Origin of the sequence: Pedobacter sp. Bi126 (genome assembly GCF_918698245.1) — a bacterium.
Classification (GTDB): Bacteria; Bacteroidota; Bacteroidia; order Sphingobacteriales; family Sphingobacteriaceae; genus Pedobacter.
The window spans coordinates 288,358-391,966 of record NZ_CAKKMS010000005.1 but is presented as its reverse complement, the minus strand read 5'-3'; the positions used below and the strand labels follow the sequence as shown (position 1 = coordinate 391,966).

Annotated in this window: 91 protein-coding genes, 1 tRNA gene and 1 pseudogene (1 of these 93 cut by a window edge); 36 read left to right on the top strand and 57 right to left on the bottom strand. The window is 41.2% G+C overall.

Translation table 11 applies throughout. From position 1 onward, the window contains the following. Nucleotides 1–254: hypothetical protein (locus LQ201_RS20265; RefSeq protein ID WP_230146680.1), on the bottom strand; the 254-nt coding region annotated here is incomplete at its 3' end. On the opposite strand from LQ201_RS20265, the gene ychF reads away from it, so the two are divergent. Then, nucleotides 248–1,348: a redox-regulated ATPase YchF gene (gene ychF, locus LQ201_RS20260; RefSeq protein ID WP_029275975.1), complete on the top strand. Its 1,101-nt coding sequence runs from the start codon at nt 248–250 to the stop codon at nt 1,346–1,348. The two genes, LQ201_RS20265 and ychF, sit on opposite strands and share 7 nt — an antisense overlap. A gap of 659 nt (nt 1,349–2,007) precedes the next feature. On the opposite strand, the gene LQ201_RS20255 is transcribed toward ychF, so the two are convergent. Together LQ201_RS20255 and mgtE are read right to left on the bottom strand one after the other, a co-directional pair. Next, a complete protein-coding gene (locus LQ201_RS20255) occupies nt 2,008–2,622 on the bottom strand; it encodes an HAD hydrolase-like protein (protein ID WP_230145115.1) in 615 nt (204 codons plus the stop codon). 9 nt (nt 2,623–2,631) lie between these two features. Next, nucleotides 2,632–4,008, bottom strand: a complete 1,377-nt coding sequence (gene mgtE, locus LQ201_RS20250; protein WP_029275973.1) for a magnesium transporter — start codon at nt 4,006–4,008, stop codon at nt 2,632–2,634. A gap of 295 nt (nt 4,009–4,303) precedes the next feature. On the opposite strand from mgtE, the gene LQ201_RS20245 reads away from it, so the two are divergent. Then, nucleotides 4,304–4,375 (top strand) — tRNA-Arg (locus tag LQ201_RS20245). A 730-nt stretch (nt 4,376–5,105) separates the two neighbouring features. Here LQ201_RS20245 and LQ201_RS20240 read toward each other — a convergent pair. The 23 genes and pseudogenes from LQ201_RS20240 to mobC all read right to left on the bottom strand — a co-directional run. Continuing rightward, nucleotides 5,106–5,897 (bottom strand): annotated as a pseudogene (locus LQ201_RS20240) (recombinase family protein); the annotation flags it as partial. 351 nt (nt 5,898–6,248) lie between these two features. Further along, the gene (locus LQ201_RS20235; protein WP_230145114.1) at nt 6,249–7,037 is read right to left on the bottom strand and encodes a hypothetical protein; all 789 of its coding nucleotides are present in this window, start codon (nt 7,035–7,037) and stop codon (nt 6,249–6,251) included. A gap of 55 nt (nt 7,038–7,092) precedes the next feature. Beyond that, on the bottom strand, nt 7,093–7,902 hold the full coding sequence (locus LQ201_RS20230) for a DUF4099 domain-containing protein (protein WP_230146679.1): 810 nt from the start codon (nt 7,900–7,902) through the stop codon (nt 7,093–7,095). A gap of 56 nt (nt 7,903–7,958) precedes the next feature. Next, nucleotides 7,959–8,444 (bottom strand): M23 family metallopeptidase, encoded by a 486-nt coding sequence (locus LQ201_RS20225; RefSeq protein WP_230145113.1) that lies wholly within the window; start codon nt 8,442–8,444, stop codon nt 7,959–7,961. Nucleotides 8,445–8,451: 7 nt separating this feature from the next. After that, a complete protein-coding gene (locus tag LQ201_RS20220) occupies nt 8,452–10,410 on the bottom strand; it encodes a type IV secretory system conjugative DNA transfer family protein (RefSeq protein WP_230145112.1) in 1,959 nt (652 codons plus the stop codon). Between the two features lie 11 nt (nt 10,411–10,421). Next, nucleotides 10,422–11,261 (bottom strand): DUF4138 domain-containing protein, encoded by an 840-nt coding sequence (locus LQ201_RS20215; protein ID WP_230145111.1) that lies wholly within the window; start codon nt 11,259–11,261, stop codon nt 10,422–10,424. 6 nt (nt 11,262–11,267) lie between these two features. After that, a complete protein-coding gene (gene traM / locus LQ201_RS20210; RefSeq protein WP_230145110.1) occupies nt 11,268–12,458 on the bottom strand; it encodes a conjugative transposon protein TraM in 1,191 nt (396 codons plus the stop codon). A gap of 10 nt (nt 12,459–12,468) precedes the next feature. Then, on the bottom strand, nt 12,469–12,897 hold the full coding sequence (locus tag LQ201_RS20205; protein ID WP_230145109.1) for a hypothetical protein: 429 nt from the start codon (nt 12,895–12,897) through the stop codon (nt 12,469–12,471). Further along, nucleotides 12,875–13,489 carry a conjugative transposon protein TraK gene (gene traK / locus LQ201_RS20200; RefSeq protein WP_230145108.1) on the bottom strand — a complete coding sequence of 205 codons (615 nt, stop codon included), beginning with the start codon at nt 13,487–13,489 and terminating at the stop codon, nt 12,875–12,877. The genes LQ201_RS20205 and traK overlap by 23 nt, the downstream gene beginning before the upstream one ends. Before the next feature lie 17 nt (nt 13,490–13,506). Next, nucleotides 13,507–14,652, bottom strand: coding sequence for a plasmid transfer protein (locus LQ201_RS20195; RefSeq protein ID WP_230145107.1), 1,146 nt, complete (start codon nt 14,650–14,652; stop codon nt 13,507–13,509). A gap of 12 nt (nt 14,653–14,664) precedes the next feature. Beyond that, nucleotides 14,665–15,441 carry a hypothetical protein gene (locus LQ201_RS20190; RefSeq protein ID WP_230145106.1) on the bottom strand — a complete coding sequence of 259 codons (777 nt, stop codon included), beginning with the start codon at nt 15,439–15,441 and terminating at the stop codon, nt 14,665–14,667. Nucleotides 15,442–15,451: 10 nt separating this feature from the next. Beyond that, nucleotides 15,452–16,117, bottom strand: coding sequence for a hypothetical protein (locus LQ201_RS20185; protein WP_230145105.1), 666 nt, complete (start codon nt 16,115–16,117; stop codon nt 15,452–15,454). Continuing rightward, the gene (locus LQ201_RS20180; RefSeq protein ID WP_230145104.1) at nt 16,114–16,740 is read right to left on the bottom strand and encodes a hypothetical protein; all 627 of its coding nucleotides are present in this window, start codon (nt 16,738–16,740) and stop codon (nt 16,114–16,116) included. The genes LQ201_RS20185 and LQ201_RS20180 overlap by 4 nt, the downstream gene beginning before the upstream one ends. Nucleotides 16,741–16,775: 35 nt before the next feature. Continuing rightward, on the bottom strand, nt 16,776–17,438 hold the full coding sequence (locus LQ201_RS20175; protein WP_230145103.1) for a hypothetical protein: 663 nt from the start codon (nt 17,436–17,438) through the stop codon (nt 16,776–16,778). 24 nt (nt 17,439–17,462) lie between these two features. After that, complete coding sequence (locus LQ201_RS20170; protein WP_230145102.1) at nt 17,463–19,916, bottom strand: TraG family conjugative transposon ATPase; 2,454 nt, start codon at nt 19,914–19,916, stop codon at nt 17,463–17,465. Beyond that, on the bottom strand, nt 19,894–20,202 hold the full coding sequence (locus LQ201_RS20165; protein WP_230145101.1) for a plasmid transfer protein: 309 nt from the start codon (nt 20,200–20,202) through the stop codon (nt 19,894–19,896). Before LQ201_RS20165 ends, LQ201_RS20170 begins: the two co-directional genes overlap by 23 nt. 2 nt (nt 20,203–20,204) lie before the next feature. Continuing rightward, nucleotides 20,205–20,513 (bottom strand): DUF4134 domain-containing protein, encoded by a 309-nt coding sequence (locus tag LQ201_RS20160; protein ID WP_230145100.1) that lies wholly within the window; start codon nt 20,511–20,513, stop codon nt 20,205–20,207. Nucleotides 20,514–20,579: 66 nt separating this feature from the next. Then, on the bottom strand, nt 20,580–20,876 hold the full coding sequence (locus tag LQ201_RS20155; RefSeq protein ID WP_230145099.1) for a DUF4134 family protein: 297 nt from the start codon (nt 20,874–20,876) through the stop codon (nt 20,580–20,582). 2 nt (nt 20,877–20,878) lie between these two features. Continuing rightward, nucleotides 20,879–21,196 (bottom strand): hypothetical protein, encoded by a 318-nt coding sequence (locus LQ201_RS20150; RefSeq protein ID WP_230145098.1) that lies wholly within the window; start codon nt 21,194–21,196, stop codon nt 20,879–20,881. Further along, nucleotides 21,193–21,549, bottom strand: coding sequence for a hypothetical protein (locus LQ201_RS20145; protein WP_230145097.1), 357 nt, complete (start codon nt 21,547–21,549; stop codon nt 21,193–21,195). Before LQ201_RS20145 ends, LQ201_RS20150 begins: the two co-directional genes overlap by 4 nt. 9 nt (nt 21,550–21,558) lie before the next feature. Then, a complete protein-coding gene (locus LQ201_RS20140; protein ID WP_230145096.1) occupies nt 21,559–22,197 on the bottom strand; it encodes a ParA family protein in 639 nt (212 codons plus the stop codon). 18 nt (nt 22,198–22,215) lie between these two features. Beyond that, entirely contained in the window at nt 22,216–23,343 is a 1,128-nt protein-coding gene (locus LQ201_RS20135; protein WP_230145095.1) for a relaxase/mobilization nuclease domain-containing protein, read from the bottom strand. Nucleotides 23,344–23,606: 263 nt separating this feature from the next. Continuing rightward, nucleotides 23,607–24,017 carry a plasmid mobilization relaxosome protein MobC gene (gene mobC / locus LQ201_RS20130; protein ID WP_230145094.1) on the bottom strand — a complete coding sequence of 137 codons (411 nt, stop codon included), beginning with the start codon at nt 24,015–24,017 and terminating at the stop codon, nt 23,607–23,609. Nucleotides 24,018–24,937: 920 nt separating this feature from the next. Here mobC and LQ201_RS20125 point away from each other — a divergent pair. Next, nucleotides 24,938–25,381: a hypothetical protein gene (locus tag LQ201_RS20125; protein WP_230145093.1), complete on the top strand. Its 444-nt coding sequence runs from the start codon at nt 24,938–24,940 to the stop codon at nt 25,379–25,381. Nucleotides 25,382–25,493: 112 nt separating this feature from the next. On the opposite strand, the gene LQ201_RS20120 is transcribed toward LQ201_RS20125, so the two are convergent. After that, entirely contained in the window at nt 25,494–25,769 is a 276-nt protein-coding gene (locus tag LQ201_RS20120) for an AlpA family transcriptional regulator (RefSeq protein WP_230145092.1), read from the bottom strand. Between the two features lie 299 nt (nt 25,770–26,068). Between LQ201_RS20120 and LQ201_RS20115 the strand changes: the two genes are divergently transcribed. The 4 genes from LQ201_RS20115 to LQ201_RS20100 all read left to right on the top strand — a co-directional run bounded on the left by LQ201_RS20115 (nt 26,069) and on the right by LQ201_RS20100 (nt 29,020). Continuing rightward, a complete protein-coding gene (locus tag LQ201_RS20115) occupies nt 26,069–27,193 on the top strand; it encodes a hypothetical protein (protein ID WP_230146678.1) in 1,125 nt (374 codons plus the stop codon). 180 nt (nt 27,194–27,373) lie between these two features. Next, nucleotides 27,374–27,979 (top strand): hypothetical protein, encoded by a 606-nt coding sequence (locus tag LQ201_RS20110; RefSeq protein ID WP_230146677.1) that lies wholly within the window; start codon nt 27,374–27,376, stop codon nt 27,977–27,979. 109 nt (nt 27,980–28,088) lie between these two features. Further along, nucleotides 28,089–28,520 (top strand): MauE/DoxX family redox-associated membrane protein, encoded by a 432-nt coding sequence (locus LQ201_RS20105; protein ID WP_230145089.1) that lies wholly within the window; start codon nt 28,089–28,091, stop codon nt 28,518–28,520. Between the two features lie 116 nt (nt 28,521–28,636). After that, complete coding sequence (locus LQ201_RS20100) at nt 28,637–29,020, top strand: hypothetical protein (protein WP_230145088.1); 384 nt, start codon at nt 28,637–28,639, stop codon at nt 29,018–29,020. 61 nt (nt 29,021–29,081) lie between these two features. Here LQ201_RS20100 and LQ201_RS20095 read toward each other — a convergent pair whose 3' ends face one another. From LQ201_RS20095 to LQ201_RS20085, 3 genes are read right to left on the bottom strand one after another with little or no spacing between them, the layout of a single operon-like run. Then, nucleotides 29,082–30,449 carry a RagB/SusD family nutrient uptake outer membrane protein gene (locus LQ201_RS20095; protein ID WP_230145087.1) on the bottom strand — a complete coding sequence of 456 codons (1,368 nt, stop codon included), beginning with the start codon at nt 30,447–30,449 and terminating at the stop codon, nt 29,082–29,084. Nucleotides 30,450–30,466: 17 nt separating this feature from the next. Further along, a complete protein-coding gene (locus tag LQ201_RS20090) occupies nt 30,467–33,712 on the bottom strand; it encodes a SusC/RagA family TonB-linked outer membrane protein (RefSeq protein ID WP_230145086.1) in 3,246 nt (1,081 codons plus the stop codon). A gap of 2 nt (nt 33,713–33,714) precedes the next feature. Next, complete coding sequence (locus LQ201_RS20085) at nt 33,715–34,275, bottom strand: TlpA family protein disulfide reductase (RefSeq protein WP_230145085.1); 561 nt, start codon at nt 34,273–34,275, stop codon at nt 33,715–33,717. Between the two features lie 621 nt (nt 34,276–34,896). On the opposite strand from LQ201_RS20085, the gene LQ201_RS20080 reads away from it, so the two are divergent. Both LQ201_RS20080 and LQ201_RS20075 read left to right on the top strand, forming a co-directional pair. Then, a complete protein-coding gene (locus tag LQ201_RS20080; RefSeq protein ID WP_230145084.1) occupies nt 34,897–35,160 on the top strand; it encodes a helix-turn-helix domain-containing protein in 264 nt (87 codons plus the stop codon). 103 nt (nt 35,161–35,263) lie between these two features. Next, nucleotides 35,264–35,992 (top strand): LytTR family DNA-binding domain-containing protein, encoded by a 729-nt coding sequence (locus LQ201_RS20075; RefSeq protein WP_230145083.1) that lies wholly within the window; start codon nt 35,264–35,266, stop codon nt 35,990–35,992. A gap of 13 nt (nt 35,993–36,005) precedes the next feature. Here the strand turns inward: LQ201_RS20075 and LQ201_RS20070 are convergent, their stop codons facing one another. After that, nucleotides 36,006–36,149 carry a hypothetical protein gene (locus tag LQ201_RS20070; protein ID WP_230145082.1) on the bottom strand — a complete coding sequence of 48 codons (144 nt, stop codon included), beginning with the start codon at nt 36,147–36,149 and terminating at the stop codon, nt 36,006–36,008. Between the two features lie 93 nt (nt 36,150–36,242). Here LQ201_RS20070 and LQ201_RS20065 point away from each other — a divergent pair, with 93 nt between their 5' ends. The 3 genes from LQ201_RS20065 (at nt 36,243) to LQ201_RS20055 (ending at nt 38,628) form a co-directional block, all read left to right on the top strand. Continuing rightward, nucleotides 36,243–37,316: a sensor histidine kinase gene (locus LQ201_RS20065; RefSeq protein WP_230145081.1), complete on the top strand. Its 1,074-nt coding sequence runs from the start codon at nt 36,243–36,245 to the stop codon at nt 37,314–37,316. Between the two features lie 61 nt (nt 37,317–37,377). Beyond that, nucleotides 37,378–37,950 carry a hypothetical protein gene (locus tag LQ201_RS20060; protein ID WP_230145080.1) on the top strand — a complete coding sequence of 191 codons (573 nt, stop codon included), beginning with the start codon at nt 37,378–37,380 and terminating at the stop codon, nt 37,948–37,950. A 369-nt stretch (nt 37,951–38,319) separates the two neighbouring features. Then, nucleotides 38,320–38,628 carry a hypothetical protein gene (locus LQ201_RS20055; RefSeq protein ID WP_230145079.1) on the top strand — a complete coding sequence of 103 codons (309 nt, stop codon included), beginning with the start codon at nt 38,320–38,322 and terminating at the stop codon, nt 38,626–38,628. 191 nt (nt 38,629–38,819) lie between these two features. Here the strand turns inward: LQ201_RS20055 and LQ201_RS20050 are convergent, their stop codons facing one another. From LQ201_RS20050 to LQ201_RS20015, 8 genes are all read right to left on the bottom strand, one after another. Continuing rightward, nucleotides 38,820–39,602, bottom strand: coding sequence for a PRTRC system ThiF family protein (locus LQ201_RS20050; protein WP_230145078.1), 783 nt, complete (start codon nt 39,600–39,602; stop codon nt 38,820–38,822). After that, nucleotides 39,599–40,312, bottom strand: a complete 714-nt coding sequence (locus LQ201_RS20045) for a PRTRC system protein B (protein ID WP_230145077.1) — start codon at nt 40,310–40,312, stop codon at nt 39,599–39,601. The genes LQ201_RS20050 and LQ201_RS20045 overlap by 4 nt, the downstream gene beginning before the upstream one ends. Continuing rightward, entirely contained in the window at nt 40,266–41,273 is a 1,008-nt protein-coding gene (locus LQ201_RS20040; RefSeq protein ID WP_230145076.1) for a hypothetical protein, read from the bottom strand. Before LQ201_RS20040 ends, LQ201_RS20045 begins: the two co-directional genes overlap by 47 nt. Nucleotides 41,274–41,463: 190 nt before the next feature. Continuing rightward, complete coding sequence (locus tag LQ201_RS20035; protein ID WP_230145074.1) at nt 41,464–41,682, bottom strand: PRTRC system protein C; 219 nt, start codon at nt 41,680–41,682, stop codon at nt 41,464–41,466. A gap of 19 nt (nt 41,683–41,701) precedes the next feature. Further along, the gene (locus LQ201_RS20030) at nt 41,702–42,253 is read right to left on the bottom strand and encodes a PRTRC system protein E (RefSeq protein WP_230145073.1); all 552 of its coding nucleotides are present in this window, start codon (nt 42,251–42,253) and stop codon (nt 41,702–41,704) included. Beyond that, nucleotides 42,250–42,474, bottom strand: coding sequence for a hypothetical protein (locus LQ201_RS20025; protein WP_230145072.1), 225 nt, complete (start codon nt 42,472–42,474; stop codon nt 42,250–42,252). The genes LQ201_RS20030 and LQ201_RS20025 overlap by 4 nt, the downstream gene beginning before the upstream one ends. Before the next feature lie 46 nt (nt 42,475–42,520). Then, entirely contained in the window at nt 42,521–43,603 is a 1,083-nt protein-coding gene (locus LQ201_RS20020) for a DUF932 domain-containing protein (RefSeq protein WP_230145071.1), read from the bottom strand. A gap of 67 nt (nt 43,604–43,670) precedes the next feature. After that, complete coding sequence (locus tag LQ201_RS20015) at nt 43,671–44,126, bottom strand: single-stranded DNA-binding protein (protein WP_230145070.1); 456 nt, start codon at nt 44,124–44,126, stop codon at nt 43,671–43,673. Nucleotides 44,127–44,512: 386 nt separating this feature from the next. Between LQ201_RS20015 and LQ201_RS20010 the strand changes: the two genes are divergently transcribed. Continuing rightward, nucleotides 44,513–46,858, top strand: a complete 2,346-nt coding sequence (locus tag LQ201_RS20010; RefSeq protein ID WP_230145069.1) for a hypothetical protein — start codon at nt 44,513–44,515, stop codon at nt 46,856–46,858. Between the two features lie 29 nt (nt 46,859–46,887). On the opposite strand, the gene LQ201_RS20005 is transcribed toward LQ201_RS20010, so the two are convergent. Together LQ201_RS20005 and LQ201_RS20000 are read right to left on the bottom strand one after the other, a co-directional pair. Then, a complete protein-coding gene (locus LQ201_RS20005; RefSeq protein ID WP_230145068.1) occupies nt 46,888–47,373 on the bottom strand; it encodes a hypothetical protein in 486 nt (161 codons plus the stop codon). Nucleotides 47,374–47,449: 76 nt separating this feature from the next. Next, the gene (locus LQ201_RS20000) at nt 47,450–47,896 is read right to left on the bottom strand and encodes a hypothetical protein (RefSeq protein WP_230145067.1); all 447 of its coding nucleotides are present in this window, start codon (nt 47,894–47,896) and stop codon (nt 47,450–47,452) included. A gap of 202 nt (nt 47,897–48,098) precedes the next feature. Here LQ201_RS20000 and LQ201_RS19995 point away from each other — a divergent pair, with 202 nt between their 5' ends. The 9 genes from LQ201_RS19995 to LQ201_RS19955 all read left to right on the top strand — a co-directional run bounded on the left by LQ201_RS19995 (nt 48,099) and on the right by LQ201_RS19955 (nt 61,276). After that, nucleotides 48,099–48,347, top strand: a complete 249-nt coding sequence (locus LQ201_RS19995; RefSeq protein ID WP_230145066.1) for a hypothetical protein — start codon at nt 48,099–48,101, stop codon at nt 48,345–48,347. Between the two features lie 4 nt (nt 48,348–48,351). Then, nucleotides 48,352–49,173, top strand: a complete 822-nt coding sequence (locus LQ201_RS19990; protein ID WP_230145065.1) for an SOS response-associated peptidase — start codon at nt 48,352–48,354, stop codon at nt 49,171–49,173. Nucleotides 49,174–49,325: 152 nt separating this feature from the next. Then, nucleotides 49,326–51,560 carry an AAA family ATPase gene (locus tag LQ201_RS19985; protein ID WP_230145064.1) on the top strand — a complete coding sequence of 745 codons (2,235 nt, stop codon included), beginning with the start codon at nt 49,326–49,328 and terminating at the stop codon, nt 51,558–51,560. Between the two features lie 179 nt (nt 51,561–51,739). Next, nucleotides 51,740–52,477 (top strand): ImuA family protein, encoded by a 738-nt coding sequence (locus LQ201_RS19980; protein ID WP_230145063.1) that lies wholly within the window; start codon nt 51,740–51,742, stop codon nt 52,475–52,477. A gap of 5 nt (nt 52,478–52,482) precedes the next feature. Then, nucleotides 52,483–53,991 (top strand): DNA polymerase Y family protein, encoded by a 1,509-nt coding sequence (locus LQ201_RS19975; RefSeq protein WP_230145062.1) that lies wholly within the window; start codon nt 52,483–52,485, stop codon nt 53,989–53,991. A 12-nt stretch (nt 53,992–54,003) separates the two neighbouring features. Beyond that, entirely contained in the window at nt 54,004–57,243 is a 3,240-nt protein-coding gene (locus tag LQ201_RS19970; protein ID WP_230145061.1) for an error-prone DNA polymerase, read from the top strand. 90 nt (nt 57,244–57,333) lie between these two features. Then, nucleotides 57,334–59,034, top strand: coding sequence for a DUF4365 domain-containing protein (locus LQ201_RS19965; protein ID WP_230145060.1), 1,701 nt, complete (start codon nt 57,334–57,336; stop codon nt 59,032–59,034). A 55-nt stretch (nt 59,035–59,089) separates the two neighbouring features. Further along, a complete protein-coding gene (locus LQ201_RS19960) occupies nt 59,090–60,613 on the top strand; it encodes a hypothetical protein (protein ID WP_230145059.1) in 1,524 nt (507 codons plus the stop codon). Between the two features lie 9 nt (nt 60,614–60,622). Further along, nucleotides 60,623–61,276 (top strand): hypothetical protein, encoded by a 654-nt coding sequence (locus LQ201_RS19955; protein WP_230145058.1) that lies wholly within the window; start codon nt 60,623–60,625, stop codon nt 61,274–61,276. Here the strand turns inward: LQ201_RS19955 and LQ201_RS19950 are convergent. Further along, nucleotides 61,261–61,641, bottom strand: coding sequence for a hypothetical protein (locus LQ201_RS19950; RefSeq protein ID WP_230145057.1), 381 nt, complete (start codon nt 61,639–61,641; stop codon nt 61,261–61,263). The two genes, LQ201_RS19955 and LQ201_RS19950, sit on opposite strands and share 16 nt — an antisense overlap. Before the next feature lie 113 nt (nt 61,642–61,754). Here LQ201_RS19950 and LQ201_RS19945 point away from each other — a divergent pair, with 113 nt between their 5' ends. Genes LQ201_RS19945 through LQ201_RS19935 form a run of 3 tightly spaced genes read left to right on the top strand, consistent with a single transcriptional unit; the run spans nt 61,755 to nt 69,893 of the window. Next, nucleotides 61,755–65,024: a hypothetical protein gene (locus LQ201_RS19945; RefSeq protein ID WP_230145056.1), complete on the top strand. Its 3,270-nt coding sequence runs from the start codon at nt 61,755–61,757 to the stop codon at nt 65,022–65,024. 44 nt (nt 65,025–65,068) lie between these two features. Then, nucleotides 65,069–69,316 carry a hypothetical protein gene (locus LQ201_RS19940; protein WP_230145055.1) on the top strand — a complete coding sequence of 1,416 codons (4,248 nt, stop codon included), beginning with the start codon at nt 65,069–65,071 and terminating at the stop codon, nt 69,314–69,316. A 13-nt stretch (nt 69,317–69,329) separates the two neighbouring features. Next, entirely contained in the window at nt 69,330–69,893 is a 564-nt protein-coding gene (locus tag LQ201_RS19935; protein WP_230145054.1) for a hypothetical protein, read from the top strand. 251 nt (nt 69,894–70,144) lie between these two features. Here LQ201_RS19935 and LQ201_RS19930 read toward each other — a convergent pair whose 3' ends face one another. From LQ201_RS19930 to LQ201_RS19910, 5 genes are all read right to left on the bottom strand, one after another. Then, nucleotides 70,145–75,205: a hypothetical protein gene (locus LQ201_RS19930; RefSeq protein WP_230145053.1), complete on the bottom strand. Its 5,061-nt coding sequence runs from the start codon at nt 75,203–75,205 to the stop codon at nt 70,145–70,147. A 171-nt stretch (nt 75,206–75,376) separates the two neighbouring features. Continuing rightward, a complete protein-coding gene (locus tag LQ201_RS19925; protein ID WP_230145052.1) occupies nt 75,377–75,745 on the bottom strand; it encodes a hypothetical protein in 369 nt (122 codons plus the stop codon). Between the two features lie 107 nt (nt 75,746–75,852). Then, nucleotides 75,853–76,812, bottom strand: coding sequence for an HNH endonuclease (locus LQ201_RS19920; RefSeq protein ID WP_230145051.1), 960 nt, complete (start codon nt 76,810–76,812; stop codon nt 75,853–75,855). Between the two features lie 145 nt (nt 76,813–76,957). Next, the gene (locus tag LQ201_RS19915; RefSeq protein ID WP_230145050.1) at nt 76,958–77,770 is read right to left on the bottom strand and encodes a hypothetical protein; all 813 of its coding nucleotides are present in this window, start codon (nt 77,768–77,770) and stop codon (nt 76,958–76,960) included. 25 nt (nt 77,771–77,795) lie between these two features. Then, a complete protein-coding gene (locus LQ201_RS19910) occupies nt 77,796–79,256 on the bottom strand; it encodes a DUF3883 domain-containing protein (protein ID WP_230145049.1) in 1,461 nt (486 codons plus the stop codon). A gap of 922 nt (nt 79,257–80,178) precedes the next feature. Here LQ201_RS19910 and LQ201_RS19905 point away from each other — a divergent pair. The 3 genes from LQ201_RS19905 to LQ201_RS19895 all read left to right on the top strand — a co-directional run bounded on the left by LQ201_RS19905 (nt 80,179) and on the right by LQ201_RS19895 (nt 83,313). Then, nucleotides 80,179–81,594: an inorganic phosphate transporter gene (locus LQ201_RS19905; RefSeq protein ID WP_230145048.1), complete on the top strand. Its 1,416-nt coding sequence runs from the start codon at nt 80,179–80,181 to the stop codon at nt 81,592–81,594. 40 nt (nt 81,595–81,634) lie between these two features. Beyond that, on the top strand, nt 81,635–82,456 hold the full coding sequence (locus LQ201_RS19900) for a universal stress protein (protein WP_230145047.1): 822 nt from the start codon (nt 81,635–81,637) through the stop codon (nt 82,454–82,456). Between the two features lie 485 nt (nt 82,457–82,941). Beyond that, on the top strand, nt 82,942–83,313 hold the full coding sequence (locus LQ201_RS19895) for a hypothetical protein (protein ID WP_230145045.1): 372 nt from the start codon (nt 82,942–82,944) through the stop codon (nt 83,311–83,313). A gap of 8 nt (nt 83,314–83,321) precedes the next feature. On the opposite strand, the gene LQ201_RS19890 is transcribed toward LQ201_RS19895, so the two are convergent. Continuing rightward, entirely contained in the window at nt 83,322–84,533 is a 1,212-nt protein-coding gene (locus LQ201_RS19890; RefSeq protein ID WP_230145044.1) for a prolipoprotein diacylglyceryl transferase, read from the bottom strand. Nucleotides 84,534–84,921: 388 nt separating this feature from the next. Between LQ201_RS19890 and LQ201_RS19885 the strand changes: the two genes are divergently transcribed. The 8 genes from LQ201_RS19885 to LQ201_RS19850 all read left to right on the top strand — a co-directional run bounded on the left by LQ201_RS19885 (nt 84,922) and on the right by LQ201_RS19850 (nt 92,624). Beyond that, complete coding sequence (locus LQ201_RS19885; RefSeq protein WP_230145043.1) at nt 84,922–85,563, top strand: Crp/Fnr family transcriptional regulator; 642 nt, start codon at nt 84,922–84,924, stop codon at nt 85,561–85,563. A gap of 132 nt (nt 85,564–85,695) precedes the next feature. Continuing rightward, nucleotides 85,696–86,493, top strand: coding sequence for a sulfite exporter TauE/SafE family protein (locus LQ201_RS19880; protein ID WP_230145042.1), 798 nt, complete (start codon nt 85,696–85,698; stop codon nt 86,491–86,493). A gap of 86 nt (nt 86,494–86,579) precedes the next feature. Next, entirely contained in the window at nt 86,580–87,998 is a 1,419-nt protein-coding gene (locus LQ201_RS19875) for a rhodanese-like domain-containing protein (protein ID WP_230145041.1), read from the top strand. A 196-nt stretch (nt 87,999–88,194) separates the two neighbouring features. After that, on the top strand, nt 88,195–88,752 hold the full coding sequence (locus LQ201_RS19870; RefSeq protein WP_230145040.1) for a YeeE/YedE family protein: 558 nt from the start codon (nt 88,195–88,197) through the stop codon (nt 88,750–88,752). A 10-nt stretch (nt 88,753–88,762) separates the two neighbouring features. Further along, nucleotides 88,763–89,176, top strand: a complete 414-nt coding sequence (locus LQ201_RS19865) for a DUF6691 family protein (protein WP_230145039.1) — start codon at nt 88,763–88,765, stop codon at nt 89,174–89,176. A 156-nt stretch (nt 89,177–89,332) separates the two neighbouring features. Then, the gene (locus LQ201_RS19860) at nt 89,333–90,409 is read left to right on the top strand and encodes a c-type cytochrome (RefSeq protein ID WP_230145038.1); all 1,077 of its coding nucleotides are present in this window, start codon (nt 89,333–89,335) and stop codon (nt 90,407–90,409) included. A gap of 1 nt (nt 90,410) precedes the next feature. Beyond that, entirely contained in the window at nt 90,411–90,866 is a 456-nt protein-coding gene (locus LQ201_RS19855) for a DsrE family protein (RefSeq protein ID WP_230145037.1), read from the top strand. A 1,374-nt stretch (nt 90,867–92,240) separates the two neighbouring features. Further along, entirely contained in the window at nt 92,241–92,624 is a 384-nt protein-coding gene (locus LQ201_RS19850) for a YidH family protein (RefSeq protein ID WP_230145036.1), read from the top strand. 14 nt (nt 92,625–92,638) lie between these two features. On the opposite strand, the gene LQ201_RS19845 is transcribed toward LQ201_RS19850, so the two are convergent. The 9 genes from LQ201_RS19845 to LQ201_RS19805 all read right to left on the bottom strand — a co-directional run. Continuing rightward, complete coding sequence (locus tag LQ201_RS19845) at nt 92,639–93,007, bottom strand: response regulator transcription factor (RefSeq protein WP_230145035.1); 369 nt, start codon at nt 93,005–93,007, stop codon at nt 92,639–92,641. Nucleotides 93,008–93,228: 221 nt separating this feature from the next. Next, nucleotides 93,229–93,792, bottom strand: coding sequence for a hypothetical protein (locus LQ201_RS19840; protein WP_230145033.1), 564 nt, complete (start codon nt 93,790–93,792; stop codon nt 93,229–93,231). Nucleotides 93,793–94,088: 296 nt separating this feature from the next. Beyond that, a complete protein-coding gene (locus LQ201_RS19835) occupies nt 94,089–95,168 on the bottom strand; it encodes an efflux RND transporter periplasmic adaptor subunit (protein ID WP_230145032.1) in 1,080 nt (359 codons plus the stop codon). Nucleotides 95,169–95,181: 13 nt separating this feature from the next. Further along, the gene (locus tag LQ201_RS19830; protein WP_230145031.1) at nt 95,182–98,403 is read right to left on the bottom strand and encodes an efflux RND transporter permease subunit; all 3,222 of its coding nucleotides are present in this window, start codon (nt 98,401–98,403) and stop codon (nt 95,182–95,184) included. A gap of 7 nt (nt 98,404–98,410) precedes the next feature. Further along, nucleotides 98,411–99,802, bottom strand: coding sequence for a TolC family protein (locus LQ201_RS19825; protein ID WP_230145030.1), 1,392 nt, complete (start codon nt 99,800–99,802; stop codon nt 98,411–98,413). Between the two features lie 1,634 nt (nt 99,803–101,436). Next, a complete protein-coding gene (locus tag LQ201_RS19820) occupies nt 101,437–102,171 on the bottom strand; it encodes a hypothetical protein (RefSeq protein ID WP_230145028.1) in 735 nt (244 codons plus the stop codon). Between the two features lie 2 nt (nt 102,172–102,173). Continuing rightward, complete coding sequence (locus LQ201_RS19815) at nt 102,174–102,551, bottom strand: GntR family transcriptional regulator (RefSeq protein ID WP_230145027.1); 378 nt, start codon at nt 102,549–102,551, stop codon at nt 102,174–102,176. Nucleotide 102,552: 1 nt separating this feature from the next. Next, nucleotides 102,553–103,332 (bottom strand): hypothetical protein, encoded by a 780-nt coding sequence (locus LQ201_RS19810; protein ID WP_230145026.1) that lies wholly within the window; start codon nt 103,330–103,332, stop codon nt 102,553–102,555. Nucleotides 103,333–103,338: 6 nt separating this feature from the next. Next, a protein-coding gene (locus LQ201_RS19805; protein ID WP_230145025.1) for an ABC transporter ATP-binding protein crosses the window boundary here: on the bottom strand, nt 103,339–103,609 show its final stretch. The gene runs 560 nt beyond the window's last position; the window shows 271 of its 831 coding nt (coding positions 561–831); its start codon lies off the right edge, out of view; its stop codon occupies nt 103,339–103,341.

Below are 103,609 nucleotides of genomic sequence, written 5' to 3'. Positions count from 1 at the left end.
AGGCGGAAGGCGGAAGGCGGAAGGCGGAAGGCGGAAGGCGGAAGGCGGAAGGCGGAAGGCGGAAGGCGGAAGGCGGAAGGCGGAAGGCGGAAGGCGGAAGGCGGAAGGCGGAAGGCGGAAGGCGGAAAAGGTAAAATGGTTAATGGAAGATGACCAAAACTAAAGTTTGACAACGAAACACAATGGCTATTGACCATAAGACTATGAACCAATAGGTAAAAACTAAAGAAATAAAGACTAATAAATAATGGCATTACAATGTGGTATAGTTGGTTTACCAAATGTTGGGAAATCGACTCTTTTTAACTGTTTATCAAATGCAAAAGCGCAGGCAGCAAACTTTCCCTTTTGTACTATTGAGCCCAATGTTGGCGTAATTACAGTACCTGATGATAGGTTAACCAAACTGGCCGAGTTGGTTAAGCCAAACAAAGTACAACCAAATACAATCGAAATTGTAGATATTGCGGGTTTGGTAAAAGGTGCATCGAAAGGTGAAGGCCTGGGAAACCAGTTCTTAGGAAATATCCGCGCTACCAATGCAATTATTCATGTTTTACGTTGTTTTGATGACGGAAATGTAATTCATGTGGATGGTTCTGTTGATCCGATCCGTGATCGTGAAATTATTGATACTGAGCTACAGCTTAAAGATTTGGATACCGTTGATAAACGAATCCAAAAAGTTGAAAAAATGGCAAAAACAGGTGGCGATAAAGATGCTAAACGTACTTATGAGATTTTAACGGTGGTTAAAGCACATTTAGAAGCTGGCAAATCTATCCGTACTGCAGCGTTGGCTCAAGATGATTTCGATTTTATTGAAGATTTAGGCCTGCTTACGCAAAAACCGGTAATGTATGTTTGTAATGTTGATGAGGCATCGGTAATTAATGGAAATAAGTACGTTGATTTAGTGAAAGCAAATGTTGCTGATGAAAATGCTGAGGTTTTAGTGATCTCTGCTAAAATTGAATCGGAAATTGCTGAACTGGACAGCTACGAAGAGCGTCAGGAGTTTTTAGCTGATTTAGGCTTAACCGAATCTGGTGTAAATAAATTAATCCGTGCAGCTTATAAATTATTAAACCTTTACACTTACTTTACCGCTGGTGTACAAGAAGTTCGTGCCTGGACGATTACCAAAGGTTTTACAGCGCCACAAGCTGCTGGTGTAATCCACACAGATTTCGAAAAAGGATTTATCCGTGCTGAAGTAATCAAATACAACGATTTCGTAACCTTAGGTTCTGAAAATGCCTGTAAAGATGCTGGTAAATTGGGTGTTGAAGGAAAAACCTATGTAGTGGAAGATGGTGACATTATGCACTTTAGGTTTAATGTATAAGCCCTAAAGCCCCTAAAGGGGACTTTGAAAAAGCATAACAATATAGAGCCACTTGAAAGAGTGGCTTTTTTGTTTGAAGACTTTTTTGCCACGGAGACACCGAAAGCACGGATACCCACTCGATTGTCATGCTGAGCGGAGTCGAAGCGTATTGAAACGCTTGATTAACCACAGATAATACAGATTAACACAGATAATTAACGATGACAGATCCTGAAATAAATTACCTTCGGTGAGCTCGCTTAAGGCTCGGTTTACTTAGTAGCTTTCCGCTTTGCTACAGGTCAGGATGACGAACGCTGGAGAACACACAGGAAAAACGGAATTATATTACTGCGCCCAGCCTAAAATGTCAGCGGCTAAATTGCCAATAAACCCGATTAAAATGGAAAGTCCACAGCGTTGGACTTGTAATGAAAAGCGGGAGCAAGCTTTAAAATATCCACTGCAATTGCTTTTCAAAAAACATTTTAGCTCTTGGTAGATAGCATTTATTTAATCGAAAGTTGAGAACTTAAAAAGAAGTAGTTTCAGGATGTCAGATGGTAATATCTGACACCACGAAAATGCATTAAGATCCCCGTATGCACGGGAATGACGGTCATTTGGTTAATTTATTCTGCGTGAATCAGCGAGATCTGCGGGAAATAACTTCAAAATTAAACCGCTAACCCATAAGCGGCCAACTGTACCTTAGTATCTTCGTAATCGGTATGATGAATGCCTTTTAAACCTAAACCTTCAGCAACCTGTACAAAAAGCATACGGTCATCAATATATAAACTCGTTTCTACATCGCTCTGCGAAATATCGATGGCCACCTTAAAAATATCGGCATCGGGTTTACGGAAATGCACAAAACTAGATGACACGAAAAAATCGACAAATTCGTTCAGTTTAAAGGTATTGATGCGGTATTGGTTTAGTTCTCTGCCCTCGTTGCTGATTACGGCTACTTTTAGGTTATATTTCTTTTTTAAATCGCAGATCAACTGAATCATTTCTGGATAAGGAAGCGATTTTTTGAACATAAACTCCTTAAAATCATCGTAGCTAAAGCTACGTTCTTCGAAGAAAACGATACGCTCCAAATATTCATCAAGGGTTAATTTACCTACCTCATAGGTATCGAAGGTAAGATGATGGCGCTCTTCGAGATCAACCGAGTCGAGGTTAAAAAGAACAGAAGCTTCTCCCCTTGCATGCCTGTCCCAGCCATTGGTTAATAAAACGCCACCGATATCGGTAAAAAGTGTGGTAATTTTCTTTTGCATGATTTAGATTTAGAGTAAAACGCCTTTTAAAATTAATACGGCAACACTGAAATAGATCACAATCCCGGTAACATCAACCATAGTGGCTACAAATGGCGCTGATGAGGTTGCTGGATCTAATTTCAGTTTTTTCAAAATAATTGGCATCATCGAACCGATTAAACTGCCCCATAATACAATGCCAACAAGGGTAAAAAATATGGTAGCTGCAATTAAAAACCAATGCGGACCATAATTATAGAGGTGCAACTCTTGCCAGGTTACAATGCGGATAAAACCAATCGTGCCTAAAATAATGCCCAGCAAAGCTCCAGAAACCAATTCACGTCGCATTACGCGCCACCATTCTGCGATGGTTACTTCACCTAAGGCCATGGCTTGGATAATTAAGGTTGAAGCCTGGGAACCGCTGTTACCGCCACTACTCATAATCAATGGAATAAAAAGCGATAATACTACTGCTTTTTCGAGTTCAATTTCGAAGTGCTGCATAGCTGTTGCGGTTAACATTTCGCCTAAAAAGAGTACAATTAACCATCCTGCACGTTTTTTAACCAGTTTTAGGATTGGGATATCGAGATAAGGTTCATCCAAAGCCTCAGTACCCCCAATTTTGTGCATATCTTCTGTATATTCCTCATTTGCAATCCATAAAATATCATCAACGGTAACAATACCTAAAAGAATGTTATTTTCATCTACCACAGGTAAAGCCACACGGTTGTTCATCCTAAAGATATTGATTGCATCTTCCTGAGGATCGTTTGCTTTTAGGGCAATAAAACGTTTATCGGTAAGTTCGCCGATAATTGCTTCAGGATCGGCCAGTAAAACCTCACGGATCCTGATATCATCCAACAGTACTCCTTCTTTATCGATCACATATACTACATCAATGGTTTCGGAGTTTTTTCCATAACGCCTGATGTGCGCCAAAACCCTGGTGATAGACCATTCGGGTTTTACGGCGATGTAATCGGGCGTCATTAAACGGCCAATACTATCTTCTTTGTAGCCTAAAAGTGCAAGCGATTCTTTACGTTCTTCGGGTGGTAAAAGCGTAATCATTTTTTTTACCACATCGCCTTTTAACTCGCTAAAAAGCGCTGTACGGTCATCGGGTGGTAGATCTTTGATAATCTGATTGAGTTTATTGCCCGAAAGTTTTTTAATGATACGCTCTTGCGTAGGGAAATCCAGAATCCGAAAAACGTTTACCGCCCGGTTAAGGGATAAGGTTTCGATAAATTTAGCTGCATATTGTGGAAGTTCATCAATCAGTTCTTCAACATCCGAAATATTCAGTTGATCGAGATATTGCTTTAAAGCCTTATCATTTTCTTTTTCAAGCAGTTCCTGAATCTCTTCCACAACCAATTCTTCCATAAAATACAATCTAATTTATTACATGCCTAAACCTCTATTAACGGTTCGCAAAGGTGCATTTTTATTTCTTAAAAAGCCAACGGTGAAGGTTTAAAATTAGCCAGAAAGGTTTCTTAAATTAAAAATAAAGGGGAATAAACTCAATAAAGCAGCCCGTTGCTTTATGATTTAATCATTTTTTAACATAAAAAATATCTCAACAGCAGGAAGTTAATTTTGATATGAACTTACAGATTAAAAATAGACTTGTTTTTGTAATGAAATGATTTTGATTTTTCTATATTTGCAGCCTTATGCTCCCGTAGTTCAATGGATAGAATTATGGTTTCCGGTACCATCGATATGAGTTCGAATCTCGTCGGGAGCACCTCACGAGACAAATCAGTTTTTACGCTGTTTGTCTCGTTTTTTATTTTACGTAACTCGTTATTAATCAGACATATTAACTCAACACCTTCGTTCAATCTAGGTGTTCGATAACCGTCTTCATAATACACTAATTTTTCGGGGAAAATTGCAGCTATAATTTCACGTTTTAGGCCTATTTCGGCCTCAAAATATGCCTTCTCGATGTTTAAAAGGGTGTTCGATAAATTTTTGATAAGGTTATTTAAATCGTCCTGTTTTTTATCAAAAGAATTTAGGTTTTTCTTTAAATTGTAGATCTTTTCTTCCAACTGCTTTTTGATAACACCATAATCTTCAGGGGAGATTTGATCATTAATCAATAGCTCTCTTATCTTATCTATCTTATTGTTTAATGCCTCCATATCCATTTTGGTTATCCGTTTCTTCTCAGAACTGCCCTTAACCATTGCGTCGAAATTATACCTAATAGCATCTTCATATAGATCTAGCATACCATCAATAGGTTTGAGGTTAGACAACCCTTGTTCAAAAACTTTATTTGCTTTTATTGCATTAATTCTAAATCGGCACGGCGAAATACAGTGATAATAGAAATAGCTTTTATATTTTCCTTTTGAAGGGCTCCCGGTCAGGTTTCTTCCACAAATAGGGCATAATAAAAATCCGCGTAAAGGAAGTTGTTCTGGACTCATTATGCTTCCCCGGTTATGGGTCTTTCTACCATCCATAACATCCTGAACTTCATTAAATAATAGTTCTGTAATAATAGGCTGATGTTGACCTTGAACGATCATTGCATCTTCATCCAGATGCCTCGGAATAAATAATTTACCACAGTACACGGGATTTCTCATAGACACCCAAAATTGATTTTTCCCACACTTTAGACCTTTTGACGAAGCCTTTCTCCAAATCTCGTTAATCGCAAGTTGTCCCTTCGCTAATTCTTCAAAGGCATCCTTCATTATTGTTCCATAAATGGGATGGGGGGTTATGTATTTTATACCAGTTTCACTAGTTTTATTAATATATCCAATAGGTGCAGTTGCCATCCACCTCCCCTCCTTTTTAGCTCTGCGCATCCCATAAAAAACGTTTAACGATCTTCTGTCATTCTCTACCTCAGGAACAGCTAAATAAAAGGCTAGCATCATCTTATTTTCTGGTACTGACAAATCTAGGGGCTGTTCAACTGCATGAGCCTCGACACCCAGGATCTTTAAAGCATTTATCATTTGATATGCATCAGCTGTATTACGGCTAAATCTGTCCCATTTTGTAAATAGAAGTTGATTGACCGGCACAGATTTATTTTTTTTCAGATTTTTCATTAGCAACTGCCATTTCGGTCTGTTGAAGGTCTTAGCGGAATAATCTTCGATATAAACTTGGTTTATCTTTACCTTGTTAACATCGCAATATTTCCTGAGCCTCTCCTCTTGGTCGCGTTGTGAATAACCTTTGTCCTTTTGCTCGTCAGTACTGACTCTAATATATAAATCTGCTATTTTCAAATACATAATACAACTAATTGATAACCAATCAATATAAAAAATAAATGGCGTTAAAACAAAAGTTTTAACGCCATTTTATCAACAAAAACAACAACTATTTAACGTATTGCCGAATCATTATTTTTGCAAAACAGTCCATAAATTCCAAAATTTTTATTGCTTGATCCCGTGAAATTGCAATGTCTTTCTTTTTTAGTCTCTCTATTGCCTGTTCCGGAGTCAACTTTGCGTAATTGCCAAATTTCATTATCTATTAATTAGATTAAAATTTCCATATTTCTTTCCTTCAAAAAAGATTAGCCCACACAAAAACAGGGGACCGAAATCCCCTGCATTACAAAAAATGTGCTCCACAAACTATCTACCCCGTCCTTTTTTTTCTTCCACCTGAAGCTCCATCTCACCCGCAATTGCTTTTTCTTTTTCCCCTTTTAGGAGAGGCTCACGGCGGTCAACAGCTTTACTGTAGACCTGCCCCAAATCACGGTCGTAGAAATCTAAGGTTTTGAATTGTGGATTGGCCGTTACAAAACCGGTTGTTTCTTTTCCATTCTTCATAAATGAAACCTCATGCAGATTGCCACGTTCAAGGCTTTTCAGTAACTGATCCCTAAATCCTTGTTTTTCCATATCCTGGATTTTGAATTTATCTACGGCTTCTTTTAGATCAAATCCATACTGCTGACCATAACTATTTAACGCATATCCTTTTTCTGGAGAATGTTCGGTAAAATCCAGCTTAAGCCAAAGGTTTGCTTTTTCCCCACTTTTTAAAACGACATCTTTGTTTACAGCTCGCCCGGAAAGCAAATTATAACTTTCTTTGGCGGTAACTCCTTTTCCTTTATTAATATAAAAGGTCTGTTCGAGCCTAGCATCTTGCCCTGGCTTTTGAAGGGAAGCCTGATATTTATTAAAAAAATACATGTCTGTTTCTTTACTCTTTGAAAAATCGAGGATATAAGAAACTGTATCTGCCAGTTCAGGTTTGTCCTTCGCATTTGGGGCTGTTTGCAGGTTATCAAAATTTAAGGAAAACTCTGGCAACTCTTTCGTTATAGCTGCCTTAAGCTTCTCTGAAAGTGATTCTCCAAAGCCCAGATATTTCAGGGTATTTTGGAGATAATCCAAATTATTCTCATTCATGACATAAAAATTAAAGGTTTAAAATTCTGTTGATTACTATTGTATATAAAAAGGGTTATCTTGATAGCCCTGATCTGCCATAACCACGCGAGTACTCACTATTGCTAGCTATTGGTGTGGTTTTTTCTATAGAACTTTTTGGGGTGGACTTCTCCGCTACCGCTGCCTGAAGCGCTTTATGATAATTTTCATTCCGCTCATCTTTTTGAGGCAACAGCCCCCTATCTCCTACCATCGCCTTTAGTCCTGTCAATAGGAGATAAGATAAGCCACCGTCCATTAGAAGAGAGACAACCAGTGCCAATCTATTGGAGCGGATTCCATCCGGAGTAGTGCTACTGGCCTGGAAAGTAGTCCCGTCGGGCATTTCAATCTGCCTGCCGTTACCGAACCGTTCTTTCTGATATGGGGTGAGAGGCATGCCGTTGATCATATCAGGCACCCGTAGCCTTGAGGTATCGGTGACAATATATTCACGTGTATCCCAATCATATTCCACCATTAGCTTCTTCTGCTGTCCGTTCTCAGTGGTTTCTTTAATGAGATTGGCCTTTAAACCGGTCAGTAAATCATCTCCTTCCCCGCGGGAAATAATTGAAGGAAGGTTGCTCTGCTTATAAACTGGATGTACCAAAAGTTCAGCTTTTCCCTGGGCATTTTTGGTCAGGGAAAGTTTCACGCTCATTTCCTTTATTTCAATTCCATTATGATTAATATCATTTAGCCTGACGAGCCCGGTCCGCATTCCGGACAACAGGGCATCTATATCTTTTTTAGGAAGTGTGATTTCTCCCTCCATAAACAGTCCAAGTTCGCGCAGATCTTCAACCGGAAGATCCCGCACATTCAAGTTTGCAGTCTGCATATTGATTCATTTAAAAATTTGGATTAAAACTCTAGTGGCTACAATTTTTAATTTGTTTATCCACCGTATAAATAGCGTTTGAGTTCACCGCCTGACTTGGATAGGATGATCAATAGAAAATAAAGCGGATTAACGCTCATCCCACCGCGAAGCACAGACAGGTGCAGGTGTTCGCCAGTTGTCCTGCCCGTTGATCCGGTAAACCCTATAGGATAGCCCGTGAGAACAACATGGCCAGCGGAGCAATATACTTTTGATAAGTGGGCGTAATAAACGATATAACCCCCATATCTCGCAGCGACATAATTGCCCATTATGGAGGAATAGCCAGTTTTATCAATTATTCCGGGGAGTACAGAAACAACAACCTCGTTTTTACCGGCTATATCTATTCCTTTGTGAAAAGAATCCTGTCCAGTAACCGGATGAGTCCTGATACCAAAAGCAGAATTCAGTTTGAACACCTTAAGTGGAAGTGTTGCGTACCAGCTTGTAAAAATAGTGGTATCCTGAACAGCTCCATATCCGTTAGCACTGATCAATAAAAGACTACATAAAAGCAGCAACCAACATTTCGATTTCCTTATTGATGCGCAAAAAATTCCGTGTAAGGATTTCTTCCTTCTTCCCTCCGAAGTCGTAAAAAACAGGCAGTTCAACATATCCTTCTTCCTCCTCTTTAATTTCTTTTAGATCCAGGTTTATTTTGCAGTTAATGGCAGATGTGTCATACTCACCGGTATATTTAACATCCGCATCCGTTGCAAGTAATCCCACTAACTCCCCAGCGCCAAGTGTCGTAATCTTTCCCGCAGGAATCAGCACTTCCAGCTTTTCACTGATTGATTTGGATACTTTGCTCCTATCTATTGAAATACTTTCACCAATCTGTTTAGATTTACCGAAGATTCTTTCCAGCCAATCAAGCGTTTCTTTGTTCCTTGCAGAACCGGACAGTACATTGCCAACCACGGAAGTTATTGTTGTTGCCGTATCTTTTCCATACTGCTGTTTGAACTGTGGCAATTCCTGCATTCCTATCAATACAGCAACCTTATTAGATCTTCCCGTTGCGATAAGATTCTCTATCCGATGAACAAAAATAGTAGGCCCTTCATCAAGTAGAATTGCCGATGGAAGGTTGCCCTTTGAATTGATCAGCCTGGTAAGGCGGTTAATCACTACAGAATAACATGCGGAATTGATATTCTGGGTATTGGGATCGTTTGCCAGAACCAATATGCCAGGCGATGTGGGATCAGAAATTTTCAGGTTGAAATCATCACCCGAAAAAACCCAGAATGTTTCTTTTGTAGCCATTCGGCTCATGAATATCTTTAGCGTTCCAATCTGCCCTTCCAGCTGATCAAAGGCCTTTGCTGCAAATGCAGACTTAAAAGGCGACAGCAGTGAAACCAACTCTGGATTGGTAAAAAGCACAGTAAAAATCTCTTCATAAGACCGGTTTAAAAAAGCCATTACATGTGGAAGACTCGAATATTTTCCTTTTTCATACCTGCTCATAAAATATATACAAGAAGCTAAAAAATTGATAGCTGACTGTGTGAAGAAAGCATCACTCCCACTTGCCTTATCTCCTTTTTTAAGGGCTTCAACAGTACCTTCGGCTGTCTCTGAAGCATCCGCAAGCATCGCTATATAATCGCACCGGAAGGGATTTATCCTTCTGCTTTTTTCGACATCAGTCAGGTTAAGCACATGAAAATTAAAATCCTTCAGTTTGCCTCTTTTCTTTCCCTGCAAAAAGTGGTAGTAAGCAATCCTACCCAGATCAGGAAACTTAAAGTCATACAGACATACAGTAAATGATTTGGCGATCATCTGACGGATAAAGGGATTTACGACCGAAAAAGACTTGCCCGAACCCGGGGTGCCAATAAGAAGTGTTGCACGGAAAGGATTGACAAGGTTTACCCAGCCCCTCCGCACTCTCCTTTTATAATAGAAAAGCATCGGTATATTTACTGAGTAAGGATTTTCGACCTTTTTAACCTGCTGCATAAAACTTTCGGCCTCAACATTCCATTTATCCTTGCCTAGTCCAGACCTGATGATCTTGGAGACATTGTCCATAGAAATACTGATCAGGATTGCACCGACAAAGGAAAATGTGATGTAGAAAAGATCCATTGTCGAAGTATATGCAAACAGTTCCTGGCCTGATTTTCCATAAAATAAAATACTACCAAAATAGAGGAGCAGACCAAGGCTTAGGGGATAAACTACTTTTGTCTTCGGATCAAAGTCTAGTTGTTTTTTCGATAATGTTCCGATACTGACAAGACAGATCAATAATAGCACAGAAAGTTTACTATAGATAAGCTCTTGATAAATAATTACTGTCTTGATCCTTACTAACCCAACATTGAAAATGCCCCAGAACGGGGCACCCAGATAAACAAAAACACTTATCTCCAGTGCGATTGCAAAATAGATCAAGCACTGTAGAAAACCGTGGAGTTTCTGGATTTCCCTGGTCTCTTCCATATAAACAATATTTAAATGGTGATCTTTTTGGCCTTAAGGATATCGGAATAGCGGATATCAAAGGTGATGGAGCGGCCTGAGATTTGCTTTTCGGACAATTCTATCTTAAGCCGCTTATGGTCTGGAAAGGTCATCCTGTGCAGGACAAAAATGTTCCTGTACCTTTTTTCAAAGGTCTGGATATTTAGCTGGCACGATACCGGAACAATTTCCAGTGACTGTACTGTTGTAGCCTTATGCTGTTTCTCATCTTCGATGCGGAACCTCAGCCCATCAATCTCATATGGGATATCGGTTGCGTTGTCAAATCCGATATCCAGAAGAATATATTCTCCAAGTGTACTAATGCCATTTAACACCGCGCGCATACCATTTTTCTTTTTTCTCACCTCACCCTTAATTGGTATATGTTCCAGCATCGCTCTGGAAATACTGTCGAGCTCGCTACTTGATATTGTCGAGGCTTTCGGGTCAATCGCCCTCATTCCACCAATGCTGATATCGATCAGCGGATTGAAGGCAGTTTCCGGCCTGTCATCATAAATCAGTGCATACTGTTTGATCCTTTTTTCTCCAAGGATGGTGAGTACGCCTATGAATGCGTCTTTAATTTTAGCAGAATCAGGAATTTTAACCCTCAGTAGGTTTTTATCAGGCAGGTCGCCAATGAGTCCCTTTGGAATGTCGACATATGTAATCTTTTCCGGAGCAAGAAAATGCAGTGTAAGAGACCGCTTGATAAAAATCTTTGGGATCTCTGACGTTGATCCAACCATATTACCTGAAACTTGCGCAAAAAGGTTCCCTGCCATAGCAAGGATCTGTATGGCTGTTAAAATTTTATTTTTCATATCTTTTTATTTTTGGCCCTGAAGATCTTGTGGATCGACAAGAAATACCTGGTTGTTATACTTTAATTTTGCCCTGTTTTTTTTGACCATATTGGCAATGGCGGAAGAGGATGACTGGAAAAGCCTGTCAACTGTGCTCATCACAAACTCGTTCTGGCCCTGGCCGCTACCCATGGTATTGAATCCCTGGACCGGGCTTGAGCCAAGACCTTTGGAGAACTCTCTAAAAGCTGAAGCAGGAACATATAAACCGGGCAGGCCATCCATATCATAAACCATGAGTTTTATCGGCAGAATCTTTCCAGCACATAACACAGAACTGATCTCTAACTGGACACGCTGCTCGGAAAAACCGCTGATCCTGGCATACATGTATGTCCCTTTTGGCAACTGTAATTTGCCTGCATATACCTCTTCAAGCAGCCTTAGTCTAATCCTTGACCCAGAATACCCGGTAACATCCTCATCAATGATCGCTGTGATCATCTCCCTGTTATCACTGGCGATAAGTGTATTGAAATCAGATTTAACGGCAGAGAATTTGGAAACAGGAAGAACCTTCTGATCTTTGACGAGTTCCTCCTGCTTTCTCTTTTTTTCCTTCTGCAGGTCGGTATAAGCAGGGTCATTCACCTTTTGCACGCTATCCATATAGGCCATCTGCTTTTTAAAAAGGTCCATCGGATCAGTTTCCTTTGTCGTACCAATGGATGGTGGCCTTTCCCTGTTTCTTGCCTCCGCCAAGCTTGCCAGTACCTGTGCCACGGCCCGGTCTTCCGGCCTATTGCCAATACCGCTTTCGGTTCGAGAATATGTAGATAAAGGTTTCCTAATTTGCTGCATAGGCACATAGGCCTGTTTTTTGATGGATTCTTCAATTGAATCGAGTCTGTTTTTCTCCCTATCAGAATACGAACTCGCCATCTCTACTTGTGGTAGCTGTTCATCGCCGACTGTTTTGATTGCCGAGTAACCATCAGCTTCCTTATAGCTGTTCTTGTAGGCTTCCAGCTTATCGGAAAGTCCTCGCTCGCGGACCTGGTCCGATATTTCTGCAAGGTTTCCGCTGATATCCTTTTCAGCCCTTACTATCTGTTTTTTCGATGTGCTCTGCCGGTACACGAAAAAGAAAAGACATAGAAAAGGAACGGCAATCAGTGGTATGATGTACCTTGGATTTTTAAAATCTAATTTCATAACATTTTGGTTAACGGAGCTTTCTAAGCTCCTCTAGTTTTGCTTCCAGAAAAGCAGAATCAGCACTATTCAGTGTTTTCCTATCCAAAACCGAATCCACCTGCTTTCTGATCTCCAGCGTTTTTCTAAGTTTAGCTCCTGTTGTACTGATCCTTGATAACCCATCATTAATGGAATAAGACGGTTTACTACTCTTTTCCCGATTAATAAAAACGACCGCCTTAACTTCCTTTTTATCATTCAAAGACAGTACGTCAAATGAATACAGTACCGAAAAAATGACCAGTATGACCATCAGCACAAATACCTGTTTTGGATATGTCTTTAATTGCCGCACCATTCTTCTGCGCAACAGAATCAGATAAGGACGGAATTCATGGTAGAGCTCGACAGGAACCGTCCTGTCAGGTGCCCTGTTAGATCGGATTTTTCTGAACATTTTCGATATCTTTATTTTCAAGTGTTTTCCAGGAAATGATCAGTACCCCGTACAAGTTGTTATCGCTTTTCGGAATATCCCTTAAGTAACCTTCTGTAATCATTGAACGGGTAACAATGGAGCTTCTGCGCTCAATCCGTTGCTTTCCATAATAGCGGAAATACCTCTTTTTGACATCGATATAGATTGAATCGGTCTGAAGGGTCAGCACTGAACTACTGGAAAGTATAGAACTGAAATATCCTTTTTCCTTCAGGTTCAGGTATTGTTGCATCCCAGACTCATCGATGAGGTACATTGCCTTTTTCATCTGATAATCGATATACCTGTCATCCGGGGTTAGCGAAAAAAAGAGTGAATGAAAAAGTTCCACATGTCCGCGGTAAACCGCAGGCCGGATCAGCTGTTCATCGGTCTGTCTGGCCAGTACCGGTACATTGTTTTCAAAAATGTAGATACTCTTTCTCGCAACCTCAATCTGCTTATAAGCAAAAAAACCAGTCGAAATACAGATCAGAAAGGCACAGACCAGACTGCCTATAGAAACAATGGTAGCCAAACGTATCTTGGACTCAATATTTTTAATGATCATGATTGTTGGATTATGGTTTAAAAGAATTTACCGGTAGCCTTTTTGGCCATACCGATAACGGTCTGCGATCCACGGCCAAAATTGGAAGCTGCAGAACTGATACCTGATGTGGATATGATCCATGTGGAAATACTCGGCACAGTAAACATACAGATGGCACCAATCAGAAAACTCACAATTACCGTCCCAAAGGAAAGGATACCGTTGCCTGCAAACCAGGCCATTTTTTCCAGATTGGCAGCTTCTCCGTTTTCACCGATAAGTTCCTTATACCTGCTGATCTCAGTGGTCATCGCATATTTCTGCAGCAGCGCCACCAGGTACATAATCAGATAGGCAATGCCCAGATAAAGATTGACTGATACAAAGCGTGCGATCCAGGTGCTTAAGGAATCACGGAAAGCCGGCAGTATACTGACAGCAACGGCAAAAGGTCCCAAAATAATCAGTATGGTGGAATATATAATCTGGATCATAAATATCACATAGGTTGCCAGTCTCAGAATCCATATACCCAGCAGCTCAAGCAATTGGGTCAGCAACAACTGCATGCCGATCTTCAGACGGTTCTTCAGTTCTATTACAGGACTGACCACTGTCGACATCCCCTCCTTTACTGTGCTGGTTACCGAATCCCATGCCCTGCCCATCCAGGTATCAGACTCCTTTTCCGCCATTTCGGTTTCCGCCTGAAAACTGTATAGTGAATTCGCGACCTTCTGCATATAATCGGCACGGATAAGCCTGAGCGAATTGACCTCGGCCTGCTCACTATTAAACATCGTTTCGGTCCTCGCGGCCACAAGGTCTGTTGGGAAAGCAACCATTTTAACAAATGCACCCCACCAAAGTATGATCATGACCAGACCGAAAGGTCTTAAAAGCGGCATAATTTCCAGCTTTTTATCCCCGGCTATCATTTCATAGGATTTGATCGCAAAAAAGATAATCATAAAGATCGCTGCCAAAGCCTTGGCATCGGCAATGAACATATCAAAATGAGTCCATATCGAATCCTTTAATCCTTTTAAGATCACCATCACCCCTTCTTCATATACTCCGTTTCCCTGTAGAAACTCAAAGGACCTACGGTAATCGGTGCTCTGCCCAAATGCTAAACCAGTAGTCAGCATGACCATGCCTAACAATAAAATCTTTTTCATTTCCCTTTTGGTTTAAAATTTTCTTTTATTAAGGATTTCTTTTGCCGTCCTGACATCTGATTCCGGTGTCCAGCCATCTATCTTTATTTCCTGACCGGCCAGATCCTGCCGGATCTTTACCCGAGCAGGTTCTCGGGCAGCTGCAATGACCTTATCGTTCCATAGTGACGATATCCTTCGGTATTCTGCGAGCAGCCTGTGATAAGATAAAATCCTCTTCCCCCTTTCCAATGTTGTTGTCCGAGCTGCTTCGAGCCTTTCTGAAAGGATAGCCATTTCGCGGGTGTACCAGTCCAGGCTACCATTAACAATGATCTGCGCTCTTGCAATCTGTGGAACAGCTGCAAGCAATTTTCCAGGATCAAAATCTGTTACCCCTTTAAGCTGCTGGGAATAATAAAGTATCCAGAGTGGATCTGTAGCGGAAAGCATTCCTGACATTCCCGCAATCTGTAAAAGCGAAGTCTGCGCCAGGGTATCAGACTGCAGCTCATAATTCTTATCTATTTGCTGCATTCCCGTTACCGAAACGAGGCGCTGATTCTGTGTACCTACCGGCCCTAATGGACGTAAATCCGTTTTGGGATAGTTGGGATGAAGCCCCCAGGTCAACCAGTAATACGGATTAAGGCCAAGAAAGCCGGAAGTGGGCGTAAACTTTTTTCTGTCCCACTGTTTAAATACCATGCGTTCCTGCTGGTTGACAATACTTTCATCCCTGATCTGTTTTTGCGCCTGGACTGAGATAACTGTAGTCAGCAGCATCCAGACCATCAATAAATTCTTCATAGCTTTAATATTATTTTTTTAAATACCTCGTTTTTCTAATAATGTCGGATACGATCTGTACATCACGGTTGATAAAACCTTGAAATGGGTTGAGCATCTTGATCACCCCACTGACCTTCGCCCAATACATTGCTTTCCATGCGCCGTAAACCAGCCCACGTATGATCTGAAGATCAGCCCTGATACCTGCAATCAATTCATCCCTACTGTTATAGTCCATCAGAATATTCTGCCCCTCTTTGAGCACAAAGCCAGAAATCTCGGTCATCATCTTTGCGCTCCGCCTTGTAATGTCCCTGATGATCTCCTCACTGAATAGCAAGAGGTAAGGTTCATTAACACCGAGCTTGCCCATTTCCCTACCATAACCAATAATCTCTTCGCACACGGCATACATATCGCGTAGTGCCAGGCCATTCTTTAAGGCAGCATTTACATTGGACAGGGAGGAATAGATCATGCTCTGGGCCAGAACGATACTGGAAGTATTAATATTGATGTTGTCCAGTGATTTATTGATCTTGCTGAGCAGTTCGTTATGGCTGATCTCAGCAGCATTCCTCACAACCGCGTTTTCATTGACCGTAGCTAGATGCCTTGCATCAAAAACCACACGCTGCGCTAAGAGCACGAAAGGGCTCATGCAAAAAATCATTACATAAAATATTAGTTTCATTTTTTCAGGTATTTGGCATTTTCAAGAATATTCTTTACGATTGCTCGGTCAATATCTATATACTGCGAAAATGGATTGGCATTTTTGATCATTGCCGAAATACTTCCATATTCAAGGCTCCGGACTATTGCGGTCGCCAGATTGCTCAAAACGGAAAGCTCGAAAAGCACATGGTCAAACAATATTCGCCTGTCCGAAGATTTCATTTGGTTCACCGCTCCCAGACTTGCCGTAAGCCCAGTCAGATAATAAAGCAGGTCACGCGATTTTTCTAGCACGTCAATCTCGCTCTGTACTACCAATGGCAACAGTGCAGGATTGTTCCTGCCCAGTTCATATAACCTGTATTGATCCCGGACGATCTGACTCACCATAGGCGCTGCCTGAGTTCCGATATTAAGTACATCGATTGCGGTACCGATAATATTAAACCGTGACTGCAGTTCCCGGTAACGGTTCTTAAGCTTTGCCAGAAGGGTCCTGTTCGCCTGTTCATTAACAGTATTGACCACCTGAGCATCCCTTGCCCTTGATTGCCGCTCATGCTCACTTTTAGAATCCGAAACGAGCTGATGGATTGCCGGGATATTGAGTGCTTTTTGCTGCGATTTTACTATGTGCACACACAGAGAAAAAATCAAAAGCATAACCAGCCCCCTCATTTCTTTAAGTATTTAGCCCCTGATAAAATGTCGTTTGCGATGCGGACATCGATATTTACCCAATCAGACCAGGGATTGACCGAGGCGAAAATCCCCCGCATCTTTGCCCAGTACATCGCCCGGTGCATCCCATAAGAAGTCCCCCTGAGGATACGCATTTCAGCTGCTATACGATTCAGCAATTTCGAGCGTTCCCCGGCATCCATCAGGTTATCCCTACCACCCTTTAGGACAAAAGCGCCAACCTCTGAACCAAGCCTGACCGCCCTTGTCTTGAATTCACGGGCGTTCTGCTCGGCAAACAACAGCAGCACCGGATTGGACTTCCCAAGTTCAACAGCCTTTTCTACATCCGTGACAATATCAAGCCCGATATCGGTAATCTCCTTTACAGACATCAGGTTGTTGAGTATTGCCGACACTTCCGTAAGTCCCCGATATATCCTATCCTGCATATCGTTCACGACAACAAGCTGCCCGGTCACCAATAGCTGCCCCCTTGAGATCAGGCTTAAATTGTCGTTGGTACGGTCCAATTGCCTGTTGATAATCCCCGAATGACCGGCAATGGCTGCCGAAGTAACCGGATCCACATAAAGCGTCTGTGCATTTATGCTCCTGCATAAAAAAGCACAAAAAATAATTAGAATTACTTTCATGATTTAAGTTGTTTAAGCGTTGATTTATAATTCAGACGCTCCCGAATTGATCTGTTTAAAGAACTCAACTAGAGAAAGTCCGGAACTTTTAAAATCAGCAATAAAGACATCTAGTGCCGCGGGATAAGAACCGAACTGTGCCACATAACTTTGCACGGCCAGCTTTTCGGGTTTTTCCGTGGTATAGGTCAGGTACTGCTGAAGTGAAACCTCTACACCATATACCTCTCCTACGTCTCCCCTTCTGATATACACTTCCTTAAAGGGGCTTCTGCCTTCACGGTTATCCAGTTGATTGGTGCTGAAAATTTTGTTCCTTTCCGTCTTTGAAATAGAGAGCATCGCCGCTATTTCATTGTAATTGTCGCGGAATTTGGCCTGATCGAGCAGGATTACGGTATCTGAACTGCTTATAATGGTATCTTTTACCACGGCATTGCCTATCACATCCGCAAGATCCTGGGTCACCAGTATCAATTCTCCCCAGAATTTTCTGACCGTTTTATCGACATATACCAGGAAACCTACCATTAGGGGTGATGAAATCGCTTTCCATGCCTCCTCAATGACCAATGATTTCCGCTGAAAATTCCTGTAGCGCATTTTCTGGATGAAGATGTCCATTATATTCAGCGTTACAATTGCAAAAAGCAAAGCATGCTCCTTGATGCTGTCAATTTCAAATATGACCAACCGTTCATTCAACAGGGATTTATCGGCATCTTCATTAAGTATGGCACCGAATTCTCCACCAGTGCAGAATTTCCGCATGATAAAACGGAAGCCTTCAAAATCAAAAGGAACAGCATTCTCCTTCATGATCATTGGGATCTTTTCCATTGCATAAGCATAAAAAGAATCAAAATTGAGTTTTTTGATCCCTGAAGATTCTCCCATTGAAAACCATTTTGCATAATAAGAAGTAATCACTTCAGAGATCACATCCCTCTCTAACTGACTGGCATCACCTTCCGGCCCTTTTAAACAAAGGAGGATCAGCACCAGGATAAATTCCTTCTTTTCAATATTGTACTCTTCCTCGCTAATGGTAAAAGGATTCATCGTTATGGGACCGTTATCGCTATAAGTGATATACCTGCCGCCGGCATACTGGCACAGCCCTGAATAGGAATGACCGGTATCAATGATGACGATATCCACATTGTATAGCAGATACTGTTCGCACAGTGAATTCATGAAAAAGGACTTACCGGTACCAGACGGACCAAGAACGAATTTATTCCGGTTTGTGATCCTTCCAGAAGACATTGGCAGATCCGCAAGATCAATTGCGATCGGGATTCCGGACCTGTCGGTAAAACGGACGAGAAATCCCGATTGCTCATCCCTGGAAAGGCTTTCTTTTAACAAAAGACATATAGCAGCTTCGGCAGTGGTCAGAAACCAGTCATACTTTCTGAGTTCGGCAGCATTCCCAGGCAGTGCCGTCCTGAACAACTCCAGCTGGTTATAGGCATTCCTGCTCGGGATAATCCCGGTCCGGAACAGCGCGCTTTCAATATAATTATAAGCCCTGTTGAGTAATGATCTTTCTGCACATACAACGATATTAAAATGCGCATGGATCAGTAACCTGCCATCCCTGGCCACATCATCCAATAATAAAGAAATATCCTCTACACACAGATTATTTGCAGGATCGGGTATTCCACTATGCCTTTTCCGTTTAAGTTCCATCTGCCTGACCGTCATGGTCTGCGAAGGTATTTCGAGAATCTGGTTATACAGAACGGAGGAACAGTCCGGTACTTTAAAAAGAAACGAAAGTATATCGGTAGGAAATCCCTTAAGACTTTCTTTGTCCGATAGCTTTACCGATGTTGGAAGCATGGCAGGAAGATCGACCTGATCGATATTGATCAGCGGTATCGAACGGAAAGAACGGGTCCCAATATTTACCTCGGTATCAGTGGGATGATAATTGTCCAATGAAATGCTTTCCTCACCAAACTGCATGGACATAATCCTCATGATAAATAGGTTGATCTCTCTTTCCCTCAGCACCCTTGGTTCCATTCCTGCATTGCCCAGCAGTCCAATAACCTTGACAACAGTTGTTTTAAACTCAGCAAGCGACTTTTTATCATGCACAAATAACGCCCCTTTTTTGACCTGCCTGGTAATGGTCAGTACTGTCTGGAGTTTTACATATGGTCTTCCTTCAAAATGTCTGTTATAACTGTCCTGTAGATATTCATCTGCAACCTTGTACTGGTATTCGGCCTTATAGATGATATCCTGCTTCTGAATGATATGACCTTCGCCAACAACCCTGGACAGGTTAGCGAAAAGTTCATGAAAATTATCATAAGCTCCATGATCACCTCCAAACCTGAGCACGGGATTGGTAATATCGATCAGTACAGAAAATTCACCGTTCAGACCGTATAAAATATCCAGCTCAGCATCTATATCAATACCGAGGTAGGGTATTCTAAATTCTTTTTGTCTTACCATAAAGATTGATTTTTGAGAGATGGTTGATCTGGAGATAGATCCCAAAAGAACGGGTCTTGTTGTGCAGTCCCCTTTTTTGACACATCCCGATGTAAAAAAAGCCACCGATGATCAGCGAGATCATAATCACCGCTCCTATATACATATTGATGAGCGCCATGGTCAGCGCACCTGTAACCAACGAAAGCAACAGGATACCTACGCCCCAATAAATAAAACGTCCTTTAAAACCTTTATAGGTCAATGGCCGCTGTAGGCCTCTGTAAACTGGAAAAAACCCCTCCATAGCTATAGTCCAAAGAAAGCTTTAACGATAAGGGACGAGAGTACCAGAAAGAGACAGGAACCTCCCCAGCCCATCAGCTCCTTGTTGATATCCTGATCTCCGCTGTTCCATTTGGAATACACCCGGATACCACCAACGATGCCGACCAGTCCACCGATCACCAATGCAATATTGGTAGCCGGATCTACATAAGTTTTAAGTGTACTGGTAGCGGTGTTCAGACCGTTTACACCACTCTGTGCGATAACGTATCCATTGATCGTGCACAGGTATAAAAAAATAATGAATCTTAAATTTTTGATTTTTTTCATTTGATTGGGATTAATTGAATGGTTATGAAATAAAAAAACCGCTTACAGCGGTCAGGAAACTTTGGCTCAGAGCCCGAAGACGTGCACCAGCACAATATGGATGACGATGATGAACAGTGCTGAAAAGAACCATGCAGGGATATCGGCACTAACATCTTTCCCCATCTGCATCTTATGGTACACATGGACTGCGCCAATGATCGAAATGAGTGCAGCCAATACAAGTGACAGGTCCCTCATGGAAAAAAATGATTCCCTGATAAAACTCCTGGCCTGTTGCATCTCCGCAATTCCGGGCTGGGCACCAGCCACAGTCCAGGTCAACACACAGATGACCATGAACATCAAACATCTAACTTTCATTGCTAGAACGATACCGAAGAAGTATACTCTATGGTTTCTGCACGGGCCATGGCAAACAGTTCTTTGATGGAAACCCCTCCAGAAAATACGATCGGGGGCTCCTCCAGTTCCCCATCATCGAGAAAGTAATCAATCTCTTCATCTTCGATTTCTTTGAGCGAAACCTTTTCAGGCTCGGGAAGATCAATAACTACTGTGGTCTCATTTTCGTTTGCCGTATAGGCCTGCTTTCTGATCCTTGAAAGATCGAAAGCGATAAGCCCTGAATAATAAAATGCGTAGATGCATAGCATCCAGGACAGGAATTGTATCCAGCTCATAGTTCAAAATTTTCTAATGATGTCTTAATAAACTTTTTAATTTCGGGATGCTGCTCAAAAAGCTGGTGCAGAGCAAAAGCAATTACCCGGTTCATATCCAGCCCCGAGGCGAGCTTTAGCCTATTGAGCAGCTGTACTGTTCTATTGTTCAGTCTGGGATGCAGCATATGGTTGTTGCCGGAACAGTCAAACTCTCTGATCAGGATGATAATGTCCAGCTCTTTTTTGATCCCTTTCCCATCCTTGCTTGCACTTTTATCACGCTCAATGGGGTCTTTATTTGTAGGTTTAATATCAGGTGGCCTGATGCTTTTTCTGAGTTCGTCGGCCAACGTTTTGATTCCTGCTTTCATAAATTGCATTTAAGTTTTAACTGCCGTAGCTTCTATATGATCGGCGTAGATCTGATCAAAAACGGGAACAATTACCGGAAAAAGGGATAAGGGGGTCTGGGCGGTATCGGTCCGCTGGAAATCCACTCGGTCGGATATCGGAGCCGTAATTTTCCCGAATCTGGAAAGCTGTTGTTCTACTTCTGTAGCGGTATCATACCTGACATTTCCTTTGACGCGGTTCGGGATAAAGACCAGATGCCCTGATGGGTTGATTTTTTTTAGCACGACTGAAAAAAGAACGGTTGAATCGAAACTGAACTCGTCATAAGAAAACGGGCAGAGGACCAGATCTGCTGAACTGAATACCGGGATAAGTCCGTCATCATCCAGTTTTCCAGGCAGGTCAATGATCACGATGTGTTCTCTGCTCTGGCTGAGAATGGTATACATGGAAGGAAAATGCTCCAATCCTGCAGCAATGATCTCATAATGCTCCGGGGTTTCAGCCAGTTTGGCCTTTTCGTATTTCTGGGCAAGTGACTGTTGATAATCCATATCGATAACGGTCACCTTCCGTTTTTTGACCAGCGTTAAGAAGTTGGCCAATAAAAGGGTGAGCGTACTTTTCCCCGCCCCTCCCTTTTGGTTTCCAATAATAATAAGCATAATAAAAAGGTTTAAAATTTAACGGGTATTTGTACGGGCCTTGCCCTTTCGCTGACGGTTGCGTCCATGAATGGCCTCATCATCAATATCTTCCTGGAGATCAAATGTCCTGATCGGCTCTTCGTAGAAACCTGCACCATCCAATCCGGAAAGAATATAATTTACCTCAACGGCAGGGTCTGCAAGAGAAATCCTGTAGCCCTTAGGCGTCAGATCTTTTTGATCCTCTAGATTCAGGAACGAATTAATATCCCGAAGGTGCATCACTTCAGAACCTTTCATTACCGTTTTACAGGAATGGTCTATGATGGTATACCCATATGGGATTTTATTGTCCTTGCTGTGAAAAATCAGTTCAGCACCGGTCTTCTTTTTGACCATTATGGAAAAATCCTGCAGTTCTGCACTTAGATCGTTTTTTGGAGAAAAAAAATCATTCTTTGATAACCTCTCGGTCAGGACTTTTGAAAAGATGGCTTTCAGCTGTCGGCACCTTTTTTTATCCCTGTCCTGATCCTGGCATAAAGATTCAATATCAGACGTTTTTAAGGTTGAAATCAATTTCCCTGAATGGGATATTTCGATCTTTTCTTTTTCAAAACGGACCTCAAAGCCCGAGCCTTCCAGTAGCGTCCGTACTTGTGCGACACTAGCAAAATTGTATCCGAGCAACTTATCCAGCCTTGTCAGATCAGCCTTTTCATGTTTGATAACTGTAGATAATGCCCTTATCGAGCGGAGCTTTTCAAAGGCTGAAGAAATCTTCCTACCGTTCTTATCGATCCTGGTCGATACGATATGTACATGGTTATTTTCTGTATCGTTATGAAAGATCACCAGATATGGATTTTCACCGTAGCCCATTTCTGCCATCCATTTTTCAGCAATATTTAAGAGCTCATCCTTTGAAACATATTTACCCTTAGCAGAGATCACCGCATGGAACTGAGGTTTACTTACCCTCTTATTTACGTTTGAAACCGCTTTCAGGTAATTAATATAATCCTGTGGACCGATCCTGTCCAGCCCCATTAGGCTACCGAAATTCCGGACCTTTAAAAGTTCACCCTTGCCGGATCGCATCTTCTCATGGTTATATCTTACCCCTGCAAAAGTTGCAGAGGAGCCGAGTATCTTTACGATCATATAACTAAGCGACTATGCAACCTGCTCACCAGATCACTTTAAAACAAAGGAACAAGATAACTGGCATCGCAGCTAAACCGTTCTTTCTGCAACCGGTTAGCAATATAGCCAGCTCTCGGGCTACATCTAAAACCACATAACCAGTTAAACTACAAACAGGTTAGAAAGCTAACGCTGAAGTTCCGCAACCACATAACAGAGTAACAGTAGAACAATAAAACAGCATAACGGGTTATACACACAACTACATTAACCATAGAAGATTAGCTACCCATCATCCTTATCATTTTCTTTATTTCCAGATTGAGCTTTTGTAATAGCAGGGAATGTTTATCAAGTTCTTTACTATACCGGCTAAAGATTACCGGCGAGAGCACATGCTGCTTGTTCAGTATATTAGCATACCTGGCCAGCTGATTGATATTATTTCCGGTTCTGGAAAGTTCAAGTCCTATCTGATCAATGCTCGCCAAAACCGAACGCCCATCAAAAACTAACTGAAGGTTAACCTCTAGCACCCGTTTTCTGATGATATCCGTCCTTTTAAGTCCAAGAAGTCTTTCAAGAGATAAGATAGAACAAAATTCTTCTTCCGAAAACCGCACAGTGATCTTTCTAGTTCTTTTACCAGTTTTCATGTGAGGCCGTCCGATCTGTTTATTCTTTCCTTCCATTCTAATAACTTCTAAAGGAGAAAACGAGTTGCGAGTTTTCTCATCCCCCAAATGCTCCGCATTGGGGCAAGATTCTTTTTGTGGGCATAATCCCCCGGATTATTGTCCGACAAAAAGACATCTTGCGGGTATAAAAAAACTAAGGGTTTATTTACAAACTCCTACATATATAAATAGTTGGCTTTCTTTAATTTTCTCAAAATCAGGACATAAAAAAAGGGGCCGAATGGCCCCTCCTACCTAAACTAAAAACAAAAAACAAGTCTTCAATATGGTATGCCGGGATTACTCACGTAAGTCCATACGGACCTGGCCGTCGCCTGCCTCTGCGCTTTCGTATTATTGATATGATCTCAACTTCACAAGAATTTTCCGTTCCCCACGGAATAATGCTTCATCCCACAATTTCAAAGAACAGGTGCTTTGCACCTATTTATTTCCTATTAGCAGAAAAGATTTGCTTGAAAGAAAATCTCCTGCTTGATATATGGAACCACATCTTCGATGAGGGTTACATATATCAAGTATTCTTTATCTAGTTATTCAGTTAGTCTAAAAACAGGCTACCCCGTTTCATAGACCAAACGTATCCAGTAATTTATAGTGATGAAATTTTTGGCCTGAAATGGCCTGAATTGGCCGATAGATGACCTAAAAGTGACCTGTAGATTAATTTTTAACCCGATGAAGGCTGTTCATAGCAATTACAACTTTATTTAAGTTTTTATTGGAAGAAACGACAAGATTTTAATAGCCACCCTTAAAGTATTGGGATATAAAATCTTTCCCTTAGCAGGGTACCCGAAGCATACCATTTAATTTTGGAAATTATTATATTGCATAATAAACAATCCACTTATAAAAACTTGACTTAATGCATATTAAAAAAAGGAGAAAAATAATTTCATCTATAATCAGTTATGGGCACAATTAAATTACATTTTGAAAGCGGAAGGGATGATTGGGAATATGGTTATATAACATTAAAGATTTTACAAAATACTAGTATTATTTCCGGAAAAGAACATGGTCCGGTAGTGGTAACCACATATGAAAATCTGGACAAGCAGGAAGAGTTAAATGATCAGCTTCACAATGGAATTGCAACTTTGAATTATAGTCAAACCCTTTATTTTATTCAGGCGACCGATCTGATCTCAAAAATAATCGTATCAATGAAAGAACCATTTTATTCGAACCTTTTCTCACTTGTTAGTGAATGCACTGACCGCTTCAAATCCCTACAGGAATTTGAAGAATATTATCTTGATTATTCTTCAGGTCTAATGGATTTCGTAAAAAAAGAATTCGATAAAGAACCCGAATTGAGAGGTGCACTTGAAAAACTTTTGGAAGATCAATAAACTGAGTTGATCCCTTATACTCTAAATGATCGGCAGGGTTCTTTCAAACAATAGGATATATCTATAATTATTTGCAGGCACAATTTTCATCCTACATACAAAACATGGTAGATTAAATTCTTCCCCGCCTTTTACTTTCTAAAAATTCCTCTTTTAGTTCACTTTTGTAAAACCGGTCTCCCCCAGGAAGCTTGCTAGGTTTCAGGATGCCTTTCCGCACTTTTCTTTTATAGGTACTGTCACTTATCCCTAGATACTCCATCACTTCAAGCCGGGTCAGCATCTCATCCTCTGGAAGTTTAAGGTTTCCGTATGTCTTGGTGGATATAAGCTGCATAATTTCATAAATTTTCAGCAGGACGTCAAGGATCGCATTTAATTTTTCCATATCGGTTTCTGTTAATACAGGTGGTAAATCTGACTTTAATACAATAAACAGTTGATGCAAAAAGACTAATCTATGATCAAAGTGTCAAGTTGTAGTTAGGTGGTAAAACTTACCACCCCCACTCCGCTCGGGTGGATAAGAAGCCGGAATGAGTAGCTATCAACAAACTACAAGGTTAATTCATCACGGCCATATTGATGTTGGTACTTTCAGGATAACTGCTCGTGTAGTTTATTTCCCAGAAAATAATACCAAACCTAAATTTAGGAGAAACTTAATGCTTCCTAAATTTCAAAGCAATGGATTTTCAACTCGATTATTTTAAACAGATCATTTACCTAATAAATAACAACCTGAACATGGAAAACGATGCCTCAACAATTCAGATGGAAATTGAAGCAGAAATTCATAGGATAATCCGGAGAATCGATAGCCACCAACCAACTGACATCTCGACTTTTAGCGAATTTATCAATCTTCAACTCGGGTCAATAATAAGGATCTCAAAAGAAATCGAAGATATAATTTCTTTCAAGGAGGATCTGACGGATGAAAGAGAAAAGCCACTTATAACAATTTTAGACGGACTGGACACAATCATCTGGCACATTTTCACCTATTTTCATGATCAGTTTGATCAAAAATCTTTTTTAACGAATAAGATCATCTCAAATCATAATAAAGATATTAAGAACACCATAGAACATCACCTTAATCTGTTAAAAAGATCTGATATAGATCAGGAACTAACCGAGATATTGGTAGATGCGTTGTACTTGCGGCTCGATGGCTGTCCAAGATTTTTACATTTAGATTTTAGTGATCATTTATTCAATTACCTGCAGACTAATGTAAAAGGGGAAATTTCTAAAGAAAAACTTTTAAAAATGCTGATCTCCTGGAAATTTAATCATCCCAGGTTCTTTGAATATTATATGCAAAATATAATTGGAAAACTCAGGGAATCGTCCACCATTTCTGAACACTTCCGGGATCTCATCTTTCAAAAAAAAATGATCTCGCAAATACCAGTTGAAAGTATCATTCCCTATAATTCTTTTCTGCCAGCTATAAATGATTCCCTGATAACGGCAATAGACGCTGAACTGGACTTTATGAAACAACTGGATTTTTTGAACTCCGAACTCTTGAATTCAGGAATTCTTGACTCTACCTATAAAGTTTCGCTTTCTGTAAAGCAGCTTGCTTATCTGATCTATCTCGTTGTAGAGGTTGGGATCATTACTGAACGTAAAGCAAAAAGAGTACACGAATATATTATTTCACATGTGAGTACTATAGAGACTGAAAAAATTTCGGAGAAAAGCTTTAGTAATGGCTATTACGTTCCAAATTCTGTAGATATCGGCATTGTAAGCGATAAACTAGCTCAAATGCTTGCCAAAGCTCAAAGTCAATATTAATTCCATATACACCAGTAATCTTTGCCAATCCTCTCTTAACCGATAGTTTATAGGATTTGTCGCTCACCTTCATAACGATTATTGGAAAACCAACAATTCTCAATTTATAGCGCATTTTAGCAGGGGGTGGTATGGGGTGGTAGAAAATACCACTTGACCAAGTACCAAAATCCTTTTTATTTGGATTTAAAAACAATGGACTACGAACCACTTTACACAAAACTTGATAGTTATCATCAAATGACAAGCCCCCTGAAAGCATATTTAAAAGTTATTTTGAGGGAGATTATTCTCTCTGATGCTCAGGTGATAGGAAAGGCTCTCTGGAGCGATTTTCCCATTACATTTATCCATAAAGGGACTTTAAAGACAAAACTTGAGAGTAAAATTGAACCAGGTAAATCCATCTTGCTCTTACATTTTGAAGGGCTGATGCTACCGCAATTCTTAGAAACCAATCTTGAAGACTTTGACCTACGAACCTCGGTGATTGGCGGGGCAACCTTGATGGGAATACCCTCTGGCCATATTTACAATCTTTATAAGTTGTTCCCAGAGTTTCATAAAATAATCGAAAAAATCAGCCTGGAGAACTGTAATAAGCTATTCCACCTGGCATTTGACATTAAAAATCTTAAGGCAGAAGACCGTTTTGCTGCCTTACTTGAAATCCATCCAAATGTCTTTCAATTGGCATCCTCTATCGACATTGCCGACTCGACTGGAATGCATGCGCATACACTAAGTACACTTAAAGGCAAATACTTAAGCGGAGGAAGAGGGTAAATTTTCCTCATTAGGAACCCAGTATTACAACTTTTAGGAATTTTCTTCTCCAAGCAGAACATCAAAAGAGAAAGTATGTAGTGAATTTTGTGAAGGAAATCTAAAAAACATGAAAGAACGGTTTTTAATCTTTGGAGTGAGTGCGCTTATTATTCTTTGGGTTTATACTGCCTGCTCAAAATTACTTGAGTTTAATACATTCAAGTACCAGCTACACATGCAGCATATGCCTTGGGGTATTGAAAACATTTTAATAATAGCCCTACCGGTAACCGAGTTATTGGCTGCCTATCTCCTTGCCAAAAAAACTACACGATATAAAGGACTTTGGCTTTCCGTATCATTATTGCTGTTATTTACAATTTATATCGGGCTTATCCTTTTGGGAGTATTCAACAAAGCTCCCTGTAGCTGTGGCGGGGTGCTGAGTTTCCTAACCTGGAACACCCATCTGCTCTTCAATGTTATTTTTCTCAGTCTAAACAGCTGGGTACTATACGAAATTCACCAACAAAGAAAGGAGGCCCTCAAAATCATTTAAAAGAATATGAAATGGTTTAAGCAGCTTAAACCACTAGACTTAATTAACCTTCGGTGCAGAGCACCATTAACCAAACTTTTTCGCTTGCTTTTTCAATGTAAAAAGCATCCCTAAACATGAAAACAATAAAAAAAATCAGCTTCGGCGCTTTCGCCTTTATTTTAGGATTAACCTTAGTATTAACGCAGTCAGCTTTTAAAGGCTCGCCATTAAAAGCATTTAAACGCGTTCCTACAACTGTTTACTATCATGGCCCTGACTTCTCTCAGGCAGAAGTACAAAACGAATCCAACTGGACCACATCTACAAACTCGCAAACCTGTGATTCCTCACCACAGGCTCCATGTAGATTGATAATTGACAGTAGCTATATTTTATCTGGCCAATTACAGGGCACCGCAAATCTGACAAGTAGTCTTTACACGGGTGATGACGAGGAAAGCTATTTTGTCACAGGTTCAGCTGATGAGGATATGTCAATTACCAATAAAGCACAATAGCTTTTTTAACAAAGTCAGGGCCATCCGGCCCTGTACTTTGATCATTAAACTAACTATTAATCTAATTTTGTTTTAGTTCAGCAATCTCGATAATATCATTCGGCAATGGTAGCGCATAAAATGGAGCATTTGGTTCTAAGTAAAAGGTAATCCCGGTCAAAACGCGCCGTAACCTGATGCCTGCCCCTTCCTTATTATATCTCTTAATATCTGACCACCTCAATCCCCTCATTAAAAGCTCTTTTCTTCTTTCCATAAGTATTTGGCTAATTGCATCATTCTGGCCCTGTGCAGTACGTGGAATATAAATCACTGTATTTTTCCATCTCTTGATAAGTAGGGCGTTCAGGTCATCCATTCCACCATCCATATCCCCAAGCCTTGCTCTGCACTCAGCACGTATCAGATATATCTCGTCTACAGCAATTCCTGAAAATAAGTTAGCAGTGCCCGCATAACTTCCTTTAAACTGCTGAAAGCCTGTGTTCGCCCTAAAAAACGCCCGTTTACGAAGATCGTCAGGCTCATAGCTTGAATAAAGTAATGGGTCAATCTTAGCATTCACTGGAATATGTACAGAAAAACCAGCAAACATTTCAGCATGAAAGATCGTCTCTTTGTTGAAGCGCTTAAACGGAATCGCAAGATCCAGCCCGACCACATCAGAATCACCGTTGTAATCCATTAAAGTAGCTTTAATGCGCAAACACTGATCTGCGTAATACAATGCATTTGTATAATCGTGCATGTAAAGATAAATTCTGGCAAGTTGCGCGTATGCAGCAGCCTTCGAAGGACGAAATTTCACCAACGGGTCATTCGGCAAAAGTTCTGCCGCACCTTTCGCATCCGAGAGTGCCTGTAGCAGGCACTCTTTGACAGTTGATCTTTTCGAAGGGACATTGAAATCTGAAGAGAGCCTAAGCACTATCCCAAGATCCTGATCGGAAGTCCCATTGCCATACCCCAGACCAAACTGTGTGGTCAGGAGAAAGAAATAAAAACTTCTAAAAAACAGCGCAGATCCTTTTACGTTATCCCATCCAGCGGCATTGGTACCTAAACGTTCTATTGCCGAAATGCCTTCCAAACAGAAATTAGAGTTATATATCGGTAGATAGGCTGTTGCCCATTCATTTGGATACTGATAGTCAAATTTTTTCCAACTGTAAACGTTCCTTGCAATTTCAGATCCTCCATCGATCTGGCTTGGTGGATAATAAACGTCATCGGAGGAGGCTTCTCCATAAGATGGTGTTCTCGCAATGTTCATCAGCGTAACATCGTCCAGCATTCCCTGAAGATCTGGGATAGTCTTGGGAATCAAAAGTTTTGCGTCAGATTTAACTGACAGGAATTTCTCACATCCAGCGAGACTTATCATTATAAGGGTACAGCAAACCGTCCCAATAAAATATTTCGTTACCATAAACTTATTATTATGTTTTAAAAATTACCCCGGACTCCTAACGTGATGGCTTTTGTCTGGCCGATCTGGTTTTGATAATCTGGATCAGCCACTGCTTTACTCGCCTTCCATAAAATGCCCAGATTGGAACCGTTCAGATAAATATCTAAGGATCTAAATGGAAATTTCCAATGTTGTGCATTCAGGTTATAGTTGAGGTTGATATAGTCCAATCTAATATTGTCGGCACGAAAAACATTAACCTCTGAATTGCTGTAAAAAGCATCCCTTGATACAACTATGGGATACAGGAATGCAGGTACATCAGTGTTGGCCTCATCGCCGGGCTTCTGCCATCTTTTCGAATAATCCGGATGTGCAGTTCCTATACTGGCCAGTGCATTATAGCTGATACTTCTTTTTGTTGCATAGTATCCAAGTTTAAAATTCAAGTTAAACGACAAACTTAGATTACGGTAAGCGAAAGTATTCATTACCGAGCCGAAATATACAGGTGAAGCTGCACCGAAAAAACGAACATTATTTCCGCTCAGCCTCGCTTCATTGGCAATGGCTGTATAGTTGGTACTTAATAAGCCATTGACATAACCTTGCGGATTCCCTTTTGCGTCAAGTCCGCCCCATTTATATGCTGAAATACTGTACAAAGGGTATCCAACCAAAGGTGTGATCTGACTACCTCCGCCAAACAGCGCCGTCAGGGTATTGTTAGTGGTATAGTATTTTACTGTCTTACTCTTATTCAAACTGAAAAACAAACTGGTATTCCATTGAAAGCTCTGAGCTGTGATATTTTTGCTCATCAATTCCAAATCAATACCCCTACCCTCCATATCGGCGACATTTCTGGTTAGCTCAGCTGAACTGCCCCATGTGGTATAGTCGTATAAAAAAGATCCATAGAGGTCGGTACCCTTTTTCCTGTAATAAGATATACTACCCCTCAAACGGTTATTCCTTGATGCAAAGTCTAGTTTTAAGTTAAGCTGAGCAAGCTGTTCCCACCGTAGATCGGGATTATTGATCTGGCGGACCCTGACAAATGGTAAGGTTGATTGTGTATTGGATGCATAAACGGCGGTAGCGGTAGCTGTTTTTGAGAGATCGACATTACCACTTTTGCCATAGGTTAGTGATAGCCTAAGTTCAGGTAGCCAACTAACATCATAAAATCCTTCCTTCGAAACGGACCAGCCGCCTCCAACTGACCAAAGAGGTTTCCACCGTTCGTTTGTAGAAGCTCCGAATACATTTGATCCATCGCGTCGGACGCTAGCTGAAAGCCGGTATTTCCCGGCGTATGTATAAGCACCATTGGCATAAACACTGACAAATCTGTTCATCAAGCTTGTGATCTTTGCACCTGGAGCGATCTGCTGAATATCACCAGTAATAAAATGGTTATAAATGCCCAGGACATCCGCACTCTGATAACCCAATGGATCCTCTTGATATCCATAAAACACATTACCATCCCCATCGGTCTTAACGCCCCGAACCTCCATTCCTGCAAGCACATTAATTGAAGACACTCCAATGTTCTTGTCCATATTAAACTGCAATCTGCCGGTGGATGAACTTGTATATGTGTTATCTGAACGGAAAATCCCTCCTCTTGGTAAATTGTACTTTATTAGCCCTGTTGTGGAGTTCAACTGCGAGAATGAATTGATCAGCCCCCTGGTAATATAACTTTCTTCGTCGGTCAGGTTCTCCGTCTTCGCAATCTGACGCTGCCCTTGATAACTTGCTTCCACATTCAAAAAAGGCAGAATTCTATAGGACAGCATAACACTTCCCAAAATCTCTTCTCTTGAAGTAGTGGTTACGTCATGTTTGTATTCTTCAGTTGGATAATACTTCCAGTCCAGCAGTTTACCCATTCCTGCAGTATCAGTATAGGCGGCTCTGTATTCCGTTGCAAGTACAATCGGATTTCCAGATGCATCACGTAGATGACGATAAGGTAACCTCTGTCCTTCCCGGATCGAACCAAATGAAGGACGACCTGACCTGGAATCGGCGAAGGTCAAAGTTAGCGAAGTATTCAGTGTTAATCTGGGGTTAAATTTCAGCTGATCGGTAAAACGCAGATTAGAACGGGTTGAAGCTGAATAATTCTGATCGTATCCTCTGTCGTATCCCCCGCTGAGACTAAATGCATGGTTTACTGTGCCGCTTCTGATGTTAAGTGAATACTGCTGAATAAGTGCATTTGTGTAAAATTCATCAAGCCATTCTTTGTTAATATCAGTTTTCCTAAATTCATCCAGCGCGGCTTCAAGCTGGGCATCAGTTATTTTACCGTTTCTTTTGGACAGGAAAAGTTCCACGGCAGGAGTTAACGCAATGTAATTCGTTGAGATTCTATTGTTAAAATACCCTTTATCGAAAAGAAACCGTTCTGCCTCTATTGTCTCCGAGACAGACATCTGAGGATATTGCGTAAGATCCGGTAAAGTATTTATCGTCGCATTGGCATTAAATGAAATGTCAAGAACCTGATTTAGCCTAGCTTTTTTGGATGTCAGCACGATAACTCCATTGCCTGCACGGGCACCCCAAATTGAAGCGGCGGAAGCATCTTTCAATATCGAAATGTTTTCAATATCAAAAGGATTGATATTGTTAATATCACCCTCGTATATAAAACCATCCAACACGATAAGCGGATCCAATGGGCCATTTATTGTTCCTAGACCTCGCACAGAAATACCCGTTTTATTTTGGGGATTGGCATTGGTCTTTCCAATATTAACGTTCAGACCAGAAGTCTGCCCCAATAACCTGTCTAATATGTTTGTACCAGTTCTATTATTTAACGATTTATTGTCTATCAAAGAGATATCCCCGTTTGTTTCATTTGGCCTAACACGCTGATATCCTGTACTTACAACAACCTCCCCCAAATCCCTTTGTTTGGCTACCATTTTTATCACCATTTCGTCTAACAGATCCTTTTCCCTTATCAAAACCCTTACCGTTTCGTAAACGTTTATCCCCTCAAATTTTAGGGTCTCTGGCAGAAATTTAATGGCGAGTTCAAAACTACCATCTGGTAAGATAATAGAAGAACCGGAATGTTTGGACCGAACGTAGACATCCTTAATTTCAGCATCTGCTAAAATGATTTTGCCACGGAAAATCTTAGGTTTTAATAACTTAACCTGTGCGGTACTAGTTTCAAAATTGATCAGGATAACTAAAGCAATCCATGTTAGAATAATAAGGGTATTTTTCACCTTCTTTATCATTTTCTCCATCTCTAATACTCCTTGGTTTTAACGTATATATCACGACCAGCAATAAAATTTTCTAGATTTTGCTTGCTGACCATTGAAGAGGAAGTTATTGCCTTTACCCTACGGTCTGCCCCGATCCATACATAATGTGGAAAAGCCCGGTGTGGAAATAATGCGGTGGTCAGCTTGTCGTGGGAGGCCACTGGAAGCACGATTTCGTCCTTCGATCCAACCCTTTTAGCAAGGAAAGATGTCAGATCTTCTTCTGAATCCGTTTCGGCATCACCAACAAGTATTACTTGAAGATTCTTCGCATACTCTTTTTGGTAACCATACATCTTGGGAAATGCAGAAATACATGAGCTGCACCATGTTGCCCAGAAGTCAAGGATTACCGCTTTTCCTTTTAGAGAAGAAAGCGAAATTGGCTGTTTAGCACCATTGAGGATTTTTGCAAATACAATTTCAGGAACCTTGTCCCCTATTGCCAATGGCTTTATATCTTGGTTAGGAAGACTTAACCCATACGCTTTAAAAAAAAGGCAAAGCGCGGCCATTGCGATAAAAATTATCGATTTTTTCATAATTGTTCAGTTAGTTGATTAATAGGAAACCAGATCTAAAAGTAATTTTAGATCAAATAGAAATACCTACAGATGGTTTAAGAACCAATACCCAATCCATAATGAAATTTAAGCGTTGCCATCTGTAGGCATACGTAATCTCATTCGGGATTTTTGGGTTTCAGTGCATACATCCTGTCGAATGGGCATGAACATAGGGAAGAAATTTGGGACGATAAAAAAATAAGGATACCTGGACAATAGAAAGATAATCCACACCTAAAGTATTGGTCAATCACTCGGAAAAATGGATTACTTTTTTTCATACTCGTATTGGTTATACGAGTCTTGATGGAATGTGCTCAATAAATGTGAGAACTACAAACCGTGGTGCAATAAAGTTTCTGACGCCTTACGTGACACGGAATTACAGCAGTTCCCACATCTATTTCGAAATACAAATATATTATTTCTACACATAGATATGGGCATTAATCTGCTGTCCTACGTCACGGCGTCAGAAATTGCGACCGCAAGACTCTTATTAATACCTATTTAATATACCCCAAATATAACGAAAAAATCCAAAAACCCTACTATAGTAGGGCAAACTATTTTTTCATTATTCATTACTTAGTTTTAATGGGTAAAGCATCTGAAATTGAGCAGTTTGTAATTGATAAAGTGAGGGAAATCAGGCTTTTAAAAAATATTGGTCAAAAGCAATTGTCTATTTTAATGGGCTTAAATGGAAAATTTGTCGGGAATGTTGAAAGCACCAAAACTCCAGATAAATATAATTTAAACCATTTAAACAAGATCGCAGAAATATTTGAATGTTCAATCAAAGACTTTTTCCCAGAAAAGCCCATACTAGGTGAAATCGAACGGACATATCCGAAATAGATTTTACCGATTATTTAAATAATATTAGTATCCTTATTATTCACCTTTAACAATAAATAAGAAAATGAAATAAATCAAGTACACATCAAATCATCCGCAGCCTATGAAAAATAAGGTAAGATGCGTGATCATCGACGATGAGAAACACGCAATTTCGCTACTCAAAACCTACATCAGTTCAATGCCCAATCTTGAACTGTTCAAAACCTTCAACAATCCGCTCGAAGCGCTTTCGGGAATCACCGCTGAAGACGACATTGACATTATCTTCCTCGACATTGAAATGCCACATCTATCGGGCATAGAACTTGCGAAGGAACTCAGGCCAAAAGCCAGGTCCATTATCTTTACAAGTGCTTATAACAGATCGCTTGAAGCCTTTGAAGTCAGGGCCAACCATTATCTACTCAAACCACTTAACCTCGCCAAATTTACCCAAACGGTCATGAGTATAATAGATAACGAACTTTCCAAAACCGACGGAGAGGGCAAAAACATCAAATTCTTTAAGACTGGTGAAAAGGGAAAGCTTTCCAGGATCGACAAGCAAGAGATCCTGTACTTTGAAAGTGCAAAAAACTATGTCAGTATGGTTACTGCCGATAAAAAGGAGCTCGTGTATCTAACATTAAAGGAAGTTGAAAAAATTTTCTGCAAAGATCTTTTTTACAGGGTACACCGTTCACACGTAATCAATGCAGATAAAATCCAGAAGATTGTGGGCAATACGATAAATCTGGGACAAGGATATCAGGTACAGATGGGAGGCACTTATAAAAGTGGTCTTTTAAAGTTTTTAGAAGAAAAGACTTTGTTAACCGGCCGGATATAACAGATCTTAAAATTTAACGGTCTACATTGATATGTGTCCCGGTAACTGTAATGGTGAGACTGGTCACAGTTGGATCAGTGCTCTGGAGATTTCGGTCTCCTGCCGTGCGGAAGATAAAAACTGTTTTTTTCTTCAGCCTTTTCTGCTGGTGTTTCATAGTTTATTTCCTGAAACTAAAGGCAGAAAAACGCTAAAAAAAAGTTATTACACCGGGGATAATTCAGGGGTGACCAATACGATTATAGCCGTGATGAACATTATTCTAAATTTTATAAAAAAGCAAAAGATCCACCTGATCGGATGGGCAGGTTTTATCCTGTGTGAGATATTTATCGTCGGCTTTTCCACTGGTCGGTTCGGTAATACTGAAAGCTACATTATCCATTATATCTTGAATATCCTGCTCTTTTATTTTTGCGCACACTGGGCCTATCCCATAATATTCAGAAATGCATTTTACTGGGTATGGAAACTTCCACTCCTTGGCGGCTTTACCTTTCTATGTTATCTACTTATAAATTACATTGTAGATACCAGGATTCTGAAGCACCAATCCTGGAAGACTGTTCAAGAACTCGATATGGGGCATAAATATGTTCTTGGTGTGCTATATCGGGCAGCGCTGTTTATGGGAAATGCAGGATTTTACTATCTATTTCTCGTTCACCTCAAAGAGGTGAAGACCAGGGAGGAGGCAGAAAAAGCCAGTTTCCAGATCGAGCTTTCCAAAAGGGAAATGGAGGCAAAACTTGAGCAGTCTAGAAATTCCTACCTAAAGGCACAGATCAACCCCCACCTACTCTTCAATACACTTAGCTTTATCTACCAGGACATATTAGCAAGCTCCCCTAAAGCAGCTGACGCAGTAATGACCTTATCCGATATCATGCGTTATAGTATAGACTGTGAATTCACAGAGTCTACTATCCCCCTGAAAGAAGAGATAACCCAAGTAAAAAGCCTGATCATGCTTCACAGTACACGGTTTGAGGAGAAACTCAGTCTTACTTTTGAAATCGGAGATGCCATAGAAAATATAAAGTTCATTCCGCTTGTATTGGTAACGCTTGCCGAGAACATATTTAAACACGGAATCTTTCTGGATCCCCAACATCCCGCCAAGCTAGCAATTAGCTACTGCGACGAATTCCTTAACATACAATCACGAAACCTACCGAATAGAAAAAGCAGGGCAACCAGCATGCAAAAGGGATTGGAAAACATACGCCAGAGGCTGGAGATCGCATATGGAAGCGACGCAAAAATGCTTTACGGGATTAGGGAGCAATACTTTGAAATTGAAATCAAAGTGAGGATCGATTGATGGCCTATTAGCAAACAAAATATTTTCAGCCTTATATAACTGTATCAAAATCTATCATCTTATGAAAATACTAACCACAAAAATTATCTTTATAGTTGGCTTATTTAGTTTCCTGTCATCTTGGGGACAGCTTCCGCAGACAAAGGCTGTGAACGGCCTACTTGTTACCGTTGAAGATAACCTGTTGAATGTACCGCCAAAGGGGAAATACGCAAAGGTGGCAGATAGCCTGGACAAAAACCTCATCAGGAACCCTGACGATACCACCAGTCTTTTCTACCACGCGCTGATATATTATACGCATAACCAGATGTCGGCAGAACCCTATCAACACACTAAAGGTACCTTAGAAAACCTGACCAAAGCAAAAACGCAGATCGAAAAAGCAATCAAAACAGGCATGCAGGATTTTAGGGCAAAGCAGCTCAGGGCACAGATTTATAGCGAATTATGCTACCGTTTTACAAACGATGAATCCTGGATGTTCAGCAAGGTCCAAATGTTATCCAGGAAAGCGTTATTTGATAACTACAAAGTTCTGGCAAACCGCTATATCGACGAGCTGTCTATGCAGGACAAAAATAATGCGTATCAATATACAAAAAGGAAGATAAGCTTTACCTATAAACTTTAAAGAATGCCTATTTGATTAAATCAGGTGTGACTTGCAAAGGGCTCGATACGAAAAAATTTTCTCTGGCATTAAAACCGTTTAAGCCTTTTTTGCGTATAATTGTTTTGTAAGGGGTGAGAGCCTTACATCAACTTTCAGTTGAGAGCGTTAATTTAGATTGGGGTAATCATTAATTTGATTATCCCTTTTTGCTTTATAAACGCGGGATATGCTTTAAGCGTAAATGCCAGGCATGCTTTTCAAATAATCAGGCTTAGCCCACCCTCCAACTATAAAGTATAATGATTCAGATCTCAGCTGCTCCCCCTTCACCTTACCCTGGCTGAAGCAAGATTTTTAAGTTTCAGGTTTTTTATTTATTTTGTTTACATGGGAATAAATGAGTCAAGCGATTATGTTAAGGCAAGAGCGTTACTCCTGGCCGAATATTTCAGTCAGCGCGGGTGGCTGGTGACTGCAGGAAAAAACAACTGTATACTGATTTACGTGCAAAATGAAGATATATACAATTTTACGGAAGACCAATTGATGGAGATAATATGTGAATCAGACTGGCATATAGCGGGAACAGGTTTAAAGACCAGCCCGGTTACCTACATGTTTTACCATCGGGGCGAATTTTACAAAAAGTTCGAGGTACTTTCTAGTAGCGAATATGACATCTACGATAATGATTGAATCACTAGATAACTCGACAAAAATAGGCAAACACTACAAATCATTAGTAAGTCCAACTTATCGATGACTACATAACAACTTAAGCACATCTTAAAAAGCGGCAGTCGGTTTTTGGCAGCGCAGTGTGCCATGGAAAACCGCTGTCGAAAATTGGGCGGGCGAAGCCCGCCGCCGGATGATTTTTGGAAAGCTTATATCCGTATCTGCTTTGAACAGAAACTGCCAAGGTTCAGAAAGAAACCACGGTTTTCGATGATACCAGTACGGAACATCTGCCACAAAAATGATGACCCCATATTGGCTAAAACTGAATTAATAAAAAGATCCTGTTTGTTCAATGCCTCGGCAAGCGAGCAGCTTGGTCGGTCATCCTGTTCTCCCCCTTCCGCCAATATCTCCCGATAATCAGCCACTAAAGAAGGTAGAATTCCAATAGTAGCAAACCTCTCCGACTGGGGTTGTTTGATTTCTCCAACCGTTGAAAGTACCATTTGCCCTGACTCTCTGCTGTTACCGAAATCGAGCAGGTAAATATTTTCATCTCTTTGTGCATTTTTTGGTTTGGCATGAAGGATTTCCTCAATCTCTATTCTTGCCCCGATTGTATCAACACAGCAAACGGTGATATTTGCTATCGTATTCTTTTCCGTTGTGAAACGTTCGGGAACAGCTTTCCAGTTCGTTCCAAAAAAACGGTTGATGCGGTTGATCAATGCCACTCCCTTATTAAGCCCGACTTCGTTGTCGGTAAACAACTGCCGCGCTAGGTTTGCGGGTTGCACTACATCATCATCAAACACCCGTACATGTAACCCAGCATGGCCAAGGGTATTAAGAGAGTGGTTTATCCGCGCAAGGGCGGTAAGCATCTGACTGCCTGTTCCCCCTGCCCCAATGAGATTTACCGAAATCGGATTGGTGGGATTTAAAAGATATGGAGGTACAATGTGTACACGTTTTTTTTCGCTGTTCATATTAAAAGATCGCTAAGTTTTTTGGTGGACTTTTTGAGCAGGTTTTTAGGAAATGTTTTATTTTTTCCGATCAGTTTTTTCCAAAGCTGAACAACATTGGTTTTAACTGGCGATACATCATCTAATAGGTGGCTGAAAGCAGAGGCAAAATAATAACGTTCCCAGTCTGCTATAAACCGTTCCAGTCTGCACCCTTGTGGAATATTGATATCCACATTCCCCATACATACCTTGCCATCGGGATAACCGTTAAAGAACGGGGCAAAGTATAGCTTTGTCAAAAGATCGGGTCTTTTGTTTTCTTCCAATGCCCAAATCCACACTTGCGATCTTGTTGCTTTCCACAATAGTGGCGGCAGCGAGGCTTCCCCGTCTGAAATACCGAGTTCTTTTCTAAAATGGAGATATTTTCTGCACTCTTTGGTAAACCATACCGCACATCCATCACCTTTCCCATTGAAATAAAGTACGTTTTCGGGGATCAGTCCCTCGGGCTGTAGAAACCGTGAGCTTTTTTCAGAAGAATTTTTCAAAGCCCCGGCAAGCCTTTCGCTTTCCTTTTCCGAGAGTGGATGTGCATTTATCGGTTTGCCAAGACTGTCTATGTCATAGCTTTCGACATAATGATCATTTTCGCTTTCTGACTGATAGAATAACAAAGCTTTATACGGCTGATAAATCTTGTTCAGTAATTGTGTGATGTTTTTCATATTCAAAACTGTTTAGGTTATCCGATATTTCATGTAGGAGATCAAAGAAGTACCGTTCAAAGGAGAGATCATGGGAAATGGCGGGTTGTGGGGTATCAAAAAACTGAACGCTAACAGGCTCATCTATCAAACCGATCTCATTTAATTCCGCATTTACCGAATCCATCAGCTGATCATAAAGGCAGTCCGAACTACTCCAAAAAAAAGAAATGTACTGATCGGCACCGATCAGCCCATCTCCATCAGAATCCAACGCAAATGCACCGCTATATATACTGTCCATGATCGAGCGGTCGGGGTAATCAACCATTAACCTGCAAACCCTTTCGGCGATATCTTTCAGCTTTTCTTCTGTCTCGCCCAAGGGCTGAAATTTATCGCACCTTTTTTTTAAGGCTTTGAGGTGTCGGGGATCGCTGATTTTAGAAAGTAGCTGTTCCCCCGACTTCCTTATGTAGCTGATCTCACGAAAAAAAATTTCCTGCTCTCCCTCCTGCTCAAAGCATTCGGGTTCAAGATTCCATTCTTCCACCATAGTATAGATATAGCTTAAATAACTGCTATCCTCTGTGTGATAGGAAACCCCTGCGGTCTGATATAGGTAAGCGCAGACCGAAAGCAGCAACTGTGCCGCAGCCTTTCTCTCCCTGTTCTGTAAAAGTCTATGCAGGGGTTCAACGGGTAGATAAAAAAGGGTCATACCCGTATCGTATTTTTTTACCGTAACCAAACTGGCCATTTTTCCTTCCCATGCCATTAAGCGAAGGGCTATTTCTTGATCAATTGCCCCTAATTTTTCATTCAGCGCTTTAAGTGTGATGGCTATATTCTGTGGGTATGGTGCTGAATCACATCTATCCACACAAATCCCGTAGAGTTTGCACAGGTTTTCGACCGAGGTAAAAAAATCCTTTTCCGTTTTTTTTCTGTTACGGAGTTCCTCTGGAATATCTTTCACCATAGGTGTAAAAGCGAAATTCAAAAAACCATTTCCGTAAGGCTCATTGGTGCAGGTTTTCGCTGACCGCTTCTGATCTCGGAAAGATCGGGCGTATGGTCTAGGCTCTGCACGAAACGTGCAAGTTGTTGGTGCAGATAGTACGCTTTGGTGTAGGGCTTGGTTCTGATGCATTTTATCCTCCTTTTCATCATTATCCCTTAGTTCCGAGTGTGGTTATAAACCTATACTCGATTTCATCCCCTGTGATTTCGGGGCCTTCGATCTTGGCTGTGGTCAAAATCGGGTATGTTCCCGAATAAAAATCCATGACCTGTTCGGGGCTGAAAGTTCCCGATGGGTCAGATAAACGGATGTCCTGTTCCCGCTCTTTTAGGACGAACACCCTTGGTAAAAGGCTTACGCTTAACATAACATTTGAATTTTAGGTTTTACAATAGGGACAGCTGTTGGCTTTTCCATTCCAGTTCTTTTTTCAACTTCTCGATCTCCCCTTTTTTCTCGGGATAGCTTTCTGCCGCAGGAAGTAGGGCAAGTGCCTCCGCATATTTACATCCCGCATTCAGTTTATTGATTTCCGCTAAAACATCCTCAAACTTTGGTCTATCCTGCACTTTCTCTTCGGCACTATCACCACCCTTGTTTTTCTCGACAGATTTTTCAGTTGGACTTTTATCGGACTTGGCCTTTGCAGTAATCTTGGCCTTTGCATCTGCAAGCCCTTTGTTGTACGCTGAAATATTGGCAAATAAGCCGTTGGCCTCCTCAACAGGCTGAACAAGTGCATCAAAAATGCCCTCATCTATTTCCTGTGGAGTTCCCCTGTAAACCATTGGGGGAATCGGATATTTCCCGTCATTCACCGCCTTATCCTTTAGCATAACCGAAACCACCATTTCGTTTTCTGCCGAAAATGTTATATTAAATACCCATGCGCCCACACCGTTAAGGCGCTGTATGGCTTGAAAAAAATTTGTTCTCATTGTTTTACCTCCTTGATTTTTCTAAGTGCTATACTTTTGCTTCTGTATAAAATCTGATACCCATTATTGCCGATCACATCTTTTATAATGTTCTCGGCATGGCGGATGCGTACCGCATCCCCTGCTGAAATACCCATATCTGACAACCTTTCAAAATGTAGCAAGGTCTGCGCGATTTCGAGTAAAGCCCTATAGTCTGTATTTTCTGTTAACCTGCTCATGGTCTTAAGTTTTAGCGGGAGCGGTAAAACCGCCCCCGTTTGATTATTAATTCAACTGAAAGGCAACATTGCCGTTTTTACAAAGGTCTAGGCAAAGGTCAAACGCTGACTGTCCCCTATGCTTGGCCGTTCCCTCGATTATGGATTTAAACTTTGCTTCTCCGTCCTTGAACTTTCGGGCATTCTGATAGTAGCCTGTTACAGCATTATATGCACCGAACAATGTACCTTTTGCGGTATCAGTCTGCTGTGAGGGTGCGCTCATGGCATAACCAAAGACTTCGTCCACGATATTTTTATAAACACTTGAAGCTTCATCGATCAGCCCTTTTTGCAGTTTGTCCAAAACCTCCCTGTTTGGAGCCATTGCGGTCTGCACCAGTTTTTTTAGCTCGGCATCAGTAATGCGGACATTTGCCCATCTGTTGAATAACTGCTCCATTTCATCTCCTATCCTGCCCGAAATACCCATGAGGGTATGCGCCTGTTTAAGCCTGTCGTTAGCACCCGAAGAATGACGGATTCGGACAACATTTGAGGAGTTTTTCAATGCGGCATTAAGTGTATTGTTGCATACGATGCGCACAGGGGTAAAAGCGGCGGTGATGCTACCGAAGCCATCATGTGAAGTGGTTAGAAACAAATACTGTTCGATGAGGTCATCCTTTCCAACCTTAATATAAGAGGGAAGTTTTGCGGTAATAAAAATGCGTTCCCCTTTGCCCAACGCCCCTGCAGTTTCATAAAGGATGCCCTCACCACCACCAACAATACTGTCAAAAAAAGAAAATGCCTCTATATTCTGTACTACTTTATAATCCTTTCCCACCACTCCGAGAACGTCCTCTGTATCCGTTCTAACTGTTGAATAAAAGTTCGGCACTAAAATATCGGGCATAAAAGCATTCCCTATCTCCGCATCCTGTGTTTGAAAGGTCACGAGGTTGCGGGAATCAACGGTGAATAAGGGGCGTTTTTCTACGGTGTAATCCAGACCCGCAAATTTTAATGCCTCGGCTGAAGTGGGATATGATTCCACTATTGTACCCAACCCATGCCACGCTTTTTCCTTTACCGAAAAAAAACTGTGTTTATCTGTTCTGCTGTTATAATTAAGGTTATGTGCCATGATAAAAATTCTTAAATAAATAATGATGAATAAATTGTCCGTAACTGTAGTATTAAAGCTAAAAGGCTTAAAAAGGCAGGTCGCCCTCTAGCCCGTCGAAAGTGTCCGTAGGCTCGACCTGTACATCCTCCCCCTTGACATTTGCCCCTGCTGAACCGTTCGTATTTCTACTGCTAATGGTATTCCCTTTATCTCCACTGCCGTTACTGTCACCTGTGGCAACAGCCCCTAACAGTTTTACCTCGGTAGTATGAAATGTTAACGAAGCTTTTGCCTCACCACCCCCATTGATATAGGCATTTACGCCTACTCTGCCATAAAGCTGAACCCAACCACCTTTTTTAAGGTATTCGGCAATACCTGTGTTCAACCAGTACGAACAGTCAAAATAGGTAGTGATTTTTTTCTGTTCGCCACCACTTCTGTAGCTGTCATTGATTGCAATCGAAAAGTTTACCACTTTCCGTTCTCCACTAATTGCCTTTACCATTGCATCTGCGGTCAATCTTCCTGTAATTTCCATGATCAAAAAATTTTAAGTTTTTACATTTTTTATTTCCTTTCCCTTTTCCCAAAAAATCTTTTCAAAAGAAAAAACGGAAAAAAAGAAAGTCCGGAAAAACGGGTGCATAGAGAACGGAGAGCTATAAGTCCCGGAGGGTGTTCTGGCGCAGCCAGGACATTATGCGCTCGCAGAGAAAGGAGCGCCCGAAATTCACGGCCTTTTTATCCGTTTCGATTGGAAAGTTATTTCCATCTGAAACCTATCGGCCCTCTTCCTTAGAAATACCTATTACTGGGTATTGCCTTGAGCAAAATAAAACCCTAACTTATCCTCCGATAGGATCAGACCAAACAGAAACTATTTTTTTCCGGAAACATCTTTTTAAACATTTTAACGCTCAAAAAATGAAAAGGACCTTTTTGTTAGCTGCACTGCTGTTGGCAGCATTCGTGCCAGAACTCAAAGCACAGAACCTGTTCCAGATCTCGCAGACTCTATACGATTTCAAACAGCAACCATCAAAATTCAAGGATAATCTCGACTCCATCGGCAGGCTTCTTGCATTGGTAAAGGCAGGATCGGCAGTCAGGCACAAGAGCCCGATGCTCGACCAGGTGGAAAAACTCTATGCTACCCAGCTGATCACAAACACAACAAAATCGGTTGAGGGAACGGCATTTGTTGATGGCATAATATCAGAACTTTCTTCCGCAACAGGCTCCTTTAACGGGGAACTTGCCAAGCTGTCTGCATCGGTAAACAAAATGAACGATGATATAAAAAAACTTGGCCTACTGGAAAAAAACCTTCTGATATTTCAAACTCCTCTAGATAGCACGAACAGACCAATGCTTAAGCAGCTTATGCCCGGCATCAGTGACAGCCTGAGCACATCGGACACTCAGGTATTGGACACAAAAATAGCCGAAACTAAAGCAACCATACAGGCAATCAGGACCATTGTACTTTCCCAGAGAGCAGAGATAACGGAAAAGATACTGGAAATCTCAAGAACAAATGTAAGCCAGCTCACAGACTTAAAGTTTGTCAGAAACCTGGTGGACATTAAGAAAGGAACAGATATAACAATCACAAAGAAAGATTACAAAACCGCTGAGGACATTAATGCCGAAAAAATAAAGTTAGAGGAATCATCCATGACCTCTTCTGGCCTTACGAATCTAAAGATCCCTTCACAGACCGAAATGATCGATGCCCTGGCGACCTATATAGCCAAACGCGCCAAACAAGAAGCAATAGTATACTTTATGGAACAGTGGAAGGGGAAATTTGATAAACTCACTGCTTTAAAAAAACTTTTGCCTGCTACGGAGGCCAAGTTCCGCACTTACGACGAACTTTCGGCACCAAGTTTTGACGGTTCATGGAAATACTCCTTTTCCAAGGACCTGAATATGCTCCCGTCAAACGGAATAAAATTTCTCTCTGAAAAATATTCAACATCAGGCTCCCTGACCCAAAGACAGAATATAGTCTATTTAAAAGATGCCCAGCGCATATCCACACTGATTATCAAAAAATACAATTTTATTGAGATTATAGAATCTGTGACAACAATAGATTCCCTGGAGAGTCCCGGTCTTAAAGCATTTGCCAATATGATCAGGATAATAAACAATGAATTTTATGACCTAAAGGACCCCAACGGTTATTGGATGAGCCAGTCGGGTTTTAACTCTGCGGTAAACAACCGGGCTGAATCGGTTCAGATCCTTATCGAGCTCCTGTCTAACAAATACCGGGAACTCTCCCTTTTCGCCAATTTAAGAACAGACAGCATTTCCGCTATAGACATCGGCAGAATGAAAACCTGGGTCTCGGGAACCCTTATTGCACTGAAGCACTTCCAGAACAGTCAGGGAGATGTATCGGGAGCGAAAAAGGATTTCAGTTTCAACAACTATTGGGTTGCATTTTCCGACCTGATCAGCACCACCCTTGGACAGCAGGCCCAGGGATCAATAATTAAGGGATCTGTAGGGTTTGCCGAAGGGATGGCAGAGACAAGGAAATTGATCGAGACCTATCAGCTGATCCAGGAAAAAAATTATGCGGCAGCATCTATGTCCACCTTAGAGATTATCAAGCCTTATCTAAATGAACAGACAGATGGCTATAAATCTGCCTCCAGGATCATCGCGTTTATTTCAGATATCCTGCAATCAAAAAATTCTGGAGAAATGGCCGAGGTAATTGCTGCCCATGCGCTTCCACCAGCATCATTCCGCATCAAGCAACAGCATACCTCAACCTTTTCCCTGGGTGCATATTTCGGTCCATATGCCGGTCTGGAATATGTGAAGGGACAGGGGAATAAACTGCCTATGGTCATCGGGCTTTCCGCCCCGATAAGCCTTGATTATAGTTGGGCATCTTACAATAAATCCTATATGACCTTAAGCCTGATCCTGCTCGACATAGGTGCCGCTGTTTCTTACAGGATCAGCCATGACAACCAGGGGCTGCCCGAAGAGGTTCGCTGGTCACAGCTTTTCTCACCTGGACTTGCCATAAGAAGCGGGCTCGGCAATACTCCGCTTGTGCTGAGTTTAGGGGCACAGATGAACCCGCAGCTCAGGGACTTCGGACAACAGGCAAAGAAGGATGCAATAAGGTCATATGTTGCTCTACTTATCGACATGCCGTTGCTATTTGCGAAAAAAGGCAGAGAAAGAGTAGTAAAAACAAAACAGGCTAAAAAAGAGAATATGCAAGACCGGAAGAAATAAAATTTAGGGCATGGTAAATAAATCATTGGTTAAATATCTACCTTATCTGGGAATGCTGAACTTTCTTTGTTTAATAAATAATCGGAAACCCCAGGAAAATCTCTCACTATACCGTGGGAATCGGCCGCCAAGAACATAAGTAATATCTGTTTGATAACATTTTGTGGCTTACATTTATAGCTGCCACTGCTGTAATAAGGATTTTGATTGTTCGTCAAGATGTCCATTCCTTGTTTAATGAAACTGCAAAAATCCTTTACATACCAGCCGCCTGTATTGTTATTACAGGTTTCACAAAGTGTTTGCTTCCCAAAACAACGCTGACTTTTCATTTTTTTACCGAAAAGATAGCTTGATTCTTCGACCAAATGCTCGTGGGTTTGTACGTATATAGGTTTGTTATTAAAAGCGCATTGAGGGGGTATATGTTCAAAGGACAATTTAGCGCGCTTTGCGCATAATGCACAATTTCCCAGATGTAAGTTTCCTTTGTCTTTAGTTTTGGGGTTCCCCATTTGAAAGAGCTGATTTACCGTTAAAATTACCAAAACGGATGAACATCATCTTTTTAAATTCTATTTCCTTAGCGTGCTAGTTAATCTGAATGTCGACTACTTCCTCACTATCCATTTGGGAAAGGATTAAATTAAGGTGTTCATCAAACTCGACGTAATCATATATGGTGTCTTTTACACAATCAGCGAACTCATTAAAATCTGCGTCTGGGTTGATGTAAACCATTAGCGTTTCATCGTTTACAAATGCAGTTTCAACGATCACAGTCCAAAAAGAGCGGATGTCGATGGCAAATTTTTCCCTTAAATGGATTTCATGCAAATGACCTCCGATCTCTTCAATCAATGGTCTTAATGCTTCATCTTGGGTAGCGTAACCCATTTCATCGCCTTTATCCTTTACCATCATACCAATCTGTTTTCCTTCGATAAGGATATGGTAAATGCCCCTATCGAAATGCACAATGCAATCCTGAGGGTGCTGGGTATCAATTGGGTAAATGTGAAAGTGATAGCTATTCATTGTACCTATTAAACATTCAGTGATTCACAAAAGTTTTATTCCCTTGTATTTAAAACATTTTGACTCGTTAGATTAGACATTAAACAATCTCTTACAAAGACATGTTAATATCAAGAAAAGAAGAATTATGCCTTGGTCATCACAGTGAAAGGGATGATATTGTGTGTGAATATTTTCTTAAATTATTTGTTTAACTTTAAGAATGAGGGAATTAGAACCGGCTTTTGAGCTGAGTCTTAACGAAACCATTTTGCGTATATCAGAACATGAACTTGCTGGAAAACGAGTATTCCATGTGAATTTTGGTGCTGGCGTAAAACCGTTGATTATTACGGTTGGTTTAAGTGTCAGGAATGAAAAATTCTGGACTTCTATACCCGAAGGGCGGCAAAAGGAAGCTCAGCAGATCGGCAAGATGATTGCGGAACATATCCGCGCTAAAAGGAGGTAAAATCATGTGTTATTACAACGGACAAAAAGTGACCAGAGCTGAGTTTATTCAGCTTAAACAATTGGAAAAAGCAGTTAGGGATTATGATTTTTTAGATGTCGGTGTGCATAATGGCTTTAACTATGCGCCTTGTGCGATTATTGTACCAACTGATGACAGGCGGGATTTTGAAATCCAGCAGGCCGAATGGGGTTATGTTCCAGGTTATCTGAAAACAAGGGAGGAAGCAACCAAGTTCAGACGCATGTATACTACACTGAACTTTAAGGGTGAGAATCTTTTTAACAAGGATGATGGCAAAAAATCGATGTGGGCAGATGCGGCAAGAAAGCGCCGTTGCTTGGTTTTGTCTACCGGCATCATCGAATCCAGGCATGAGCCCACTTATGGCAAACAGGGCCAGATTCTAAAGGCTACAGCTAAAATCCCCTATCATATCAATGTGGTTGGAAAAGAATATTTCTGGTTTGTGGGATTGTATAATGATTGGTTTGATCCGGAAAAGAACGCCTGGGTGAGAACAGTTGCTTTTGCTACTACAGCGGCAAATGGAACAATGAAGTATATCCACAATTCAAAAGAGCGTATGCCGACCATTCCACCTGATGATCTATGCTGGGAATGGTTAATGGAAGAGCCTAGCGATGAGCGGCTTCAGGAGATCGCAGTTTCGCAGATTCCTTCTTCGATGATGGAGGCTTGTACGATTTCCAGTGATTACCGCTTTAGTGGTGAGGCTACTCCGCAGGAATACGCGGATCATCCGGCATTGGATTCTACTTTTGTGGATACCGAGGAATTGGCGTTTGACCATTGGAGGGGATAAGCTTTTGGCGGGTACTTGAGCTTGGTATTGATTAGCGTTAAGAGTCCAGCCAAAGTCCTTGAACACTTTATTTCCGGTGATATCCTAAAAATAGAATACTTATCCTTACTTATAAATTTCATAAGCGTTATATTTAGATAAAATTATCTAATATGATCTTACGCTTTAATAAAATTGAAGGAGTTGGTAAATTCAGGTCTGTGCTATCAGTCGGGGGCCTCTCTTTTAGTGATTTTAACCTGATTTTTGGTGGGAATACTAAAGGAAAATCGACATTAACGGCAATTTTTAAATCACTGCAATCTGGCGATAAGACGATAGTTAAAGGAAGGCAATCTTTTGGATGCAATACACAAGAGATCGTCCTTCATACGGAAGATGGAGAAATAAAGTTCTCATCTCGAAAGTGGTCAGACGGCTTTCCTAGACTGGTAATCTTCGACGAAGAATTTATCAGTAGAAATATTCACTTAGGGGGTGAGGTTGCTTACGATAATCATAAAAGTTTAAATACTATTATTATCGGAGAGCAGGGGCAAAAAATTGCAGATGAGATCGAATTACTCCAAGTTAAGGTCGTTGAAATAACAAATAAAAAAAAGACTCATGGAAATATATACACTAATCGATTTCCAAATTCAGAATTGACTTTAACGAAGTTTAAAAACCTAAAAAAAATTCCAGATGTCGATGAGAAGATTGACATAATTAAAGCCAAAATTAACGATGTTCAGAACCAGGATAAAATAAGAACAACTTGTGATCAAGTTGAGAAATACTTTAAGGATTCAGCATTTAATTTGGATTTTTCTGCAACATCTAAACCTTTTGAAGTTAACCAAAAGATTATTTCAGAACATATCAGCAAAACTTGGAATGACTCTAACGCATCAATAAATTTCATCCAAACTGGATTGGAACTCTTGAAGGACGGCGCTAAAGATTGCGTTTTTTGTGGACAGGAGCTCAACAAGACCTCGCTTGATTTGATCCAAGAATTTAACAAATTATTTTCCGAACAATATCTACAACTTCAGGGGCTAATCTCTCAAGAAATAACAACTTTTAAAGATTGGAATATTGAGTTAAGTATCACTCGAATAAAAACCGTTTCTGGAAATATTGGGATTAAACTAGATTTTGAGGCAAATCTCACTCAACTTAAAAGCAAATTTGAAGATGAGCTTGACAAAAAATTGCAAGATTTATCTTATCATGTAGATTTCACTCCTTTAAAACAATTAAAGCAAGGTTTTTTACATACCTATTCCATATATCTGAAACTTAAGCAAGAGCGCTTAAAAGAGATTACAGAGAGTTTAGAGTCTTTGAAGGAGCAACTGACGATTCTAGAATTCACAAAAATCAGGCATGATGAGAACTGGGAGGATTATTTTATACGGCACAAACAGCTTGACGATGAGTTTGAGACAAAAAAGAATGAGCGTGAAACTAAAAGGGCGGAACTTGAAGAGTATGGAATAAAAATTTATGAAAAACATCATAAAACCATCAACCTGTTACTAACTAATTTGCAAGCAGATTTCAGACTTAAGGATTTTAAACCATTAAAAAAAATAAAAGGGAAAGATGAACGTATCTTCTCACTTACCTTTTTCGCTAAACATGATGTCCTTCTAGAGGGAGATGACATTACGGTACCAAATTTCAGTAATACACTGAGTGAGAGCGACAAACGCCTTTTGGCTTTTGCTTTCTTTATTTCTTCATTGATCAATGATAAGGAATTAAAAGAAAAAATTGTTGTATTTGACGATCCATTTTCAAGCTTTGATTCTGAAAGGAGAAGAGCAACAATATCCGAGATAATGACTCTTTCTAACCTTGATGAAGTCACTCAAAATCGGAGTAAACCAAAACAGGTATTCATCCTTACTCATGAACTAGATTTTTACAAGTGGTGTTTATTAAAGTTTCCTGACAGCATAAGCGTTGAAATAATAAGCGACGGATTGACAGATGGGGTAAAGAAAAGTTCATTATCCAGAGTGAACAAGGACTTATTTTTAGAGCAAGATTCTATAAAAGATTTAAAAGCGATAAGCTCAATTGTTAATAACGGCGAAGAAATTGCAGAACTAGAAGGATGGTTTTCCAAATGCCGTAAAATTCTCGAAGACACTTATACAAAAAAGTATCTTCCCCATATTACAGAGGATATTCTCGCAAGGAAAGGGGTTCGTACGTTCACAGAGACGTTAAAATCAAAAAAAGTTAATGGTTTTGATGATCCACTTAAATTTCAAAAGCTGATAAATCTTTGCGATGATTTAAATATAGAGCTTCATAACAATGGTTTTAGCAACTCAAAGGAAAATGGGGTTTCAGTATTAAGAGATTTCATCACCTCGATGGAGCTTGTATAAATACAGAAGCGACTAAATACATTTTATACTGACTTATTAAGAATAGATTTTAAGGTTTCGCACTTTAAACAAAATCACCCGTTTTTTCCACATTTCATTTTTTACTAACATTTTTAGTATTATGTTTGTTGTTAAATTATAAAAGCTAATTAAAATAGCTAATAGTTTTAGCAATTAGTATGGGAACGAAAAGCGAATTGGTACACAAACTGCAACAGGATATCCTGCTGTGGCAGGGCTTTAAGCCTGCTTCTGCCTGTAAAGACGAGCGGATTGGTCTTGGTGGGATCGAAGATGCTTTTCCTGGTGGGGTATTTCCGAAACGGGCGATACATGAGTTTATCACTGTTTTTCCTGAAGATGCTGCTGCCAGTGATGGTTTTATTGCTGGACTGCTTTCTGCTTTGATGCAGGATGGGGCGGCCTGTGTTTGGATCAGTACGGCTCGGCGTTTGTTTCCAGCTTCTCTGCGTAGTTTCAATGTAGAGCCTGAACGGATCATTTTCATGGATGTTGCTACAGAGAAAGATGCGCTTTGGATTATGGAGGAGGCTTTACGATGTGAAGGATTAGCTGCTGTGGTAGCTGAAGTTGATGCTTTGAGTCTGATTGAATCTCGAAGGTTACAGCTTGCAGTGGAAGAAAGCGGGGTCACCGGGTTTATCCTGCGAAAAGATGCGAGAAGGATGGCCAGTACGATTGCTACTGCGCGCTGGCAGATCAGCCCATTGCCGAGCGTTCTGGAAGAAGGTATGCCAGGCCTTGGTTTCCCGCGCTGGCAGGTCGAATTGTTAAAAGTGAGAAACGGTATTCCGGGAAACTGGATAATGGAATGGGCCGGTGAGGGCTTTTTAGAGGTTAAACGTGTATTGCAGCAAGATGGCTGGAGAGAAGATGATAGTAGACAGATTGGGTAAAAGATATGCAAAGGCGTTTTGTTTCGATATGGTTTCACCAGTTGCTGGCGGATTGGCAGCTTATCCGCCGCCCTGAGCTCTCGGAAGTGCCTTTTGTGTTCGCCGCACCCGATCATGGAAGAATGATCATTACTGCAGTAAGTCCTTTGGCCGCGGATGCTGGAATTGAGACGGGTATGCGTTCGGCAGATGCAAAAGCAATCTGTTCAGGTCTGGAGGTACTGGATGATAAGCCTGGTAGGCCTGAAAAACTATTACGGGGACTTGGAGAATGGTGTATCCGCTACGCTCCTATTGTTTCTATTGATGAATTCGGTCAAGATGGATTACTACTGGAAGTAAGCGGTTGCCCGCATCTTTGGGGCGGCGAGCGTGAATATATAAAAGAAATTGTTTCAAGGTTAAAAAGTAAGGGTTATACGGTTCGGCTGGCGATTGCGGATACCCCGGGCGCTGCATGGGCAGTATCGAGGTTCGGGAAAGTTACACCACTTATTTCTAGTGGTGAACAGGCCGAAGCTTTACTTTCTTTAGTACCAGAGGCATTGCGTTTGGAGGAAATAGTTCTGGCTAAACTGCGCAAGCTTGGGTTTCACCAGATCAAAAGTTTTATTGGAATGCCACGATCCGTTTTACGCAGGCGTTTCGGTGAAGGATTTCTTTTGCGGTTAGCGCAAGCACTTGGAACTGAAGCAGAAGCTTTGGCGCCTGTGCAGGTGCCAGTAGCTTTTCAGGAAAGATTGCCCTGCTTAGAGCCGATCAGAACGCGGACGGCCATTGAAATTGCGATTTCTAAATTACTTGAAAGTCTTTGTGCTAAACTTCAGGCTGATGGTAAAGGTCTTCGCAAAGGCATCTTAACAGGTTACCGTTTGGATGGGCAGTTGGTACAGGTCGCTGTGGGTACAAATGCAGCAAGCCATAGTGTTAGCCATTTACTAAAGCTTTTTAAATTAAAGATCGACCAGATCCGTCCGGGGTTAGGGATTGAGCTGTTTATTTTAGATGTCCCTAAAGTAGATGATGTGGCGATTGAGCAAGAAGCGATCTGGACCGCCAAACCTGGTCTGGATGATCAAAGTGTGATCAGGTTACTTGACCGTGTGGCTGGAAAGGTTGGCCCAGAAGTAATCCACCGCTATTTGCCTGCAACACGTTATTGGCCAGAACGATCCGTCAAAAACACTTTTTCGGTTACCGAAAAGCCGTCCGCTGATTGGCGTTTAGATATGCCAAGGCCAACAGAACTGCTCCCAACTCCTGTCGCAATTGAAGTAATGGCGCTTATCCCCGATCATCCGCCAAGGTTTTTTATTTACAAGGGCGTTCAGCATCAGGTGGTAAAAGCAGATGGACCTGAACGGATCGAGCGCGAATGGTGGCTTGATCAGGGCGAACACCGGGATTATTACCAGGTCGAGGATGATAAAGGCCGAAGATATTGGTTGTTCCGGTCTGGACACTATGGAAGTGAAAAGCAGTTTAAATGGTTTATACACGGATTTTTTGCTTAAAAGATAAGAGTTATGGGATATAGTGAATTACAGGTAACTTCAAATTTTAGCTTTTTGCGTGGGGCTTCACACCCTCATGAGCTGTTGGATCAGGCCGCAGCATTTGGTTATAAAAAGATTGCCATTACAGATAGAAATACGCTGGCAGGGATTGTACGGGCTCACGCTGCAGCCCGTGAAAAAGACATATCAATTATTCCGGCATGTAGGCTTGATTTATTGGATGGGCCGAGCTTACTAGCATATCCAACCGATCGGGAAGCTTATGGCCGATTATCAGCTTTACTGACTTTAGGCAATATGCGTGCAGAAAAAGGTTCATGCCATCTCTCTCGTGCTGATGTATATTCATATTCTACCGGAATGATTTTTACGGCAGTAATGCCGGGCATCTTGAACAGGCATTTTTCTTTTGAAGATAGTTTTATTGCTGCAATAGCAGAATATCGCGAGGCGCTGGGTAACGGGCTTTATTTAGGTGCCACAAGGAGTTATTTAGGAAATGATGACAAGCTGATCTTTAGAATTTCCCAGCTTTCTGAATTTTATGGCATTCCGGTAGTGGCAACAGGCGACGTGCATTACCACGATCCTTCGCGCAGGGAATTGCAGGATGTATTAACCTGCGTGCGTGAAAAATGCACAATTGAAGAGGCTGGATTTCGATTGCACCAGAATGCCGAGCGGTATATGAAGCCGGTAGATGAAATGAAAAGGCTTTTTAGAAGATATCCTGAAGCGATCAAAAATACTTTGGTTATTTCCGAGGCCTGCACCTTTTCACTGGATGAACTAAAATATGTTTATCCAGAGGAAATCAATAAAAGCGGAAGACCACCATTGGAGGAACTGGAATACCTCACCTGGAAAGGGGCGCATGAATTCTATGGCGAGATAATTCCTGAAAAAGTGGTCAATATGGTGCGTTATGAAATGGAATTCGTCAAAAAAATGGACTATGCGAACTATTTTCTTTTCGTGGAGGATATTGTACGCGAGGCACGTAGTCGTGGCATTTTATGCCAAGGACGTGGTTCAGCAGCAAATTCAGCCATCTGTTTCTGTCTGGGTGTTACTTCTGTTAATCCGATGAAATTTGAGTTGCTTTTTGAGCGTTTTATCTCTCCTGCCCGTAATGAGCCGCCCGATATTGACGTGGATTTTGAACATGAACGCCGGGAAGAAATCATCCAATACATCTATGATAAATATGGGCGTGACCGGGCGGCTATTGTGGCTACAGTCACCCAACAGCATCAAAAAGGTGCCATCCGTGATGTGGGTAAAGCTATGGGACTATCGGTAGATACGGTTAACAGGCTTTCCGGTTCTTTATGGGAATATACCGATGAATGGTTTGAGGGCAAACGAGTTACTGAGCAGGGTTTGAACCCAGAAGATCCACATCTAAAAAAAACGCTGGAATTGACCGCTCAGATGATGGGCTTTCCAAGACAATTAGGACAACATACCGGGGGATTTGTGGTGACCCAAGGCAAATTAACTGACCTCTGCCCTATTCTAAATGCACGAATGGAAGACCGCACCAATATTGAATGGAACAAAGATGATATTGACGCTCTGGGTTTCCTTAAAGTGGATGTACTAGCGTTGGGTATGCTGACCTGTATCCGTAAAGCATTTGATCTGTGTAGGGATCATTATGGCAAGGAACTGACTTTAGCCAATATTCCACAGGATGATCCGGACGTCTATAACATGATCAGTGCAGCTGATACCTTAGGGGTATTCCAGATCGAAAGTCGCGCACAGATGTCTATGCTACCAAGATTGCGCCCGAAATGTTTTTATGATCTGGTAATTGAAGTAGCCATTGTTCGGCCAGGACCGATACAGGGTGATATGGTGCATCCGTATTTGCGCAGGCGGAATGGTGAAGAGCCCATTGTGTATCCATCTCCAGAACTGGAAGAAATATTAGGTAGAACATTGGGCGTGCCGCTGTTTCAGGAACAGGCGATGAAAATTGCTATTGTTGCCGCTGGCTTTACCCCTGCTGAGGCGGATGGACTTAGACGAAGTATGGCGACGTTTAAATTTAAGGGATTAGTGAATCAGTATGAACAAAAGCTGATCGATGGTATGCTCGGCAAAGGTTATACTTTAGAATTTGCTAAGCGGATTTTTAAGCAATTGGAGGGATTTGGTAGCTATGGTTTTCCCGAAAGCCATGCAGCTAGTTTCGCATTGCTCGTATATGTCTCCTGTTGGCTGAAACATTATTACCCTGATGCCTTTGCCACAGCTTTATTGAACAGTATGCCAATGGGGTTCTACCAGCCAGCACAGATTGTGATCGATGCGCAGAAACATACTGTTGAAGTGCGGGAGGTGGATGTGAATTATTCTTCCTGGACTAACCTTTTAGAGGAAAAATCAGGTAAGTATTTTGCGATGAGATTGGGTTTCCGGCAGATTAAAGGCATCCGTGAGGAAGAAATGGAAGTGTTGGTTTCTTGCCGTGCTAATGGTTACCGCAGCATTACCACACTACGAGATGTTGGTATTTCCCTTGCTACATTGGAGCGTCTAGCCGATGCAGATGCATTTCGATCGATGGGGCTTGACCGTAGAAAGGCGCTATGGGAAGTTTCTGCTTTACAGGATATGCCAGTAGAATTGTTTAAAGGCCAACCCTCTGAAACTGTATTAGAAACACAGGTTGAACTTCCGCTAATGGGAAAGGGTGAACATGTGGTGCAGGATTATGCTACTGTAGGCCTATCGCTAAAAGCGCATCCGGTAAGTTTTGTTAGGGATCAATTGGAAATGCTGCGTATAAGGTCTTGTTTTGCAATAAACAATGAGGCTACCGATGGGCAATTGGTGAAAGTGGCGGGATTGGTATTGGTTAGACAAAGGCCTGGTACCGCTGGTGGAGTTTGCTTTATTACCATTGAAGATGAGACTGGATATTCCAACCTAGTGGTATTTGAAAAACTTTTTGAAACTTACAGGAAGGAGATTCTACATTCAAGACTACTGATGGTTGAAGGGCGCTTACAGCGTGAAGGGCAAGTGGTACATGTGATTGTGAGCAAGTGTTTTGATTTCACAAAGATGCTGGGCAAATTATTGCAAAGGGAGGCGGACGATCTGCCAATACTTACGTTATCACGAAGTGATGAAAAAACGGCACCCTATCCAGCGCAAAATAAACGCTCGCAGGTTCGGAATGATGTAAATAAGGAAGCTAAAGATGCCTTCCATGGTGGTAGGAATTTCAAATAAAATCGACGCTTTTATTATCTTTAGCTGGATATAACCACGGGAAAAATCATTTCTTATCGATAACATTTTTTTTAACAGTCCGTAAACCAAATGACCAGAGACGAATTCAATAACCAATCACTACCTAAATCTGATGCGAACGCAAATTTAGAGACACTTTCCAGAAGTAAGTTTCGAGAGTTATTTAGTGTTCATGATTTTGAAATACGGGATGAGTTTCAACATGATAAGGGTGTCGATTTGTCTCTTGAAATTAAGTCGAATGCGAATAATACCAACATTAGGTTTCCCGTTCAGCTGAAGGCAACTCAGTCTAGTAAAAAAAACAACGATGGCAGCATTTCGTTTGCAATTAAGATTTCAAACTTGAATTACTTGCTTAATGATGGCCTACCGGCTTTTTACATGCTTTACCATCAAGCTGAAAATGTTTTCTACTATGAAAGGGCGCATGACATTGAAAAATTATTACTGGAAAAATATCCAGACAATGATTATCCTGACACATTAACTTTTAGGTTTAACAAGTTGGTTGACAACAATGTTATAGGAAAAATCCATCAAGAAATGTTGAGCCTTGGTTTTCTCAGAAGAAACATAAACAAAACAATGAGGTTCACTGAGGGAAATAAAACCTTAGAAGAATCGATTGTAATTCAAAAAAATCAAAATGTCTATAGCCCGAGCGAAAATCTAAGGTTTTTGGAAAAACATGGTTATGGCTTATTAAATGCTGGTAGGTTTCTCGATATCTTGACGTTTGAAGTAAAATGCTACCCATTAGACAAGGCCAGTGCGATTTTTCATTTTGTCTGTGGAACAGCCGCCCATCTTGTCGGCAAGCTCAACAAGGCCCTGGATCATTTTAAAATGGCCAACCAAAATATAGATGATCTACCTTCAGGGGTACAGGGTATGATGCGCTACTATACCATACAATCAAAACGTTCACTCGGAATGATTGATGCAGAAAAAAGTTCCGGGTATATCGAAGCGTTGATGGATTCCGAATATGTTGGATTGTATCTCAGGATACTAAAAGCATTTGAGGTTTACCATGTAAGTGAAGACCCGGACGCTGAAAAATTAAAACAGTTTCAACAAGCGATCAATTTTATATTGGCTGATCCTCACTGTGATGAGAGCCTAAAATTAATTGCTGATAGTTTCGCACTTACGGTCGATGGCTACCGCTTAAATGATCAAATGTTGAATTATTTGCTAATGCATAGAGAATTGGGCAGAAAATTATTTGTTAGTCCGGAAAAACATAAACTTAGGCAGGAACAAATGGATAGTTATAACAAACGTTTTAATGAACTCAAAGCAAAAGCACTAAGTGATAAAAATCAATTTACATACCATAACATCTGTTTAAACGGGATAAAAATCCAATATATACAAGCATTCTACACCGACATTATTCTCAACATTGACAGAAAAACGCTAACTGTTAAATCAGATTTGGTTCCGTCGGAAAAAAAGATACTCAACGATCAGGCTGATTATGTTGGTAGCATCGCCAAGGTATGTGAGCAAATGAGTGCCTGGGAAAATATGGTGGCAGCGCTGTCCCAACAATATGAGCTATTGCATTTCATCGGGGATTTTAAGCAGGCAGATCTTGTATTGAAAAAGATGGAGAAAATTATTGCAGATAATGATTGGTATGGGCTCGAAGAAAAATTAACGAAATTAAAGAATAAGGGGACCGGCCATGAGATTTTTGCTGAGATGGTGATTACATCACTTTCAAAAATAGATGAACGTAATAAAACTACCTTCGGTTAAACACTAAATATTTTTTGTTAGCTTCAACAAACCAAACACCTCAATAAAGATCAATATGAATCAAAAGCCCGTGGTTGGCACCTATACCGATAAAACAGAAATAGAAAATATTTTTAAAGATAACATCAGCTATCATTCTAAAATGTTCGATGAGAAAGTCGGTGAATTTTCTGCTGATCCACTATTTGAAGACTGGCGTTTACTTAACCGATGTGTTGATGAATTCATAAACGTACCATTTGAATTAAGTGGCAGTGCAGATCCTTATCTTAATCTCGAGTTTAAGATGCTCACCGCAAAAGGTAAGGAAGACTTTAAAAAGGTGGGGCAACTACTCGAAAATGATTTTGGTCCAGAAGTAGCTTCAAGGTTTAACAACCTAGCATTGATGTGCATGGCAAGCCATTTTGGGTATCAATCACAAAATCTTTGGCAAGCAGTCGGTTATGGACTGGGCTTATCCAGCGTAAGTCAATCCATCAATTATCTACAGTCCAGGCGCCTAGTTTTTGGTTGCATGCTAAATCTAATCCCAATTAAGGCAATAGGACAAAAAAAAGCTCCGTTTTTAGACTTAATGAACCAATTCTTATACACGATCGATTCTTGTCTGAATGGATATACAAATGCTTATTATCATTTACTGATAAATGAATGTATAACTGGCTATGAAGTAACCTTTGACGGTAACCTATTCAAAGCAAATTTCACTTATGACAATTTAGAAGCCTTCTTTTTGGAACCAGAACGTCTATCACTACTCGATCAGATGGAGTTACGACCAGATGTGGTACTCCTTGCCAAAACAATACCGCGACCAAAAAACGTGATATTTTCATTTAACGAAGTTGCTAATGCAATGGCATTATTCGAGGGTGCATTTAAAAAATACAGCGTGACCGGGCTATTGGAATATCAAGAACTTAATTTACTATTTGTTCATATTTCAAGATTCTGTACCGACAATTATCATGTCATTGTGGATGAAAGTGACCTAGATGGCATCCAGCTGCAACTCAAAAAGCTGAAACTGACACCACTAGGTAACTCTTTCACTGACCTGATAAACGATTACGCACCATTTCAAAAGTTCCAAGGAAAATATTACTGTACAGTGGTCTTGCTGTGCAGGTTTGTTTACCGCACCCTGACAGGGGCGCTGATGCGCAATAAAAGCTTTATGATAAATTCAGGATTTGTTTTCGAAGATAAAGTTGAGAAAATCCTGATCAATGCTGGGTACCACAGCACTGGAATTACACGCATAAACCATAAGGAATTTGATCTAATCACAACCAAAAATGGAAAAATCTATAATTTTCAATGTAAGAACAACCATATTGATATCGCAAAAGTTGGTACAGATTATAAACTAATGGGCAGATTAAACAAAAGGTTGATCACTTACTACCGTAAATCGATCACCAAGGAAGTAAACCGCGAAAATCTAATCAAAACGAAGCTAGGATTGTCTGGTATTGAGCATTTTGTTATCTCCAGATTTCCGGTAATTACACAAGATGCAGATATACTTAACTTTAATTCCCTGGAAAGCTGGCTTGGAAAACAGAACCACTAATAAACCCTCATGGACAAACCAAACTTCCAGTGGTACGCATCACCAGAAACGATGCAGGAAACCTATAACACGATGATCATTTTTGGCGCTGAACATTTTAAGAGCGCCCTAGTGATCCAAAAGCTTGAGGCACTCAAACAACTTATTAAAGACCGAAAAGAAGGCAATGTTCCAGACCAGGTTTTTCACGACTACATAGGGCAGTTCTTTTTCGAAAAGTTAACCGATGCCTTTAAAATCTGTTTGTTTTTCGAAAATTATATGAAAGCTGTCCTGTTAATAAACGGCTTTCTTATACATAAGTTAAACAAAGGCAAAGGATACGACTCGCTAGCAAATCAGCAAGGCAAAAAGCCAATCAAAGTACATGAGCTACATCTGTTGAAGGCTTTTGATATTGACCAAGCAGCAGGAACCATCCATCACGACGGTCTTTCCACCCAAACCCTGATGATGGGTACAATGTTGGATAAGAAAAACTACTCATGTGTTATTCTACTACCCGAAAGCATCAATAATTTTCTCAGAAAACTTGTGGAAAAAAGAAATGAACTACATTTCATTACCGAATGGAGTTTTGAAATGAGCGAGAGTTATTTAAACCAGCTCGATGCTGCAAATAATTTCGTAGACAATATCCTCAGTACCTATTCGCCTAGATGATTACCCTTGGCCAGTTTAAAAAGATCAAGGTGGTATTGGATGTTTCCATTTGGTTCCCGGTATCCGGTTGTAAGGTAATTTACCTTTTTATCTAATAGCCAACTCAGCGGAAAATAATCAGCAACGGTTTTGTCTGTTTTATAAAACACCTCAAATTCAGAATTATTAAAGGTAACCTTGAAAGATACTTTCTGAGTTTCTTCATTGAGATAGACAACAACGTCAAAATCATAAAAAAGTTCCCGCAACTGGGTTGCCTTTTCAGTACTGTCACACAATAGGATAAGTGCGATCTTTCCTTCGGTCAGATCCATAATCGAAAAATCCGACCAACTTAATTCCTTTAACTGTTTTTCTGTAATCATAACGGACTTGTCTTTACTAAAGGTAAGAAAACCAAAAGAAACCAAACATTCAAGGTGCAAAAAAATCTTAATATAACGGCTTTCAGATTAGTACCTTTATATATTAAATGCCTATGAACTACGCCTCACTCTTCCTTTTCGAAAGAAACACAGATGCAACCTCCAGCGAACAGGGGTTTTATTATCAAAAACTGAAGACACTGGAAATATGGGTCTACAATAGGGTAAATGATATTCAGGAGGATATTTACTGTGACTATGGCGACGATATTCTATCCCGACCTAAAGACGGTAGCCAGAGCTTTTACCGTCAGGTTAAGCTTTACAGTTCTAACTTTTCATTCTCGACAGAGGAGATCACCAAGTGCGTAACAAATTTCTTTTTTCTGTTTATAAGACAGGTTGATCAGCAGCAAACCGCAAAATTTGTTTTCGAGACCAATGCGTCCGTTGCCAGGGAAGTGAAAAGTAACGATGCAAATATTTTAAGGGAATGGGCCAAAGATCAGGGGAATTTAAGCCGGGAACAGATCGATAGGTTCAAAGTGAAGATCAAATCGGTCTTAACCTTACATATAAACGAACAAAGCAAAAACACTTATCAGCCCGGTGACTCACGGCAAGAGGCCATTATAAAAGCACAAGAAAGCTTCAATAGTCTTTCTGAGGATATCTGGGAACAGTTTATACTTAGTATTTCTTGGGATTTTGAATCCATCGCAAAAGATACGGCCATAGACAACATAATTAATCGGATCGAAAAACTGGTTAATGAGTTGCCATTGCCTTTAAAAGGGGAATATACATCAGCATATATTGCTATACTGTTGTATGAAATCACACATCGGACGGCCCAGCAGTCAACAGAAAACAGAAAGCTGGACGGTGATTTAATGGATTTTTTGTTGCTCAACAGTAGTTCTGAGCAAAACAGATGGTATGCTTCAGTGTTTGAAAAATGGCAAGCTATAACTTCTATAATTGCATTTAACATGGGGCAGTTCTACGAAGTGATAAGTGCTGCCAGGCATTGCCGCTGGCATTTGGACAAGAGCCAGCATTCGAGGCTGTGGTTAGATATCCTGTCAAAATATATTGAACTTGAAAACATCCCTACCCACTGTAAAAAGAAAGCTATCTATGAATTCCTGTGGCTCCGGATTTTACCAGACCCGGAGTCGGGCGTACCAAAAGGTAATCTTATTCATGAAACATCTCTCATAGAAACTTATTTTGAATCATTCGATAAAAACCATTCCATAGAGGAGATTAATGATGATATTACCATATTAAATTTAGTACAGGTTACGGAACTCTCAAAGAAGGATTTTCTTCCTACCAAAACTACAGACAGGTGGCTTAAGCAAATATCCGATTATATCGAAAATGGGATTGCCGAAAGTAGGGACAAAGATGATCTTTGTAGGTTTCTCGAATTAAAAGGACATCTTGTTCATCAGCTAAATCCAAAGATCGCACTTAATGAAAGGGTAATTCAGTCTCTCGATATCTACCGGAAAATTATACCAAATTTAGATGCTGCCTCACTCTATACAATTTCATCCCTTAACGACCAGCTCAATCAAATGATCAGAATGATGATCAAACACAAGGGTGATAGAGAGTCAATCAAAATGATCGAAAGCTTTCAGGAAGAGGTTCTGAATTTTACAAACACTGTCGAGAATCAATACAAAACAGCAAAAAATTATGTAGAACGGGCACAGGATTTCATTTCAACCGGCGATCCAAGAGACAACCTTGAAGCACTGAACTACCTGCACAAATCATCCCAATTATGGTATACCCAGGACAGCAAAGATGCTTACATCAGCGTAATGATTACCATATCAAGCATTTACCTTCGCTTGAAAATGAATTTTGCCGCCAAGTATTATGCCCTGTGCGCCGTATTTGCCTCCAAAAACTTTGGCGATGCCCAGAGCTACAGAAGGATAAGTGATGCGGCAGCAATGTTGGTAAGTATAGATTATAGGCAAGGTGCTTGGATGAGCGCATTGAACGATGTCAATGTCTACATAATTTCCAGGATTGAATTTAATCCTATGGAAATGGAAGTTGACAAAGATTCGTTTCTTGCGGACTTCATTCATAATCTGGCGTCGATATTAACTATCATGCCCCGGATTCACGTAGAAATGACGCATTTTGCAAATTATTTTGCACAGACGCTCGGATGGCTCTATACTGATTATATATCACATGTAGGTAAGGGCTTACAGAGACATCTTGAAAGTGACGAAAATTTAAAAAGTTACCTCAAATTGCAGGTTTCGGATGTTCCGTTAAATGATGTAGGAAAGGATCGTACCATAAGATTTTCAGCAAATGAAATTGACTGGGAAATTAACTTTGAAAACACCCCTGACATGAATGCAACGGGAGAACAGTTTGCCAGTGCCTTACAGGTTATTTTATGCGAGTTTATACTCTCTGGTATTGATTGTGAGTTTTTAGAACTACCCGTTAAGATCTTTATAAGCAGAAACGCTGGAGAACGCATTATTATCAGGCAGAAGAATGATCACATCAACACGGCTTATGAAATTTCCATCCCAAAATTGACCAGTCAGGTTGAATTAACTATTAAAATGCATTACGCGTATTTGGGTGTTACGATCAAACGAATACTTATTGACCTGAGCCTGTTACCAACAGGTAAACTACCGGACATATTTGACCAACTGCTCATGAAACATGGGCTGGGCAATAGGGTTCTTTCGATTAACAGCTACGAAAAGGTGTATTTTGGTGTGCATTATAAAGAAGCTTTTGAAAAAAGTCGTCCAGGCGAGTTTAATACTCTTCCAGACAAGGATTCTTATGCCCCCTATTTTGTTAGACCCATTAAAAAGCAGTTGGGACAGTCTAACAACATGGAAACTATAACAAATGCAATAATACAGCGACAAAAAGCCTTGCTCAAAAATATCCACCTGAGTCTGCAAAACTGGAAAAACGCCAGTAATTATAAAAGAACCATTGATGGCCTGCGAACTGATGGTTGGCCGGATTGGCAGATCATGTCGGCGATGGCAGATTTTCTGCTTACTGAAAAAGCGCAACAGCTTATATCAGAAAAAAGTTTCACCTCTCTGTATGACCGTAGAGATGCACATAGTGCCTATTACAACGAACTTCGGGAACTTGACGAATCAGATTGCTATATGGAAACGCCATTATCGGTCCTTGATTCCCAAGAGTTTAAAGAGACCTTAACAAGAGTTGCCACAAACAACCTGGGATTATACGACTTAGCGTGCCAAATGGACTTCCCAAATTTTAATGCAATCAAAAATTTCCTGATTGAAAAATATAGCTTTAATGACGTTGATCTGGGTGAAACAAGCCCGTTGAATTAGCCCAAGGCTATTTAACAAAGGTGATAAATACAAATAAGAACAAAATGACAATCAATAAGGTCGACTTAAATAAACTACAACCCTATTCAGGAAAAACAACCCATTCCTTCGAACAGCTCATTTACAGCCTGATGAAAAAGGAATACGGAGATCTAGGAAAGTTCACCCCTATTGCAGGAGCTGGCGGAGATTCGGGAGTGGAATTTTACCTAGACCTGCCCAATGGCGAAAGGTGGGGTTGGCAATGTAAATGGTATCCTGACAACGGTCGATTGAGCCAAAGCAGCAGGTCCGCATCGATCGAAAACTCTTTAACAACTGCCTGTAATAACCATTCCAATCTGACGAGGTGGTTTTTATGCCTTCGCACAGATTTAACTGTAAGCATGATTACAAAAACGGGAATAGCGAAAAAAGGCGAAAGGGAGTGGTTTGAACAAAACTTACCTTTAAAAATTCCCTCTACCCATTCGGTCGCTATCGAATTCATCGGTGAAAGCCAAATAGTGAGCCTGATCGGAGAGGTTAAAAATATAGGAATACGAAATTTCTTCTTTGGAGAATTGGAGTTCAACCAGGAATGGTTCGCCAGTAAGTTCAATGACAGCTTTGAACAGGTGAAAGACAAATACGAGCCGGAGCTCCATACCATGGATGACTATATTCAGTCCATTATTGATTTCAAACTTATAAATCCAGAGTATACTTTGATCTTGGATAACTGTATACAAAAATTAGGTGACATTGAAAAAGAAATCCGTGATGAGCTAAAGGGATATGATGAAGTATCGACCCATAACCAAGGCGACAGAGAGGCAAAAGCAGAAGGCTCGCTCCTATTTGTGGAATTCGACCAGCATAAATTAAGCACCAATCAAGTGCTCAACGATATCAGGCAATATATAGCAGATTATGACATCAACGCTCTTACCGGCCTGAACTTTGAAGATACCTACAAAATTTTCAGGGAATATCTAGACAGATTGAGCCAATTTGCCTATGCTGAAAATGAATCATTCTACCGCTCGGCCAAAACGACTTATTATAGCATCAAGAACTTCTTTGAGGAACTGGAAAGATTCACCAGAAATTATACACATGCTATTGACAATGAGATCCACTTCATCGCAAAACCCGCTGAAGGTAAGACACATACCAGTTGCGATATCGCCTACAAGCGTATTCAACAAAAATTGCCAGCTATTTTTTTGACAGGCAACAAATTCAACCATGAAACCGACCTGGAGCAAACCATTTTAAAGCGACTGGATATACCTGCTACCTATTCCTTCGAGGATCTACTGACCGCATTGGACATTTATGGCGCATTAGCCAAAGTCCGGATACCCATTATTATTGACGGACTGAATGAAACTGTAAATAATAAACTGTTTTCAGACATCTGGAGAAACCACTTGCCTTCGCTGACTACTAAAATTAAACGGCATCAGAACCTGGTTCTGATTACCACTTGCCGGAAGTCTTATCAGACCGAAGTATGGGGAGATTATAAAACGAAATCATTTGAATATTTAACAGGTTTTGACGGCTACCAGGTGACTAGGGAAGCAATTGAAAAATATTTTAAACGCTATCACATCACAGCAGACCTGAACTTTTCAAACCTTGATAGTTTTGAAAAGCCAATCTTTCTAAGGTTATACTGCGAAATCAGAAATCCACATTGGCAACAAGGCGTTGAAATAGAGGTTATTGTAGATGATGATTCCTCGAATGCACTATTTGACACCTATTTCCAACAGATCAACGCATCAGTTTCTTTAAAATCGCACCTGATCCGCAGAAACGAAATGTTTATCCAAGCCAGCCTTTCCAAAATCGCCAAATACCTTTGGGAAAACAATGCGAGGGAAATTGCTATCGATACCTATTATGAACTAATAGATGGGACTGGACCATACAATGCTGAAACTTCTAGGGCAGATATATTGATCAACGAAGGCTTGATCATTACCCGTGATTACCGGACTGAACAGGAATTTATCAGCATTACCTATGAGCTTATGGCGGGTTATCTGATCGCCAAATACCTGATCGAGAATTTGACTGAACAGGATTTCATGCCTGGACAAACATTCCATCAAAAAGCAGGTATAGAAACTGACCGGCACCCATTATATGAAAACATCATAGAAGAGCTGGCCCTGTTATTTCCAAAGCAGAAGGCAAAGATGTTGCATGACCTTTATAGCTCAACAGATGACAACCATATCCATTCGGTTTCTGTACAAGCCCTGTGGAAACTTCAGGCGAAATACATAACAGAAAAAGATATTAAGCTTGTCCGCGGATACTTCAGCGTTTCACCAGAAAACAGAAAGCACATCATCGATTTATGCCTGGATACCATTACAAGCACCAGCCACCCACTTAACGTACATTTTCTTTCTGCGGAACTATTAAAACTGCAAGTATGGGAACGTGATCTTTCCTGGACAGAATATCTGCGCAAATCTGCCCACAGCCTGATGCCCTATATCGAAGAATTTGAAAAACAGTGTAAAACTGGCAGCTTGGATTCAGAAATTAGTCTTGCCAAAATACATCTGGCCGCTGAATATATCCAATTGTTTTTGACCACTTCCCACCGGCGTTTACGAGACTACACAACGCGGGCACTTTATTATTACGGACGCAGATTTTCTAAAGAGTTTACGAAAATCGTGATCCATTCACTTAACTGCAATGATCCCTATCTTTGGGAGAGAACCCTGGCTTCCTTATATGGCGTGTGCATGGCCGAGCACCACGAAATTAATTTTCAGAAAAACTGTCTGCCCGGTATCGCAAAAGGATTATATAACGAAATATTCAGTGAAGATGCTCCCCACTATACTACCCATATACTCGCAAGAGACTATGCAAGGGGGTGTATTAGGATAGCATTAATTCATCATCCCGATCTTTTAAATTCATCTCAGATTGAAAAGATTACGCCACCTTATCCATTGCCTAAAAACGAACCATCTATGGTTGATGATGATGAAAAATTAACCTATAGGGAGCCCTTGGATATGGATTTCAGCAACTATACTATTGGCTATATCGTAGACGGTGGGCATTCTTATGATAACCCTCCAGAGAAACAAAAAGTAAGAAGGCAGATCCTGTTCAGGATAGAGGAGCTAGGATGGAGTGAAGATCGCTTTAAATTGATAGATGTCCAATTTAGCAGGAATCACCTAAGTAGGCACGAACGGCCACCGATTGAACGTTACGGAAAAAAATATTCCAGGATCGCATTTTATGAAATTGCTGGATACCGTGACGATCTAGGGCTACTCTCAAAAGATGTCCAACACTTTAGAATATCTAACACTGATTTAGACCCAAGTTTTCCCGATGATATCAAGACCGAAAAACTAGTGGAAAAAGATCTATTGGGTGACCGTAGCCTGTCCCTTATCGATTGGTTAAAAACCGATGAATTTCCAGATATCGAACAGTATCTTCAACCAATACTAGAGGATAATAACCATTTTATATGCGTGGACGGATATATCATGCAGAACGATGAACAGGTGCACCGGGAACGCTTTAGTTTTATCAGGAGCTTTTTTGTAAGCGAAGAACAGTATCCTGCTCTTTTGCCACTCATCCAGAACCAGCGTTTAGGTGGGCGTTGGCTGCCAGAAAAACATGAAAATACCGATGCATTTGCGGGAGAATACTACTTGTTTGATGAGGCAACCTATAGCAACAAAACTACACTGGAGTTCATACTCTCCAGTACTAAAAAAACGGTAAAACGTGGGGAAGAAGGTTACTATCCAGATTTTAAAATGAGAAAGTCAAAAAGTGGGTCTTTTTCATTTGGCAATAGTTATCCCAAATATAAAACGATTACCGTAGAAGATAAAAAGGAATTCGAGGTACTCATGCCTGTGATGACCTACCACGGACCTTCGGACAATAAAGAGATAAACAAAGCCAACTCAACAACGATTTTGGCCAAAGAAATTGCGATTGACCTGGGACTTAGAGAAATGGCTCAGAGTTTTGACCTATCTGATGCAAACGGAGGCTTAGCCTGTAGGAACATTGCGTATTATGAAAACAGCAACAATATGCACAACATGGTCTATCTGCGCAAAGACCTATTGAACAACTTCCTTAAAAAAAACAAGCTAAAATTTTTCTGGGCAGTTTGGGGAGAACGGGAACCATCTATAGCTTACCGAAGCGCTATGAGAATCAGCGATGATGAGGATAAAATACAGGACTACTTTGTATTCCAAAAAATTATAGAATATTCCTCATCAACAAAATAAAAAACCTGAAACTATGGAAAGAACAAAAGCGCTAAAAGAAGCACTTGCCCAAAATTATTCCCCTGCTCAAATCGAGAACTTTTTTGCTTATACCCTATCCCAAGATGATGACACATTAATTCGGGAAACCCTTCAAGCAGTGTTGCACCATATACCAAGTAAAGCAATGGCCTGCACCCAAATTTCAGCAGCGTGGGCTGCAATGATACAGGACCATTCTCAAATACCCGTTTCCGTAGTCTGCGGCGATCTATCATACTTCGGTACACAGCTATTTGTCTGTCATTCAGCCATCCCTACTTCAGCTCCTGGAACCACAATCACAGGGCATTGGGACGGTCATTGCTGGCTGGAGTTCGGAGGGGTAATCGCAGATGCATCAATCTTCAGGACTATTTATCATGGAGAGGTACCAGACAGGCTTAAAAATCAAATCAAAGCGCAGTTCGGAGAAGGTAGTGGCGCAATTATTGGCACACCTGATCAAATGACAGCCAATCATTTCACCTATGTCCCACGGTATACCCTAGGCAAAATGCAAATTGACGGGATTATTACTGGCTTATTATTAGGTTAACAGACTTATTGCCCAAAAAGAGAGAGGTGTCAGTAATTCCCTATGCTACATTCAAATTAATGCTAATTTTAATGAACACAAACCAGTTTGCGAAACTGGCTACAAATCAAAGATACCTTGCGCCTTTACCTGTTCACTTCTGTTGCTAAAAGAATTACCTATGTTTAAGTGCCCAGACAATATCAGTTTTTAACGACTAACATTTCAAAATTGCAGCCTGATTTCCATGAAAATATAACCACCCATCAATCTTAATTAGATCCTGTGCGTTCTTTTGCAGAGAATGATATCATAAATTCCCTGACCCAATAGGCATCGGAAGATCCCTGCTTTATCAAAACATCAAGCATATCGAGGTAATCCGAAAGAAAAGATGCGTCCTCCATAATTTCATCAAGGTGGTTGTAGTAACCTCTCGACATCAACTGATCTATATGCTGGTATTGGATCAGATTCTCAAAGTTGGCAGTTTTTTTCAAATGTGAGATCAACCACTTAAATCCATCCTGAAAAAGTTTTTCATCACCAATGTGCGAAAGCAAAGTAATCACAGATTGAACCTGCGCAGGCCCAAACATTCTGATGCAACCAAGGAAAAACAGAGGGTTAAGCTCAATTGGCTTCCAGTTAACTGCTGTTTTCTTCCATGTCACTTCGATATCCAACAGCAGCAAGTGACTGAACATTGTAATATTGTTCATAACCAAGTAGTCCCGAAAAACCGTCCATGCAGACATGAATTTATCTACCGCATGATTAACTTTATCAGCATTTTCATCTTGAAAACTGTTATCAGCATAGATGATAATGTACTCAATCACTCCTTTCGAAAATTTAAAAATCTCGATAATCGCATCATAGTCATCTTCCTTCGCATTTTTTAGATTGATCCAGGCCTGTCCCAATACAAATTCAAAAAGAGCTGAACCAAGTTGGTGGGAATTCCACAGGAGAAGCTCGCTTAACTTCTGCTGTAGTGAGAGTTTCAGATAGGCAACTTTTTCCTCCTTTTCAAAGTTTCTCTTTGGAACTCTATATGTCATTGCAAGATTTGTGAGCACTTTCACAAAATCAAAAACAATCGGATTCTCGGTCACAGAGGGCAAAATATTGACCGCCCTATTCAGATAATTCACGGAATACATGCTGAAATCTATCCCAGATAGGGCTATTGGGCTGCCATGATCAATTGCATTATCAATGAATTTAACATATTTCTGATGGTATTCAATCGCCTCCGCTTCAGACCTTTGCCTGAAGAATAAATTTGCATTGGCCTTAAAAAAAGCCGAAAAATGTAACAGCCCGCATAATATCCTAGTGCCAAGCTCTCCATCTTTCTGCCAAACATTCTTACTAAATGACTTATAAAAATCACCCGCATGGGGATCATTCTGCTGAAATGGGGAAGTCAGAAAACAAAGTGCCAATTTTTCCAGCTCCTTTTGCTTCTCATTCCCATTTTGGCATAACAAAATAGGGAATGCTTTGACTGCAGACTGGAGATCTAACGGAGACGCGAATGCTTCTCTATCCATATAATTGTAACTACGGTCAATTCTTGAACTGGTCAGCTCAACGATAAGTTGCTCGCACCAGTTTTTTTCTTCTTGCCCCAATTCATTCCAAAGCATGGTGATTCCAATTTCTGCCAATAACCCTGGCCTATGGTTAAATGTCTCAAATTCATCCAATTTAATGTAACCTTGATAAATTTCTGTCCACTTTTCTGTTGTAGGCGGAATCTCACCTTTTTCCACTTTATGGAGCCATACTACATGCCCCGAATCTATTTCAGACTCTTGCAGAGAAGCTTTGAGGTCATCTACATACTCTTTAATATCATCACTGTAAGACGGCTCTATTAAAAATCCATTTTTTTCACCATCATGATATTCGGTGGTCACTCTCCATGTTCGGATATCCATTTCATCAATTCTTTTTCGCCATGAAGCATCTGAAGCATCAGCATTTTTTCTATGGTAATCCAATATCTTAAAAATCTCGTCGTTTGCTGTGCCATAGTTGAAACAGTAGCCTTGAATGAAATTTTGCAGACCGCCCTGATATTTTTTTCTGTGCGGATGCTTGTCTGACCCCAGTCGTTCTTGGTCATGGTCCTCATGAAAAGTGTTCAGATTGAAATGCCTCTGGTCATGAACAAAGCGTGTAATATCATAACTTAAAAATTTTCTGTTTGAGAACAGGCATGCAATATGAACATCAGCAAATTCTGGGTACGCTTGGAATATACTCGCGATAAGACCAGTCAATGCAACCGAGTTGCTGTTCCTAATCAGGTGATCTATCAGCTCATTAACTTGATCAAGATTTTTGCTTCCTTCAGCGCAGAGTTCGAGCAGATACTTTTCCAAGGCCATAAGTACGGATTGCCATTCGTAGGGGGAAACCTTAACAGTACCACGGTATACACTCCACAACAGGTCACTGCCAAATTGTCTAACCTTTGTACCGTCATTAAGTATCAAGTCAAGGTGTCTCAGATCATCCCGCTCCGCAAATTCGGAGAGTGCATAATTATCAGCGCACCAGTTGCTAAATTCCGTGATAAAAGTAACGGCCCGAACTGGATGAAACTTCAATAACCAATAAATTGGCGTCTGTATTCCACTTGCCGGAAAATAATCGAGTCTGCTTCCCTCATCCCTGAGCCCAAAATGCCCATTAATATCCATAGAACTTGATGAGCTGGTTATGCGCATCATCATACGATCATGATCATTTTTAGGATAAAAAACCTTGCAAGTAGTTTTCATCCACTGTTCTTTAGCCAGATCGATAACAACTTGGGGCATGTACCGGGCCATCTGCTTTGACGGATAACCAGAAAGTGCCACTTTAGTCAACTTAACCTTCAGTCTGTCTTCATTATCAAATCCATCATCATCAAAATCCTCATCCTGATCATTTTCTTCAAGAATAGATTTTATTTCCTGTTGGATTCCACCGCTGAACCTAGCGAGCAACTTAACTTCCTCATCTCCGCCTTTGTTTCTGGAATACCCTAACTTTATGTGGTGTTTAAGGAGGTAAAGCATGATCAATCCAGCATCTTTTGTAGTTGAATCCAACCCACTCTGATAATCCAAAATATTACTCCATTCCTTCAGAAGATCATATACCGTCTCCCAATGCCCAACTGAGATTTCTTTTAGCTGTTCGAATATCATTGAAATCACACAGGACCACCCATATCCCACTGGAATATAATATTTTGAATACTGGTCACCTATATTCTTTCTACAAGCTGTCCGCATAATTTTGACAATTTGCAATAGCAGTTCAAAATCATTTTTGATCAATTGTGATTTACTAGCAACAAAAAAACTATTGCAAAATTCCGAATGCATAATTGCTATTAAGCACTCATCCGCACGGTAATTCTCTGAAGAAACCGACAATGCCTGTTGAGTAACAAACCTGACTGCCCTTTTTTCACCGGATTTAAGAACAGCATTCACCCATAGTCTATAAGCTCTTCTCATAGCAGGTTCATTGCCCAAAGCAGCAAAAAAAAGATCTGATGATGTATTTTCATTAAAAAGGAAATCAACATGATTTATCAGTGCCCAATCTTCAAGGACATCATGGGCGGGTGCATAAAAACCTTCTTTTTTAGATTGTACAATCACATTTTCCTTAAGCAGTTTCTCCAGCACAACAGCGTCCGGTTGTTCGATACTGACAAATGGTTGCATTTTTTTCGATCTCTTTACTGAAATCTCTACAAATACTTTACTTCTTCTTCCTGGAAGGCCGTCATGAAATTCATTGATCTTATTTTCAATAATTGTCTGCCAGAGGTAGCCTTTAAAGGCATCTTCATCGAAGTCATCTTCTACCTTGCCGTTAATCTTGATTGCCCGACTAGCAAAATCCAAATATTTGGGAATTCTTAAAAGAGATTTTAGCCTCTGGTTTTCGACCAGCGGCTTTATCATTGGCACATGTTCGACCACCAAATCCAGTTCATTATCCGAAAGTTCTGTAATATCAACCCTTGAATACTCGAACTGGCTAAGAAATTTTAAATCAAGTAAAGGAAGGCTGGACTGCCTGCAACTTATAATGAGTTTCACGTTAGAAAGGCCTTTAACAGCCAACAACAATTGATAAAAGGCAGTTCCTGTTGATTCTAATAGCTTTTCTAGCGCATCTACATATACCACATTATTTTTGAAAGACCCAAAAAGTGAAAAAAGCTCTTTGAGTGTATTGTTAATCGAATGCTTTGCAAAATAATCTCTTAGATTACCATCGGCAAGTTCATCAGCCTTGAAGCACAAAACCAACCCGCTATACTTCTCACGAATTGCTTTTATATATGCCTTGGCAAGTGCAGACTTGCCTAATCCTGGATTTCCAGCGATTACAACGGCTTCTGAACTATTGGCAGATTCAGCTATCCTGTTGACGATTTCGCCTCTAGGCAAAGTATAACCGTCAATTCTATCCTCAATCATTTCCACGACTTCGTAATTCTGGTCACTCCAACCATTAAGAGTATCAAGTATTTTTGAAGAACTGGTATTTGAAAGCATGGCACGGAGATCCTCCGGTAACCGTGTAGTCTCGTAAAATGCACCTTTGAAATTACCTTTGGCAATCATAGCAAATAAATCATTCCAAAGCCGTCCGCCACTATCTTCCCTATTGTTCTTAAACTGTTCTAATAAGGAGAGACAGTTTGTTTTGTCCGAACTGTTATCTTGAGCAAAATCCCGTTCAAGAAAATATAATGTCCTGCAAAATTTATGAAGGAGTTCATCGGTAAGGGTATCCGAAAAATTATCATTAATTATCGACCTTAAAATATCCAGATAGCCTTTTTTTGCTTTGATACGATTGACTTCATTTATAAAATCAGAAGCATCCGACTTTGCTCTAGACCAATCCAAAACTACATTCAAATGGTTTTTTTCATCTTTGGTCAAATCGCTTTTAACGATAAAAATCTTATCGTTTGAAGGATTAAAAAGTTCGGCATTCATAAAATCGGCCCAAGCATCAATAACCACCTGTTTGAAAGTATCTCCTTTTGCTGAAATCACCAAATTATGTTTGATCTGAAATAGAATATTAATCTGCTGGTTATGATGCAAGCATTTCAATAATAAGTCATCAGTCCGGTAGCCCAATGAACCGGACTGTTGGCGAAAAGCCAGTATCTTACCAGATACACTGGGAATATTCAGTCCGAGGAGAAAATTTATAAAAAAGCTGGTCTGTACCTCTATTTCATAAGCTCCCCCGCCGCCACCTTGTGAAAATACATTACTATCTATTGCCATAATTTAAATTAATAGTACTAAAGTAGTTAGCATTTTCGATTTTGTGAATTCAAGTTCTTAATAAACCCTAGGGAAGGTATTTATTAATATTAGCACAAATTTGTTATACTCGCATATTAACATCTCAACAAGTGGAACTCACATAGAAGTGACATCATTTCTAATGAAATATTATCCTCCATGCGAAAGGTAAGTATGCACTATATCTAGGCGTTTCAGTAGAAATTCTCCTAACTGTTCCATCTCCAAAACAGGCAAATATTTTTGATCATTTGACTTAAGGTTTTTATCATCAAGTATGCCTTGAAGGTGCCCTGCATATGCTTCCTTATTGTCCTCCAGACTAATAAGAAATGCTGAAAGGTTCTTGCCATCGAACAATAATAGGTCAGTTTGGTGGGCGGTTAACATATTTGAAACAGGTAAAAGCAAAGTGTCGAATACCATACCGCTTAACATACCAAGAGTTTTGGTTCCCCTAACATTTTGAGAGTTCTTAATATCGGCAATCAGTCTTTCGATCAGTTCTAGTGAGGTCATATCTTTTTTTTTGCTAAAATAGTTCTTTTGCTGACAACTTTCTGTCTTCAATAAACACGATTTGATTCTAATACCCTATAAATTTCTACTTGGCGTATTAAACTTTGTCATCCAATCCATTTCAGGATTTTTTGGATTTCATTAAGGTCATTGAATAGGTCAGCATCTGGATCGTATTGCGAGTTGTGAATGTCCACGTGGCCACTTGCATTCCGTAGTTCATTCACATTATGAGCAAACATACCCATTGGTAGTCCTGGCACAGGTATCAACGAAGCGATCACAGTTTCGGAATACTCAGTCTTTAGGTTAAATACGGTAAGGATTGATTTGATGGTGGGATTGAGCACATAATACATGCCCAAATGTTCTTTGCTGAACTGGTCTTTGATAAATGGGGTATAGGGGAAAATTTCTTTCTTTGGCTCGAGAAGCTGTTGGCGTATGGCATCATATGATTTATCAAGGAGAAAAATGTAGCCAAACTTAGCGAACATCAGAATGTATGCCGCTTTTAGTAAGGCATAATTTACCCTTTTACTCTCATAGTTATATTTTGGCGGATTGAGGTTGAGCAATGGCCCCAAAGTCTTATTACTGAGTGCGAACTTAAATTTATCCAGCAAAGTTGGGTTATTCTTAGATTTTCGATGGTAGGCCCTAAGCGTGCCGTCTCCCTCTGATGTAAGTTCTACGCTTACTTTTCCACCCTCGTGGTCAATAGTTCTGAAATGCTTGGTGCCCTTATAGAAATAGCTGTCATCAATTGCTCTCAAAATTTCTTTTAAATGAAAATCGATAGTGGTTCCGCATCCGGAATTACATTCCTTACAGGTTAACGCAACTTTCTTTCCGCCCAGCGCATATGGAGGGGCATCCTCTAAAGTCAAAAAATTATTTTTTGGACGCTGGGTGAGATCGATATCGGCAAATTCCCTCAAGCAGATCGGGCACAGGTAGGGTCTTTCATTTGTAAATTCTATATCGATGATCTCATTTTCCTTCAGCAGCAACAGCTGGTGGGAAAATTTAACAAACAGTCTTTGGCGTATTTCAAGTCCTTTCATAAAAAAATAATGATTGCCTATGCACTTTTAAATCGTCAATGCACAGTAAGATTGCCCTTTTCACAATCGAATATAGTGTTTTCAACCGCACAGTCCCCTTGACTTAAATCTTTGCTATCATAATTTCTAGGGACGATAAATAAAATTACGTTGATTTAGTTTTGTCCAGAAAATGACTATCAAGATCAACATATCCTATTGCAGCTATGCCATATTTTGCACCATATTCTGAAACAGACAATTCCCCTGCCTGTTTATGTTCGAGTCGTTCGGCTACTAGAATTGTTTCCTGTACGAATTCTGGCTTATCGTCGCTAATCATCATATATGGATGGGAATATATTATACCAAGGTGGCAACTTAATATGGCCTCGATCAAGTTGCCTATAGAGTAAATCCCTGAATGCTTAAGTCTAAGCCATTCAAAAAGTGCGACTAGATCCGCATGTAACCATTTGATCAAGGTTTCTCGCGAGGTATCCCTAACGAATGCATCCAGCTGCTTGAGGGTGCATATGCTGCTTAATTTATCACTAAAAGGCAGAGAAGACCCTTTGTGAAAAAACATTTCAAAGCATACAATCCCCTTATACTTCATTTCTAACTTCCGTTGCTTCTTCAACTGTTTTACAAAGCGCCCATTGTCAAAATCCCACTTCTCAATCTTGCATTCGAAAAATGCAATCTTAAACTCATCATTGTGTTTAAAGACCATAACCGCATCAACTCCGTGTTTGCGTTCAATAGTATCGGTAGCGCACTGCGCCATGAACAGGCCCTCACATTTTTTGCCCTTAGTCTGTGTCGGGTAGTTTGCTAAGGTCAGAAATCGGCTGAGATAGTCACGCTCGTTTGCAGCCATACCTAGTTCGAAATCCTGCCTAGTTCGTTCATCGGCACTTTCAAATATAGCTTTTATCCTATTTATCTTTCTTTTTGGGACCCAAGATGATTTCATAAAGTAGAGATTTTAGTTAGGAGGATTATTTCAAACTTGACTTCCTCATATATGCTCGATAAAGCACAGGTTGTAGGAGCAGTTTTGAAATTGGATTATCAATTACATAAAAGTCAGCTGTATTAGTCTCTTCATCAAAATTGTATAGCCTATAGATCAGGTAGTGTTGTGGATGCCGCTCAGCATAAAGTAGTTCGTTAAGGGTATAATAGAATGGAGCTAGCGGACCTCCAGAAGTAGTCTTCACTTCAATATTTTTGGGGATACCGTTGGCTGTAAATGAAAGAATATCATACCCTTCCCCATCTTTTACAAAATCAACCAACTCAGCCAGATCTGCTCTACCAGCGCTAAGCAGGAATTTCTTTTCATATTCCTTAACCAGAGCTTCTCCTCTATCCCCTTTATCCTTATTCTCAAAGGCCTCCTTGACAAAATCCTTTTCTGTTCCTTTAAAACTTGGGGAAAGCGTCGGAAGGTTATTGATGCCTCCTGACGGGGTGTCCCGTTTTCGGAGCGTATTGTTGAATACCTGCTGGGGTTGGGCTCCACCCCAAGCCAAGCTCATCAGCTTGTCGTAGATATGGGTATTTTCTGCAATAAAATTCCTGGTAATGTCTATTAGCTCTGGCCAGCCGTAGTTTTCAAATTCCGTTACTGCAATGGCCCTCCAACTTAGTTCTTTAGGAATGTTCTTCTTTATTACCTCTTTCTGTAAGGGCGATAGATTAGAATTGGCCTCGAAATAATAGTCAAGCTTAAAGACCAATTCTTTTGTATGACCGTCCAAGCCTACTGTGAAAAATATATCGCGATCAGCATCACCGGCCTTATAGATCCTTGCCCAAGTGTATTGCTTGAAGCGTGCAACCCGCCTGTTTCCCTGGATTGTCTTTTCCCAGCCCTTTTGGCTCCACATCCGCCAGTTAAATGTCTCATATCCTGGAAGGCGTTTCACCAGTTCATTTGACCAGAACACCGTTTTGCTCCCAGGTGCATCTATAATATAGTTTTTTGCTGCCCGATGCTCGACGTTTTCTTTGTCGTAGACTACCCCTCCCCAAGAATGTAGAAAATCTGTCTCAACAGCATTAAAAAATGGAAAATTATAATTGGCAACTTCAGGAAGGTTGCCATACTGCTTATAGTTGTGTTCCTCAAGCCAAAAGCCTTGACAGCGGTTCATCTCCTCAAATGCGAAAAACTCCTCAACCAGCTTGCCTTTCTTACCAAAACCAAATTCCTCTGCAAGTTCATAAAAACCTGGGCCGTGGTTCTCGAATTTTGAATACATGGCCATCGAACTAAGTAAAGGGCGTTGTTGCTCGTGTTCAAACTTGGAAATGTGATATAGCTCGTCGCTTAGTATTTTACGATGTTCAGGTTCGCCGTGATCAAGGCCGAGTTTTATCATAATTTCGCCGTAAGTAATCGGTATTCTTTTCCGTGATTGTTCTATGAGCAGTGCTCGGATTTGATCATTCATTTTGAGAGGTTATATTTGAAGTTGAATTTGATGAAATATTTCGACTAAATCATTTTGAATAAATACATTCTAGTGAAGAGTTTAAATTATTTACGATTCATTTTTTGATTCAAATTCTTACAGACCAAGTTAATCATTTTATCTATAAACTGTTCAATAACTTCATTGACTGAGATTTGACAGACATCATTTAACATCCCCCACCTAGATATAAAAAATATCAAGATATACAAGTTTCAATTGTTTAACATTTTTGGATCATTGATCATTTTATTATCTTTAAATAAAGATTTTGAAAAAAAACAAAGGTGAGTTTTTGGCATCAAACCAGAATTAACAAAACTCAAAACGCTAACTTACAATCAATTACATCCCCAGGTTCGACTCCCTTTCGATCCAACACTGTATTAATCTACAAAAAAAGCGCATCAATCCTGATAGCGCTAGTTTAGATAAAAAGTGCAGACCTATCGGTTTGCAGCGCAAAAATAGAAATTAACTTCAGACCCGAAAATCTTTTGGTTGTAAAGCTCATAAGTATTGCAATTATGCTTTTATTCTATCCATCTCAATGATATCCCAATAACAACTTCAGTCGCCACCACCAGCCAATAATTAGCCCCAATAAGTAGCTCCTTTTTTGTGCAACAGGGATAGCAGCGGTTACCTGCCAGTGGATAAGGCCTGCAGGCGTATGAGCGCATAGCCCGGCAGTTGCCCCGGAAGAAAAGGCAATAGTATAGGATCCGTCCTAGATTTGTCTGTCGTTTTAATTTATCGTCGCGATTTATCCTTAATGCATAGGTAATAATTGTGTTGCTTACAATTTATTAACATACATTAAACATTTAGGAAACATAAACATTGGTTCTTTGGTAAATATCGAAAGGCGCTTTCAGGCATTTTAATTTAATTCCTTTCAATGTTAATGAACATCGTAGTTCCTTTTATAGGGAACCTTGAACTGAGCGGTTTACTTTTTTTTATCTTTATACTCTGTCTGCTTGCGGTAGTGGGCTTTGAATTTGTCAACGGATTTCACGATACGGCAAACGCGGTAGCAACTGTTATCTATACAAAAGCGCTCAAACCCGTCATCGCCATTCCCTGGTCAGGGCTTTGGAACTTCCTGGGGGTATTTACCGGGGGAATTGCTGTTGCGATGGGCATATTGAAGCTTGTCCCGCTTGATAAGCTTATGTCACTACCTGCGGAGGTTGGTGCCTATATGGTGCTTTCGGTGCTTCTGGCCTCCATCGCCTGGAATCTAGGAACCTGGTACATTGGAATTCCCTGTTCAAGCTCTCATACCATGATTGGCGCTATGATCGGTGCCGGCCTGGCTTTTACCTGGTACTATGGAGGAAGTGGCGTAAACTGGGGTAAGGCGGAAGAAATCGGGATATCGCTGGTTATTTCACCGGTAATCGGGTTTGCCCTGGCCGCAGGTATTATGTACCTCTTAAGGCGGCTGCTTAGCCGCAGCACCCTTTTCCATATTCCCAGTGGTGAGCATGACCGCCCTCCGGTTTTGATCCGCGGTATGCTGATTGTTACCTGTACCCTGGTAAGTTTCTTTCATGGAAGCAACGATGGACAAAAAGGTGTGGGACTTTTTATGCTGATACTGATAGCCTTTTTACCTGCCCGATATGCTGTAAACCTTGATATTCCGGATGCTACGATACTCCGGGAGCTCAACCGGACAGAACATGTGCTCTACAGGGCCAGCATAACCGACAAGGACAATGGTCCTGCCTATCAAAAACTGATCAGTGAGATCGAAGCGGGAAAATCAGGGCTTGCAAAAAAGAACCCCTCAGAAAAAAACCAGGCCTATGCTTTTAGGAGGACGATAGAAGAAATCGTTTCCTCGCTGAAGCAAATCCATAAAGATCCCAAATACCATCCCGGACATGGTGCTTTGAGATTGCTGGATATAAGCAGCAAAAATCTTTTAAAAATAACCGACTTTGCTCCCTTATGGGTGATAATGGTCATATCACTATCCCTTGGTCTGGGTACGATGATCGGCTGGAAGCGGATCGTGGTAACGATAGGAGAGAAAATAGGCAATGAGCATCTGAACTACGCTCAGGGCGCAACCTCAGAAGTTGTTGCAGCCTCAACGATCGGCCTGAGTACCGCTTTCGGGCTGCCGGTCAGCACGACACATGTACTTTCAAGCGGCATTGCCGGAGCAATGATCGCTTCGGGCGGCAAAGGAAACCTTAACAACACCACCTTAAAAAACATTGGCATAGCCTGGGTTTTAACCCTGCCGGTATCCATTGCCCTTGCTTTTGGGCTGTTCATGCTACTGCACCTGCTGATCTGACAAAGAGGGGGCTTACATTTGACAAGAAAATAAGAAAACGATGAAACAGATACTTGTTGCAACAGATTTTTCGCAAAGTGCAGGCAACGCCCTGGCATATGCTTTTTCGATGGCCGGGCAGCTGGAGATGGAAGTTGTTGCCATCCATGCCATCTATCCTACCGAGGGGATAAACAACAGTACCTACAACGCGATCTTTATAGAGGATTACTACAGCAAAAAGCGCTCCGCGTTAAAGGAATGGTCGGCAAAAATAGCAGAAATGTCCCATTTTGACCAAAACAGGCTCAGCACCCTTTGCGATGTAGGTTTTCTTAGAACAGTCATTAACCGCTATGCAGCAAAAAATACTGTTGAGCTGCTGGTACTCGGCATTACTGGCTCAACGGGGATAATGGGAATTGTGGGCAGCAATGCGAGCTCCATTGTCTCTTCGATACGCATCCCCACACTGATTATTCCTCCGGAGAGCAGTTTTCCTTCCCATCCGGTTATTACGCTTGCGACCGACTATCAGACCAGGCTTTCTTCGCAGGACCTCGGTGCGCTCGATGAGCTGATCAGGTGTTCCAAAGAGCAAAAAATCGGGGTAGTTTACGTTGGGGAAAAACCCGACACCGGACAAGTGGTTAGTGGCGAGATCCAGCTAAGGGCACTGCTGCCGCAGGTCAAAATAGATTTTAACTATCTCAAGGGCAGAGACGCAGCAAATGGGATAACGGACTTTATAAAAGAAAACCACACCGATATCATCTGCCTGGTAAAACACCACCATAATATGATATACAGTTTATTTACGGGCAGTACGGTAAACCGGATGATCAGCAGGTCAGTAAGGGCGATATTGATCCTGCACGACTAGACCACGCCTTTCCCTGCCTTAAAATTCCGGTCTAAAGCCTTCTGCAAGCAGGGCAATTTCCGAACTGCTGATACTTTCGGGATTTATGAGCTGGCGCTGGAGAAGATAGACAGGGACATGCACCGTTCCGTGGGTCGTTCTTATGATACAGTCATCTGCGATTATAGTTCTGGCGAGATACTCTCCGATAAGCACTTCGAATTCAGAAATCCTGATCAGCATTTCGACAAAAACATAGGTTGGCAGCTCCATTAGCCAAATGTAGAAAATTTAAAGGCAAAACTAACCCTTCAGAAAATTATTGCCATATAGGCTGAACTTACTATTCCGGCAATGGGTTTTACCGATAACGCCATGGCGGCACTTCCCTGCAACAGAACCTTGTACAGTCTTACCGGATTTTTTTTTCACTAAAAAAGTATTAATTTAGTTACCAGGTTCCAAAACCAGGAACTTCCGCTATCCCAAGCAAAGTATTTTTATAAATGGAGACCGATGATAAATTCAGGGTTGCATCGAATATGGTGCTTTTCAGCCTGTTACTGGGCGTATCTAATATCTTCTTTCAGGGCATTGAGGGAACTGCCGAAATTGTGCTCTCCATATCGGTTCTGATTTTCAGGTACTTTGTATCAACAGCCATCCTGCGTAGGTTTAGCTGGGCAAAATACCTTTTACTCCTTTTGATAGCACGCAGCCTGTTTAAACTTATAGAAGCGGAGAACATTATTGTTTCAGAGATATTCTATAAGGTCTTTCCCATTATCCTGCAGCTGGTGCTTGTCAGCTTTGCCTTTATACTCATGCTCATGCTGCCGGGCGGGATTTTACAGAAAAAGTCCGGCAACGAAAAATAATCTAAAGACTATATCCCGGCCACTTGCTTTCTGTGTTTTGAGCGGATAACCCATATCCCGATAATTGCGCAGATGAGCATACCAATTGATAACAGCTGCGCCTGGCTAAGGTCTATACCAAAAATACGGTAGCGGATATTCACCCTCATGATCTCAATGGCAAATCTTTCCAGGGCTGCAAAGATGATATAAATACAAAAGAGCATACCGGGCTGTACGAGTTTTTTCCGCAGATACCACAGAAGGCCAAAAAGCACCAGGCACATCAGTGTCTCATAAAATGCGGTCGGATAGACTGGAAGGGGAAGCTCGGCACAGAATTTACCGGTACACCCCGGTATCGGAATACCCTCCCCTACGACATTATGGGGAAACCTGAAAGACCACATCCAGTCAGGCAGTATGGACATAACGCTTGGCTTGGGGGCAGTATTGGCAATTCCCCAGTCCCCGTCGCCAGCCATCTGGCAACCGATGCGGCCAATGGCATAAGCCATCATCATGCCAGGTGCCCCGACATCGAGCATCTGGAGAGGACTGATCCCGTTTCGCCTGGCAATGACCAGCACTGCAGCACCGCCGAAGAGTAGTCCGCCATAAAAGGTGAGTCCGCTGAAAGAGAGCAGGCTTTCAACCGGATGTTTTATAAAAGCATCCCAGTGTTCCAGGTTATCAAAAAGCTTGGCACCAAATAATCCGAACAGGGCAGCCCAGGTGATCAGTTCGGGCATAAGCTCATAAGGGTGCCTCAAAGTATGAACAGGCCTATGGTCCGACAAAGAAAGCCTGCGTTTTTTAAGGTAGACGGTAAAAAGAAGAATAGCGCCAAGTAAAAGGCCTCCCGTTATGCTTCCCGTTAGCGAGAGGATTATTTGCCCAGGTTCAGCAGTGAATGCAGTATAATTACCTGCGGCATAAACCAGTTTGTAACCAATAAGAAAACCCACAAACCCATTGGTTATCCATTCCCACAACGAAATCTCCTTTTTAGGCTGTACAATAATCTCAACAGGCCTTATCTGTCCTGCTGCCTCCTTTCTTTTAAGCTCGGCAGAAAAAAGCAGGTAACCTGAAATAAATGCCAGGGCCACGAAGAAACCGAAAGTCTGAAAGGGAAGCGGAATATATATTCCAAAAAGGTATTCGATGAGATGGGTCAGGGTTGGGAACATAGTCAGGAACTGAAAACCGCAAATTAAAAAAAATATATTAGCCGCCATAAGAAAAAGCCCCAAGTGTTTCTTTCATAAAGTGGGGATCCTTAGCTAAAAAGCAGATCCCCACCGGTCTTATGTGGATAACAATAAGTCTTAAACCAAAAAGCGTTTGAGCTGCGTTAATTCAATATATAAAATTAAATGTCCAAAGACTAGGAAGGCATGCTGCAGAGGCTAATTATAACCTCATTGTTACCATCCATGGAAAGCCTCACCGGTCAGTTCTGATCTTTCCTGGCCGATCAAAAAAAAATTTTTGCCAACGGATAAAGTATTATTGGTTCTGCCCAGGATATCTAACATGCAGATTAAAATGTCCAGTGGCCAATATTTGCAGAAATTTTGGTACGGGAACATTGTATAGCTATCTTTAAAATCCAAAACCGCTAAAATGAAAGATACGCTAATCGCGGAATACATCGACAGACTTTTTTCCCAGTTTGAACCTGCATTAAAGACAATACTTATCGAAAATGCGGTATTGAGGGATTTTCATGGAGGAGATATGCTGATGCAGACCGGGCAGAATATGCGGTCCACCGTACTTATTGTCGAGGGTATGGTGAAGCTCTACAGGGAGGGAGAAGATGGGCAGGAATTTTTTATGTACTACCTTCAGCCGGGAAATGCATGTGCACTTTCCATGATCTGCGCAACCAAGCAGGAAACTAGCCAGGTGATGGCAAAGGCTATCGAAGAGACCAGGGTACTCATGATCCCCATTGCCTTGATGGATACATTGATGCGGGATTACAGGACCTGGTATTACTTCGTAATCGAAACCTACCGTATGCGCTTTGAGGAACTGCTCTTTGTAATCGATAATATCGCCTTTAAGTCCATGGATGAACGATTGGCATTCTATCTTAAAAAACAAACTGGAGATTTAAATACAAAAGAACTTCACCTTACACACAGTGAAATTGCGTCTGATCTGAACACCTCGAGAGAGGTGATTTCCAGGCTGCTTAAAAAAATGGAGCAGGCCGGAGAAATCGTTATGCACCGGAATTACATCGAGTACTTAGCCTAAACCTCTGATCTAAAAAGAGGAGTTGACTTTATACACAGCAAGGCAAAATCATTTTTTTGAAAAATATCGAGTGTGACAAAAGTCACCAACATTGGTATATGATAAACCGATTTTTGTTAAAAAATAACAGAAATGGAAATCATTGCATACGTTGCCTCCGCCCTAATTGGAATCTCGCTTGGCTTAATTGGCGGTGGCGGTTCTATCTTGACCATGCCGGTACTGGTTTACCTGTTTGGGGTCAATCCGCTATTGGCTACCTCTTATTCATTGTTCATCGTTGGCTCTACCAGTTTGGCGGGCACCGTCGGGAATTTTAACAGAGGTCTGGTAAATATTAAAACAGCTTTGCTATTCGGCAGTGCATCCATCTCAACAGTATTTTTAACCCGCAAACTTATTATCCCACTCATCCCTAAAACCATACTAACAATCGGTGATTTTGAGCTCACTGAAAACATGCTCATGATGGTGCTTTTTGCAGTTTTAATGGTAGGCGCAGCAAGCGCTATGATAAAGGGAGGAAAAGAAGAAAGCGATGCCCAGATAGAAAAACCAAAACTTCAAATCGGCAAACTGCTGCTTTATGGAATCGCGATTGGCTTGGCTACTGGTTTTTTAGGTGCCGGTGGCGGTTTTTTGCTCATTCCTACCCTGGTTATATTAGTGGGCTTACCCATGAAAGAGGCAGTAGGGACATCCCTTTTCATCATAGCGCTTAATTCGCTCATCGGTTTCACCGGCGATCTTGGACATTTCCATATCGACTGGATCTTTCTCGCCAAAATTACTACCGTTGCCATCGCCGGTATTGTGGCTGGAGGAATAATAAATAAAAAAATAGATGGAGGAAAACTGAAGAAAGGTTTCGGGTGGTTTGTACTCGTTATGGGTTGTTACATCATCCTAAAAGAAGTGGTGCTCAAATAACAAACAGATACCGGTAAGTCTGTGTGACAAAAGTCACCAACAACCACATCACAAAGCATTAATTTTGACATATTAATTTGATCATCATGATTATAGAACAAATTTACACCGGATGTTTGGCCCAGGGAGCTTATTACATCGAAAGCAATGGAGAGGCAGCTATTATTGATCCTCTTCGCGAGTTTAGACCTTATATGGAGCGTGCGGCAAAAACCAACGCACAAATAAAATTTGTGTTCGAAACCCATTTCCATGCCGATTTTGTATCCGGACACATTGATCTGGCCAAAGAAAGCGGTGCAAAAATCGTTTACGGACCGAATGCAAAACCCGACTTTGATTTTTATGGAGCGAAAGATGGAGAAGTCTTGCAACTCGGTGGTGCAAAGATTAAAGTGCTTCACACACCAGGCCATACCATGGAAAGCACCTGTTTCCTGGTAAGCGATGAGCTAGGAAAAGAAATTGCACTTTTCTCGGGTGATACCCTTTTTATTGGAGATGTAGGAAGACCGGATTTGGCGCAGAAACTTGTCAGTGAATTAACAAGTGAAATGCTTGCAGGCTATCTGTTCGATTCTTTGCGAAACAAAATCATGCCTTTAAGCGATGATATTATCGTTTATCCCGCACATGGTGCAGGTAGTGCATGCGGAAAGAACATGAGCAAAGAAACCACAGATCTTTTGGGAAATCAAAAGAAAACCAATTATGCCTTAAGGACAGATATGTCAAAAGATGAGTTTATCAGTGAAGTTACTGATGGGCTGCTGCCTCCACCCGCTTACTTCCCAGAGAATGTAATGATGAACATACACGGTTACGATAGTTTTGATAAGGTGATGGAAAGAGGTATGCAAGCCCTAAATCCCGATGCTTTTGAACTGGTTGCAAATGAAACAGGTGCCGTAATTCTCGACACCAGGGCCCCACAGGATTTTGTAAGGGGATTTATCCCTAACGCTATCAATATTGGCATCGATGGAAATTTTGCACCTTGGGTAGGAACATTAATCCCCGATATCAAACAGCCTATTTTACTCATTACGGACGAAGGCAGAAGTGAAGAAGTACTCACCCGATTATCGAGAGTGGGATTTGATGGATCATTGGGCTACCTTGAAGGTGGCTTTAAGGCATGGAAAAATGCCGGTAAGGAAACTGACGAGATCAGATCCATCTCTGCAGAAGATCTGGCCCGGAAGATGAAAACATTACCATTAACCATACTCGATGTACGAAAAGAGAACGAATTCTTAAGTGAGCATGTGGAAGAGGCAATCAATCTTCCACTGGATTATATCAATGAAAACTTTACCTGCATCGAGAAGGACAAAACCTACTTTGTACACTGCGCTGGAGGTTACCGTTCTGTGATATTCAACTCCATCATGCGGGCAAGAGGTTACCATAACTTGGTAGATGTGGCAGGTGGCTTTAAAGCCATAAAGGAAAACGGAAATATCCCAGTTACAACCTTTGTTTGCCCTAGTACCTTAAAATAGAGTAAACTATATAAAAATTTTATTAATTGATAAATTTCAGCTTCTCAGGGAAGCCGAAGTTCTATCAGAAAAAATGAAAAATTATGCATATGTTCAACAGCTCCTTTTCAAAGATTGAATATGATCTCGTGGGTTGTAGACTTAGATTTTTTATTGGAAACAAGAACCCCCATATTAACATTTCATTTAAAAAACCATGATTGAATTCATTAGACAACCCTGGCCCTGGTATTTTTCGGGCAGCATGATTGTGCTCATTATGCTCATCTTACTATTTTTCGGAAAGTCATTCGGCTTTTCATCAAACTTGCGGACAATGTGCAGCATAGCCGGAGCTGGCAGGAAAGTAAAGTTTTTCGATTTTAAATGGAAGGACCAAATCTGGAACCTCATGTTCCTCATTGGCTCTGTAATAGGTGGATTTATTGCCACCAACTACCTTAGCAGCCCCACTCCCGTAAAACTATCTACCTCAACAATTGCCGATTTAAATCAGTTGGGGATTAAGTTCGACGGCGGACTAAATCCAACCAGCCTATTTTCATTACAAGCCATGAAAGATATAAAAATCCTGGCTCTCCTACTTATTGGTGGTTTATTAGTTGGTTTTGGTTCTCGCTATGCAGGTGGATGTACTTCTGGACATGCCATATCCGGTCTTTCCAATCTACAGTTACCTTCTTTGGTAGCGGTTATTGGTTTCTTTATCGGTGGCCTTATTATGACTAACCTCATCATGCCTCATATCTTTTAAATTTATAAAAATGAAACTCATAAAATATACCCTTGCCGGCATACTTTTCGGCATCATTATGACCAAATCTGAGGCCGTTTCCTGGTACAGAATCCAGGAGATGTTCCGTTTCCAGTCTTTCCACATGTACGGCATTATTGGTACTGCCGTTGTGCTTGGGGTGGTTGCAGTATTCCTGATTAAAAAATTTAAAGCCAAAGACATCACAGGAAGCCCAATTACCTTCCACGATAAGGATAAAGCCTATGTTAAATACATCCTCGGCGGTACGATTTTCGGCCTGGGCTGGGCGCTTACCGGTGCATGCCCTGGTCCGATGTTTGTTAACCTTGGAAGCGGATATGCGGGTATGGCAGTAGTCATCTTAGGTGCACTTCTGGGAACTTTCCTTTATGGAATGATAAAAGACAAAGTCCCCCATTAACATCGCTCTATCTGTTTGTCGAGATTGTGGAATAAACTGTTAAACATCCTTAGTGCGGCCACAAATTTATTTATTGCATCAATGATTTATTGTAAACAAAAAGTGCTTTATATTAGCGAGGCCATCAAAGATTTTCAGAGGTAAAATTTTAAGGAAATGAAAGCAGAAACAGATAAGCAAGAGCAGCTGAAAGCGTTTTCTCTTCTTGGAAAATATCTGGCGTGGACTGCATTGATCCTTGTTGGAGTGATGTTTTCCCTGGTTTTAGCCATCAGCGGATTTCATCTCCCACGCCCCCCTTGTGCGGATAAGCCCAATCCATCCACCTCAGGGAATCAGTTAAAGCCTGTAGCGGACCATATTCCCCAGCCCGAATACTGGACCGCACCCGATACCACACAGCTTCAGCGCAAAGCAGATGCAGATTTGATCAGGTATGGCCGGAATTTGATTGTCAGCACCGCATCCTATTTAGGGCCAAAGGGCACTGTCGGAAAGCTTGCTAACGGGATGAACTGCCAGAACTGCCATTTGGATGCTGGAACCAGGCCCTTTGCCAATAATTTCTCGGTTTTCTATTCAGGTTTCCCAAAAATGACGGCAAGAAGCGGGAGAAAGGAAGAAGCCTTTGAACGGATTGATGAGTGCTTTGAGCGAAGCATGAACGGTAAAGCGCCGGAAAGAAATTCCAGGGAAATGCAGGCGATGTTGTCTTATTTAAAATGGATCGGGGAAAAACCAGTCGATGCCCATCCCCTTGCGGATAACTCAGTAAAAAAAATTCCTTATCTAAGTGTACCGGCTGATCCCCTAAAAGGAAAAATGGTTTACGCCTCCAGATGCAGCAGCTGTCATGGAGAAGCGGGCAAGGGATTGGCCTCAATAGATGGGAAAGGGTATATTTACCCGCCCCTATGGGGCGGGGACAGCTATAATGATGGCGCAGGAATGTTCAGACTTGGGAATTTTGCAGGATTTGTGAAAGAGAATATGCCGTATGGAACAAGTTATAAAGATCCGGTCTTAAGCGATGAGGAGGCCTGGAATGTAGCAGCATATGTGAATTCGCAACCGAGGCCACATCTTGGGCAAAAAAATGATTACCCGGAACTATCCCGAAAGCCTATCGACTATCCCTTCGGGCCTTATGCAGATTCATTTACTGAAAGACAGCACAAATATGGTCCGTTTATTGAAATAGAAAAACAGCATCTCACAAAAACAAAAAAATAACATGAAAAAATTACTGATCCTCATTACCCTTGTTTTCATTACAGTGCTATCCTTAAAAGTATCTGCCCAGGAAAACACAACAGCTTTTACGGGTGCTGTAGCAAAAAAGAAATCTTATAAGGCGCTCTATGTAATCAACAGCGCTGATGAAAAGCATATCTCCGGTACACTAAGGAATATCAACAACGCCCTGGAAGATCCCCGGTTAAAGGGAAAACTGAAAATAGAGCTTATCTCCTTCGGGGATGGAGTGGCGGTTTACCGTAAGGATGGAAAATTTCTCGATCAACTTGGTATCCTAAAATCAAAGGGTGTTATCCTTGCCCAGTGCGAGAATACTGTTCGCGAGCGTAAAATTGATAAGTCAGACCTATTTGATTTCATTAGCTATGTACCCAGCGGCAACGGCGAGATCATCATCCGTTCGGCGGAAGGATGGGTAGTCGTTCATCCTTAATAGATAGAAATCAAAACTGACATTTCCCCGTTAGAAGTTGAATAGGGTACCCAGCACCATTTGACCCTGCTATGCTATCTCTGGGCTGTTGGTCCTGAGTTCTCACTTCGTTAAATCAGGATCGGTAGTTTTGGGCAAGCTACTGGACTCTTTCCATTATTTTGAAATTTTCACTTGTGCCTTTGGATAAAATTCTCCAAACATCGGGTTGTTTTTTTGGGTTAAATATCATCGGTAAAGAATCAGTATTGAGAAAGCCATGGCTAATACCTGCTGAGAACCGTCGTAATTACAAAATGCATCGACCCTGCCTTGGCTAATAAGGATCTTTTTACAGTTAATCTACTTGAATAACTCAATCGATTAGAAAAAGAATGACCCAGACATCCGTTTGGGTCAAACTATAAAAAATCTTACTAATCATTGATGAATGATGATTAAGCTCGAATCTAATAATCACCTGTTACATTTATATTAACCTACTGTTAAATTTGCGAACGTACACTTTGCTCAATAGCGGGCTACAGCTTAGACATACTTTCCGAATAGTAAGCCTTGAAATTTATTTTTGATAGAAATAATGGTTTTGAAGAAATTATTGAGATTAATATGTAAACGTGGTGATCATTCAAAAAACTGTTTATAAAGCTTATATCATGATACCGTTTGCTTTATCGTTGGCTAAAAAAAGAGTAAATAAAATACCCCACCCTTGCAGCATTATTTTGACGAACTGAGAATACGTATATTCTGATGGAGTAATGGAATGATCTTAGATGAATTTTTATTTTAGTTGAAATAATAGTAATTTAGAGAGGTGGTCCGAGAACAGGAACTTCTGCCATCGCGAAAGAATTTACAGAAATGGAAACCGATGAAAAATTCAAGGTTGCATCAAACATGGTATTGATCAGCCTACTGCTTGGCTTATCAAATATTTTCATACAAGGTATTGAAGGTGCCACGGAATTTTTTCTAACCCTGTTTATACTAAGCTTTAGGTATTTTGTTTCAGCTCTAATCCTGCGCAGGTTTAACTGGGCCAAATACCTGTTGATACCTTTAGTAGCCCGAAGCCTTTACAGGCTCGCTTCTTCGGACAGTTCAACGACTTCAAGCATATTTTACTATGTCTTTCCTATTGTTTCACAACTGGTACTCGTTGTATTTGCTTTCATATTGCTCCAGAGTTTACCGGGAGGGATTTTCCAGAAAAAAAACAATTTCTGAGCATTTTCTCAGACTACTATAAATTAGCTTAACGTTGTTCTAACCAGAATAGTGGAAAGGCATTCCATGAGGCCGATGTAAGTTAATAAACCAAAGAACGAAAACCATTTTTACCAATGAGTGTTCGGTTATAAAACAAAAAAAATGAAGGATATGCATAATGCGGGTACGCCAGGAGACCATCTGGCCAATGAGCGGACTTTCCTGGCCTGGATCAGGACCAGTATTGCCGTAATGGGCTTTGGTTTTGTGGTGGTTAAGTTTTCACTTTTTATCAGACAGATTGCACTTGCCCTAGGAACAAAGGCTTCTGTTCACCAGACCGGTGATTCCCAACGGATAGGCATATTACTGGTCGCACTTGGAACGATAACCATCGTATTCTCCTTTGTCCGTTACCATAAAACCAAGGTGCAGCTTGATGCCGGGCATTACTATCACTCAACATTATTTATAAAAGTAATGACTGTATTGATCTTTGTATCAAGTATAGCCCTGCTCGTCTATTTGATGAAAGCAATCGCATAGCGATAGCCTAATCTTCATTCCTTTTCTTTAAGAAGGTCCCTGATTTTTAATATCAGTTCAAAAATATCGAAGGGCTTTGAAACAAAATCATCAGCAGCACAAATTTCCCTCATCCTGTAAATATCTTCATGGGCACTCATCATGATGACAGGGATATGCCCGGTCTTTTCATCTGATTTCAACTTATTGCATAGCTCCATCCCGTTTCCATCACCCAACATAACATCCAATATAAAAAGATCTGGCGGGCTATTTGTTGCAACACCGATAAATGCTCCTATTGATGCATATTCCGTTACCTGAAAATCTTCATCCTCAAGAAAGAATTTTAGCATGTCCCTGATACCATCATTATCTTCCAGTAGTATGATTTTTTTTCTCATATGCAGTGATTCTAATAATCATTTCTTTTTAGAAAATCCCGTTTCTTCATTTAAACATTCCAAAAGCCTTTTTAGAAATCTTTGCCTTGATTCCAGGTCTGCAGATGCCATATTTCCGCCCAGCCAAGGGTTTTTCAAAATAATTTTCCCGACGGACTCATCAATGCACCTGTTTTCTTTCACTTTTACCATAATAATTTATATTGAATTAAGTTTCCAGATCATCGGTTTTTACCTATTGCAAAAGCCAAGCGCAAGCCAAAAAAAGAGACCTGCCCGCCGCTACCTTTCCATCCTTCATAGCGAACTCCAAGATCTGCTCCATAATTTTTCGAAAAAGGCAGATAAACGCCAAGGGTCGGGCCGTAGGAAAATGATGAACTGATCCTATCGCCTAGGGTATTGGCAGTGCCCACCTCAATTGCGGCATAGTAAATCCCTGCGAAATAATATTTAGCCCCCAGTTTTATGGGTAGTACACCATTTGCACGGGTCTCCTCTCCGTTATAATCAAGGCGTTTTTTGACATCATCCCTATAACGAAAAACCAAATAACCGGCAGAACCAGTAAGGTTAATAGCGCTTGCAATATTATATTCCGCCTTAACCGAAGCACCGTAACCATTGACATACACCTTAGCTATTTTACCTGTTGGAAAGCCCATGACAAAACCCAGGGATATTTTAGAGAAGGCAGCGTTACCCTGCGCCTGTACCATTGCGGCCACTAGTAAAAAGACCGCTATCAAACAAAACTTCGATGTCCATTTGCCCGAAGTACTCATAAGGAAACCCTGGTAAAAAGGTTCAACTCGTTTATTATGCGCTCCAGATGTGGAGCAAGTTTAAAATCCCTGGAGATGAAGGACGTAACTCCCTGTTTTCTGCATTCCCAAACCGTCCCAAGGAGTTCTCCCTCGATGTAGATTTGGTTGCATTTTTTCTTCGGTATATCTATACAAACGTGCATACCATCCATTTCAAACTCATGGTTGAATTCTAAATTTTTCATATTTTCCTTTTTTCTTATCTGACTAATAAAAAGATTTGCCAGGCGGATTGCGCTCCGCCTGGCGGAGTATTAAAGCGCTTGACCGCTTTTGATCTCATCATTCGCAGGCGAAATGATCTCTGCCCCTGCTTTGATTGCACCGAAAATCTCGGTCATGTCCGTTCCCTTCATCCCTTCCTTGATGTCAACGAGCAGGGCTTTACCGTTTTCCACCTCCACTACATATTTCCGCTCTGTAGACCGGACAATAGCCGAATTTGGCACAAGAAGCGAGGTGGCACCGGATTTAAGCGGGATTTCAACCTCTGCATACATTCCCGCCTTTAAACGGTTGTCTTTATTAGCTACATCAACCTCCACAACTTCCTGGCGCATGTTGCCAAGGGAATTTGCTGACCGGCTGATCTTTGCCTGGTGCTGTTCCCCCGGCAGTGCATTGAAGCGGAACTTGACCATCTGGCTTAGGTCCACCTTGTCCACATAATCTTCTGGAATGGATACCTCAAGCCTCATGTGGGTCAGGTCCTGCAATACCAGCATGGGCAGATCTGAAGATTTACCTGCTGATACCAGTGCTCCCGGGGAAACATTTCTGTCCACGATCACCCCATCAAAAGGCGCATATACTTTTAAGTAATCCTGCATGGTGCGTACAGAAGCAACGTTTGACCGCTCGGCTTCGGCAATGGCCTTATCCCCTCTCATCCTGGAAAGCGCATTGTCAAGTTCTAAAGGCGATACCGAACCTTCCTCCTTTGCTGCCTCTTTAAGCCGCCTGTATTTCTCACTGCTCGCTGATGCAGTCTCACGTGCCTGCAGGTAGCGGGAATTTGCTGACTGTAACTGCGATTCAAGTTCTGGTGCTTCCAGGGTCATCAGCAGCTGGCCCTTGGTTACCTTTGAACCCAAGTCGACCAATATGGCCTTCACAAAGCCGTTGGCTTTCGGAAAAATGTTTACCTGATTGAAAGGCTTGAGCATTCCCGGAATACGGGTATAACTGGACAGGGCCTGCTCTTCGACCTTGGCGGTTTCATATTTGGCTTCCTTGCCATTTTTTGCGGGGCTGATGTCCACAGGCTTCTGGTTTCCGCCACAGGCGGCCAGGGTACTGATCAAAATTATAATTGGAATGAATCTGGTTTTCATGTTGTTTATCTTTTTAAATTCTTGTTTTTCTAGGCATTAGGTTGGGTTCCTTTAAGCTACTTTTTTTCTGTACCCAGGCGAAGACCTGCGGAAGGATGAAGAGCGCTGCAAGGGTAGAAAAGAATAGCCCTCCAATAACGGCCCTTCCGAGCGGTGCGGTCTGTTCACCGGATTCGCCTAGCCCTGAGGCCATGGGGATCATCCCCGCGATCATCGCAAAACTAGTCATCAGGATCGGCCTTAAACGGATGCCCGCACTCACCACTGCCGCCCGGGTAGAATCCTTATACTCCAGTCTGAGTTTTTCGGCGTTGGTCACGATCAATATCGCATTGGCCACTGATACCCCGGTGGACATGATCATTCCCATATAGCTCTGCAGGTTAAGCGTAGAGCCTGTTAGCAATAATGCGGTAAGCGACCCTAAGATTACTGCCGGAACAGTCGAAAGCACGGTCAGCGAAAGCTTGAAAGACTGATAATTGGCTGCAAGCAGCAGGAAAATCACCAATATTGCAAAGGCAAGTCCGCCCTGAAGAGAAGATAGTGTCTCAGTCAACAGGCTCGACATACCTTTCACTTCCGCAGTAAGTCCCTTAGGAGGTGTACCTACGGACTTTAATGCCTTTTCTACATCGGCCGTTGCGGTTCCAAGATCCTTTTTATAAATGTTCGCACTAACGGTAAGAAAGCGTCTTGGTCCTGAGCGGTCATATTCTCCGGGATGATAACTGGTATTGAATGTTGCAATATCGCCAAGAACCGGACTGCTCTGCCCTTTGACCAAAGGAATTTCCTTCAGCTCATCCATCGTATTCATTACATATTCGGGAACCTGCACCTGTACCTGGTAGGTATAGGCAGTTTTTTCATCAAGCCACTGGTTCTTTTCGGTAAAACGGCTGGAAGAGGTACTTGCGGTAACCGACCTGGCTATATCCACGACGTTCAGTCCGAACTGCGCTGCCTTGAGCCGGTCCAGGGTAATGGATACCACGGGGATATGCAGGGGCTGAGCAATCTGGATATCACGGAGGTAATCTATTTTTTTAAGTTTTGCTAACACCTTGTTAGAGTAGGATTCGATCTGATCCATATCTTTTCCCGCCACCCTAATCTCGATCGGCGTGGCAGCACCCTGGCTCATGATTTTTTCGGTCATGTCTATCGGCTCAAAAGTGATGCGCAGATCAGGAAGTTTATATGCTATATTCTTTCTCAGGGCATCTTTGAGCTCATCCATATTCACCTTGTAATCTTCATCCAAATTCACCTGCAGCACAGCTTCATGGGTTCCGGTATTGAAGATATACAGGTTACTGGTTCCGTAACTGCTTGGGATAAGCCCCACATAGCCCGAACTTACCGCCACATGGTTATCCACCGTTTGATTGATAATGGAGAGTACCTGCTTGAACTTCTCTTCGGTGCGCTCTAACCTAGTGCCATCAGGCGCTTTGATGCGGATCTGGAACTGCCCGTTATTGAGCTTGGGCATCATATCCTTTCCAATAAAAACAAAGCCCAGTCCGGCAAGGATAATAACAGCAAAAAGATAAATTCCGACAATTCCTTTTTTCATCGGCATCCACCGCTGGATGATCGCCATAAATCTCACCTTTACCCGTTCAAAGAAATCGTTTTTCTCCGGCTCATCCTTTTCGTTTTCCAGGTGCTTTTCAATCTGTTCTGCTTCCCTTTCATCCAGCGCCTCTCCTGCATGGGCATGGATCTTGCCATGGTCATAGTGCTGATAACGTTCTTCCTTGATCATCCAGTTGGATAAAATCGGAACCAGGGTCTGGGCTACGATGAAGGAGACAATCATGGTAAAGCCAATCGAGAGGGATAGCGGCAGGAACATTGCCTTTGGTATCCCGTTCATCATAAAGGATGGTGCAAAAACGGCCAATATACACAGCAGGATGAGCAGCAGCGGGAAGGCTATTTCCTCACAGGCATCATAAATGGCCTCGCGTTTGGGCTTTCCCATTTCCAGGTGCTGGTGGATATTTTCAATTGTCACCGTTGCCTGATCGACCAGGATCCCGATCGCAAGTGCCAGACCGCTCAAGGTCATGATATTAATGGTTTGACCAAACATGCCCAGTAGAAGCACGCCAATCAAAATCGATACCGGAATGGTAATCACAACGATAAGACTGCTACGCAGGTCACGCAGGAATAACAATACCATGAGCCCTGTTAATAGTGCACCCAGACCACCTTCAGTGATCAGGCTTTTTACCGAGTTTATAACCGCTACAGACTGGTCAAATTCATAAGAGATGTGGACATCGTCTGGCAAAAGACTCTGCATTTCCGGAATTTTGGCCTTTAAGGATTTAACCACCGACCAGGTCGACGCGTCTGCGGTTTTGACCACCGGAATATAAACCGACCGTTTTCCGTTGATCAGTGCATAATCTACTGTAACATCTGCTGCATCTGCAACCCTCGCCACATCCCTTACCAATATCGAAACGCCGTTTTTTGTGGCTATGGGAATATTGTTGAATTCATCTACTGTCTTTACCAGAGAGTTCATTGAGGTTACCATCATGGTATTGTCCAACCTTAGGTTTCCCGATGGCGACATGACATTGAACTTGGATAAAGCACCTACGACCTCGTCCGGGGTCAGGTTATAACTCCTGAGTTTGCTCGGATCTACACTGATGGTAATCGAGCGGGAATTGGCACCGAACGGCGGTGGCGCAGAAAGTCCTGCTACGGAAGAAAACATCGGCCTGATACGCGTTGCCGCCATATCATAGATTTCTTTGAGGCTGCGAGATTTGGCAGAGAGCACAAGCTGTCCAACAGGCAGTGAAGAAGCATCAAAGCGGACCACTTGAGGAGGCAATGCACCGGGTGGAAAGAACTTCATGGCCCGGTTAACTTGGAGGGCAACCTGGGCAGAGGCCTCGGCCATATTGGTGCTTTCGTAAAAACTCAGCTTGAGCATCGTCAAACCCTGAATGTTCTTAGCCGTAATATTCTTTACACCGTTAACATAAAGGAACTGATCCTGCAAACGGGTAGAGAAAAAACCCTCCATCTGCTGGGGAGACATCCCCCCGTAGGATTCTATAACATATATGGTTGGAGAGTTAAGCTGGGGAAAAATATCTATTGGGATCTTCAGCGCACTGAGCACTGCAAAGAGCAGTAAACTCGCGGTGATCACCACTGTTGTAATCGGCTTTTTCAGGGCCGAGGTAACCATTGACATATCTTTATTATTTTAATGCGTTTAACAGGGAATCTACTTGATTGGTGGCAATAGCCTTTTGAAAAAGAGCCTGGACGTACAGGTACTTTGCGTTAACAAAATCAGTTTCTGCGCGGTAGAGAATGGTCAGGGCTGCATTGAGCTCAATGATATCGGTTAGTCCGTTTTTATAAAGGGAGAGCTTTTGGCGGTATCCTGCGGCAGCTGCTTTTAACTGGTTTGGTATTTCATCAAGTCTTTTATGCGCAGTACTGATTTCAAGGCCCGCTTGAAGGGCGGCATTTGATAACATTAGTTTCTCCTGCTCCAGTTCCTTTAAGTAAAAGTTGCTGCTCGCCTTCTGGGTCCTAAGCTTCAACTGACGCCTGCGGAGATCAAAGAGGTTATAACTGATCCCTACGCCCACGAGGTAATTTTCACGTTGCCATTCCAGGCCATTCGAGAGGCTGTTGAAATTGTCATTGGCATCAATGCTTGATCCCCTTGACCAGGCCGCAGCTTGCAGGCTTACCTTTGGATTATAGGCTTTTCTGACCAGGTTTTCTTTCTCAATGCTGCTGAGGTAATTGCTTTTGTAAAAATCAAGCAGCGGATGGCTTGAACTGTCGGTTAGGTTTACAGATAGATTTACCTCAAGCGATTTTAGCCGGTCGAGGATCGTACTATCGGCAACAATACCTTGCGGATTCAGCCCGCTGATTGCTGCAATATCGAGCTGAACCTGTTTATAGGTATTGTCCATTTCGATATAGTTCAGCCTTGATTTGGAGAGTTCGGCACCCGCAATGCTGGTATCTACTCCCGGGCGTACGCCGCTTCTGGCAAGGGACAGTATTGACCGGCCTATCTGCTCGTTGCGCCTGATGTTCTGCTGTTGGATAGATAACATATCCTGAAGTTTCAAAAGGCTCAGGTAATCATCAATGGCAATGGCCCTGGTCTGGTAGCGCCGTTGGGCAAACCTGGAACGCTCAGCGACAAGTTCTGATTTGGCTACTGCATTCTGGGCCTTATAGGCTCCAAAATTATATACCTCCCAATCAAGGGAAACAATGCCTAGATTAGTCAGTGCGGCCTTGGTGGTGCTTTCGGTTCTAACGCCCCTTGAATTGGAGGGAACGATACCAAAGGCCATGTAAGGCCCTGCCACGTTATTGTTTGAGCCCAGATCCGCCTGATAGTTAAGCTTCAGGTTTGGAAGGGCATTCGTCGCGGTCTCTCTTAACTGAGCAGCCCGGATATCCACGGCCGCCGAATCAGCGGCCAGGGAAGGCGAAAAAGCGGTCACGTGATCGATCAGATCGACGATCCCGATGGGTTTAGGGGAAGTTTGGGCATGGCTTTCCAGCCCCATATATAAAAGTGGGAACAAACAGAAAATCTGTTTAATACGGATCATGTCTTTAAATTAAAATTTAAGGAAAAAGATTTGACGGATTTCGCGACAGGAAACTCGGTGATTAACCGGCCGTCGTCACCTCATCATATGAAGGACCTGTCAATAAAAAAAATTAGAGATAAATCTCAGATCCGAAAGACCTGGTTGGAAATATAAATTGGGACTGATCCGGCAATCCTGTATCTGATCTCAAGAAAATACCTGTTAAGGTTGGTGGCTAAAAGCCCAAGCCCAAAAAGCAAAATGACCCCGATGATAATAGCTTCCAGAACGGGAAGCACGGTTTTTTTCCGTTCATCAAGAATGCACTTAAACTGCCTGGTAATTTTTGAATCCTTTGCTAGCGGAGAAAAGCTGCCGTTGTACTGGCCGGCTGATTTTATTCCGCGGGCGGATTCCAAAAGGGACAGGTTGGATAAAAAAAAGATGTTTCCTAAAGAGATAATCAGGTACAATAAAACAACTCCGATTATGGAGCTATTGGGCACCTGCTTAATTTTCACATCCTTCAATTTTAACAACCTAAATATATTGGTGCTAAAATCCGCATTAATCTAAAAAGATGAGAGAATAAATAGCAACAAAAGCGTTACAGAACATCAAAAAACACTATTTTACAGTGAATAGACACATAAACTGTAAACTGAACATAATCAAGAGTTGGCGAATTTATCAAGATTTTGAGCTCATTTTTGCTGAATTAGATCAAGTATACCATCAGCCCCCGAAGTCAAACGTACACATAAGAGACTGTCTTGAGCTTAGAAATTGTGGATTTAGACAAAACAACTTATTTGACCCCATTTCACCAATCTTTAATTATTTGTAAGCTCATTGATAAACAGGGCAATATGAGAAGAATATTTTTGGTGAGAAGGGGTCAATTGACTTAGGTTTATCCAATTTAACGAATTAGATTTGATATATTAATTAATATCGAACTTGGTAACGCCTAATTCCCCCCTATCTTGTATCTATGGGGATTTCGCTAAAAGTGGTTCTTCCCCAATTTTAGTGAAATATACACCTGGAGGCCACTAAAAAAAAAAAATGTTTTGATACAATGGATAGTAGTACTATTTTAGCACTCGAGAGCGTTAATTTAGATTTCGGGGAAATGGGCATTGTCCATTCCGCGTTTCTTTAAAAAAACATCTAAGGTAGATATCTCACGTCTGGAGATTTCATCAATTACTTCTTTGGGATAGATGTGATAGCTACTAGATCCCCTAGGCATTACGACTTTCATTTCCTTTATTTTTATATCGTTTTAAACCCGGTTTCTTGAAGTTTTGTTTTGTAAGGTCCAGAACTTTTAACGGGCAGTACCTCTCTTTAATTCTGGGCAAGCGACGATAAATCTAACTCATTTGCGGTTTTCAACAGATCCTGGAATTTAAAAACAGATCCATAAAGAACAAGGAAAACGGTTGTTAATGGGCAAGCGCATTTTTAATCCACTGAAGGTCAAAAGAGAGGTTACGGGCGGTGGATCCAGATTAGTTCGGTACCGATTATTATGAAAGCCAGGTATTCAGGATGGGATCCGGTTATAAATTTTAATCCAACGTTGGAATATCGCATATCAGGATCACGGTCCGCAATATTCCAGAAATACAACCTGTCGGAACGCGTCATAACTTTCCCCCGTTTTCTTTGATAATCTGCAAAGACTTTCCGTTGAGACTTACTGTCGCTGCATTGGAAAGATGATATTCGCTCTTGGTGATCTGCGGATCGAGTAACTCAAGTTTTCCAGCTCCGGGTATTTTGAATACGGCTTTATCAAAAATCCCAGCATGCAGCTGCAGGGATGAAACACCTTTACCTTGCTCGCCGATGGATGCATTCAGACGACCAACAGAAATACTGTCCAGCACAGCTGAGGAAGATGCGCCCAGATCGATATCCATGGAATCCTCTCTAAATCCACTAATGCCAATGTGACCGAAAAGCCGTCCCTGCTCCCATTTCTCGCCCGTCCTAAAATACGGCTTAGTGCTGATCCGCACCAGATTGTTGAGAACAATCACCAGATCATCATCATAAACCACAAAATCGGCACGCTTAGCCTCATCTGTTAGGTCGATCTTCAAACCATCCTGTCCAACACTCCAGATCACCTTATCTTTTGCACGGTCACTCAAGTATATGCCACTTTTTTTTCCTTGACGGATATAACATGCGATTTTATTCGAGCTGTTTAGCTCGATCTGTGAGACACTGTTAACCGGATTATAATTAAGCCCATAAAATGGATTTTTATAATCCCCGTTACGATAAGAAGCCCTTAAAGTAAAATTGTATACGGTTAGCGAGATCAGTATAATAGCTATAGCCGAAATGATCATAATATTGCTGTTTTTCATATTTATTTAGTTTGGTTCATGCTTATTTTATAGGATTCGAACGCTGTACCGATTTCCTCAATGGTAATATCCAGCAGGTACATATTCTTAAGCAGTTCCGGCAGGTCCTGTCCCATGAAACGTTCCTTACTGAAGGTCTTTATTTTTTCAATGGCATCACTGTGAATGAAGAAACCAATCCCTCTCTTATTTGAAATCACCTCTCTTGACTGCAGTATCTCATAGGCCCTGACCACCGTATGTGGGTTCACCTGAAGATCAGACGCCAGCTCCCTGACTGAAGGGATTTTCTGTTCTGGCAGCCATTTGCCCAGCATGATGTGTTCGGTAACAAAATTTGCCACCTGTGAATAAATTGCTTCGTTTTCCCTGAACTCCATATTATACCTGCTTCTCTCTCAATCTAAAATAACTTCCCAACCATAACAGGCCGCAGATCAACACCAGTGAAACAAACACCACTGTATCGCCCAAATAATCTCTCCTGATAAACCAAAAATGCCCCGCTTCAGTGATCCCGACCGAACTGAACGGAATACCCTTATCAACCTTGAACCCAAAAATCCAGTTCAACATCATGGTATTAAAAACACTTAGAAACAGGATGAATAGGAAAAAAAGGAAGGCTGTTTTGATAAAATGCATCCTTTCAAAGAATATCGCTCCAATAAAACAGATGGCCTGAAGAACGGCAAACTGCGGAAATGCGATCCAGAACGGATCGTCGGTGGAAAAAACATTGACCATATTGTTCTTATCGGAAATACCGACGTTGCCCGCATGTATAACAATATAATCTACCGCGTAAAAGCAGCCGACATAGACCAGCTGAAAAATAACAAAAGAATAAATCCAGGCGACTAGATATTTTTCAAGATGCGATACCGGAAGGGTGAGAATGGGTATAGCCTTCTTTCTACTACCGAGATCTGCAAAAATCATACTGGTAAATATGGTTCCGGAAAATATCATGATATTGAGAAAAATAATACCCTGTTGAAAAACACCGAGATGGCCGTCGCTGGTATAGGCAATAAAACTAAGGATGAGGGCGAGTACGCCGATCAGAACACCTGTTGACATCAGGTAAGTCTTGTAATTTTCCGCACTATGTTTTTTGAAAAGTGCGACAAACCGCTTCCAGTTAAATATATCGTTCATATCCGTTTATTTCAAATGTTGTAAAATCAAATTTTCTCCATTAACAACCGCATTAAAGAGCAGTTCCATATCCACCTTACCATACTGCTCATTAGCATTGATACTGATGGTGTTGGTACCGATCACATTATCTTCGGCGTAAATTATCCCATCTGTGTTTGCCCTACCAGCCGAAGTGAAGATCAACCGCTCCCCAATCACATCCAAAGGAAGGTTTACGACGATCTCTTTGTTATGGAGCACAAGAAGGGTATCGATCAGACTATCCAGGTCCCTC

Excerpts from the sequence above, each read along its gene's own strand:
- LQ201_RS20175 (WP_230145103.1), bottom strand. The coding sequence starts at position 17,438 with ATGAAAGTAATTCTAATTATTTTTTGTGCTTTTTTATGCAGGAGCATA.
- LQ201_RS19840 (WP_230145033.1), bottom strand. The coding sequence starts at position 93,792 with ATGAGTACTTCGGGCAAATGGACATCGAAGTTTTGTTTGATAGCGGTC.
- LQ201_RS19880 (WP_230145042.1), top strand. The coding sequence starts at position 85,696 with ATGGAAATCATTGCATACGTTGCCTCCGCCCTAATTGGAATCTCGCTT.
- LQ201_RS20095 (WP_230145087.1), bottom strand. The coding sequence starts at position 30,449 with ATGGTAACGAAATATTTTATTGGGACGGTTTGCTGTACCCTTATAATG.
- LQ201_RS20115 (WP_230146678.1), top strand. The coding sequence starts at position 26,069 with ATGGATTTTCAACTCGATTATTTTAAACAGATCATTTACCTAATAAAT.
- LQ201_RS20185 (WP_230145105.1), bottom strand. The coding sequence starts at position 16,117 with ATGAAACTAATATTTTATGTAATGATTTTTTGCATGAGCCCTTTCGTG.
- LQ201_RS20255 (WP_230145115.1), bottom strand. The coding sequence starts at position 2,622 with ATGCAAAAGAAAATTACCACACTTTTTACCGATATCGGTGGCGTTTTA.
- LQ201_RS19870 (WP_230145040.1), top strand. The coding sequence starts at position 88,195 with ATGATTGAATTCATTAGACAACCCTGGCCCTGGTATTTTTCGGGCAGC.
- LQ201_RS19905 (WP_230145048.1), top strand. The coding sequence starts at position 80,179 with ATGTTAATGAACATCGTAGTTCCTTTTATAGGGAACCTTGAACTGAGC.
- LQ201_RS19825 (WP_230145030.1), bottom strand. The coding sequence starts at position 99,802 with ATGATCCGTATTAAACAGATTTTCTGTTTGTTCCCACTTTTATATATG.
- LQ201_RS20005 (WP_230145068.1), bottom strand. The coding sequence starts at position 47,373 with ATGGGGAACCCCAAAACTAAAGACAAAGGAAACTTACATCTGGGAAAT.
- LQ201_RS19875 (WP_230145041.1), top strand. The coding sequence starts at position 86,580 with ATGATTATAGAACAAATTTACACCGGATGTTTGGCCCAGGGAGCTTAT.
- LQ201_RS19845 (WP_230145035.1), bottom strand. The coding sequence starts at position 93,007 with ATGAGAAAAAAAATCATACTACTGGAAGATAATGATGGTATCAGGGAC.
- LQ201_RS19835 (WP_230145032.1), bottom strand. The coding sequence starts at position 95,168 with ATGAAAACCAGATTCATTCCAATTATAATTTTGATCAGTACCCTGGCC.
- LQ201_RS19815 (WP_230145027.1), bottom strand. The coding sequence starts at position 102,551 with ATGGAGTTCAGGGAAAACGAAGCAATTTATTCACAGGTGGCAAATTTT.
- LQ201_RS19860 (WP_230145038.1), top strand. The coding sequence starts at position 89,333 with ATGAAAGCAGAAACAGATAAGCAAGAGCAGCTGAAAGCGTTTTCTCTT.
- traK (WP_230145108.1), bottom strand. The coding sequence starts at position 13,489 with ATGATCATTAAAAATATTGAGTCCAAGATACGTTTGGCTACCATTGTT.
- LQ201_RS20050 (WP_230145078.1), bottom strand. The coding sequence starts at position 39,602 with ATGAACAGCGAAAAAAAACGTGTACACATTGTACCTCCATATCTTTTA.
- LQ201_RS20070 (WP_230145082.1), bottom strand. The coding sequence starts at position 36,149 with ATGAAACACCAGCAGAAAAGGCTGAAGAAAAAAACAGTTTTTATCTTC.
- mobC (WP_230145094.1), bottom strand. The coding sequence starts at position 24,017 with ATGGAAGGAAAGAATAAACAGATCGGACGGCCTCACATGAAAACTGGT.
- LQ201_RS19810 (WP_230145026.1), bottom strand. The coding sequence starts at position 103,332 with ATGAACGATATATTTAACTGGAAGCGGTTTGTCGCACTTTTCAAAAAA.
- LQ201_RS20165 (WP_230145101.1), bottom strand. The coding sequence starts at position 20,202 with ATGGAGGGGTTTTTTCCAGTTTACAGAGGCCTACAGCGGCCATTGACC.
- LQ201_RS20140 (WP_230145096.1), bottom strand. The coding sequence starts at position 22,197 with ATGCTTATTATTATTGGAAACCAAAAGGGAGGGGCGGGGAAAAGTACG.
- LQ201_RS19830 (WP_230145031.1), bottom strand. The coding sequence starts at position 98,403 with ATGTCAATGGTTACCTCGGCCCTGAAAAAGCCGATTACAACAGTGGTG.
- LQ201_RS20060 (WP_230145080.1), top strand. The coding sequence starts at position 37,378 with ATGAAAATACTAACCACAAAAATTATCTTTATAGTTGGCTTATTTAGT.
- ychF (WP_029275975.1), top strand. The coding sequence starts at position 248 with ATGGCATTACAATGTGGTATAGTTGGTTTACCAAATGTTGGGAAATCG.
- LQ201_RS19900 (WP_230145047.1), top strand. The coding sequence starts at position 81,635 with ATGAAACAGATACTTGTTGCAACAGATTTTTCGCAAAGTGCAGGCAAC.
- LQ201_RS20135 (WP_230145095.1), bottom strand. The coding sequence starts at position 23,343 with ATGATCGTAAAGATACTCGGCTCCTCTGCAACTTTTGCAGGGGTAAGA.
- LQ201_RS19930 (WP_230145053.1), bottom strand. The coding sequence starts at position 75,205 with ATGGCAATAGATAGTAATGTATTTTCACAAGGTGGCGGCGGGGGAGCT.
- LQ201_RS19925 (WP_230145052.1), bottom strand. The coding sequence starts at position 75,745 with ATGACCTCACTAGAACTGATCGAAAGACTGATTGCCGATATTAAGAAC.
- LQ201_RS20045 (WP_230145077.1), bottom strand. The coding sequence starts at position 40,312 with ATGAAAAACATCACACAATTACTGAACAAGATTTATCAGCCGTATAAA.
- LQ201_RS19940 (WP_230145055.1), top strand. The coding sequence starts at position 65,069 with ATGACAATCAATAAGGTCGACTTAAATAAACTACAACCCTATTCAGGA.
- LQ201_RS20040 (WP_230145076.1), bottom strand. The coding sequence starts at position 41,273 with ATGGTGAAAGATATTCCAGAGGAACTCCGTAACAGAAAAAAAACGGAA.
- LQ201_RS19890 (WP_230145044.1), bottom strand. The coding sequence starts at position 84,533 with ATGGCGGCTAATATATTTTTTTTAATTTGCGGTTTTCAGTTCCTGACT.
- LQ201_RS20065 (WP_230145081.1), top strand. The coding sequence starts at position 36,243 with ATGAACATTATTCTAAATTTTATAAAAAAGCAAAAGATCCACCTGATC.
- LQ201_RS20000 (WP_230145067.1), bottom strand. The coding sequence starts at position 47,896 with ATGAATAGCTATCACTTTCACATTTACCCAATTGATACCCAGCACCCT.
- LQ201_RS19990 (WP_230145065.1), top strand. The coding sequence starts at position 48,352 with ATGTGTTATTACAACGGACAAAAAGTGACCAGAGCTGAGTTTATTCAG.
- LQ201_RS19945 (WP_230145056.1), top strand. The coding sequence starts at position 61,755 with ATGAACTACGCCTCACTCTTCCTTTTCGAAAGAAACACAGATGCAACC.
- traM (WP_230145110.1), bottom strand. The coding sequence starts at position 12,458 with ATGAAATTAGATTTTAAAAATCCAAGGTACATCATACCACTGATTGCC.
- LQ201_RS19820 (WP_230145028.1), bottom strand. The coding sequence starts at position 102,171 with ATGAAAAACAGCAATATTATGATCATTTCGGCTATAGCTATTATACTG.
- LQ201_RS20085 (WP_230145085.1), bottom strand. The coding sequence starts at position 34,275 with ATGAAAAAATCGATAATTTTTATCGCAATGGCCGCGCTTTGCCTTTTT.
- LQ201_RS20080 (WP_230145084.1), top strand. The coding sequence starts at position 34,897 with ATGGGTAAAGCATCTGAAATTGAGCAGTTTGTAATTGATAAAGTGAGG.
- LQ201_RS20155 (WP_230145099.1), bottom strand. The coding sequence starts at position 20,876 with ATGAAAGTTAGATGTTTGATGTTCATGGTCATCTGTGTGTTGACCTGG.
- LQ201_RS19995 (WP_230145066.1), top strand. The coding sequence starts at position 48,099 with ATGAGGGAATTAGAACCGGCTTTTGAGCTGAGTCTTAACGAAACCATT.
- LQ201_RS20025 (WP_230145072.1), bottom strand. The coding sequence starts at position 42,474 with ATGAGCAGGTTAACAGAAAATACAGACTATAGGGCTTTACTCGAAATC.
- LQ201_RS19865 (WP_230145039.1), top strand. The coding sequence starts at position 88,763 with ATGAAACTCATAAAATATACCCTTGCCGGCATACTTTTCGGCATCATT.
- LQ201_RS19895 (WP_230145045.1), top strand. The coding sequence starts at position 82,942 with ATGGAGACCGATGATAAATTCAGGGTTGCATCGAATATGGTGCTTTTC.
- LQ201_RS19920 (WP_230145051.1), bottom strand. The coding sequence starts at position 76,812 with ATGAAAGGACTTGAAATACGCCAAAGACTGTTTGTTAAATTTTCCCAC.
- LQ201_RS20160 (WP_230145100.1), bottom strand. The coding sequence starts at position 20,513 with ATGAAAAAAATCAAAAATTTAAGATTCATTATTTTTTTATACCTGTGC.
- LQ201_RS19915 (WP_230145050.1), bottom strand. The coding sequence starts at position 77,770 with ATGAAATCATCTTGGGTCCCAAAAAGAAAGATAAATAGGATAAAAGCT.
- LQ201_RS19955 (WP_230145058.1), top strand. The coding sequence starts at position 60,623 with ATGGACAAACCAAACTTCCAGTGGTACGCATCACCAGAAACGATGCAG.
- LQ201_RS20230 (WP_230146679.1), bottom strand. The coding sequence starts at position 7,902 with ATGCAGACTGCAAACTTGAATGTGCGGGATCTTCCGGTTGAAGATCTG.
- LQ201_RS20030 (WP_230145073.1), bottom strand. The coding sequence starts at position 42,253 with ATGAGAACAAATTTTTTTCAAGCCATACAGCGCCTTAACGGTGTGGGC.
- LQ201_RS19850 (WP_230145036.1), top strand. The coding sequence starts at position 92,241 with ATGAAGGATATGCATAATGCGGGTACGCCAGGAGACCATCTGGCCAAT.
- LQ201_RS19980 (WP_230145063.1), top strand. The coding sequence starts at position 51,740 with ATGGGAACGAAAAGCGAATTGGTACACAAACTGCAACAGGATATCCTG.
- LQ201_RS19910 (WP_230145049.1), bottom strand. The coding sequence starts at position 79,256 with ATGAATGATCAAATCCGAGCACTGCTCATAGAACAATCACGGAAAAGA.
- LQ201_RS20145 (WP_230145097.1), bottom strand. The coding sequence starts at position 21,549 with ATGAAAGCAGGAATCAAAACGTTGGCCGACGAACTCAGAAAAAGCATC.
- LQ201_RS20220 (WP_230145112.1), bottom strand. The coding sequence starts at position 10,410 with ATGGAAGAGACCAGGGAAATCCAGAAACTCCACGGTTTTCTACAGTGC.
- LQ201_RS20150 (WP_230145098.1), bottom strand. The coding sequence starts at position 21,196 with ATGAGCTGGATACAATTCCTGTCCTGGATGCTATGCATCTACGCATTT.
- LQ201_RS20020 (WP_230145071.1), bottom strand. The coding sequence starts at position 43,603 with ATGGCACATAACCTTAATTATAACAGCAGAACAGATAAACACAGTTTT.
- LQ201_RS20075 (WP_230145083.1), top strand. The coding sequence starts at position 35,264 with ATGAAAAATAAGGTAAGATGCGTGATCATCGACGATGAGAAACACGCA.
- LQ201_RS20235 (WP_230145114.1), bottom strand. The coding sequence starts at position 7,037 with ATGAATGAGAATAATTTGGATTATCTCCAAAATACCCTGAAATATCTG.
- LQ201_RS20100 (WP_230145088.1), top strand. The coding sequence starts at position 28,637 with ATGAAAACAATAAAAAAAATCAGCTTCGGCGCTTTCGCCTTTATTTTA.
- LQ201_RS20125 (WP_230145093.1), top strand. The coding sequence starts at position 24,938 with ATGGGCACAATTAAATTACATTTTGAAAGCGGAAGGGATGATTGGGAA.
- LQ201_RS20035 (WP_230145074.1), bottom strand. The coding sequence starts at position 41,682 with ATGTTAAGCGTAAGCCTTTTACCAAGGGTGTTCGTCCTAAAAGAGCGG.
- LQ201_RS20010 (WP_230145069.1), top strand. The coding sequence starts at position 44,513 with ATGAAAAGGACCTTTTTGTTAGCTGCACTGCTGTTGGCAGCATTCGTG.
- LQ201_RS20090 (WP_230145086.1), bottom strand. The coding sequence starts at position 33,712 with ATGGAGAAAATGATAAAGAAGGTGAAAAATACCCTTATTATTCTAACA.
- LQ201_RS20015 (WP_230145070.1), bottom strand. The coding sequence starts at position 44,126 with ATGGAAATTACAGGAAGATTGACCGCAGATGCAATGGTAAAGGCAATT.
- LQ201_RS19965 (WP_230145060.1), top strand. The coding sequence starts at position 57,334 with ATGACCAGAGACGAATTCAATAACCAATCACTACCTAAATCTGATGCG.
- LQ201_RS19985 (WP_230145064.1), top strand. The coding sequence starts at position 49,326 with ATGATCTTACGCTTTAATAAAATTGAAGGAGTTGGTAAATTCAGGTCT.
- LQ201_RS19885 (WP_230145043.1), top strand. The coding sequence starts at position 84,922 with ATGAAAGATACGCTAATCGCGGAATACATCGACAGACTTTTTTCCCAG.
- LQ201_RS19970 (WP_230145061.1), top strand. The coding sequence starts at position 54,004 with ATGGGATATAGTGAATTACAGGTAACTTCAAATTTTAGCTTTTTGCGT.
- mgtE (WP_029275973.1), bottom strand. The coding sequence starts at position 4,008 with ATGGAAGAATTGGTTGTGGAAGAGATTCAGGAACTGCTTGAAAAAGAA.
- LQ201_RS20120 (WP_230145092.1), bottom strand. The coding sequence starts at position 25,769 with ATGGAAAAATTAAATGCGATCCTTGACGTCCTGCTGAAAATTTATGAA.
- LQ201_RS19935 (WP_230145054.1), top strand. The coding sequence starts at position 69,330 with ATGGAAAGAACAAAAGCGCTAAAAGAAGCACTTGCCCAAAATTATTCC.
- LQ201_RS20055 (WP_230145079.1), top strand. The coding sequence starts at position 38,320 with ATGGGAATAAATGAGTCAAGCGATTATGTTAAGGCAAGAGCGTTACTC.
- LQ201_RS19975 (WP_230145062.1), top strand. The coding sequence starts at position 52,483 with ATGCAAAGGCGTTTTGTTTCGATATGGTTTCACCAGTTGCTGGCGGAT.
- LQ201_RS20215 (WP_230145111.1), bottom strand. The coding sequence starts at position 11,261 with ATGAAAAATAAAATTTTAACAGCCATACAGATCCTTGCTATGGCAGGG.
- LQ201_RS20195 (WP_230145107.1), bottom strand. The coding sequence starts at position 14,652 with ATGAAAAAGATTTTATTGTTAGGCATGGTCATGCTGACTACTGGTTTA.
- LQ201_RS20190 (WP_230145106.1), bottom strand. The coding sequence starts at position 15,441 with ATGAAGAATTTATTGATGGTCTGGATGCTGCTGACTACAGTTATCTCA.
- LQ201_RS19950 (WP_230145057.1), bottom strand. The coding sequence starts at position 61,641 with ATGATTACAGAAAAACAGTTAAAGGAATTAAGTTGGTCGGATTTTTCG.
- LQ201_RS19855 (WP_230145037.1), top strand. The coding sequence starts at position 90,411 with ATGAAAAAATTACTGATCCTCATTACCCTTGTTTTCATTACAGTGCTA.
- LQ201_RS20105 (WP_230145089.1), top strand. The coding sequence starts at position 28,089 with ATGAAAGAACGGTTTTTAATCTTTGGAGTGAGTGCGCTTATTATTCTT.
- LQ201_RS19960 (WP_230145059.1), top strand. The coding sequence starts at position 59,090 with ATGAATCAAAAGCCCGTGGTTGGCACCTATACCGATAAAACAGAAATA.
- LQ201_RS20205 (WP_230145109.1), bottom strand. The coding sequence starts at position 12,897 with ATGTTCAGAAAAATCCGATCTAACAGGGCACCTGACAGGACGGTTCCT.
- LQ201_RS20170 (WP_230145102.1), bottom strand. The coding sequence starts at position 19,916 with ATGGTAAGACAAAAAGAATTTAGAATACCCTACCTCGGTATTGATATA.